This window comes from Bacillus sp. OTU530 (genome assembly GCF_038440375.1).
In genome coordinates this window covers 1-95,777 of the sequence record NZ_JASATP010000022.1, presented here as the reverse complement: position 1 = coordinate 95,777, position 95,777 = coordinate 1, and the positions used below count along the sequence as shown (strand labels likewise).

The following is a 95,777-nucleotide window of genomic DNA, read 5'->3' as shown; positions in this document are numbered from 1 at the left end:
TAGATAGATTATCAGAGTTATAATTTCTCAGTCTCATTTTGCTAAAGGACGCAAAATTTCTTCGCAGATTAGTACCAACCAGTCGTTCCTGAGGCTATATCCCAATTGATATACCCTTTAGCCTTGGCTATATACCCAGCACCATTATACACTTGAGCAGTATAGCAGGAGGTTTGACCTTTCATTATCGCTCCGTTACCACCACTACTACCACAAGTATATCTCGTTCTGTAAGTACCACTACTAGTGTAACTATACACCACTGCATTCGCATAGTAAGCACCGTTATCGTACGGAGCGGCATGATAAAGCGTTATTTTACCCCAAGATGTTTTACACTTCGCACTCCATTTTAGCTCCACTTTTCCATAAACATTATCGTGACTATCACTAATATAACTATAGGATTTGGTGACTGCATCATTTGCACAACCTGTGGAAACAGGGTTTGAACCATCATAAGATAGCGCAAATGCTTTTGACATTGGTGCCACATTAAATAGACCAAAGATAAGCAAAAATAGAACCCCTACATGTAATCCCTTTTTCACAACAATTCCCCTTTCTATTTTTTGACAAAATGGTTTGTTTTACCATTTTGATATTCGACAACATTCTATCACAGAGAAATGTAAGATTTCGACAGAAAACAAAAAACTGGAATATTAAAATAACAGTCTTTCTGTTTGATTGAAAAATATTTTTCAAAGGGCGTCTGACATCGGGGTCCTTTGAAAACAAATAAAAATACCTCTCTAAACTCGGTGGAATTGAAGGGGTTTTTATTTAAAAAAGTAACTATACTGGACTAATCGTTCCAGAAATACTATACTGTTCCTATTGAAAGGAGGAATTAACCATCGGACGTTCAAAAGAGTTTGATAAGGAGCGCGTACTTCATAAGGCAATGTTAGTTTTTTGGGAAAAAGGTTACGATGCGACAAGTATACCGGATTTGTTAAAAGCTATGGAGTTAAGCAGATCAAGTTTGTACGAAACCTTCGTGGACAAACAAACACTTTATGTTGAAGCAATACACCATTACAAAAAAGTCAGGCAAAGTAAACGAGATCTCTTGGTAAATGCACCGTCTGCGAAAGTTGGACTACGGCAGTATTTTGATCAGCATATTACTTCCGCGTTTGATGATGATTTGCCCAAAGGATGCTTGATTACAAACGCAACCATTGGTCTGGATTCACCGGATGAACAACTACGTAAATTGATACGAGACGGTTTTGAGGAATTGGAGCAGTCTTTCTATGAACTTTTAAGTAAAGGACAGCAGGCGGGAGAAATCGACCCTAAGAAAGATATTAAGGCTCTATCACACCTATTGCTTAACCTTAATCATAGTATCAGTGTAGTGTCCAAGGTGAAAACCGACAAAAAAATTACCTATGACATGATGAATACTGTAATTGAGATGCTCTAAATACATTTTTTTAATATTACCGGAATGATCGTTCCGATAAATATGACTTACATAACAATTGGAGGGGGGATTTTCCATGAGTTCAATCGCAAAACAAAAAATGGAGAAACCTGTTTCGTCGTGGATTACACTCATTTTGGCTGTCGCTTGTGGCGTGATTGTTGCCAATCTCTATTACGCGCAACCTTTAGTAGGACCCATTAGTTCTGCGCTCGGATTATCTTCTGGGGCAGCGGGCCTTATCGTCACGCTAACTCAAATTGGTTACGGAATCGGATTGTTATTTATCGTTCCTTTGGGAGATATCCTTGAAAACCGAAAACTTGTTGCTACGTTGTTGCTCCTCACTGCAGTCGTGTTGGTGATTGCTGGAGTGGTCAAAAGCGCTTCACTATTTCTTGCAGCTTCACTGTTTATCGGGTTGTGCTCAGTCGCAGCTCAAATACTCGTACCATACGCAGCCCATCTTTCGCCCGATGCCACACGCGGCCGCAATGTAGGTAATGTCATGAGCGGTTTGTTACTCGGTATCATGCTCGCTCGTCCCGTATCAAGTATTGTGGCGGAGTTTATGGGCTGGCGCGCTATATTCATCTTATCTGCTGCAATGATTTTTGTTCTGGCTCTTGTATTAGCAAAGTTGCTTCCTACAAGGCAGCCGATGACAACAACACAATATCCAGCACTGCTGGGTTCTATGCTGCATTTACTCAAAACGACACCAGTCCTGCAACGTAGAGCAATCTATCACTCTTGTGTATTCGGCACTTTTAGTTTGTTCTGGACAACTGTTCCTTTATTATTAACAAGCCCGACTTTCCATTTTTCCCAAAAAGAAGTTGCGCTGTTCGCATTGGTTGGAGTATCTGGGGCGGTAGCTGCACCTGTGGCAGGCCGTCTTGCTGATAGGGGCTGGTCTCGGCCAGCTACAGGATTGGCATTAGCTTTAGTGATCATTTCTGTAATTCTACCACTTATGATCCAAGGCGGCTCAACAGCAGCATTAGTAACCTTGGTAGTTTCGGCCATTCTTTTAGACATGGGAGTTTCTGCTAACATGGTTCTTGGTCAACGCGCTATTTTCTCATTGGGGGCAGAGTTTCGAAGCCGGCTTAATGGTTTATACATGGCAATCTTTTTTGCTGGCGGTGCTATAGGTTCTTCGACAGGGGGATGGGCATACGCCACTGGTGGCTGGAAAGCAGCATTGTTAATTGGAATAGCTTTACCGGTCATTGCGATGATTTATTATGCGACAGAGAAAAAATAATTGAACTACCGAGTGTTGATGGTTGAAAAAACGATTCTGCTACACAATAAAAACGGGTTATAGATGGAAAGGAAATCCAGTCTATAACCCGTTTTTACATGTATCTCAGCTGAACCCCATAATTGAATAACTGATGGTTTTCTTACAGCAAGTTTACGAAAATCACGGTAAATTGGTAAAGAAGAGAATATCCGGATTAACATTCTCTTCCTGATGTTTACCCATTTAAAAAGAAGGTAAGTTATCTAAGTTATTTTCTTTAATTCCATCCGGTTCACTACGTATAATATCCCTGCCATATTTATGAAATACGTCCACATGAGCTAACTTTCCTGCTTTTGCTTCATCAAGGGCAGTAAGATAATCTAATTCTCTTCCGCTACTTGTTTTAAAAGCAATAATATCATCCTCATCATTTTTACGAACTGCAACAATTTGTTCTACTCCTGAATTGGCCTCCTCAACGAGTTCCAATTGAGCTTGGTCTTCCCCTTGTTGTAAGTATTCATTATAGATTTTTTGAAAATCTTTTTTATCCATAAAACCCACCTCCAAAACATTTCATTAGTATGTTCGGAAGCTATTAGTTTTATGTATCATGATCCTTAACAAAATGTATTTGACCCGTTTGCGGTGGAATTATCGTAAATTTTCCGTTAATCTGTTTTAATGAATAATCGCACTATTTATTTTTTCGCAAAAAATCCCTATGTGGATTGAAGGAACCAGCCATAATAATAGCGCCACACACATAGAATACACCTGACATTCCTACAATACCTGAAACGGCTCCTAACGACAGCGGAGCAATGACCTGTGTTAACTTATTAAACATTAGACGCATACCAAGACCTTCCGCAACTCGATCTTGCGGCAATGAATTAATGGTTGTGAAAATAGAAAGCGGCTGTCCTATGCCTGAACAAAATCCAAGAATGAAGGCGAGAATACTAAGTCCTATCACACTATCAACGAACGGATTTAAAATGTAAATACTCCCAGCTACAACGATAGATATTGTAATAATAACGCTTCGCTTCAAACGACGTACAACCCATGGCAGGATGATCCGGATTAAAATACCTGCAGCGGCATTCAATGAGATAATGACACCAATTACAAGAGTAGAAACCCCCTTTTCCGCTGCCAATAATGGGAAAAAGGCAATATAAGCATCTTTCGCCAGCAAAACAAGCGAGCTAACTAAGACCGCTTTGCGCAAATCCTGGATGCGTAGTAATTTAAAAGAATTCTCTCCTTTTTCCCCTTGCTCAACTAGTTCTATTTTTTTCACCTGCAAATTTCTTAATAGAAAGGACAACGGTACAGCCAATAAAATAACAATTCCCAAAACAAAGAAAGCGTAAGTATTACTTAATAGATCTGAAAGTCCTCCGCTAATCAGTGGGCCAACAAAGCTGCCCGCTGCAACCGCAATACTAAATACAGCAATAAAGTATTCACGCAACTTGCTTTTCGAAAACAGTCCGGCATACGCCTGTATCGCCAGAACAAATATTAACTGGGCAAGACCGGAAAAAATTTGCGAGATGTATATCCCCACTAGATTGTTGAATATCGCGAGGATGATCATTGAAAGACTCCCAGACAGAATACCAAAAATAAGCGGGCTTCTTACTCCAATACGATCAATTATTTTCCCTGCTTTTATGGATAAGAACAAAGGTAAAAAAGAAAACAACGCAACAATAACCCCAATTTCTGCATGACTGGCACCTAAATCCCTCGCGTAAAGCGGAATAAGGGGGCGACTTCCCGCAATCGTAATCATAAATAGACATACACTCATAAACACAGCATAACCATCACGTCTATTTTTCATCTCAATCTACTCCTTATTATTTCCAGCTGTTAAAGAAGAAAAAACAGGCTGATTAGTCAGCCCGCAATCTTTTTTTCACTTCAGTTTTTTATAAAGATGTTGATCCCTTTTGATTCAGCATCCTGAGTAATACTCACAAACTCAACTATGTCTATAAGTTTGGTATGAAGATGTTTCTTTTGGTAAGGAGCGAATATCAAAGATAATTTTTTGTATTATGGTAGTTTTCTCATCTAATCATTGGCTTTATGTCCTTTCCATCACTTGTCAAACTTATGGATGTACAAGTCTTAGATAACCACCATAATATTAATCATAAAAAACCTTAAATTTTGGCTAAAGAGACGATTAAGTAGACTTCTATGAAAGAAGTAGATATTCTGAAATATGAGCGCTCTTGGGCTTATAGTGTTTATCTTACTAAATAGATAGCACTCCGAACAAAACACCGACAATTGTCATAACCACTGCTGTCCCTATTGCATACTTGGCCGCAAAACGAATATGGTCACCTATTTCAATACCAAGAAGCCCTACTAGTACGTAAATAGAACCTTGAAGAGGACTCAGCAAGTGTAACGGTTGTCCTAATAGAGAAGCCTGTCCAATTTCTATTGGTTTAATGCCAAAGTGGGCAGCTGTCTCCGCCATGATAGGAATAATCCCGAAATAAAAGGGAGCATTCGCCATAAAAAATGTAAATGGCATACTTATCAGTGCAACAATGACAGTTAACCGAGGTCCAAGTGCATCTGGAATTACTGCAATTAGAATATCTGCTATAGCTTTAACGATTCCAGTGCCCTCTATAATACCGGAAAATATACCAGCTGCAAATATCATCGAGACAACCGTTAAGATGTTACCTGCATGTGCGTGCACACGGTTCTTTTGATCTTGCAAGTTGGGATAATTAACAATCATCACAATAGCAAACCCAAGCATGAATAAAGCAGGTAATGGTAAGAAGCTAGTAAGTAAAGCTGTCATTACTAAGATTGTTAACACTAGATTAAACCAAAATAATTTAGGACGCTTTATTGATGCATCCATTCCTATATCAAGCGTAGCAGCAATTTCTGCGTTAAAGTCTTCGCCAATATTGATAACCCCTAACCGCTTACGTTCTTTCCGCCCAAGAAAATAAGCAACGACCAGAACCCATAATCCACCCGCAATCATAGAAGGCAGAAGTGGCATCAGTAATTTTATTATATCTACCTTTACTGCTGCCGTGGCTTGAACAGCAGGTCCCCCCCATGGTGTCAAATTCATGACTCCCATTGCTAATGCGGGAATACAGGCTAAAATGAGTTTGTTCATACCTAATCGTTCATACAGTGGAAGAAATGCTGTTACTACAATAAGATACGTAATTGTACCGTCACCATCTAAAGCAACTATCAACGACAAAACTGCAGTACCAAGTACAATTTTTAATGGGTCACCGCCTACCATTTTTAAAATTCTTAATACGAGCGGATCAAAGAATCCTGTGTCTATCAACACACCAAAGTAAAGAATGGCAAAAATAATCATAATAGCAGTCGGAGCAATTTTCTCGAGCCCCGCTAGCATCATTGGCCCTAAATCGGTAAAACCGCCAATTAGTGCAAAAACGACCGGAACAACGGTTAGTGCGTTGAATGCTGATAAACGCTTACTCATTATCAGATACATAAAAACCACAATCATCGCAAATCCCAGAAATGCAAGCATTATATATTCCCTCCATATTTCGCTGAATTCTTTAGATTAGATAGCAACTTACAGCAGATAATCCCTCTAGGGTAAACATCTAGTAGTAAGTACGAAGTAATGCTCAAAACAAGAAGTAAACAATGACCTCACTCTTATTTGGAAAGGCTTACAAATTTAACAGCCCAAAATTGTATTGCATATGCAAAAACTAAAATACAGGCTAGACTTTTATTACTATCAGAAATCAAATTCAATAAACCCAATTAAAGGAGTCCTTAGCAAAAATTTAGGGAGAATCGAACGATTATGATTGTTAGCTTTGCTTTAAGCTAGGTACTTTACCAATCTCATACTATTTGTATCATTCTCCAATTATTTGAAGTATTGATTAGTCTTAGTAATAAGGGTATCCATCTATTCTTCATAATTTTTGGTGGAAAGACCCAATGATAATAAAAAAATTGAATTACTCAGGCCAAAACTGTAAGATTTCTTTCCCAAAACCTTAAAGCCTTAGCCTGAAAGAAAAATGAAACAAATATGAATTAATAGACTGATTCCTTCATCCCTCTATTAGCTGTTAATTGGTATGGTTTTTTCTTTACAAGCTTCAATCACTTCCAACCATCGCTCTGGTTTTTTGCCTTTGAATTTTTCTCTCAAGTTAAGCTCGGCTAGTTGTTGAAGCTTTTCTTTTGCTGCTTTAGACATGGATGAATCAATATTGGAAGCCTCTAGCATTTGGATGGAGCCATCGAGTTCTATGGATCTTCTTAATGCATGAATGGAGGTGCCGGTTACTAATCGATTCATGGTTTGTTCAAAACTTTTGCCATCCAAAGTATCGCTTAATGAATCTAGCACCAGTTTTTCCACGTTAAATGCATGGGCAGCCTCCAACAACTCCAGGTAAAGCGCCGCTACCCCCTTCATATGAATACTCCGGATCAGTTTCACCGCAGAAGCTTCGCCAGGATTCCCACTGACTTTCCGGATGACCATTCCATATGGGGACATCAAAGAGATAAACTGGTCTGCTCCGCCACCGCTTGCTAAAATAGGAACTTTATGTTTATTGACTGGCAAGGAGCCCATCATCGCTGCATCTACAAAAAGCACGCCATTTTGCTCGATGTTTTTCGCAATGTTTTGTTTCACGCCCGGAGTGGAAGCCGATACATCAACATACACACAATCCTTCTTTAGGTGTGGCTTCAACTCTTCGCTCACTCCGTAAGCTTTATCTGCAGGTACCGCCACTATGACTACTTCGACTTGTTTCAGCACGTCTTCCGCCGTAGCAAGAATTTGGACTTGAGCTTGGCTGGCCCGCTCCTTTATTTGTGCGCCAAAGGTAGGGTGATTTACCATCACATCATGGGCAAAAATCGTTTCTATCCCTTCTTCTCTTAACCCTCTTGATAATTCAAAAGCTGCTTCTCCAAACCCGATAAAACCTAACCTCATCTTTACACCCTCCTCTTATTTTACAAGCCGTAAGATTCCATCTTTTCTTTTAACCAAGGCGGCTGGATGCTTCCTCCATCAATACCTTGTTGGCGTTTTTTCCCATATTCTGCGATGGTTTCTAGGCGTTTTTCCTCATAACCTAATTTTTTCTCTGCTTTAGCAAGAGCATCTTCAATTTTTTCTCTTGGAACGACAATGACACCATCCTCGTCACCCATCACCAAATCCCCTGGATGAACAGACACGCCGCCACAAGAGATCGGGATATTTAGTTCACCCGGACCATCCTTAAGAGGACCGTTAGGAATAAATCCTTTAGCGAAAATCGGGAAATTCAATGTGCTAAGAGCCTCCTTATCACGAACCAATCCGTCAATGACAATACCTTCAATTCCCATTGCCTTAGCAGCTCCTGCCATTAATTCTCCAAGATAAGCATTTGTTGTATGACCTTTTCCATCTGCAACTAGCACATAGCCTTCTTGCCCGGAATAAATAGCTTGATGAAGAAATAGATTATCTCCAGGTCTCAAACTGACTGTCATAGCAGTTCCTACAACCTTCATCCCTGTTGCTACCGGCTTTATTTTGTAATCCATAGAACCAGTACATCCCAGAGCATCTGATATAAGTGTTGTATTCAGACGTTTTGCTCTTTCAATAATTTCTGCAGATAAGATCGGCGCTAAATTAAACAATGACATACACCCCTTATTGATAATCTTTTAATGTTGTATAAATCACTACTTCAGTTGAAGAGTGTTGATCCCATTCGGATAGAATGAATGAAAATTCAAGAAATTTTTCATAACTTTTCTATCAATCGCTCATGTACTACTTTTTACTTGTTACCTTCTGATCTACCACTCATATCGAAACCGTTTTCAAAAGACCTTATATAAAAGTCTAGATTCCGTCGTTTTTGAATGGTTACCTGTTTTGTCTTAGATAGATTAGTTCGGTTTTTCGTGTGCGTAATAATTATAACTTTATAAAGTTATGTAGTAATTTTTATTACTGGATGTAAATGTATCTTACCACTAGTATTTATGAAAGTAAACGCTTTTTTTTATAGAGGCTAGGTAACAATAATAAGCACTTAATCTAAAAAAAGAAAAAAAGGGCACAGGAACAGAGAATTCGAATCAAACTGTAAATTCGAAATTCTTTATTCCTATAACCCTTATCATTTCAATTATTGATAGTGATAATTTATTTTTGTGAGAATTGAATTAACTTCATCAAGACGATATTTTACTTTCTCTTGATATTTTATAGCTACGGCACTAATCAGATAATCAGCTACAAACATAGACGAGATAGCCGAATTATGAAAAGCAATACTGCTAGAACTACATGGTAATATTAAATCTGAATACTTAACCAAAGGGGAAGAATAACTGTCTGTAATGGAAATAACTTGCGCATTCTTTTCTTTGGCCGTCATAACAAATTCAACGATTCTTCGAGCATATCTGGGAAAACTAGCTGCAATGACTAAATCCGAGGAAGTAAGATCGGCCCCTTTATCAACCCAGTCACTTAGATCTGCAACAATCAAATCACAGTTTCCGAGTAAGCGATTAAGACCAAAGGTTAAATACTGTGCCACCGGCAGTCCGCTTCTAACACTAGTACAAAAGATTCGCTCGGCAGATACAATCATTTCCAACGTTTTATCTAACGTCTCAGCAGGGATCATTTCAACTGTTGATTGAATGTTTTGAAGTTGATTTTCTGCACAGCGAATCCATAAATCACTTTGATTTAAATCTTTTAAATTTACCTCTAGTCTAGTTTGGGGGGCCGCCCTATTACGCAAAATCTCCTGAAGTCCTTTTTGAAATTCTGTGTATCCTGAATAACCCAGACTAAAGGTCAATCTCATTATAGTGGTGGTACTCGTTCCTACAATCCCAGCTAACTGATCAACTGTCAAAAATGCTACATCTAAAGGGTTTTTAATAATATAATCCGCAACCTTACGTTGTGTTTCCGTTAATTCTGATACTTTTTCTTTCAGCTTTAATATTGGATTTTCCATACTCTCTCTCCAATTGAACAATATGTCGTAGATTTTACGTCTTTACTTTCCTATAAAAGATTTTTCACAACCTTTAATGAGACTTTAGTACCCTTGCTTTTCTGTGTAAAAAGGAGATTCTCCCACATTGAATCAAGAATTTATTTTTTGGTTTTCGAAAGATATAATCAGAGAAAACAGCATTTTTATAAGATGAGTTGTTTCCCTTTTTGTTTCGATTGAATATTCCCTTTCTCCCCTTATCATGACTAACATAAATAAAGCCGTAACGCTTTTTCATTTCTGCCTTTGATGCACTAAAAAAAGTGCCTCGTCTCCATGTTGTATAGCCATTCCTCCCCCATAAGAAACCTTTAGGAAATTATTTTTCAATTCCCTCACTAATTTAACTTTCTTTCCAATTAAAATTTTCTATAAAATTTACGAACGCCTCAACGACATTCCATTCTAAGGATTCCTCATGATAATACATCCACGTTTTTCGTAAGATAGACTTCCCTGTTTGATCCGTTAAGTCAACCTTATATAATTCTTCTACCTCGGTAAACATCCTACTGGACAAGATGCCATAGCCTAAACCATTGATCACCATTTCCTTACAAGTATCAACTTGGTCAACTTCTATACTGATAAAAGGCGCCTCTGCATAGTTTTCGGCCCACCAATTATCAATTAATGATTTTAATAAGTAATCCCCTTTATAATCAATTCTAGGAAGGTGAGGGAGATCGGTAATATCAATCTTTTCCTTTGATGCAATGCATATTGTTTCTTCAAATAATAGCTGCCTCAATAATCCTCTACAGCCATAGTTCCCTCGAACAAAGCCGATATGAACATCTTTATTGTGTATCAGCTGAGTTACATCCTTGCTCCATCCTGTAATCACTTTAAATTCCACATGAGGATACCGCATTTTAAACAATTTCAAAATATAAGGCAGTTCATAATTAGCAAAAAAATTAGATACGCCCAATTTCAATGTGCCTACAATTACATTACTTTCATCATGACTCATATTAAGGACATTTTCTTTTATCTTTTGATAATGAGCAAGCGCTTCCTCAGCACAATGGACAAGATATTCTCCTTGTGGAGTAAAGTGAATTCCTCTGCTTTCACGGGTTACGATTTTAACACCTAATTCCTCCTGCATATGCTTTAAACGATTGGTTAATGCAGGTTGCGTAATAAACAAAAGCCGGGCCGCTTTCGTTAGATTTTTTTGACTATAGAGCACCTTCAGTATTTCCCAATCCCGGTAATCCATTACTCTCTCCCCCAAGAATCTGTATCATATAAAACTTTTTTATAAGTACTTATAATTTTTTAGCATTTTATTTATCCCAATTATTGCATTATCCTTAGCCTTAAGCAATTGATAATTACTTCTTTACATAATTGTATACAACACAATGTAGAAGAAGTACAAATCCTGGGGGTATTGTGAATGGGAATACAGGAAAACCAAAAAAGTCCATGGCGAAACTTTCATGGCCCAAACCTTGGCTATGTGATGGAACAATATGAGCGATATGAGAACGGTGATGAGAATGTTGATCCAGAATTGAAAGAGCTTTTTCTTACATGGGGATCACCTTTATCTGTTGAGACAAGTCATATAAAAGAAGATATCGAACCTGGATCTGTTATTTCTAACAATACGGCATATATGAAAAAAGTACTTCAGGTAGCGAAACTGCTCGAAGATATTCGAGCTCACGGGCATCTGGCCGCATCCATAAATCCGCTTGGAGAAAAGAACAAAGAGGAAGTGCTCTTCCATCTTAGTAAATATGGCCTGACAGAAGAAGATTTGAAAGCGATACCATCATCGGTGGTTTGGGAGAATGCGCCGGAAGGCATCAACACAGCCGCTGACGCGGTTCAGCGGTTAAAAGAGCTTTACACAAGTACGTTAGCCTACGAATTTTCCCATGTACATACGAAGGAAGAAAAAGTTTGGTTGACGCAAATGATTGAAAAAGGCTATTTGTCGCGCTCCTTCTCGAAGGAAGAACAAATTAGCTTGCTAAAGCGGCTGACAGCAGTCGAAGGGTTTGAACAGTTTTTGCATAAAACATTCGTCGGTCAAAAACGCTTTTCCATTGAGGGGGTGGACACACTCGTCCCGATTCTCGACGAGGTCATCCGCAACGGTAATGGAGACGGCGCGGGCCATGTCATGATTGGGATGGCACACCGTGGCCGCTTAAGCGTACTGGCGCACGTGCTGGAAAAACCGTACAACAATATTTTTGCAGAGTTCCTTCACGCAGCCAGAAAGCCGCTTCCGGTAGCCGACAACATTAAAGTTGTGGTTACAGAAGGTTGGACAGGAGATGTGAAGTACCACTTAGGCCGAAACCGGGTGGTTGAAGATTCACATGCTCATGTGACACGTATCACGTTAGCAAATAACCCGAGCCACCTTGAATTCGTCGATCCGGTCGTAGAGGGCTATACAAGAGCTGCCCAAGAGAACCGGAGCAACCCGGGTTATCCAGAACAGAATGTGAATGAAGCATTTGCTATCCTAGTGCATGGCGACGCTGCCTTCCCTGGACAGGGAATTGTAGCCGAAACGCTAAATTTGGGTGGATTAAAAGGCTATCAAACTGGCGGAACGATCCATATTATTGCAAATAACCTTGTTGGTTTTACAACGGACAGCCATGACTCTCGCTCTACGAGATATGCGAGTGACCTAGCAAAAGGCTATGAGATCCCAATTGTCCATGTGAATGCCGACGATCCGGAAGCCTGTCTAGCAGCGGCTTACCTTGCTTATCAGTACCGCGTTCGCTTCAAGAAGGATTTCTTGATTGACCTTGTCGGCTACCGCCGGTTTGGGCATAACGAAATGGATGACCCAATGGTTACACAGCCGCAGGTATACAAGGAAATTGCAAAACATCCGACCGTACGGGCGCTGTATGCAGCTCAACTACAGGAGGACGGCGTGCTCAGCCAAGCTGAGGTAGAACGAATTAACAATGAGATGCATACCGTGCTACAGGCCGAGTACGACCTGGTAGCCAACGGGGAAAAAGAAGATCGGGACGATGCACCGGTGCCAGACGTGATTGTTCAGGGCATCCCGAGTTTGATGAAAACGGGAGTTCCGGTAGATACGCTCCGCCAATTAAACCGTGACCTGCTTCAGTGGCCGGAAACATTTCATGTGTATCCAAAACTGAAGAAAATACTGGAACGCCGCGAAAGCGCGCTTGAGGAAGGCGGCAAAGTGGAATGGGCCTTGGCCGAAGCGCTTGCATTTGCGACAATTCTGCAGGACGGCAAACCGATTCGCCTCACCGGGCAGGATTCTGAGCGTGGAACGTTTGCTCAGCGCCATATCGTCCTACACGATTCGGAAACGAATGAAACGTATTCGCCGCTACACCGCCTGCCGCAGGCAAAAGCTTCATTTGCTATCCATAACAGTCCGCTGTCAGAGGCGGCGGTTGTCGGATTTGAATACGGCTACAACGTATTTGCACCGGAAACATTGGTGCTATGGGAAGCCCAGTACGGCGATTTCGCCAACACGGCGCAGGCGCTGTTCGACCAGTTCGTCTCAGCAGGCCGGGCTAAATGGGGTCAGAAATCCGGATTGGTGCTCTTGCTTCCTCATGGGTATGAAGGGCAAGGGCCGGAGCATTCCAGTGCCCGTCCGGAACGCTTCCTGCAACTGGCAGCCGAAAACAACTGGACAGTCGCAAACTTAACGAGCGCTGCTCAATACTTCCATATTTTGCGCCGTCAGGCTGCTTCGCTGGAAACGGAATATGTGCGTCCGCTCGTAATCATGACACCAAAAAGTCTGCTCCGCAACTCGCTTATTGCTTCACCGGCTGAAGAACTAAGCAGCCAGTGCTTCCAAACGATGTTAGAACAGCCAAAACTTGGCGGGAAAGCGGAGAAAGTCAAACGCTTAATCTTAACGACGGGCAAGATGGCAATCGACCTGGCTGCGGCGGTGGATGCAGCAGGCGAACAGCCGCAGCTCGATGACATCCATATTCTTCGTGTAGAACAGCTGTATCCGTTCCCGAAAGAAAAAATCGAAGCCGTCATCAAGCGCTATCCAAATCTTGAGGAACTTGTATGGGTGCAGGAAGAACCGAAGAATATGGGAGCATGGCATTTCATTGCGCCAACCCTCTATGACCTTGCGGCAAGCAGAATCAAGGTCGGCTATATCGGACGCCCGGACCGTTCAAGCCCTTCAGGCGGTGACCCGGCGCTCCATAAAAAAGAACAGGACCGCATCGTGAAACACGCATTGAAGCAGAGCGGCGGCCTGTGAAGCTAGGCGTAAGGCTGGTTTTTAGTAAAGCATGAAGAGAAGTATAAAGTCCTAAAACAAAGCATTTCATATAATGTGCAGCTTAAGGAAAATAGGGAGGAAATCGGACATGATTGAAATTAAAGTACCTGAGCTTGCTGAATCTATTTCAGAAGGAACAATCTCACAGTGGCTGGTCAAGGTCGGTGATACAATCAACAAAGGAGAAAGCGTCGTTGAATTGGAAACTGACAAGGTCAATATTGAAGTGAACGCTGATTACACAGGGGTGGTCACACAAGTGTTAAAGCAACCCGGTGACACGGTGGAGGTAGGAGATGTCATCGCCATCCTAGAGGAGAATGTATCAGAAGGCACCGTGGTGTCCGCCCCAGCGGCTCCGACTGTAAAACCGGCGGAGGAGGCAGCAAGCCAGCCAGACGCTCCAGTGAAGCGTATTGTTGCATCACCGGCTGCAAGAAAGCGTGCAAGAGAGCTAGGCATTGACTTACATGCCGTCCAAAGCAGCGATCCGCTTGGACGAATCCGCTCGGTAGATGTTACAGCCCATACACAGGCATCTGCATCGCACTCGGCTCCTGTGACAGCTTCAGCCCCGAAAGAGGAGAAACCGGCTGCGCCAAAACAGGTGGAAGAGTTCAACAAACCGATTGAGCGTATAAAAATGTCACGCCGCCGCCAAACCATCGCGAAACGTCTCGTCGAAGTACAGCATACAGCGGCCATGCTGACAACGTTTAATGAAGTCGATATGTCTGCCGTGATGGAATTACGGAAAAAACGGAAAGACGCATTCTATGAAAAGCATGGTGTCCGTCTCGGGTTTATGTCTTTCTTTACAAAGGCGGTTGTAGCAGCCCTGAAGCAGTTCCCACTGTTAAACGCCGAAATCCAGGATGATGAGATCGTCGTGAAGAAATTTTATGATATCGGCATCGCCGTAGCCGCTCCGGAAGGATTAGTCGTACCAGTTGTTCGCGAGGCAAATGAGAAAACGTTTGCCGAAATCGAGCGAGAAATCGGCCATCTCGGTACAAAAGCACGCGACAATGCCCTTACTTTAAAAGAACTGCAAGGCGGTACATTTACGATTACAAATGGCGGGGTTTTTGGTTCCTTAATGTCAACGCCAATCTTAAACAGCCCACAAGTGGGGATTCTAGGTATGCATAAAATTCAAACAAGACCAGTGGCCATTGATAACGAACGGATGGAAAACCGTCCGATGATGTATATTGCCCTCTCTTACGACCACCGGATTGTGGACGGGAAAGAAGCCGTCAGCTTCCTGACCACTGTCAAAGAGTTATTGGAAGATCCGGAATCATTATTATTAGAAGGCTAAGGATTTTATACAGTGGGGTCAAGTAAGACTCATTCGCAAGGTGCTTACAATATAGGGTCAGCTGTTTCAGATCATTTAGGGAGATAGATGTATGGAAGCAAAATATTGCAAAGAATCACGAGTGATACGAACAAGTCGTGTATTTCCAAATGACGTAAACAATCATAATACATTATTTGGGGGACGGCTAATGAGTGATGTGGACCAGGTAGCATCTATTTCTGCAGCCCGTCATAGTCGCAGGGAATGTGTAACTGCTTCAACTGACTCAGTTGACTTCCTATATCCTATTCGTACAACAGATTCGGTCTGTTTTGAATCCTATGTGACATGGACAGGGACATCATCTATGGAAGTTTTTGTGAAAATTATTGCTGAAGATTTAAAAAGTGGTGAACGTAAGATTGCAGCAACTGCTTTATTAACATTTGTCGCACTTGATCAACATAAACGTCCCACATATGTTCCACAAGTCATTCCGGAAACAGAAGAAGAGAAAAAATTGCATGAAACCGCACCAGAGCGAGCAAGAGCACGCAAAGAAAGAAAACAAAAGAGTAAGGAATTAGCTTCTTTTTTAACAACAAATTATCCTTGTTTAACGTAGCTTACGATACCTTTAGTCAAGTTGTAGACATCTAGCAGTCTGTAGAATAAACAAAAATATGGTCTTTTAATTTGGGAAAATGAACTGTTCCCAACAAATATAAGAGGCGCCGCCACAGGTGTCGGAACGGGGGTTAGCCGAATCGGCTCCCCCGTTAGTACGTTTTTATTCCCGATGACTTTCAATAAATATGGTTTAGAAACGACTTTGTATCTTTGTGCAGGATTACTCTTTCTAGGATGTATTATTTCTCTCATTATGGCTCGAGAAACAAAGAATATGAATTTAACAAAAGCCAGTTACGTGAAAGCCCCCTTCTTCCCCCCTTTTGGGTTGTTTGAAGAAGGGGGCTTCCTGCTTCACGAGCCGTAATATAGCGGGATTTCCTGATATGTCTTGCACAATCTCTACAGGTGTAGATTCTACGGTTCCGATGCAAAAATTTCAGTTAACTTGAAACCAATCTATAAATCTTTGGCATACTGACATTATCAATCTAGAAAGGAGATGATATTTAGTATGAAAGCTTCAATGTTTATTAAGCTAAGTTCTTTATTTATTATCATGTCATCAAAATTATATAGTTAAATACGGTAATTGAAATCTTAAAATTCTTTTAATACGCCTGAACAATTTTTAATATAATCATTATTACTAATATCAAAGTCAATATTAATATTAACTTTTTTATTAATTGTCTTGCTTGAATTGTTTTGTTAGTTCCTAGTACTTACATCCTCAAGGCAGCCAGAACTGAATTAATCTAATTATAAATTAATCATTTAATACCTATTGATATTAACACTTATATTAATTTTGGTTTTTATACTAAAGATCTAAATCATTTTCGGATATCGTTGTTTCCTATTAATACATATATGTAATCTCTTCACTGAAACAGTATGAAGAAGAAGAAAAATCATTTCTCCAAGTATAATCATTGGGGATATGCACAATCGAGAGAAGGAATCACAAGTACTTCTTTCCTCAAACCATATATATAAAACAAGGGCTTACTACCGCTTTCTTCTCCTAACAAAAACGTCTGCAGCAAAAGTCTGCAGACGTTCAGTCTTCTTATTAAGCAAATTGTACATTTTTTCTTGCTGTGAGTTTCTCGGTAACAATCTTTATAAGATCTACAACACGTCTAGAGTATCCCCATTCATTGTCGTACCACGCAAGTACCTTTACTTTACGGCTTCCCATTACCATAGTGGATAAACCATCAATAATCGCAGAGCTTACATTTGTATTGAAATCTACTGAGACAAGTGGTTCATCACAAACCTCAATAATCCCCATCAGCGAACTGTTAGATGCAGCTCGAAACGCATTGTTAATCTCCTCGACGGTAACATCATTCTTCAAATCAACAACGAGATCGACGAGCGACACATTCGGCGTTGGGACGCGAAGCGCCATACCGTGAAGCTTACCTGACAAGTGAGGAAGAACCTTGGCTAACGCTTTTGCTGCTCCAGTTGTTGTTGGAATGATAGATTGTGCACAAGCACGGGCCCTGCGCAGATCCTTATGTGGATTATCAATGTTCTTTTGGTCATTCGTGTATGCATGAACAGTCGTCATTAAACCGTTTTCAATACCAAACTGCTCATCAAGAACCTTTACAACAGGCGCTAGGCAATTTGTTGTACAAGAAGCGTTAGAAATGACAGTATGCTTTGCAAGATCAAGCTGGTGTTCGTTAACCCCCACTACAACTGTGATATCCTCACCTTTACCCGGTGCCGTTAAAATGACATGTTTTGCTCCTGCTTCCACATGGTCCATTGCCTTTTCCTTCGCATTGAATTTCCCCGTTGCTTCAATCACAATATCAATACCAAGTTCTTCCCAAGGAAGCCGCTTGGGATCACGTTCACTAAGCAGATGAACCATTTTTCCATCGATTAATAAATGGTTCTCAAACGCTTCCACTGTTCCACTAAATTTTCCGTGCACTGTATCATATTTGATTAAATGTGCTAATGTTTCAGCAGGGTAGCTGGCATTAATTGCTGTGATTTCAAATGCACTTTCCTTAATCGCCTGACGGAACACCATTCTACCAATACGACCAAATCCATTGATTGCTACACGAACCATTTTCTAGAACCTCCAAATTATAGTATACTACTAACCTTAAAAGTCTATAAACTTCATATCATATTACAGATAGTATGAACCATAGTTTTACATTTTGGTGATTTCGTTGTATTTACAGTGAATATTTATCTAGAATTTTAACCAATTAAGCATTTGTACGATCTATTTTTCTATTATGATTAATGGTTTCATTTAAGGCTTCACAGTTTTATATTTGAGCCTGAAGCTCCTTTACGCCCTGTTTTTGTTCATGTTTAATGGTAGCCTGAGCAGCTGCAAGACGAGCAAGCGGTACACGGTATGGTGAACAGCTTACGTAATCCAACCCTACATCATGGCAAAATTGGATGGAACTTTTTTCTCCTCCATGCTCTCCACAAATTCCTGTTTTTAACCCTGGCTTTGTTTGTCTACCAAGCTTTACGCCCATTTCTACAAGTTTGCCTACACCTTCTTGGTCAAGAGTAGCAAATGGATTTTCTGGCAACACCTTGTTTTGAATATAGCTTTGAAGGAACTTGCCCTCTGCATCATCACGGCTATATCCAAACGTAGTTTGGGTTAAGTCATTTGTTCCAAAGGAGAAAAAGTCCGCCTCTTGCGCAATTTGATCAGCTGTTAAAGCTGCCCTTGGAATTTCAATCATGGTTCCAATCGAGTAATCATATTGCTGACCTGTTTCCTCTGCAACCTGCAACCCAGCTTTCGTTACCAATTCACGCATTTCCTTTAACTCATTTACATGGCCAACCAAAGGGATCATAATCTCTGGTTTTACATCTATTCCTCTTTCCTTCACATTTGCAATGGCATAAAAGATAGCTTTTGCCTGCATCATATAAATTTCAGGGTGAATCATTCCTAATCGGCAGCCGCGGTGACCTAGCATTGGATTAAATTCATGCAGCTGACGAACTTTTCTTAACAGCTGTTCTTTTTCCTTCAGTTCATTGGAATTTGAATCTAATATCTGAAGTTTTGTTACTTCCACAAGCAGTTCTTCCTTATCCGGTAAAAATTCGTGCAGAGGAGGATCTAATAGACGAATCGTCACAGGGTTCCCTTGCATCGCTTCAAAGATTCCTTCAAAATCCCCTTGCTGCATGGGCAATAGCTTCTTGAGTGCATCCTCTCTCTCCTCATATGTTTCCGCAAGGATCATATCTTGCACAATCGGAATGCGAGTTGCATCCATAAACATATGCTCTGTACGGCATAATCCAATTCCACCCGCCCCAAACTCTAGCGCTTTTTTAGCATCTTCAGGATTATCCGCATTGGCTCTTACATCAAGCTTCCTCTCTTGATCTGCCCAAGCCAGTAACATTTGAAACTCATCCGAAAGCTGTGGCTCGATCATTGGAACTTCACCTAGCATGATTTCACCGGTTGAACCATCAATTGTGATCATATCGCCTTGACGTATAATCGTATCTCCTACCTTAAACTGCTTACATTTCAAATCAATGTTCAATGTTTCACAGCCGCAGATGCAGGCCTTTCCCATCCCCCTTGCAACCACTGCAGCATGACTTGTCATGCCTCCGCGGCTCGTAACAGTTGCCTGGGCAGCGACAATACCATGAATATCATCAGGTGTTGTTTCTGGGCGCACAAGGATCACCTTTTTTCCGTCCTTCGCTAGTGCTTCCGCTTCATCCGCATCAAATACGACTTGTCCTGTTGCGGCACCTGGAGAGGCCGGTAATCCCTTCGTTAATGGGTTACGTGTATAGGAATCATCGATTCGACGGTGGAGCAGTTGGTTCAATTGATCTGGATCGACACGTAGAATCGCTTCCTTCTTACTAATCGTTTGTTCTTCTACTAATTCAACTGCAATTCGAATTGCTGCTTGTGCTGTTCTTTTACCAGTACGGGTTTGAAGAATAAACAGTTTTCCACGTTCTACAGTGAACTCAATATCCTGCATATCACGATAATGTTTTTCAAGAAGTTGACAAGTCTCAACAAACTGCACATATACTCCTGGCATTTCATCCTGAAGGGTAGAAATCGGTTGCGGCGTGCGAATGCCTGCCACAACATCCTCTCCTTGCGCATTGATTAAATATTCACCATACAGCTTCCGCTCTCCTGAAGACGGATTGCGTGTAAAGGCAACTCCAGTACCGGAATCATTTCCCATATTTCCAAAGACCATGCTTTGAATATTCACCGCTGTACCAAGATGACCCGGAATTTTTTGAAGGCGGCGGTATACAATCGCACGTTGATTATTCCAAGAATCAAAAACAGCATTGACGGAAAGGAATAATTGCTCTTTTGGATTCTGAGGAAAATCCTTTCTCGTATGTTTTTTTACAATCTCTTTGTACTCTTGAATCAGTTCCTGCCAGTCCTCTGCAGTCATTTCAGGATCTGAAGAGTATCCCTTTTGTTCCCGTGTTTCTTCTAACACTTGCTCGAAATAGAAACCATCTACACCAAGGACAACATCACTAAACATTTGAATAAATCTACGGTAAGAGTCATAGGCAAACCGCGGATTGTTTGTAAGCTCGGCCATTCCTTTCACGGTTTCGTCGTTCATTCCAAGATTTAAGACTGTGTCCATCATTCCCGGCATCGAAAAGACTGCGCCGGATCGTACAGAAACAAGCAGCGGATCTGTTGGGTCTCCGAGTCTTTTTCCTGTTTTTTCTTCCAGCCTATGAAGAGCATCTAAGATTTGAGATTGGATCTCTGCCGGGATAGATTTCCCCGCATCATAATAGGAATTACAAGCCTCTGTCGAAATGGTGAAACCATAAGGAACGGGCAAGCCGATTCGAATCATCTCGGCCAAATTCGCCCCTTTTCCTCCTAACAGTTCCTTCATTCCGCCGTTTCCCTCGTCAAACATATATACAAACTTACTCATATACTCCAACTCCCCTCTTTTTTAAGATTGCTAATATGAGATCAGCAGCTTCTTCCACTGCTTTATTAGAAACATCAATAACCGGACAACCTAAGCGCTTCATGATTTTCTCAGCATAGTCTAGTTCTGCAAGAATTCGATCTAAATTCGCATAATTTGCTTGAGCCGTTAATCCTAAACTTCTTAAACGCTCCCTGCGTATTTCATTCAGTTTATCTGGTGTAGTTACTAAACCGACACATACATTCCTTCGAAGTTCAAACAGTTCATCAGGAGGCGCTACCTCTGGTACCAGAGGTATATTTGCCACATTCAGCCCTTTATGGGCCAAATAGATAGAAAGTGGTGTCTTTGATGTTCTAGAAATTCCAATTAATACAATGTCTGCACGCTTTAACCCTTGAGGCTCCCGTCCATCATCGTATTTGACTGCGAATTCAATCGCTTTCACTCTTTGGAAATAGTTAGCATCTAGTTTCCTCATTAAGCCAGGTTCACCCTTGGGATCCGTTTGAAATGTTTGAGCGAACGCTTCCATAAGTGGGTTTATCAAATCAATCGCAATAATCCCTTCTTCTCGTGCCCTTTGATCAAGATACTTTTTTAAAAAGGGAATTACGATCGTATAGGCAATAATGGAATTACTTTGTTTCGAGGCAGTAATCACATCATCAATATCTTCTGTCCTCTGCACATAGGACTTATGCTGGATGTCAACATAGCCTCCATTAAATTGAGCTGCCACTGCTTTTACAGTCAGCTCAGCCGTTTCGCCAACCGAATCGGAAACTACATAAACCACTTTTCTCTCATTCACATCTAACCCCTACTCTTCTGTGTTTTATTCGTCTGATAACTTCGGCTACTCTTTGTTTAATCATCACCAGAAAAACAATATATATATGTATCCGTTTATAACAAAATAGTGAATCTATGTAATCACCATTTTTTTGAAGGATTCATTATTGTTTTAAAAAATGATTCCCCCTATGCCAATTGATAAAAATCTTATATTACTCTGAAATAGATAACCAGAATCGTGTGTTTTTTAACAACCAATTTATCAGTACTTCACTTAATGATGTCTAATCTAAATTAAAGTTATACTAATGATCGTCGTTATTTTTTAATGTGTTATACTATTTCATATTCAGTATACTATCATGTCCTCTATTCGTAATCAATGCCCTTTTTAAGATTTTGGTATAAATAAAACGAAATTTTTAGAAAATAAATAGATTGCTAGTTGTATCCTTTTTAAGGGTAATAATATCAGTATGTCCGAGCCTCAGAGGGTAATGGCGATTGTTTTGAAGTTTTCACACCAGAACCAATTATCTTATTACCAATAGTGCAATGCTCTCTAAACTTGTCTTTTTACTGCAAGTAACGAAAGTAAAGATAAAAGTGTGAAATCAACAAAGAAATAATTGTAAGCGGCTTTAATCATCTTATTTGAATTGCTTTGTTAATGGGGCGAACAAAGGAAACACTATTTTCTTGACAGTTCAATACCAGAAAATATTTTTAATAATATACAAATATATAAATGAAATTATTATTATCATTATGCTGATGTTAACTTCTTATCAAAATGATTATAAAGCACCCTTGAATATCATTAATTCAGAGACAGTCTCTTCTTTTCAGCAATGTTCATTAGTAACTCAATATCAGAAAAAGAGTATCTACGAATTCCTGAGGATGTCCGTTCCGGAAAAACGAGTTTCTTTTCCTCCCAATAACGTACTTGCCTTTCAGACAAACCGGTCATTTCTGTTACAGTTTTCATCGTTATAGCCTTTTTATATCGATAAGAAAATGGATTTTTCAGCAAAATGTTCACTCCTATACAAATAAATCTAAGACATTTATCTCGGTTTTGGTAAAAAAATAAAATTTCGATAATCAATCCTGGCCATTAGTGGAATCATTTTTTCTGTATTATGAATCTATGTTAAATGCTTCACATATATATTCTGACTGGCTTTGAATAGACTGCACTGCCCCAGTTAGAGAATTGTCTTTTTTCATCACATCTATGGTTTCCCTGTATAAATTCCCTTCAAAATCTGGAAGTATTCCCCTCCACAATGGAACATACTCACTTTTTTAATACAAACATATTGGTGATACCTTTCACATATCAATTTATCTCCCTCAGCTGCCTACAACAGGTACAAGAATCTTTGTTTCCTCAGCTCCTTATTACCACCCACGATCCTGCATACGATTTTCTGGTGATATTGTTGAGATTTCAATACCTTTCATAGCTGATCCTAGCTGTTCTGAGAGATGAGCAATTAACTTATAGTCCTGATAATGTGTAGTCACTTCTACAATTGCACGTGCAAATTTAATTGGATTCTCTGATTTAAATATACCGGAACCGACAAAAACACCATCTGCACCTAATTGCATCATTAAGGCTGCATCAGCTGGTGTCGCTACACCGCCTGCCGCAAAATTCACAACTGGTAAACGGCCTTCACGTTTAATCTGGAGTAACAGTTCATAGGGTGCACCTAATAATTTAGCTTCTGTCATGAGCTCATCTTCATTCATCCCTACTACTTTTCGAACTTGCGCATTCCCTTTACGCATATGGCGGACCGCTTCGACAATATTGCCTGTACCTGGTTCACCTTTTGTACGTAACATAGAAGCCCCTTCACCGATACGTCGGGCTGCTTCACCTAAATCTCGGCATCCGCATACGAATGGAACGGTGAAATCACGTTTATTTAAGTGGTGCTCTTCGTCTGCCGGTGTTAATACTTCACTTTCATCGATATAGTCAACACCAAGTGCTTCTAACAAGCGCGCTTCTACAATATGGCCAATACGTGCTTTGGCCATTACAGGAATAGATACTGCCTTCATTACTTCTTCTACAATTGTTGGATCTGCCATACGGGCTACTCCGCCTGCTGCACGAATATCAGCTGGTACACGTTCAAGTGCCATAACAGCTACAGCACCTGCTTCTTCTGCGATTTTAGCTTGTTCGGCGTTTACTACATCCATGATGACGCCGCCCTTTTGCATTTCTGCCATGCCACGTTTCACACGGTCTGTTCCATTATTAGTCATCATATTTTCCACCTATAAATTATTTTATCTATCGACCTTCTCATTGTCTTTACCGCCTCTGTGGTAGGAAAACCATAATTATAACAGCAGAGGTAAGAGAGCAGCCAAGGCTCTTGAATAAGCACTCGGCTGTTTTTCTCTCTATTTAGCAAAAAAGGCCTGCTAACCTTCTACTAAGTCCACCTTGCGATCTTAGATACAACCAGTACCTTTTTACACGCCTTTTATCAACGCTACATGAATCACTGTTACTTACGATCATGCAACAATGATTTATTAACCTTCCTTAAACGCTCGCAAGCTCCTTTTCAAAAACCTTTTCCGGTGAGATAAAATTATAGCCAAGATCTCTCGCGACAGCTTCATATGTGATTTCACCGTTTGCTACGTTTAATCCAAGTTTTAAAGCTGCATTTTCGGAGATTGCTTGATACACACCTTTGTTGGCAATTTGTAATCCGTAAGGAACCGTTACATTTGTTAAAGCAATTGTAGATGTTCTTGGAACTGCGCCAGGCATATTTGCCACTGCGTAATGTACAACACCGTGTTTTTCATATGTTGGCTTGTCGTGTGTTGTAATATGGTCAACTGTCTCCACAATACCACCTTGGTCAATTGCAACGTCCACGATCACAGAACCCGGTTTCATCGCTTTTACCATTTCCTCTGTTACCAGTTTAGGGGCCTTTGCACCCGGAATTAACACCGCACCGATTAAAAGATCAGCTTCTGCTACAGCTTCTGCAATGTTGAATGGATTGGACATTAATGTTTTAATTTGGTTGCCAAAGATATCATCTAATTGGCGTAAACGTTCCGCACTTAGGTCAATGATAGTAACATCAGCCCCTAAACCGATTGCCATTTTTGCTGCATTTATGCCTACAACACCGCCGCCGATGATTGTCACTTTACCACGACTCACACCAGGAACACCTGCAAGCAAGATACCTTTACCTCCATTTGATTTTTGTAAGAATTGGGAACCAATTTGTGCAGCCATACGACCTGCTACTTCACTCATTGGAGTAAGGAGTGGAAGAGTACGATTTGCCGCAACTGTTTCATAGGCAATCGCAATAACGCCTTTATCTTTAAGAGCTTGAGCTAAAGACGGCTCAGCAGCTAAGTGCAAGTAAGTGAATAAAATGAGCCCTTCACGGAAGTAGTCATATTCGCTTGGAAGCGGCTCTTTCACTTTCATAATCATTTCAGCCCCAGCCCATACATCTGCAGCATTTTCCACAATTTCTGCACCAGCATTAGCGTAATCTTCATTTGTAAAACTACTTCCGATCCCAGCATCTTTCTCAACTAATACCTTATGACCAGCTTTTACAAAAGATATTAATCCAGCTGGTGTGAGAGCCACACGGTTTTCATTATTTTTAATCTCTTTTGGTACGCCAATAATCATTTTGATCTTCCTCCTAAAATAAGTAGTTTCCTAGTATGAAATATGTTTTTTATGCTGTCCAAACTAGTATTGATGTTGCTTACGGCTTGAACTATATCTCAAGTATAAATATTGGTCGCTTGCCCTTCATTGGACACACTGTAAAATATGTACGAGATATAATACGACATTATGGGTGCTCATTTTACAATGGTTGAAAATACTATGGGCATAAAAAAAGAAACCCAATTAAGGGTTCCGGTACAATATCTATTTTCATTTTATGGTGAAATGTTGACCATTTTCGCTTTTAGTCATTCTCGTTTTTACTATCCGTTTTAATTGTTTTTCAAATGCAAACACAAGGATCCCAAAAACAATAACGATACCGCCGATTACTTGAGAAATTATAACGGTTTCTCCGAGTAAGATATAAGCTAAAATAATAGCCCCGACGGGTTCAAACAATATCGAAACCGAAATGGCATTCGTGCTGATCCATTTTAATGACCAATTAAACAATGAATGACCAAATAAAGTAGGAACAATGGCTAGCAGCAAAAAATATACCCAGTCTTCAGTAGGATAGCTCATTAATGGATATTGCAAAGAAATGCAGTAAATAAACAATGTAATCGCACTAAAGCTGTATACAATAAATGTATAAGCGATTAAAGAATGTCTTTTTCTTACCTCTTGACCAAACAGCAAGTAAGCAGTCACCATCGCACAAGCTGCTAATGCGAGAATATCTCCAAATAAAGCCATACCGCTGACATGAAAATCTCCCCAGCTAATAATGACGCTTCCGATTATCGCAATTACTGCACTTATAATAGCGGTAGATGATATTCTCTCTTTAAAGAAAAAATAAGTGCCGACAAACGAAAAGAGAGGCTGCAGCGTAACAAGCACAACTGAGCTCGCAACCGAGGTAAATTTAAGAGATTCAAACCATAAAATAAAATGGACCGCTAAAAACACGCCGGCAACGCTTGAAAAAAGCCAATCCTTTTTTGAAAAAGCCTTTAATTCAGGTAAGTTCCTAAATAAGAAATACGGCAAAATAAGTAGCGCAGAAAATAATAGTCGATAAAATGCAACCACAGCTGAAGGTGCCGTTGTTAATTTAACTAAAACAGCAGAAGTCGAAACAGCCGCTACCCCTATTGCCAACGCTATATATGGCATTGTAAATGAAGATTTCACAAAATCCCTCTCCCTTTTTAAGTATTTTCCTTGTATGGGATATTTCCTTAAAACATCTCAACTAACATCGATTTAGCTTACGGTTTGAACTACAGTTCAAGTATAAGTATTGATTTCTTACCCTTCATTAGACACACTGTAAAATATGTACGAGATATGATGCAACATTATGGGCGCCCGCTTTACAGTGGTTGAAAGTCTTCTCTTATACTATAGCTATGAAAAAAACGGATGTCTCCTTAAGACTAGGAAATATCCGCTGTTTTATACTCACATTCATACATTTCATGCTATGAGCCTCAATCCGTTCACTCAAAAATACCTGTGGCAAGAATATGATTTACATAGCTTCAATAGTTTGAAAATTCTGGTTTCTACGAGATGGCTGATTTGTTGTCACTTTCTTTTTCAACATTAGAATCTTTTTTCTTTGTCTTCATCCTTAATTCTTTAGAAATCATTAAAACTATAAAAGCGCTGGCCACAAATCCCATAATAGGATATATAATATTTACCAACTTAGCAAATGGAATTACACCACCAAAAATTATAGCTACTGCAGTCAGTACAGTTGCAATGATATTGAACTTTTTAGTTTTATCTACAGCAAACTTTCTTGTTACCATTACAAGCATCGAGGCTACTGCTGAATAGACCGCCACTACTATCATCAATGTATAAGCCATTCCCAAGATAGGAGATATATGAGAAGCTATTGCCAATGCAGGTACTTGTTTCCCTATAAATGATTGATAATAAGCAAACTAAAATGCTTTAAAAAATAGTAATTTAATGGTAATTAATCTCTATTTTTAAAGCGCTTTCAATTTTTTTCGTAAAAATATTCTTCTTACTCTTTATAATAAGTTCTTTCTAATGTAGCTTTCTTAAGTGTCCGCCACACCATTTATGACGCTGTAACACTTATCCTACCGAAAATCGATTAGGGGAACTTTCCCGCTACATCATACATTCCAGACAAGCTTGTAAAAGAGTAGAATATTTACTGGATCACTCTTCAAAATTTGCTTCTACTTCAAATTTTCATTGCGGTTAGATGAATTATTTTTAGTATACCTCAAATACTTAACATGAGTAAAATGAATGTTTATAATGTATCTAATGAGAAAAACTCATACATAAAGGAGAATAACATGACCCTTAGTCGATTTGAAGTCTTTTATACCGTAGTCGAATCCGGAAGTCTGACAAAGGCTGGAGAAATATTAAATTTAACACAATCGGGTATCAGCCATGCAATTACGAGCCTGGAAACTGAACTAGGCTTTTCCTTACTTACCCGAGGGCGAGCAGGCATTTGTCTAACAAGTAATGGAGAACGGATGCTTTCATATATTCGTGATATTTTAATTTTAAATGATAGAATGAAACAAGAGGCAGCCGCAATAAACGGGGTAGAGGTAGGCATAGTAAGAATAGGTACATTTACAAGTGTTACTACACAATGGTTGCCGCATATTATCAAACAGTTTCAAGATGATCATCCAGGAATTATCTTGAAATTGTTCGAAGGTGATTATTCTACCTTAGAACAGTGGATTTCAAATGGAGAAATTGATTGTGGCTTTCTCACTTTACCTACACCGAAATCATTTGAATTTCTTCCTTTAAAAAAAGATAGAATGCTTTGTATTCTATCCGATCAGCATCCTTTTCATGATCTGGATAAGGTTTCCTTTAAACAAATAGAAGCAGAACCTTTGATTATGCCTAAGGAAGGCTGGGACAATGAGATCAATCAAATTTTTAAAGAAAACAATATCAAACCAAATGTGAAATTCGAGGTATCAGATGATCAAGCAATTATGGCCATGGTGCAAAATAATTTAGGTATCAGCATCCGACCAGAAATGACTTTATCTCATGTCCCTAATAACGTTCGTATTCTTAATTTGGAAACAGAGTCTTTTCGCTTTATAGGCATTGCTACAAAATCTAATATATCTCCTGCCACTAAAACATTTATTGATTGTGTTCATTCATGGTTAAGTGACCAAAATTTACTGGATCTTTAACATTCATCACCATCCTTTTTTAGAATGACTCAAAAAGGGTGGAAGTATGTTACACTTCCACCCTTCAAACTGTTAAAAATTGAGCCTGCTCTGCAAGCTCTTATTTTTCAGCATGCTCTCTATTTTTTTGATTGCAGTGAGAACAGCAATTTCCGTACAATACTGTTACCTTTTCATCTTCGAATTTTCCAATTGTTCCTTCACAAACTTGGCATACGATTGTACCCATTTCCATTCCCCTCCTAATTTTACACATAATTTTTATTAAGTAATCGCTTTCTTCTTATACCTATATTCTAATGTGTTACACTATATAGGTCAATATAAAAATTAGTATAATATATTTATTTTATTTTTAATCATATATTGCATTTCACTATATGGTAATTTCCTTAAGTCTTACAAACAGATAATAGCTAATTTTTCTTCTCACCTGTTGTGAAAGTCCAGACCATCTCGGCTAAAACTTTTTTGTTCATAATGAATAGCTTAAGAAAACAATTAATGAATCTCCCTAATACCAGATAAACGAATAGAGCAGATCTGCTGATTCTCACCTTTTAGCGAAAGGGTTTGATGACGTAGATCAAGACCGTAAATGTGACCCTTGCACGTTCGAAACAAACCGTCCTTATAATAATTAATCGTGACTAAACGACCTTTTGTTAATTCTTTTAAAATCATATCGTTATCTCCTTTCCAACTAAGTATTTTATAAAACAAAGGTATTTTAACTATGGGCTAGTTAAAAAATTACTGGATGGGAAACAAAGTCTTAAAATATGATTAGACGTGCCTTTATTACATAGTAAAAAAGCACATTCATATATATTGAGTTCTCCTATCTCGAAACTTCAACTCGCTTACACGTTAATTATATTTTTAATAAAAAAGACTATCACTAGACGGTGTGTAAATGTTTCTCTAAGTTTTTTGTACATTTTGGTTGATACGTTATAAGATTACATGCATCTGCTCTTGCTTTTAAAATGTATTATTTTAATGAAAAGTTATAGTAATTGAAATCATCAAAACTTGTGTGAAGCACCTAAACTAAACCCATGATATTAGTATTAATGTTATTGTTTATTTTAATCGTGAATTATCTATCTTAATTGAATTCCCTTATTAATGAGACGAATAACGAAGGAAGATCCTTTGACCCTTTAATATCAGTTTTAATATTGGTAAATATCATAATTTAAGTATTAATATTAACATTATCTTAAATATTAATTAATAACTTCCTCTAAAATCATTGTAGGATGTGTTAGTTACTTTGAAGAGATTAGGGGAGCAAAGTCTGAATTAATCCAACAACAAATGAAGATCAACAATATCCTTTAACAGAGCCCAAAAATAAAAAGAACAGATTTTTATCCTGTTCTTTTTGTCTGAATATGATTAAATTTAATTGCAGCCGCCCTCCATATAGGATACGTGGATTGAAATACATGTCCATCGGCTCCAAACGAAAAAGCATTGCGTTACATCCTATATGGGTGCGTGGATTTATTTAAATGAATATTCCCTCAATAAACGCATCCGTAATTGCAAAAGTCTTAGGTCGTTGTTTAATTAAATAAACGATTTGACGCTCTTCGAGTTCAGCCATAACTTTGTTGATCTTATGCGCTGTTACACCTAAGACTTGAACCAATTCTGCATTTGTTAATAATCTACTTTCTCCAGCGAATACCATTATATCAAGTTGTATATGAAGCACATCCTTCAACAAATTATCATTAGTCCAATCTAGATCGCTGATGTATTCCTTGATTCGTTGTGCTTTGGCTAAACCAAGCTGTAAATCCTCTATTATTGCTTTTTGACCAGAGCTTAAAAGTTCTAACATATCCATCAAGTAAAAAGTCAGCTCCCCTTTATTATGGAGATCAGAAACATTCTCTAAAGCTTTATAGTATTTAGGCTTATCATTGTTAATAGCATAAGATAAAGTAATAGCTGAGTAACGATCTAACTTTCTAGAGACATAGCTACATACCAACAAGCGGCCAGTTCTGCCGTTACCATCGTAAAATGGGTGTATATATTCGTAGTAATAATGTGCGATCATATACTTGTATAAGTCCGGAATTCCTGAAGTGTTCAAAAAATAAATAATCTCATTTAACTTTTCAATAATTTTAGACTCCGGCTCAATTCCTCTATGCGTAACCTTTGCACCGTCCGTTACACTGACACCTTCTGCTCTAAAATATTTCCCATCAGGCTGCTTATTTTTAGGTATCTCATCAGCAACTAGTTCATCATACAGTTTTCTAAAATCCTCAACTGATTGAAGGGGTTCTAATTTATCAATGTAGTTATAAGTTTTCATCATACCTAAAAAACGCTTTTTAGCTGTTGCTTTAGTATCGTGGATGTGCTCTAAAACATTTGACAATTCTTCCTTCGTGCTTCTAACTCCTTCAATCTCATTATTGCTTTGAGCTTCATTGATGATTAATTTATGGAAATAAGGCTCAACTGCAAATCTTGGTAATTTGCTCACAGCTAGCTGAATGGTACAACTGTTAGTTAATACTTCTTCATATAGCTTTACCAATTTATCTATATTAACAAAAAATAATGTTTCTTCTTGATTCATCAATTTTTCTTTTCTAAAAGGTCTAATACTTAGGTTTGTCTTATAAGAGCCATAGCTATTTATCCTTTTTTCATACTCTGAAAGATGGGTTTTGCTATCCGTTTTATAAAAAATCTTAGATAACTTATCATAATTCACCCAAATCCCCCCCTTAATTTAAAATATGCCCGTTTTTTAAATTAAGGATACCTTATTTTAAAATGAACTTAAAGAAATTAAGATCTTTTTTGTGATAAAAATAAATTTTTCAACCTATTTCCCCTTTTTAGGTTTTGTTAATCGATAACGTTGCTATTTATTCCAAAGAAAAAGGATTGTTACTTGTTCAACTATCCTGTCCGTTTGAACAAGGCATAGCATATTCATTTTTAGTTCCATAAGACGTCTTAATCGGCATTACCCCTTACTAGGGTGCCACTTCCGTTTACCAGAAGATATGCAAGACTCCATACACACCGTCATAACAACATTCAACAGCAAGAATAACCAGAATAAGCTGCATAAGATTCTGAATACGCTTGGCATATAAAATCCACATTTTAACCATAATATTAGAGTGAAAATACGATGGGTACATGTGCCAAAACTATGTATGAATTGCTCTAGAAGGGATTAAACAATGGCAAATAAGCCTATCGGACCACACACCGAAGGCCTTTCCTTTTTATCCGGGATTCTACAAAATAAAAAGCACTCCGAAGGAAATGCCTAATTCCTTATAACCGCTTTTTTACTTCTTCAATTCCTTCTTCTTCAAACTTTAATTTTTCAGGAAAAATCTCAAGTACGTTATTAATGAGTCAATAATATTATCACTATTATTAACATTATGATTAATATGTTTTGTATTTAACAATGGATAATTCTATGAGTTAAATTTGTAATGAAAAGGTTGCACAAAAAAATCACCGTTTTCCCTAACTCATTGACTAGTCAACAAATTCATGAAAACGGTGATTCCTTTAGGGTGTGTGACTCAAAAAAGGGTTTTTGCACTTCGAGTAATCCTCTTTTCGTTGGTAAATACAAGATACTCTGACACAGCATGTGTATCATTATTCATAGCTAAAGAAACTGCTTAATAAATTTCCTTAATACCAGATAAACGAATGGAGAAGATCTTTTGCTGTTCATCTTTTAAGGAAAGGGTTTGTTGATGCAGATCAAGGTTGCAAACACGACCCTTACATGTTTGTAACAATCCATTTTCATAATAATTAATGGTAAGCAAGTGATTTTTTCTTAATGCTTTTAGAATCATTTTATTTATCTCCTTTCTAACGAATGGTCTGTATCGATAACACTCTTCAAATGAGTGATTACTTATGAAAAGTTACAGGAAGCTATGCAACTTTAGGATATCGGTTACTACACTTTTATTATATCTCAGAATTTAGGCAGCGTTTACAATCATATTTGAACACTTTGTGAAAAATTGAACAAAATATAATTATGGGGTTTTTGAACACAAATTGATCTAAAGAACATGTAAACTACTTATTATATTTCTGCGTTCAAAAAATAGTGACTTTCTGAACACGATAAAGAAACAAAACTTTCAAAAATACAAAGCAGTGACTAATGGTAATTCAGTCTCTACTTTCTCTGTTTGCCACTTTAGTTCTAACATTACGCTTTTCCCTCTACTTTTCACTCTCTAAATCACTTAATTGTTGTTAAAATTATAAAATAAATACTTATGTTGTGATAACCACCGGAATAAGGTAGGAAAATAGAGTATAAAAACGGAGGTTAAGTGATTTGGGGAAATTTCTCGATTTTATTTATCAAGATTTTAAATACAAGCTATATGTCCCTGGTGAGTATAATTTAGATAAAGAGTCTCCATTATTGGTGATGCTTCATGGATGCGGGCAAGATCCGGATGATTTTGCTGCAGGAACAAACATGAACACACTTGCTGAAAAGGAAAAATTTCTTGTCCTCTATCCTGATATGAATCATCCGTTAAATCTTTCAGATTTGGCTGGTTATAACCCCTTTGGTTGCTGGAACTGGTTTTTAGATAAAAATCAACACCGCGGGGAGGGACATCCCAAGCTAATTTATGAGATTATTAATGAGGTGAAAAGTAAATACAAGATTGATTCAAATAAGGTGTACGCTGCGGGCTTATCAGCAGGCGGGTCACTAGCCTGTATTCTGGGTGTTACGTATCCAGATGTCTTTAATGGTATCGGAATTTGTTCGGGACTAGCCTATGACGCTGCCAATGTATTTTTTCTAACCGACCCGATGGCTGAGGAAGCTAAAAAAAGGATGGAGAAAGGCGTGCCTGACCCATATGAATGCGGAAGCAGTGCATTTCAAGAGATGGGAGAGTATAAGAAAAAAATACGGGTGATTGTTTTCCATGGGATCTATGATACAACGGTCCACCCCATTAACGGCCAGCAGGTTATCATCCAATGGGCTCAAACCAATTTTCTCGTTGAAGGTGGTATAGGCCTTGCTGATGTTACCCCTGCCCTGGTCAAATCAGATATAATAGATGGAAAAGTTTGTACCCAGTATGTATATAATGGTGGGGACAGCGAACCATTATTGGAACTTTGGATGATCGATAAAATGGGGCATACCTGGTCTGGGGGAAGTTCGAATGGTTCTTACACGGACCCCTCGGGTCCAAATGCAACAGAAATTATCTGGAACTTTTTCAGTAAACATCAACAACAGCCGGAAGAAAAGCTGATCGAGACTCCGGCCAATACACTTGTCCCATCTTCAGTCAATCCACAGGACGAACCACCAAGCGAAACACCAAAAAAGAACTTTTTGAGCATCCTCCTTTCAAAACTTAGGAAAAAGAAAAATTAAAGAACATGCGAGATACAGGGGGACGATTCTTTTGCTTCCTAAGGGGGAAAAAGAACCGTCCCTATTAATCAAAGTTGGCGGGGTTTTCCCCGTAATCCGACTACTAAGTTTGTTGCCGCTAACATAGTTATTTTGAATCTCGTTTCACTTCTTCTGTCAGGTAAAGCCCTTCTGATTGACTCAAGGTTCTTTCTACCCAATATGATTGGATGTCCCTTTGTTTAGAAGGAAATTTTCAGTAAATAGCATCCTTACTGATGAACTACCATTCCGTTTTTGAATTGCATCTGAGGAAAACTACCACCGGCTATCTCATTTATCGGAATAGCCTCTTCAATTCTCTTGACATCCCTTTCACTTAGATGAACATCCAAAGATTCCATTGAATTTTGGAGCTGAGACACGCGTCTGGCACCAATTAGCGGAAGTCAAAACCACCCGTTCTCACGGGTGGTTTTGCAGACTGTTGAAAAACAACTTCGTCAATAGATGATTGATTTTTTTCCCCTCCTCTTTACGATAGAAAGAGGAGGGGTTTTTGGTATGTATTATGTAGAACAGAATTTAACTATGACGAAAAATAGAAGACATTACGAAATGATGTATGACCGTACTCATACTTTAGTGAAGATTGAAAAAGTCATGGATTGGAATTTGGTGTATCGCTACATCAAGCCCTTTTACTCATCTCACATCGGGCGTCCTACCATTGACCCGCTTATTTTGGTGAAAATTTTACTTATCCAGTACATAGAAGGCTTTCGATCAGTCCGCTTTACCTGTAAACAGGTTCAACAGAATATTACCTATCGGTGGTTTCTTGGAATTTCTCCTCATGACCGCATCCCTTGTCACTCTACTATTTCTAAATTTCTACATCGTCGCATCTCTGATCCGTCTATATGGGAGGCTTTGTTTCGTCATGTCGTGAAACTGATTGAACAGGATGGCTATATCTCGCATGATATTTGGATTGCTGATGAGACAGAACTGAAGGCAAATGCAAATAAGCGTAAAAAATGTGTCGTCGTACAAGAAATAAAACAAGAGGAAGATGCGTATACACTAGAAAAGGTCAATCAAAAGAGAACCGCCCATCGCAAAAAGGTACTCTCTTCAAAGCCAGGAAAGGTTGTCATTAAAGAAACCATCCAAAGCCTGACAGACCCCGATGCGGGTCTTTCCGTAAAACACGACAAGTTCGGGCGTTTTGCTTATTATGATCATCGCATTGTGGATGGTCTACATAATTTTATTTTAGATTGTTACGTCACACCAGCTACTACACCAGGTCATCGAGTGGTGTTACAGCGATTCGACCAACTTCGTATGTTCCACAATACCTATGCGAAGGAGGTTGCCCTCGATGCTGGTTACTACAATGTTCGTATGGGGGAAGGATTAGAAAAACGGAAGATGTTTGCTTATATTTCTTACCGAAGGTATGCAAGAAATGAACATTCTAAGTGTAAAACGACTCAGTTTCGAAAAGCGGCGGAAGATTTGTATGCATGCCCTTGTGGAGTTCCATTTTCATATAAAAATTCCACAAGACAAGGGTATCACGAGTATCGTCCCCCACAAGGAAGCTGTGAAGGCTGCCCTTATGCGAAGAAAGGAGATCGAGTTCTTCGTATTTCCGTACATCAAGATGTATATGACCGTCTGCATTCTCAGCGTCTTTCCCCACGGGGGAAAGTTCTGCGTTCTGTTCGACCTTCTACTGTCGAAAGAAGTTTTGCAGAAAGCAAAGAACTCCACGGGTTTCGCTTCGCACGCTACCGTGGAGTTCAGAAAGTCACAATCCAAGTTTTGATGACCGCTATATCACAAAACTTGAAAAAGTGGGCCAAATTGCGTTCGCTGCGCGAATCTGGCATAGATTTAAGTTACCAAAAAAAGAAAAAGAAGAAAAGGTAGTCCATAAAAAAATCTCGAAATTCGAGATTTTTTTATGGACTACCTCGTTTTTCAACAACGTGCAAAACCACCCGTTCTCACGGGTGGTTTTGACTTTGTCTTAAAGCATAGATATTGGTCACTAATACATTTCCGGAAAGTTAAAAGCCTGATTTCCTTACGCTAAGCTGAAAATACAATGCATATTTTGCTTCGTCCCATTAATTGTATTTTCGATTAAAAAGCCATCTTTTTTCTTCAGTACTTTTTATAACTATATCTTTAAGCATTGATTCAGAATAAATTATATCCCTATCCAGCTTAGAGAGATTTATTTCTATTGCAGAAATACCGCTTTTTTTTAATCTTTTGTAGCTTATACTCGTCAACCCTATGAGTTACATAAACTTCCACGATAAGCGGCGTACCGTTTTTATATAAAATAATATCTGGTACAAAGTCATTTAACTTACTCTCTAGTGCTACACCGTCAAATTGAATTTCACTAGGAGACATAACAAGCGTACTCTCTGGAAGTCCATCCCTGCCATATCGAACCCCTGTAGCTATTTCAGGTATGACCATTCTCTTTTCTTTTTCTAAAATCTCTTTTACTGCTAAGTGTAGTGAGGATTCCAAAGCATAATTACATTCATTTTTTGTATAGTGAGCGAAATAATGTTTCTTTACACTTCCCTTTTTTGCTACCAAAGCAGACTTACAAGAAGGGCATATACAATCACATTTGATTCCTTTTTCTGCTCTAGAAATATGAATTAATTCCCCTTCCTTTAGTCCGTAAGGTATTCCATGAACCATTTAAAAACACTCATTTCCCTTTATTTGAATGGAAACACAATCTAACTTTTGTTTCTTTCTGGAACCCGAATTATACCGATGGATGCTTGATTTTTTCATAGTAATACAAATATGGTGAATAATACAGCAACTAAAATCCGATAATAAGCGAATACGGTTAGCCCGATTTTTTGAATTAATCGCAAGAAAACAAGGGCTACAATCATTGCCACGATAAAAGCAGTGATAAAACCGATGGCAAATAACGAGAAATCACTTGCATGAAGCGAATGAAGACTACTCACAAAATCAAGCCCTGTTGCTCCGACCATTACTGGAAGAGCGACTAAAAATGAAAACTCTGCAGAAGCTTTATGATTTGCGCCGACTAATAATCCTCCTGAGATGGTCGAACCAGAACGAGAAAAACCAGGAAGAAGGGCTAAGCATTGGAATAAACCAATTTTAAACGCTTGTCTGTATGATAAGTCGTCCACTGTTTCTGCTGTGATGGTTGTTTTTTTCTTCTCTGCAAAAATCATGAGAATAGCGCCTAAGATAAGCGTAATAACTACAATATAATCTGCAAATAAATATTTTTTTATGGCATGGTGCAAAAGTACCCCTGCGATTCCAGCCGGAATGATACCTAATATTATATGGATGATGTCTAACTTCTTTTCAGGTTTTCCAATTGTTTTGAAGTTGAATAAGGAAAGGTATCTTTTCCAGAATAGAAAGAGTATCGCTAACATGCTTCCAAGTTGGATGATAATTTCAAAAGTTTTTGCTTTATCTCCTTCAAATCCAAGTAAATGCCCGACAAGTATCATGTGCCCAGTTGATGAAACTGGTAGATATTCAGTTAACCCTTCGACAATACCTAAAATAAATGCAATAAGATGTTCGCTCATAATATCCTTCTTTCTTTTTTAGGGATCAATGATCCTTTTTCGTTTTTGGTAGATGTGTAACCATGTCTTCTATGATTACTAATAAGATAAGGCCTGTGCCTGCTGTTGCTAAATCGAATCACTATATTTGGCAATCTGGGGTAGGGAGTCATCATAGATGCTCTGAATAATACCGCCACAAGCCAATTGTTTTATAACATGTTTTTTCCCTAACAGGTAGCTTGGATGATGTTTCGAATTAATTTATAGTTCATAACCTTTCTCCATTTCCAATATTCTTTAATCGACGTCCCTATATCGTCTAATAATAGATCAGCTAAATGAATTTACATCTCTAATTTTCTTGTTAACTACAATTCATCAATTCTTACACAAGATATACTTCGGTTGGATAGTTCTTTAAAAACGTTTTTTAATGCATTGATGGTGTTCATTGGTGCAGATTTATCAGCCCCTATTGTTTCTCCACAATCATGTAAAAGAATAACATCCCCTTTTTTTATATTCCGTAACAGTCTTTTTTCTATTTTTTCACTGCCTCCCTTATCGCTCCAGTCTTCCGCCATAACTGACCAATGGATAATCTTATACTGTTTCATTAGCAGCAAATCCCATAAATTTAATAACCCCCATGGCGGACGATAATAGACCGGACGCTCTCCAGTAATTTTTTCAATAATGGTTGCACTTTTTCTTAAATGACGATGAATAGTCCAGGGACTCATTACCCAGTTGGATTTATGCACGTAATTGTGTAATCCAATTAAATGTCCTTCAGCGTGAATTCTTCCAATAAGCTCCGGACACTTTTCCGCTTTAGAACCAACGACAAAAAACGTCGCTTTAATATTATGCTGTTTTAACAAATCCAATAACATAGGCGTATAAATAGGATTTGGTCCATCATCAAAAGTAAACGCTAATTTTTCAGTATTCTCTTTCCTTTTTAGTACCCCAATACCTGCACCGGCAGTAAGAAGGAATGGTATCAACCAATAAAATGATAGGAATACCAACAATAGTAATAAAATCTTAGTCATTTCCTGGTTTTCTCCTTTTGTCCCTCGTTGTCCTAATTTGTATCATTATAGAGAAATTTTAAGCACTTAATCTATCTTTTTTCGTAAAGCTATACTTAGAATGGAGGACAAAATGATAAGTCCACCCCCAACAATAAAAGGAATTAAACTTCCATGACGCACCCCTGCAAAAAGGGTGCTCACTGATATCGTATAAGGCAATATACCTAAAGCAGTTGTCCATATAAATGCCCTTTTGTTTGCTCTCAATATTCCTGCACCATAATTGATAAAATGATAAGGCACCAATGGGACAAAACGGATAATCAACAGCCCTAAATCACCATTTTTTTGTAACCAACGATCGATTTTTTCCAAATAAGGCTTTACCAATGGCTCAATGATTGGACGCGCGATCCAATTGGAGAGATAATACGCAACAATGGCTCCTAAAATCCCACCGATCCAAGAATAGATTCCTCCTGCAACTGGTCCATATATTTCGATCATAAACAGAGAGACAAATTCCCCTGGTACAGGTATGACATTTACGAATGTTTGAATGATAATACCTATAACAATCCCTAATAAACCTAGATGGTGGATCGATTCAAGCCATACTTTTGCAGTACCTGTATGAAGACAATACAAATAAAATCCTGTAAAAAGTAAGAAGAATATCAAACTTCCAATGGATAGAGAACGAGCTGCCAGTGGCTTTTTTTCCATGTATGGTTCTGATAAGATATTTCCCATAATCCACTCCTTTTCTTGACTTATCAACCAAACGTATACATTAAGTCAATCAAACGGTTATAGCCCTGTTTCGTATTCAGAATTACTTCAACCGATGCAAACGCCGATTCTTTTGGATGAAACTGTTTAGAGTTTTCCCTCATCTGTTGAAGTAGTTTTTTATTGTTCAATAAATTAGAAATATGCTTCATCAAATCTTGACTGGTTTCGGCTTGTACAGCCACTCCTAAACAGACTAAAAATTTCGCGTTATCCTGTTCTTGACCAGGGATAGGCTTATAAAGCAGCATCGGCAATTCCATGGCAATTGCTTCAAAGGTGGTAACCCCTCCTGGCTTTGTAATCATAAGATCGGATATGACCATCAATTCATGGACGTAATCAATATAACCAGTAAGATAGATACGATGTTTGGAACCTTTTAGCTTTTCCTTCAATTCCAAACGGAGTTTTTCATTATGTCCACAAATAATAATCAATTGGATTGGCTCTGGTAATGCATCAATCTCCTGAATGGTAGAATTTCCATCCCCAATCATACCACATCCGCCCCCCATCACTAATAAGGTTGGCAAATGAGGATCTAAACCGTACTTCTTAAGAATTTCCTCTCGTTGAAAGGTTTGAGAAAATTGCTGACGAATAGGGATCCCAGTTACTGCAATCCGATTTTCTTCCACATCTAAACTTTTTAAAGAATCACGGACAACACCTGAGCCTACGATATATTGATCTGTGAAAGGATAGATCCAGCAGCTATGGTCAGTATGGTCTGTAATTGTTGTTACCGTAGGGATATCCGTTAAACCATATGATTTTAATTTTGACATGACAGCAGCAGCCAATGGGAACGTACTCACTACAACTGTTGGCTGTATTTCTTCAATCAACTTAAGCATCCTTCCGACTCCAGTAGACAAAATGGTTTTCATCAAATTCGATAATTTGTTCACTTGTCTTGTTTTTTGATAGATATACCCATACAACTGCGGGAATTTTTTCACTCCCTGGAGGTATAGGAAACGACTAAACTGATTGGTTAAAGGATGAACCCATCCCATAAAGTCAAAAATCACAGGCTCTAATGTTGGATATCTAATTTCTATTGCATCGCAAAGAGCTTGAGCTACTTGAATATGACCATCTCCATAATTCCCGGTAAGAATTAAAACTTTCTCTTTATTTAATACGTTCATTTCTCTCCACTCCCCTTAATGTAGTATTTTATAATTAGGCTCGTGCCTCCGGCATTACCAGCGGGTCATTTAAACAATCCTGGCTATACGGAAAAAGACTTCTTAGCAACAGGTTTAACGTTTCGTTTCGGTACTAACAACCAACCATGTACAACGTCTACTATTTTAAATAAGCATTCAACCAATAAAATGGCAGCGAACACATCCATAAGCACATGTTGTTTTATAAACAAGGTGGCAAGGATGATGGAGATTGAGAAACATCTAATTCCCCACTGGATCCACCATTTTTTCCGCGAACAATTCCGGATGGTGCGTATCATTAAATAACTGCTCATCACATGAATACTTGGAAAGCAATTGTAAGGTTGATCAATTTTATAAACGTACTGTAATATTTGCGACAGGAAATCATCACCTATTATCTCAGGGCGTACAGGACCTACTGTTTGATAAAAATAATAAATGGTAAATCATGCTAATAATCCCCGATCAAAAACAAGAATCGTTTTAAATGCAAATGTAGAATCTTTAAAACCAAAGTAAACTAACGTTATGGTTAAATAACCAACCCATGCAACATAAGGAATCACAAACCATTTCACAACAGGAATGGCATTATCTAAACTTGTAATAGGCGTATGAACTCCGCGAGCGGGTGTATTTAAGTATGGATAAACCAACATCATTGCTGGAATGCTCAACAAAAAACAAAGCATGGCGACTATTTTCCATTTTTTATTCATCTTCGATTTCCTCCTGGTGTGTCTGTATGTATGTTACAAAAAACTTCTTAAGGAAACATACCATTCTTTCTTAAGATTTTCTTAATAGTAAAGGCAAATCTTAAGAAAAACTTCAGAATTTCTATTGTCTTTTCTTAAGAGGAATAAAGTACACTTTAGGCATTAGAAAGGAGAGGTTTAGATGCAAGAAACCATTCTAATTATTGATGATGAAAAGGAAATACGTGATTTAATCGGGATTTATCTAACAAATGAGGGATATAACGTACTGAAAGCAGCCGACGGATTGGAGGGCTTAGAATACCTGGAAGTATACTGACCACCACAACAACTAACCAATAAATCCATGCTACATACCAATGCATCGAGAATTGCAACACCAATGAGGCTACTAAGACAATCGCTGTAAAAGCTACTGCAAGTATAGGATTCATATGATTCACTAGATAGTCAGAGAATGCCTCGCCCATTCCAGTAGTCAGTACCTTAGTAATCCAGAAAAGAGCAGTGATTTCTGGAACCTTATTCATCATCTGTCGAATTTTCTTACCATTGTCCTGAATTTGTTCATAATGCTCCATCGATAAGTTTCACTCTCCTTTTGAATGAATAGGTAGTTATTTAGTCATACATGTATGCTAAATTGTTCAAGAAAACAAAAATTTTATAAAGACAGCCCTTTAACTATACTCCATTAGTATTAAAAAATTCTGAAGATACATTAAAATTCACATTAAAATTAAATAAGAAACAAGGTTTTCATCCATATTGGAGTTAGCATAGTTCAGTTCTAGGAACACATTTGAGCGGAGTCAGTTCAAGTATTTACTGAGTTGCAGAGTTAGTGATTTGTCGGATTTTCTATTTAAATTTATATATACCAAAAAAACAACAAAAAATAGCTTGGAAAATACCCCAAGCTATTTTCATACTAAATTGGAACGACATTTAGTTTCTTTTTATTCCGCCTGGTATAGATAGATCTTCCATACCGACTGTGAATCAGTAAAATCCTTTAAAAATTTGAGATGGTTTGCCTGTGCATTGACAATCGGAACAGATGAAAAAATATACTGTCCCCCTAGTTCTTCGAATGCTTTTGTATTGATATCCAAATGATAAATCTTTTTCTTAGAATTCTTTCGAAACTCATAGTGTTTACCTAATTCGGCTACAAATACGTAAACCCGATTTCCCCAATGGTCATAATAGTCTTTCAGAACAGGACTTTTATCTAATTCCTTTGCGATGATAGCTCGAAATTGATACTTATAGGAAAGCGGATAGAAATTCGTATATGTATCTACTGTATAGAAACCATTATATTGGGCTATGGCTGGATGAAGCCCTATACTCGCCACACGATAGGACTGCTGCGGCTTCCCGATATAATTCTTAATCTCTTGAAATAGGTGCTCCGAATAAAATTGCCGAAAGGACGGCTCGTCACTGTAATGAATTTCTTCATTGGAATAGCCAAGGATACAGAGCTGTAATACAAGACAAACCGCAACTACCTTCTTCCACCTTGTTCCTAACCGCCACAAAATCGACAATGCAATCGCAAAGCTGACATAAATAACAAGCGGCTGCAAAAAGTGAAATCGCGAAAAATTAAATGTATTTAAAAATGAAATTTTATCCTTTATTGGCTGCCATCCCTTATAAAACCAACACGCGTACCAAATGGATAACATCACATTTAAAATAGATAGGAATACAAATCTTTTTTCCTGCCTCTTCCCCCAGCTGTTTTTGATTGCGATAATCACTAATACCACGAAAGATACAGGAAGAATAACAACCGTATGGAGTGTCATCACATGGGTATGACCATATGCGTAATTTTTAAAAGCTAGCCGCATCGTTTGCCATACGTTCAACGTGGACTCCAGAAATTCATTCCGGCTCATGGGTTCCCCGCCCGCAATAAGAGAATAGACGAGCCGATACTCTGTACCAAGAAAGATTGCTGTCATGAACGTAATACTCCCAAAGAATTTCCAGTTCCATTTTTGGATTGTTATCACATCATATAACCAAAGAACCCCCATCGCTGCTAGAAAGAAAAAGAAACCGAGAACAAAGCTTGAATAGAATGGAAGAAGAGCAAGTACAGTCCACTCTCTCCATGTATCACTCTTCTTGCGAATATTTAAAAATGCCCACAGTGCAAGCGGATGCCCGAGTGTACTTAGCATTCCCGACGGCCAAAATGGTGTTAACGCAAACGCTACCGACACACCCACCCGAATGAGATACATGCCACGTTCCTTCACAACGTATGTTTTCAGCAGCATGTACATCCCTATAAACGCAACAATTCGTGTTATTGCTTGACTGATTGCATACGCAATCATAGTCGGAAACAGCGCATGTAGCCAAACAATCCCACTGAATTGAGAGTCAAATGCATTTCTCGGCAGACCATTTATAATTTGGGGAATAGCCGCATTCACAGAACCAAACAACTGTCTGCTGTCAATTAATACCTCATACCAAGCAATATTGGAATCCGTATTGTCATGAACACGTATATGGGCATCTTCTCCCAAAATAAACAAAGGGGATACATACAGAAGAATGAAAAAAAACGCAACAATAATAGCTATATGTTCTTTATCTTGTATAGCCTTCAAACGAACCATATCAAATACACCAACCTTACCAAACAGGATGAGACCCTTTTTTAAACAAACCCTTCATGCAAAACTTTCTTTTTTGTCATAATCGATTGTATTGTACGTTACCTTTATGAGAATCAGATGAAAAATATTTTCATTTGATTCTCATTCTTTTTTTTTATGCTATATGAGTCCATTCTAATGCTCCGACAACACGTTTAAAGCAGGTCAGTTCAAATGTTCACTAAGTTACAGAGTTAGTGATATGTGGAGTTTTCGAGTTGGATTCATAGAGTTCATACAGAACATATCGGTAGGAGGGCGTATAATGGTAAAGTACTCTATTGTAATTCCTGTTTATAATGAGGAATTAGTAGTAAAAGAAACCTATAAACGCTTGAAAAATGTGATGGATCAGACAGATGGTGCATATGAATTACTGTTTGTCAATGACGGAAGCCGTGACCGAACACTGGATATTTTAAAAGAGATTGCGTTGAAGGATGTAACTGTGAAATATTTAGGTTTTTCTCGGAACTTCGGCCATCAAATCGCAGTCACCGCAGGAATGGATTATGCACAGGGTGATGCTATTGTCATCATTGATGCAGACCTCCAAGATCCGCCAGAACTTATTTTAGATATGATTAGAAAGTGGCAAGAAGGCTTCGATGTCGTATATGCAAAACGGACAAAACGTAAGGGAGAGACTTTCTTTAAAAAGCAAACAGCACGTCTCTTTTATCGGGTGCTACAAGCCTCAACAGACATAGATATCCCGCTCGACACAGGTGACTTCCGTTTAATCGATCGCCGGGTATGCGACCAACTTTCCTCAATGAAGGAGAGAAACCGCTTTGTAAGGGGCCTCGTCAGCTGGGTGGGCTTTAAACAAACGGCGATTGAATATGAACGTGATGAACGTTTCGCAGGAGAAACCAAATACCCACTGAAGAAAATGCTGAAGTTCTCCATGGATGGGATTACATCTTTTTCATATAAACCACTGAAAATAGCTAGTTTACTAGGGATGCTACTCTCCATTTTTAGTATAGGCTGGATTCTAGTTGTTTTGTATTTAAAATTATTCACTGATTCCACGATCACCGGTTGGTCTTCACTCATTATGACGACGCTATTCTTTAATGGTATTATTCTGATGATGTTAGGAATAATAGGAGAATATATTGGAAGAATCTATGACGAGGTGAAAAACCGTCCATTGTATATTGTACAAGAGGCATATCGTATGAATGAGGAGCAAAACCTGTCATTACGATACGTAAAATTAAGAAAAACCGAGCATAGGTAACTCCATGCTCGGTTTTCTACTCCCATAAAAGACTTGTAATTACATACTGCTCTCCTTTTCTTTTAATCTTTATATTTATTCTTCTTTATATTATAAGTCAGAAGAGGTTTATTATAAATTTTAACTTTAAAGGAATGTTTTTCAATATTTTGAGGATATTGAGGCCCTATGTTTCTAACAAATCATAGTTGTACTAGAATCTCCTAGAGGATTTTTTCAATATTTGTCGTATATTTACTTGTCTCTATATTATTTTAGAGGAGAGTGAGAATGAGTAGCATGAAACAGGTTCTGGTGGTTCCTTGTCTCGTTACAGTTATCTCATTCATTATTTTTGTCGTACTGGAAAGCTTACTTCCTAATTGGATTTTTGCTCCAGTATCTCTTTGGTTGATATGGATTCTAGAGTCGACATTAACAAATATTGTACGGGTTAGATTTACTAAGTCATCATTACTTTCCCATGATAGAGAATAAGTGATCACAGTCTCACGTTTGGTATAGCCTGTTGTATATAAAGGGTGTGGAGTAGAATAATAGTTGAAGAGATACCCCATAGCGGATATCTCTTTTTTGTTGTCCAAAAAGGTATACCTTTTGGAACACCTGAACATTCTATAAAACTAGATACTCCGTATAGTTCCTAAAGGTACAAAATCTATTTTAAGAACATCCCAACAAACATACCTACCTTTAGGAACTTTTTTGCTATAATACTGGTATGAAAAGGATAGAAAGTTACAGCTTAAATTAAAATTAGATCCTAAAATATCTAAACTGACTTATAAAGTACAATATTTTCCTTAAAAATAAATATACATTATGTGATTAATTGGTTTAAATTTAGGGAGGGATCATATGTGAAAAAGATATTTACGCTCCCGTTTTTTTTCACCAGAGCCCCTTATTCTAACGTGTTTTTTCTCTGTCTAGATCCGATTATGGTCGGCTTTCCAATTCTTAATAGCCTTTTTAATGTCAGCCGGCTTTAACCCTTCGGCAGCGGCTTTTTTACACAAATCTACAAACTCACTGTCTTCAGCAAAGCGCAACGCGACAATTTGTCCCATAGTAAGCGCGGGGTCGGGTAATTTTCCTGTCAGCACATAATAACGAAGGCTTTCCTCCGCTCTAATTGCACGGTCCTGCGCTTTTAAAGCATACATTCTTACAAGCGCTGTTACTATAATGATAATAATCATAATAAACACAAGAATTACAGCTTGGAGAATATTCGTTCCCTTATTAATAGCGCGGACCATATTTGTGACTGCAGCTATCAACGTTCCTAAAACTAAAAGTGACAGTACATAATGATACAGAGGGTGCATACGAGTATGATTCTTATAATCTTGAGATTTCATTTGCTTCTCCTCCCATTCTCTATCTATCTTATTTACTCCCATTTAAATGTATAACTTGCGACGATAAACGCACCAATGAGCCATCCGCCTAAAATCAGCGCTTCAGATCCTAAACTCATAAACGATGCGCCGACATTCATCGTTTCACGTAATGCATGGCTTAGGTGAGCAATAGGCAAAATGTGTACGATAGGCTGCAGGAATTCGGGCATATTTTTGATCGGGAAAAACACACCTCCCAAGAATAGCATCGGAAAGGATAAAAATCCTGCAATTGGCGAAGCGCTTTCCGGCGTTTTCGCAATGCCTGCAATAATAAATCCAATCGCCATAAATGCCAACGTCCCTAAAATAACAAAGCTAATCAGGGTAAACCATGATCCTCTTACTTCAACTCCAAAAATTAAACGTGCCACGCCAAGTACAATGAGAGCCTGCAAACCATTTAGCATGAGCCTTGCTGAAATTTGTGCCGCAATGAAGGTCGATGCTTTTAATGTCGTTCCTTGCATTCTTCTTAGGATCCCGCGCTCTCGCCATGCGGCTATTTGCCCGGCAACACCGTTCATATTGTTGCTCATAATCATCATGGCAACTATACCTGGGACTAAAAAGTCAATATATTTTAAATTTAACGTTTTGATTCCCTTTGCAGCCGTCACAACAACGGGAGTGTAATCAACCTTCTCTTTACTAATACCGTCCACGACATTATTCACAAGCTGAAGACCAACTTGGGAAACAGCGAAATTCGTTTCATTATAATAGACTGGGATAGAGAACGGTTTTGAGCTTGCTGATAAGTTTGAAAGACTGTCACCATATCCTTTAGGTATGACAACGACAAGCTGAACATCTCCTTTTCTCAACTGTTCAAACGCTTTATCCTTACTGTCTTCTTTTTGCAGATCAATCGCTCCGCTCTTTTTTACAACAGATAGAAACTCTTTCGATTGTACGGATTGGTCTTGATCCACTATGCCGATGGATACAGACATTCCATTGCCATTTCCTAAAAAGGAACCAAGCATAACCATGAGGAAGATAGGAAACGCCAATGTCCAAAATAAAACCTGGCGATTGCGAAGAAAAATGCGCAGCTGTGTTAAAGTTAATTGCCAATATGCTTTCATCCTTCTCTTAAGCTCCTTCCGGTCATATGTATGAACACATCTTCAAGTGTCGCTGTTCGCGTTTGCAAATCCATCAATTGAAGCTGTTTTTCGGAAGCTAAGGTAATCAAACTCGTTAATGTGGTTTGCAGATCATCTGTATAAAGAACATTTACATCTTTATGATTCCCTACCTGCTTTACGCCTGCTATATCAAGTAAATTCACATCACTTGCTTCAGTCTGGAAACGGAACTGTACGGCACTATCAGACTGAAGATTTTTAACAAGCTCCGAGGGAGTGTCTAAAGCGATAAGCTGTCCTTGATCCATAATGGCAATTCGATCACATAATACATGTGCTTCATCCATATAATGGGTGGTCAGCATAATCGTCTTCCCTTTTTCCTTTAACCGAAGGATAATATCCCATAGCGTTCTCCTTGCTTGCGGATCAAGTCCTGTTGTCGGTTCATCTAGGAATATAATGAATGGATCGTGCACAAGGGCTAAGGCAATCGCAAGCCTCTGTTTTTGTCCACCGGATAAGCCCTTTATTCGATCTTTCCTTTTATCCGTCAGCAACATATCATCAATCAAGGAAGGAATGGAAACATGCTTTGGATAAAAGCTTGCATAAAGGTGCAGGATTTCCTCTACGGTAAGCAGTTCAAATAATGTAGTAGATTGTAATTGAACACCAATTACTTCCTTCACCTTATTTAAATCATTGATAATATCATACTGGGCAATCTTTGCCGTTCCTTGATCCGGCTTTCGAAGCCCCACTAACATTTCTAATGTTGTCGTTTTACCAGCACCATTAGGACCGAGAAGACCAAATACCTCGCCCTTATTCACCTCAAATTCTATTCCTTTAACCGCCTTAAATTCCCCATAGTTTTTTACTAGATTTTGCACTTTAATGATTGCCTCACGAGAACTCATCTCTCACACTCCAAATTCTTAATTGTCTTTTGTGAAAAAACCTTTAAGTTTAATTGGCCAAAATTTTTTAAAATGGTTTAACCATTCACATGCACAATCCATTGATTCCTCACGAAGACAATAATAACGATTTCTCCCAACCCTCCGTTGTGAAACAACGCCTGCCTTCTCCAATACTTTCAAGTGCTTAGAAATAGCGGGCAGTGACATATCAAAAGGCGCCGCCAATTCCGTAACGCTCCTTTCCCCTTGTGATAAAATTTCAAGGATGCTTCTTCTCGTGGGGTCAGACAGTACTGAAAACACATCATTTAGATTTTCATCATTATACTTAACCATATGGTTAAGTATAATGAACAGAGGGAGTTAGTGTCAACAAATTGCAATAAGCTTATGCTGTCGTTTTTCCATTGCATCTGATTTTGATAATTTAATCCCAGCTTTCTCCGACAAATCAACTATATATGAGTGAATGATAATTTCGACATGTCCATGTGCTATGCTTATAACTTTTGACACCTAAAAATGAAAAATCCCTTCAGATTACTGAAGGGATTTCATGTTCACATAATCATTGTTCTCGGCAGTACAAGTAACACATTTCTAGTTTTTAATGAATTTTATTTTGCTGATAATTGAGCATATAATGCTTCAAAAATTAGACTACCTCTTTCTAATGCTGTCATATCGTCAGGGCTTGCTAACCGAATTCCATCACAGATAAAATCAAGTCCTGGTGCAACTGGCTCTAAAAATACTTCTTGTACCGTATCCGCTTCATCTACAATGAGAGCAATTTGTTCCAGTATTGGGTCTTTGACTTTAAACTCTCGCAACATTGTATGGAATGTGCAATGACCCTTTCGATGAGAAAGACGAACACCAGGAATATCAAATGGTTCTGCTCCCTCTGGGAATGGCTTTTGACCTACTGGAATAAATAAAAATTCTGCTTCGGAATCAATCCATTTTCTGATAAGCCATGCGCAAGCCATTCTATCTACTCCAACGTTTTCCCAAGTAACCCACTTCATTCATGGATCCCTCCTCTGGCAATTTGTAATTCTTCCAATACACGTTTTCCTAGGGTAGATTGAAAATAATCTTTTACTCTCACCTGCTGATATTTTTTAGAAAGAGAAACAAGGTCTACTTCTTCTTTTTTTAATTCCTCTAGAATTTCCTCGTACTCCTTATCTACTTGGGATAAAAATTCTTTTATAATAGATTCCTCATTTATTCCCAAGACAAGATGTGACTCCCATAGAGAGGATTCCCCGCCCAGTTCTTGAATTTCAACAGTTAACCATTGAAGTTGTTCCTTTGTTTTTGGATGGGATGGAAGGCACCAGACAGAATCATGAAGAAGAACGGCACCGAGTTTCTTCAGCTTTCTCCATACGTAAACACGTATTTTACTTGGATTGCGTGGAATCTTATACACCAAATGCAACCATTCCTGCATGAATCCATCTCCTAACTTTTAGTGCATCATTGGGTACACAATTAATCCAATGATAGCTGCTACAAGAATAATAATTGGTTCTGAAACCTTCTTACTTTTCCATAGAATCCCTAACGTGATAAGGGCTAATAAAGCCGTAGGAATGTCAATGATAGACCTCTTACCTAATACAATCACCGCACCGCTAATTGCTCCCGTTGCAGCAGCCGTGACACCATTCACAAAGGCATTAATTCCAGGGATTTTTCCGTATTTTTTAAAGAAAGGTGCCGGAAGAATTGTTAGAAAATAGCACGGAAGAAAGGTAGCCAAAGCCGCAACCGTTGCTCCTGAAAATCCAGCTACTAAGTACCCGATGAACCCAGTTGTAATAACAACAGGACCCGGTGTAATCATTGCCACAGCGACCGCATCAAGGAACTGTTGAGCATCCAACCAACCGAGTTCTTTAACTACACCCCCATATAGAAAAGGGACAATAGCAAGGCCGCTACCAAAAACAAATGCTCCTGCCTTTGTAAAGAAGGTGAATATGTTCCATAGAACACCTGTATTTGAAGGTATTACGGCTCCTAGCAGTACAGTAAGCGAAAACGGTTCAAGAATACTTAATTTTGTTTTTTTCCATAATCCCTTTGGGGGCGATTTTACTAACCAATATACAATACCGGCTCCTAAAAATAATAAAACGTTTTCTGTCTCAGTAATAACTGTTATGGCACCGGCAGCTAAGAATATAAGCCAAAGCAACCAATCTTTTCCGATTGTTTTGGTAGTTAATTTGTAAGCACTAAAAGCAATAATTCCAATTACACTGGCACCTACTGAATAAAAAACAGCCTGCATCCAAGTTAAACCACCGAATTCTACATATGCCCATCCTAAAGTAATAACCATTGCAAATGAAGGGATAACAAATGCAATCGCTACTAATGTCGCTCCGAGTAGTCGATAGTGGACATACCCTAAATAGATAGCTAATTGTGCGGCTAAAGGACCAGGAGCAAGCTGTGAAAGAGCAAGACCATCTTTATAGTCTTCTTCTGAAATCCAACCTCGTTTCTCCACTAGGTCTCGATACATATAACCTGTTAAGGCGACAGGTCCTCCAAAACCAACAGTACCCAACTTTAAAAAGTATACAATCATTTGCCAAAGTGAGTAAGTTGCAGTTTGAGCTTCATTTTTTAACTTTGATTTTGAAAAATCACTCATTCCTTCCCCTCCTAAAAGTAATACTGGTTACATATATACATTGTATGTCGTAATAGGAAATATGAGAAGGTTTTTTTGTAACACTGGTTACATTTTATGTTTGTTAATTGAATAAAATATAATGAATACTGGAGTCATTGGATTTAGGAGACTACAAAAAACCCTTCAGTTAAACTACCTGAAGGGTTGTTGAGTTTACACAATTTATGTTCTTGGAAGTATAAGTAATGTGCTTCTAGTTTTTATTGAATTTGTATTTTCAATAGCTTCTCGTAGTCCCTTTGCCAGTTTTATTGCATCATCATTTGCCCAAAAATGTAAGAAAAATAGGCGTGGTTGTTCATACAACATATGGTTATGCAATGCTGTTACTTGAATATTATGTTTCCTTAAAGTACGTATAACAGAATTAACTTCTTTTGCCGTTAATACAAAATCTCCTGTAATGGCGGCTTTCCCCTTGTCAGTTGGTTGGAAGTTAATTGCTGTTGCAATTCCCATAGAAGAGGGGATAATCATGCCTTGATCAGTGATATCTTCAACACGTGGAAAACTTATTTTATAGATGCCGTTACTGACAGTTCCTTTTTTACCAAAAATATTGTCCAACTGTTCTTTTTCTAATTCGAATTTTCCAATTGAAGGAGCTGGACTGTCTTTTAATGGAGTATTTGACTTGATTAAAGCGGAATGAAGAGTTTTTGCTAAACCAACTATTTCTCCATGCCCTTGTATATGCATATACATAATACGGGGTGACTCGCCTAGTAGGTGATTATGCAAAGCAGTCACTTCTATTCCGTTGTTTATCAATTCGTTCATTACCGGATTAACCTCATCTTCAGTAAGAACAAGATCACCCATTACCATTCCCCCATCGTGTACTTCTTTAAATGCAAGCCAAGACCCAAGTGCAAAAGAAGGATGTAAGAGGGTATCATTCACTTTAACTTCTAGGTCTGTTCTTGGGAGGCTAATGTAATAAACGTTCCCATTTTTTATTTCTCCACCTTTTCCAATTACTTTTTCAATCGCTTGCCAATTACTTTGTTGAGAGACATGAGCCATAGTAGGTATTTGGGGATTTGTTTTCATTTCAATTCTCGAATTATTGTTTAACAGAATGTTTCCCACAATAATTAATACTGAAGCTAGAAATAAGCCTATCATGATTTTATTTTTATGAAACATCGTAAAACCGCCTCTGTTTATAGAATTATTTACTTATTTTTACAAAAAATCCTAAAGTTATTCTTTTTTAAAAGGGGGTCCCGACGTCAAAGTACAGACTTTATAGGCTAATACAGTTTCTAGAAAAAAATGCCTTGCTGTTCCTACGCTAAGAAACGAAAACAGCCCCAAACGTTCGAGGCTATCTTATTAATATAAGATTCGTTCCAGGAATTCAATACATCTAGTATTTTATAAAAAATCCCTTCAGATCATTTACTGAAGGGATTTTTTGCTGTTATTGGAGGTTCCTTATTCAATCATTATGGTTACGTTGTACTAATGGGAATTAAGTTTTGATGGATGAAATGATGTTCTAAATTTAAAGAATAGAAATATAGCCCGAATTAACAGATCTATGGCAATAGATAACCAAACACCTGCTATTCCCATTCCTAATTGAATGCCTAAAACATATACACCTATCACACGAATGACCCACATACCAATAGCGGTACTGTACATGGGACTTTTCGTATCCCCTGCTCTCTGTAAGGCCCCAGCTAGGACTAAACTTACAGCTAAGGCCGGCAGGGCAAACTCATCAATTCGTAACGCTGTCACTACCATATCAATAGCATGCATGTTTGTCTGTGGTAAACCATGAAGCAAACCAAGGAGAAAGGAAGAACAATAGAATCCCAATGATAACTTGAGTTTCTTCTATCAGAACACACCCTTATAAGTGTCTATCATATTTCTTTTCCTTGATTGTGCCATTAAGAAGAAACGATGCGTTATAAGATTTGGATGAATACTCTATACATATCAGGTAGACATAATCCCTCATTATCGGAATTCAATGTATTTAGGATACTATCAAAAGCCCTCCAGTTAGGCTGATATGCCCCCCTTAAGATAGACATAGATAAAACCCCCGGGTAGTCTTTGCATCTAAACTAGTAGCGTAAGCTACACTATATGAAAGCGACATCTTGTCGCACCATAAGATGTCTTATGGGCAGTGTGTCCTTTTTTATTTTGTTGCGTATATGTTTCGACATGTGAATGGCAGGATTTGACGAAGGATTAACTAACGAAGTGTGAACGCTTTTTGTTATGATAGTAACTGGGTTGGATGGCGCGTGTGGCTGTCAAAGGTATACAGCGTAGGTGGGGCTGGTACCAGGGGAAACAGGACTTATAGGGGGCCGTTTTATTTTGTAAATAGATTATCTTAGAAAGCTATCCAGGATTATGGACGGGCTTTTTTGTTTTAAAAGGGAGAACTTAGCTGTTGCTACGGTAAACAACAAAAAACAGTCCTTTAGGGCTGTCAGTTGACGTAACATACGACTGTAGCTTTTGAATAAAGTTTGATAAAAAGTGTGTGATAAACGTTAATTTAACGCCATATCACAATTTCGCTTTTTGAAAAAAGATTGATCAAAATGGATTCTTGTCTTTTTGAATGAACATTCCGTTTTATAAAAAGTTTGATTAAAACTCACTTAGAGTTCTTTAATCGAAAAGGGGGAAAACGGTACATCTTTTTTATAACGGTACGACTTTATTTCACATCCACAACGAAAGCGGAAGTTCAAATATGTATGTATATGTACTTTACTATGTTAGAAACTTACCTTCTCTATTTACTCAACTTATAGCAAACCCTATCTAAGAAGAAATGATAAATTCTTGTCTGAACGGTTACAACGATTCCAATAATTGATTGTTGCTCATTTTTTAGAAGTAAATTAAATTAAATTTATTTAATACCTAAGTCTATCAATAAGAATAGTTGTAACCTTTTATGCTAAACGGTAGAACAATCAGTAGCATCATTGGAAAATAACATCTAGAGGGGATATTTATTAAATGGTTATCAATGATTTTTTCATTAATCTTTGTATTTTTTCATTTTTTGTAAGCGCAGCTATAGTTATTCAAGTTTTTGCAACACCTAAAAGCTTGAAATCTAGCTATCTATTTGGTGGATGTTATGCCAGCATCGTTGCGGTTGTTTTGATGGCTTTCCCCGTTAGATATGATGAATTTATCTATGACCTTCGATATGTCCCTCTTATTCTGTCATTTACCTATTTGGGTTATAGAGCTGGATGGATGACGGCAATCGGTATTTGCATTGCTCGCATTTACATAGGTGATCATTGGATAGTAGGGGTAGTTATGTTAGGAGGAACGATTTTTCTATACACCTTACTTAAAAACTATATGAAAAACCTTCCTTCTATAAAAAGAGCTTTTCTTTATCTAGCTATCCATTTTGTTGTTTATAGTTTAATACTAGCAGTTTTTTCAGATGTAAGTGCTTATATATCTTTCCATATTGAATATTTCCTATTTGTTTTTGTTGGGCTTTTACTCGGCTTATTACTCATCGAAGCTCATAATAAACTGTACCGTTTGACGAATAGTTTATCCCACTTGAATCAAAAATTAACCGAATCAAAACAAGAATTAAAAGATACGGTGCGTGAACAACAAGGAGCTATTTTTAAATTTAAACGGGTGAATAAAAGTTTTATCCATACTATGTGTGATGGACAATTATATTATCAAAATGGGATTGACCCTGAACAAGTGGTAGGTAAAGATTTAGAAACCCTGGTTTCTTCACATTTAGTTCCACTACTATTGGAATATTATCAACGGGCATGGGAAGGACAACAGGTCACATTCGAACTACCATGGCCAAATGATAAAACCTTTATTTTCACCGTGCTTAGACCTGTTAAACGAGAAGGGATAGTCGTTGAAGTTATTGGTTCTGCTGTTGATATAACACAACGAAAAAAAATGGAAGAAGAACTAAAGACGACTAAAGAACGACTGGAATCATTCATCAATCATAACCTAGATGCTATTATTATATTTGATTTAAAAGGACATATTTTACAAGTCAATAAAGTTTATGAGGAAATATTGGGTTGGTCTATACAAGAAATCAAAGGACAAATATTACCATGTGTACCTGATTTTTTAATAGATCAAGCTTTCGAAACCATTTCAAAGATTATATCTGGAGAACCTATTATCACTAAGGGGGAAACAGTTAGACAACGAAAAGATGGAAGTCTTATCGATGTAAGTGTGACGCTTTCACCTATTTTAGATTCAAAGGGAAATGTGATTGCTTTATCAGCAATCTATAGAGACATTTCTAAAAGAAAACAGGCAGAAAAAGAACTCCATCAATTACATCAACAATTACGAGGAAGTGAGATGAAGTATCGTACGCTATTCGAGCAGGCAACTGATTCCATTTACTTAATAGAATTAAATCAGGATCGATTCCCAACTCGATTCCTCGAAGTAAACCCAATCGTATATGAAAGGTTAGAATATAGTAGAGAAGAAATCCTCTCAAGGTCACCTTTCGATATCAATCCTCAAGTTTCTGAAGTTATGTTAAGAATCGCAAAAGAGATCAGCAGAGGGAAACGTTGCTTTACGTTACAGAACGAATATGTTTTTAAAACAGGAAAGACAATGTATGTTGAGATTAGTATTCGTGTTTTTAATTTAGGTGAAAAAGAGGTTTTCCTGGCTATCTCTCGGGATATCACCGAACGGTTAAAAACGGAAGGATTATTACGGAAATCGGAAAAGCTTGCTGTCGTGGGGCAATTAGCTACAGCGACTGCTCATGAAATTCGAAATCCTTTAACGGCCATGAAAGGATTTATGCAATTACTAAAATCAATAGAAAATGAGAATATCCAGTTCTATGTAGATGTGATGTTATCAGAAGTCGATCGAATAGAGAGTATTACCAATGAATTTATAACCATAGCCAAGCCACAGGCAGTTAAGGTTCAACCTAATGATCTACGGGTGTTAATAGAACAGGTTACAATCATACTTCAACCTCAAGCAACGGTAAATAATGTACAAATCAGAACAAAGTTTAAATCTGACATTCCATTGATACCATGTGTAGGGAGCCAATTAAAACAAGTATTTATCAATATCTTAAAAAATGCCATTGAAGCAATGCCAATGGGAGGAGAAATATTAATTCAAATCGATAAACCTGATAATCATCCAGATCAAGTAAGCATTTGTTTTATTGATCAAGGGTGTGGGATTCCAAAAGAACGTATCCCATATCTCGGAGAGCCTTTTTATAGCATAAAAGAAGGAGGAATCGGATTGGGATTATTGATCTGTTATAAAATTGTTGAAACACATCATGGAAAAATTATTATTGAAAGTGAAGTAGATAAGGGAACAACGGTTGATGTCACTCTTCCTATTTATCCTCTTCAAGATCAAGGTGTTCATTCATTTTCTTATAAGGAACAATTATAGTTGATTATTAAAAAGCGCCTAAAATAATTTAGGCGTTTTTTTATGAATACTGTATACAAGTCCAGTTAACATAATCCCACATTATCGGAATTCAATAAAAACCCTTCTTATCACATTAGATTGAGGGCTTTTCTCGTTCACAGAATTTAGCTTATGAGCAGTGCATTCTTCTCTATTTTTTTACTCACATGTTTCGACTGGAGAATGATAGTATTTAACGAAGGATTCAAGTACTGGTCTAAAGTATTTATACATTTCTTACTAAGAATACCGGAGCTAACACAGAGACAATTAAACTCCAGATAAAAACAAGTAGAATTTACGCCACTTGTTTCACCTGTTTCTTCGCAATATTTTCTACTATCTCTAAAATAATCCAAATTCCGATAGTTGCACCGACGCATGCTCCGAAAAATCCACCTGCATGAAAGGCGAGTGCAATCAACCATGCAAAAGACATCAGCCTGTGTACCTGTCTTGTCCATTTGTTTTTAAACTTGCGGATGACATATCCATATCCCGCAAGAGTGAGGAGGATAAGACCAGCTGCAATTCCTGAAAGCTGATCGTGATCGCCAAGCTTTTTCGTATAGAGGAAGTACACACCGTGTGTGACTGTCAAAACTAAGGCAGTCCAACCTGCAAAATTATGTACTTTGAATAGAAACTTGGAAAACTTTTTAACGAACGGTAATGGCGATTTCATCTTCTTTTTGAAACGGAACCACCAAAAGGCGACCGTACCAAAGAAGATTGATACATTCCCAATCTGTGTGATCCAGTCTTTTAATCCACCACCTTCACCTTTATCTCTCATACCTTTCATTTGTTCTGGCGTCAGTTTCTGGCCGTTCTTTGCCGCTTCCTGCATTTTTTGCCTCAGGTCGTCCGGAATTTGCTTTCCTGTCATTGATTGATAGATGAGAATTGCAGCAGCAATGAGAACAATAAAAATAGCTGGTAAATACGTTTTCACTCTTTGACTCATGTTACAATTAGTCTCCTTTTTTGTTTGATACAATCGTTTGTTGATACATGGAGTTTTTCTTTCCAGACTTGTGAAATATCCAGCTCCCAAAGCCCAAACTTCAGGCTGCGCCTTCACAAGCGGCAGCCTTCTTTACGACCCAACTCTATGCTAGGAAAAAATCTGGATTTGTCCACTTTTTCCTTTAAACATTTTAATTGTTAAGTTCATACGATACGCCCCTCGTACAATCATTTTTCGATTCTTTATAGTTTCCCACAACGTAGTGCTACTATGCCATAGTACCATTAAAGAATAACATAAAAACATGTAAAAGGAATGGTCATGGATAGAGTATGGTATTTGAATTGCATTTCGATTATTAGCTGAGAAGTTGGTAAACTGGTTTACAAAGAAATATGATATGTACGGCTCTTGTGAACTACCCACCACTTATCCGCTACGCGTCTTGAAGTGGGGGCTTCGAAAGACAAACAACATCTTTCTCTTTTATTACTACTTCACTCACAAACCTAACGGTTCATGTCCATAGCCTTGAATTTGCGGCGTTCCTACCGCTATTTGGAAACTGATACACATTATGCAGACAACACGCTCATTTCCTTCAAAACATGAGTACCGTATTGCTTGAGGTTAAGTGCTGCATTATAATCTCTATCAGTTTTTGTACCACATTCGGTACATCTGTATATCCTTTCGGATAATGTAAGTGTATCTTTCTTATGTCCACAACAATTACAGATTTTACTAGATGCGAAATATGTATCAGCAACAATATAATATTTGCCTTTTCTTTCACATTTGTATTTGAGTATCGTGCGAAATAGCCCAAATCCGTTGTCATGTAACTTTTTCCCTAAACGTAAGCATTGTGCCAAGTTCCGTAAGTCAATATCTTCTACCACAACAGCCTGATAATCATTGGTTATCTGATTCGTCATCTTGTGGAGAGTATCTCTTCTTTTATTTTTTACCTTTGCCATGACCTTTTGGTATTTACGTACTTGTTTTTGATAATTCTTACTATATAGAATATTGCCGTTTTCATCTGTTTTCGCATGATTCTTCTTACGAGCAAGGAATTGATTCATACGCCGTTGACGGTTTTCAATGATCTTATGGTATCTTGTATAACTAGCAATCTGACCATTGCTATCTACATACAGTTGTTCCTGACTATAATCTAAACCTATTACATCATCAGGAGAAAATTCATCCCCCACCTACTCATTTGGGCTACGCCCTTCTCATTCCTTGAGGAAGGGGACTTCTTTTCAGAAAATCTGTTAAAAACAATGACAACCAAAATTCCCAATGCCATAAGGTGGTTTCTTTCCAAAAAGTGAGATATTTCGTATGTGTCTGATGAATCTCTTCATACAGTTTCCTTGATTGTTCTATCTTGTCTGTATTTACAATTGGATCATCTAGCATATGTATAGCACTTCCTAACATCCACCAAGTATAGGTTTCCTAAAAAAAGGAAAATATATCAAATAGCAACCTACATCCATCGAAAAGAGGACTCAAATGAGTCCTCTTTTTCCTTTCTTGCTATATACTTATTCACATCTAGTCAGTTCTTGCTCATATGGAATCCTTTAGCAGCCGCTACCCAAACTTTTTCAACATCATGAATTGTAGTTGCTTTTGCTGAAAAGTTATAATTAATTACCTGTTATTTGGGTAGTCTGTAGAGGATTACCTGCTAAAATATCTTCCACATCCTTAAATCCCGGTAGATAAGCATAGTTGTATCGTGCAGGAAGTGCAAACACGTAATAATTGTTTCGACCCAATTCAGTTGGGTCCAAAGGAGCGGCTCCTATATGAAATACTTCTTGCTTAAGTGCGTTCCACTGGTTAAGTGTAAATACCATAATTGGGATGTCCTGACGTGGTTTTTTCTCAGTCCATTTAGGATCTCTAATAGATATAATCGGACCTGTTTCAACAACTGTGCTACCGTTTGAACCTCCGATCCCCTCCCACTGACTAGTTATAATTGAATAACCACTCCAACTTGCAGGAAGATTGAAGCTAAAACCATATTGTGTATTTTTATAGACAATTGATTTTGATGCATCAGATGAAGTGGAAGAGGAAGAAGATGGGTTTGAATTGTCAGAAGTGGTGTTCTGCTGTCCGCTGGTGGTAGTGGTTTTTTGGTTCTGATCACCGTTCGCCGGACTGCTATTTCTTGAACATCCGATCATAAGAATCAAAACTAAAGTTACGAGAGCCCATTTAAGTATTGATTTTTTTAATGCCAAGTTCATAAAAATTCCCCTCACATTAAATTTTTTGAAAAACCCAAGTATACACCCACGGTCCTATGAAGCCCTGTATTCACTTTTATGTTACCACTAATAGTCTATGTCTATCTGTGAATTATCTTAACTTCGAGGACATGCTTGGCAAAAAAAAAGAAAACTGCGACTTATATAAGGGTTACGTTTTGCATGAAAGCTTGTTACTCCTTGTTCAACAAAACTGCCCTTCGTTGAACAAGGAGCAATATATATTCCATACATGTGAGGTTTACATAAATGTTATTATTGGAAGTAGATTCCCTCAGGTATCCGCGTCAACACTGGGTTTCTCTCCTTCTCGGACATGATGAAATATGCAGAATGTTATGCAAGGTCCAACCGGCGCGTCTTTTGGTCTCCCAATCTTTTGACAAGGCTCCCTACTTTTAAAATCCTGCATATTTTTGAGACATATATGAGGTTGTTACTTTGAAATAAAGTTTGATCATTTTCTACCTGTGTTTGCTCTACAATCGCGCCTTTAATAGAACCACAGTTTTTTAATGATTTTAGGTAAACCATCTTTATTGTTTGACAAAGGGTAAATTTTCCACTACCATCAACTCAAACTTATTTACAGGGAGAGGTTAAGATGAAAATTTATGTTGATGCAGATGCTTGTCCGGTAAAAGATATCATTATCTCTGAAGGTACGAATGTTGAAATTCCTGTTATCCTTGTTACTAGCTTTTCTCATTTTTCTAATGCGGAACAACCATCAGGAGTGGAAACCATTTATGTTGATTCTGGAGCAGATGCTGCGGATTATCGGATTATGAAGTTAGCAGAAAAAGGAGATATAATCGTTACGCAAGATTATGGTCTTGCTTCGCTAGGTTTAGCAAAAGGGTGTGCAGTACTTCACCATAATGGGTATAGCTATACAAATGAAAACATTGACCAATTATTACAAACACGTTATTTGAGTGCAATGGCTCGAAAGAGCGGAAAGCGCACAAAGGGGCCAAAACCATTTACATCAGAAGATAGGGAGAAATTTAAGGAGCTTTTTAAAAGAGCGATTTCACATTAAAAAAGAACCGTTCATTTTTAAGAAAAACCTAGAAAAAGCTTGTTTTACTCCAATGGAAAAGGCATTATTTGAGTTTATGTTCTCAACAGGTTGTAGAATAGGTGAAATTGTGACCTTAGAAAAGAATAGCATTAATTGGTCAAATTGCTCTGCAATTGTCCTTGGGAAGGGTGATAAAGAAAGAGAAGTCTATTTTAATATACGTTGTGAAATTTGGTTGAAACGATACTTAGATCTTCGTCAAGATAAAGACCTAGCTATTTTTGTTACTGAACGGCACCCACATAAAATGAGCATTGCACAGATGAGGTACATTATTAAACGAATTTCAAGTCGTGCAGGGATCAACAAAGAAATCCATCCAAACCAATTACGCCATAGCTATGCTACACACCCATTAAATAATGGAGCTCCTATTGATGTAATACAAAGTTTACTAGGGCATGAAAAGAGCGAGACCACTAGGATTTATGCTCAATTAAGTGGAAGTATTAGAAGGGAATTTGATAGAAAATATTTTTAGATAAGGAAGAGAAAAAAGCAACGGTATCTTCCGCTGCTTTTTAAACTCTTGCACCCAGTTAGCTTAAGTAAAATCCTTCACAATTTGCTGACAAGAAACCTATACAATCCTCTCTAACAAACTCCCCAGTTCATCTGCCATTACATGTGGCGTTTTAGGCAGTCCATCTTTTAACCACGATTCCCATACCCCGACGTAAGCGTTTGCGGCGAAATTAACAATAACATCTTCACTTAGACCTTGATTTTTTCCTTTATCCACCTTATCCTTGAACTCCTCGATAAGAAACTCAAGGAACTTACTGCGAAATGAAGGGGCTGCTGCTTTACTCGCTAACATTGTCGAAAAGAATAAATAATTAGTCTCAAAATATTCGAAAAAAATCTGGGTCGCATCTACCCATTCCTTTTCACATGCCCAATCGTTAATTTCTTTGAGTTTGTTTATATGTTCGTCAATCAGCTTATCCAGTAAATCGTATTTATCCAAGTAATGGACATAGACAGTACCTCGATTCACATTTGCCCTGTCAGAAATATCCTGAATGGTAATGTCATTAAAACTTTTTTCAGTCATCAGTTCAATAACCGCCTTTTTGATGGCTTCTTGGCTTTTGGCTATTCTTCTATCCACTTTAGACATTTTAAGATCACCAATCTCCCTTAAAGATAATCAACAATTATTATGGATTTGTTGAGTAATCAACGACTGAGTTTCGTTATATCTTTGTTTGGCTCTGTTATAGTTTGTTTGACCAAAATAAAACTCACCTATTTGTTTTATTATCTGGTATTTTAAGATTTCATTTGTTCTATCAACTTCACCATGGCGTTTTTCATTTCTAACTGAGAAAGGAAAACACGGTTCCCATGCCCAGGGAGTATCCATTCAAACGTTTCCTTAGCTAACTTCTCCATAGATTCGATTTGTGCTTTCCATGAAAACCAGCAGACATTCCTATGTGCGGATAAACCATTTATTTCATTATCCCAGGCTAAATGATCACCTGAAAACAGATATTTATTGCGATAAAGCAAAACCATATGTCCTTTTGTATGACCAGGAACCATAATAAACTTATAATCCGTATGCCATTGTATTGAGTCCATACCTTGTATTACATGTTCGGCATCAGGTTGGGACTCTTTTTCTAAGGCATGAATAAATCGCCCGGCTTGAAATCTTTTAGCGTATTTGTTCGCATCGGCAACATCATCCTGATGAGTCAAGAAGATATATTTAATTCCCCCCATTTCCTCGATCCGTTTAACCAACTGAGGTGACCAGCGTGGAGAATCAATTAACCAGTTCCCTTCTGGATGGAGAATCAAATAACTACTCGCCCCCCAAGAGTGTCGGGAAGTAAATCCACAATAAAAAATATTGTCGATGATAGGCAAAGGAAAATTCTGTATAGCTGTGGAGAGTCCATCCTTTTGTTCACTTCCAATTGCGCCAGTAGGACAGGAAATAAGAGCATAAAAAGCTTTAATAACTTCACGGTATTCATTCGGTTGATTTGTCACGGCTGATAAATTCGCAACTTCAGCAAAAGTATGAGGTGCAATTTGACGGCATTGATCGCAATTGATGCACGCTGAAGTGACATAAAAGTTTCCTGGTACATTGGTATTCAGTCGTTTCCCCTGATTCATTTTTGCACGCCTCCGCCTGAAAATAGTTATATTTATATAACATCTCATAGAAAAGCCCAAATGTAGCATCACATGATGGATACTTACATCAATAGCTCACATTCATTATCTCAGTTGTTTCGTTGGCAAATTAAGCTTTCGCTTATTGTTAGGACCATGAATTTTCGTCTCAAATACATTTTCATCACAAGGAGGGCATAATTTTTTAATACGAACCAACTATTTTCTAGCTTAGTAATTTCTACATTCTCTTCTTACCATAAAGCAAGTGGCTGTTTCTTGCTAGGTTTTGGATAGATTGAGTCTATTAGCTCCAAATCTTGTTGTGTTAATTGAATCTCAGCTGCTTTCACATTATCTATCACATGAGCGGCATTACTAGATTGTGGTATGGCAATAGTTTGACCATTTCGAATACACCATGCTAATAAAATTTGAAAACTATCTGAATGATGTTTTTCAGCAATTTCCTTTAAAACTTTTTGTTTAGTTAGATTAGTACCAAAGCTATCACCCCTAGCAACTGGGGCATAGGCGATTAATGGCATTTCAAGTTTGTTCATCATAGGTACTAAATCGAATTCAATCCCTCGATCTCCCAAATTATAACGTACTTGATTTGTTGCACATTTTATTCCATCAGGTAATTTCATTATTTTTTCTAAGTCATCAACATCTAAATTAGAAACACCCCATGACTTAATTTCCCCCCGACTTTTTACTTTCTCCAAGGCTTCAATAGTTTCTTCAATAGGAACATTCCTTTTCCAATGGAGTAAGTATAGATCTAAATAATCTGTATTTAATCTTTTTAAGCTATTTTCTAAACTAATCGGTAATTGCTTTTTTGATGCATTTGAAGGGAGAACTTTTGAAATGAGAAATAGTTCTTCACGGTTATAAGGCTTAATAGCATGTGCAACTAATCTCTCTGCATTTCCATCACCATACATTTCAGCAGTATCAATAACTTGAACGCCATGATCAAGACCAACTCTTATTGCTGCTACTTCTTGTTCAAATTTATATGCTTTGTCTCCCATATTCTAAGTGCCTAAGCCTATGGAGAAAACTTTCCTTCCTGCAATTTTTACTTTATTCAATTTTTTCACTCCTCACCTGAAAATTTTATAGCTGATTTCGAGACGATTTCCAATTAAAATATGGCTCTTTTATCATTCATAAAAATGTATCAGAGCCCAGAAATAATTTTTACTGACCGCTGAAATCTCCATTGTTTATGTCAATTCTTTTCATCTAAATTATAACCGCCACCTGATCTTCCCATAAACATGCCATTTATTTCTGCACGTATATAATTTTCACTCCATAGATCTACTGTAAATTAATGAACGTTTCAGTAACTGACTATTTCTTCTTTCCACCAAATACAGGATATTTACTTGCCTCACCGTAATCTTTGATACGTTCAAGATTTTTCAAGAACTCCATATCCTCTTCAGAAATAACGAAATCTACTTCTGCATTATTTTTCATATGTTCCGGATTTACAGTTTTAGGTAACGGAAGAAGACCAAGTTGTAAATCATACCGAATACTTAATTGAGGTACTGAAACACCGTATTTTTCTGCGATTTCTAAAACTTTTTGATTTTTCAATAATTCACCATGTGCAACCGGTGAATAAGCCTCAACAAGAATGCCTTGTTCTTGAGTATATTGAATCAATTCTGTCGGTGTATTGCTTATATGAGCCAAAATCTGATTTACCATCGGTTTAACTGTACAATCACTAAGAATGTTATCTAGGTCCTCTTTTTGAAAGTTAGATACACCTATGGCACGAAGCTTTCCTGCTTTGTATGCTTCCTCAAGAGCTCTCCATGCTTCACGGTTTCCTTCGAAGTAACGATCTTCGTCACCGAAATTCTTCCATGGTTGTGGACCGTGAATAATCATCATATCAATATAATCAAGTCCTATCGCCCTCAGTGATTGATCAATCGATGAAACAGCTTCTTCATATGACTTTATTTCTGCAGCAAGTTTTGTAGTTATAAACAAATCCGCTCTATTCATACCACAAGCTCTAATCCCATCTCCAATACCACTTTCATTTGCATATGCCTGTGCTGTATCAATATGACGATACCCGATTTTCACAGCATCTACCACTGCCTGTACTACATCGTCATTTTTTATTCTCCATGTTCCAAGACCCAATTTAGGAATCTCAATACCATTAGATAGAATATAATTTTCTTTTAAAATCATATATAACATCTCCTTTTTTTATTGGTTGATTGCACATACATCTTTCGTAAAAAATTCAATTAAGTACATTTTCGTGAATATGTACTTAATTAAAAATACTTAATTAAAAAGCTTTTTTGCTTGTCTTAAAGGATTAAACATATTGTTTCTTAGTAGGATAACAGCAAGGCTTAGGATTACGGATAGGGTTCCTACTAATACGACGTATGGTGTGCCCATTTCTGAAATGAATAATCCACCTGCAGCTGCGCCAACTGTTGTTCCTACGTTACATGCTGATATAAATAAACCATTGGCGAAATCAGGAGCTTCTGGAGCTGAAGATGAAATCAAATATTGATTAATATTAGCCATGATTCCTCCAGCCAATATTCCCCAAAGGAAAGTAATTATTACCATAGGGACAGCAAACTCTCCAGTGAAGAATAAAAGGATGTAAACTACACCCAATAACAAAGGAAAAGTTAAGATGGACTTAATAGGACTATTAGTGAGTACCCTCCCTGCAACGATGTTTCCAATAATATTAGCTCCACCGAAAACGAATAACGTTAAACTGATGATATTCGGAGACATTTGGGTAACAGTTTCCAGGTACTCAGCAATATAACTATATACCCCGAATACGGATGCATTTAATAAAATTACAGCTACTATAGAAACCCATATAATGGATTTTTTTAATACAGCAAGTTGTTCACCGTAAGATTGTCTTTCTTCAACAGGCATAGATGGTACAAAAATCAATGTAGCGACCAATACAATTGTATTTACAATAGCAAAGAATGCCATCGCCATTTCATACGAAACAGCACTATCTATAAAACTTGCAATTGGGACGCCGGCTACCATACCAGCAGATACACCTATAAATACTTTTGAAACGGCTTTTGGAGCTTCTTCAGGTTTTACTGAGGAAGCGGCTACGGTAAATGCCATGGAACAATAAACTGGATGGAAAAGAGCTAGCGCGATACGAATTATTAATAGAAGGTTAAAGTTAGTTACAAATACGGATGCGATGTTTCCCACAACGAAAACACTTAATACAAGTAACATGACCTTCTTTCGATTGATCCCGGATAATAATAACGGCATCGTTGGTCCAGATACCGCAATAGTAAGAGCGAAAAGACTCACCAGTAATCCTGCCCTTGATATGCTGACATCAAAGTAATCTGAGATGGAAGGCAATAACCCAATAACCCCCATCTCCGTATTTAAGATGCCGAAAACCCCCACTGTTAATATAAAAATCAACCACTTATTTTGTTTAGCCAAATAAAAACAACTCCTATCTTCTAAAAAATGTGCCCTTAAATAGAGATTGCCCCCAAAAAATCAATGGAGGCAATTTATTTTAATCGTTCTTCCAAAGAACTCAGTTAACATCCGTCTGACAGCTTATGCATCCTCGTGTGCCATAGACGTCGAGATGTCTCGGTATGCTTTGATCTGCGCTTTGAGATCGGCGATCTTTTGCTCTGCGATACCGACGGCGTCAGCGCCGGCGATGAAGCGACGTGGAGGCCGCTCTTCCTTTGAGATCTTGATCAGTGCCTCGGCGAGCTTGGCCGGGTCACCGGCCTGCTTTCCATTCTGAGCATTATACGCATCTTGATTTCTTTCTCTGCGGCCGAAGTAGTCCTCAATCGAAGGATCCGCGTAGGTCGCCGACTCCTTCGTGAGAAGCTCAGTGCGGAACATCCCTGGGTTGACAATTGTGGTATGAATACCGAACGGCGAGACCTCAGGCTGCAGTGACTCCATCCATCCCTCGAGACCGAACTTAGACGCGGCGTAAGCGGTATTAAACTCGAATCCGGAAAGGCCGGCGCCTGAAGAGACCGAGATGATGTGACCGGAATGCTGCTTGCGCATTACAGGCAACACTGCTCGGGTAACGTTCATTGGGCCGATGAGGGCCGTCCTCAATTGCGACTCGATTTGTTCCGGGGTCAGTTCCTCAAAGTAGCCCCCATAGAAGTTCGCAGCATTATTGACGAGTACGTCAATCTTTTCAAACATTTCAACTGCAGCTTTGACGGCTGCCTCGGCATCAGCCGGGCTGGTGACGTCTAGTTTTACGACTAGCAGGTTTTCGTCACCACCAAGGACTTTGGCTATTTTTTCGGTATTACGACCAGTGGCGACGACCTTGTAACCTGCGGCAAGAGCAGCTTTTGCGAAATCTACGCCCATTCCACGTCCAGCACCTGTGATAAACCAAACTTTCTTATTGTCAGTCATATATAATTCCTCCTATTGTTATTAACAACCATTAGTCAACTTGTTTGGCTGGAACCAAGAGAATTTCACTTACATTAACCGTACCAGGAGTGCTAATGGCATAAGCTACGGCATCTGCTACATCACTTGATTTTAAACCGATAGTATGCTGAAGATTCTCTATCCATTCACGTCTTTTAGGGTCATTAATAGTTAGATGAAGTTCAGTGTCTACCGTTCCTGGAGAGATAAGTGTGCTGCGAATATTGTTTTTTCTTTCCTCTTGGCGCAATGTTTCCATGATGGCACGAACGGCAAACTTTGTTCCGCTATAAACAGCGCCTTCTTGAAAAACAACATGTCCAGCTTCGGAAGCAGTTGTAACAATCTGACCGAATTGTTGTTTTTGCATGATAGGCAACACCGCAGCTATTCCATTTAAAACACCCATGATATTGATGTCCAACATTTGACGCCATTCATCTATGCGCAAGTCTGAAAGCGGAGCTTGTGGCATGATTCCGGCGTTATTAAAGAGCACATCCACACGTCCATATTTTTCGACTGCCAAATTAACAACTGCTTGAACTTGCTCATTATTCGTTACATCTGCAACAGCATAAGAAATATCAGTGTTTGGTAATGATTCAACAAGTGCTTTCAAGCGGTCTTCACGACGAGCCACAATGACTAATTTTGCTCCTTCTTGTGCAAGTTTCTTGGTAGTTGCTTCACCAATCCCACTTGATGCACCCATAATGACAACCACTTTATCTTGAATAGTAGACATATTAGATAACATCCTTTCTTACTGTTGTTTTCACCTTTTGTTATTTATTCTAGTTACACTTTCTTCATATATCAAATACCTATATCTTATATCAAGATATGTTTGATAAGCATATCTGAAATGTATATACTAAAACATTATAAAGGAGGAATGTTATATGGAATTTAGAGTTTTGCGATATTTTCTTACTGTTGCAAGAGAAGGCAGCATGACGGCTGCCGCTGAGTTTTTGCATGTTACACAGCCAACCTTGTCAAGACAATTAAAAGATCTTGAACAAGAGTTAGGGAAAAAACTATTTATTCGCAGTAGTCACAGTATCATTCTTACAGATAAAGGAATGCTCCTGCGAAAGAGAGCAGAAGAAATCGTTGATATGGTCGATAAATTGGAGGCAGAATTTAATTTCATGGAAGAAACAATAAGTGGTGATGTTTATATAGGTGGTGGGGAAACAGACGCCATGAGACAGATTGCACGGGTAGTAAAAGATTTACAGTTAAGTTGCCCAAATATACGGTATCATCTCTACAGTGGAAATGAAGACGATGTGACGGAACGGCTTGACAAAGGATTGCTTGACTTTGGTATTTTAATTCAACCAGCTGATGTATCAAAATACAATTATATCGATATCCCAGCCAAAGATGTTTGGGGCGTTGTTATGAGGAAAGACAGCCCTCTTGCTTTCAAAGATACTATTCAAGCGGTGGATTTATTAAATGTTCCGGTAATCTGTTCACGACAGGCTATGAAACAGACATTTTCTAAAAACGAATTTGCGGATTGGTTCGGTGAAGATTTTGATAAATTAAACGTCGTGACTACATACAATCTTGCATATAATGCTGCCATTATGGTTGATGAGGGCATTGGTTATGCAATAACCCTTGATAAAATAGTGAATACGTCTAGTGATAGTAATCTTTGTTTTAGACCGTTAGAGCCAAGACTTGAATCTGGCTTAAATATTGTTTGGAAAAAGCATCAGGTTTTTTCCGCTGCTGCTGATAAGTTTCTAAAAGAAATTCAGACGAAATTTTCAAATTCTTTGAAATGACGGCAATCTAAGCATCTGTTGGGTCAGTATGGAATTGTTGAATATATTTAGGCAAAAGAAGAATTAAGACTAGAATGAACACTATGTTCATTCTTCTTTTTCAATTTAATAAAGAATCAACATTGTGAATGTTTTCACTTAAACTAACCTGTCCGTTACTTTAAATACAAATCTTCATAAGCTGCCCTATATAATTATCCAATAGTCTTGGAAGTGAGTTATTCGATTATATGGATCGTTTGCGCAACAATCTTGTTATAAAAGAAACAACTTTGTTGTCATTCAACAGTATCCTAATTTTAATATACAGCGACGAATAATTTATGAAAGAAATCCGACAAATAAAAGAGAAAGTCACACACATCAAAACAATAAAATAGACCTCTCGTAACACCGTAGGTTAATTTGGTTAGACTGTTTGCTGAAAAAAACAAACCAAATCAGAGCTACATTACGAAAGGAGCTAGCTATTACCTGTTTAAATGTAAATGTTTATTAAAATCATTTTTGATTGATTTGCATCATAATTTTGGTGACATAATGTTCCGTATGATTCTTTACTACTGTGTCATAGATATATTCTTCAAAAACATAATCACCTAGGGATAAATCTAAGCGTTCCATCTCTGAAAAAAGCCGCTTATATGTTTTATGTATTGTTTTCTCATCCCCAATATGATATCCAATGAGAAATTCCCCCTTTACAGCTTGAAAATATGGATACCCTACCTTTGGGTTTGGTTGCTCAATATATAAATAGCTATAATTAGAGAATTCTCCCCTTATTACTTGCTCTCGTTTCGTTATAACACCTATTGGATATCCTGAATCAAGATGTGATACGTTCAACTCGTTAATAAAATCTGAAATGACCTCTACAAATTCTTCATCACTTATATTTTGAATGTTTCTACTTAAGTAAAGTGTTGCTTCTGGTAATTGCTCAAGCGTAACTTGAGAAAAATCAAGGTTTGACGCTTCTTCCATTAATGCAATTTTTGCCTCAATCATTTTTTCCTTCGCTTCGATCTCCTGACGCCTTTTCACAATTTCTTCTTTTTTTTGGTACATTAATGACAAAAAACTTTCAGGTGATTTGTTTTGCATGTACTGTTGAATATCATTCAGCGACATACCAAGCTCCTTCAACAAGTCAATAACAAAGAACAATTCTATTTGGCGAATAGAATAATAACGGTACCCTTTTTCATTTTTCAATACCGGAGTTAAAAGTCCAATTTGATCGTAATAAAAGAGCGTCTGTTTGTTTACCTTGCAAAGCTTCGCAAATTCACCTGTAGTTAAATATTTCCCATCTTTTTCACTCATTTTTTACAGCACCACCCTTGACTATATGGTTACTATATACATTAGGATGAAAATTGTAAACAAATCCAGTTTGTTTATAGTAACTAGTTTTGTTGAGGAGAATATGGAAGATGAAGACTCATAAAATCGCCTTAGGATTAGTATTAATGAACTTATTCATTGCCTTTTTGGGAATTGGTCTAGTAATCCCCATTTTACCTACGCTGATGACTGAATTAGGCATAACTGGAACAACAGTCGGATATTTAACAGCTGCTTTTGCAGTTGCTCAATTAATTGTTTCACCATTTGCAGGAAAAGCAGTAGATAAGTTGGGTAGAAAAATTATGATTGTAATTGGCTTATTTATTTTTGGTATATCAGAATTTTTATTTGGATTCGGCAAGGGAATTGAATTGTTATTTATCTCTCGTATTTTAGGTGGAATTAGTGCTGCATTCATTATGCCAGCTGTTACAGCCTTTATTGCAGATCTAACAGATTTGAATACTCGTCCCAAAGCACTCGGTTATATGTCGGCTGCTATTAGTACGGGATTTATTATAGGTCCAGGTATAGGTGGATTTTTAGCGGAATATGGGACGCGTCTACCATTCTTCTTTGCAGGTGCACTTGGCACAATGGCTGCTATACTGTCTATTATTTTATTATCTGAACCAAATCGTACAGAAAAAAATGATGAGCAAACCTTAGAAGGTAGGATTGGCTTCAAACGTATTACTGTACCAAAGTATTTCATTGCGTTTATTTTAATTTTTGTTACCTCCCTTGGTTTAGCAGCTTTTGAGTCGTTTTTTAGTCTATTTGTGAATCACAAATTTGGATTTAAACCATCTGATATAGCCATTGTTATTACAGGTGGTGCAATCTTCGGTGCAGTGTCACAGATTATACTATTTGATAGACTAACTCGAATTTGGGGTGAAATTAAACTCATTCGATACAGCTTAATACTGTCAGCCCTACTTGTTTTTTTAATGACCGTTGTTCATTCATATTTTTCTATTTTACTTGTTACATTTATTGTTTTTGTAGGATTCGATTTATTCCGCCCAGCTGTTACATCATATCTTTCGAATATCGCAGGGAACGAACAAGGCTTCGTTGGTGGGATGAACTCTATGTTTACAAGTTTAGCGAACATTAGTGGACCAATTCTAGGGGGGATATTGTTTGATATGGATATTAACTACCCCTACTATTTTGCAACGGTAGTATTAGCTCCAGGCATAGCTTTAACATTATTTTGGAAGAATCCGGCAAATAATTCTTCTAGTGAAGTGAAAGGCATGGTTTTGTAGGCAGGCCTATCATAACTGCTTCTCCATATCAAGTTGAGTTTATATATGTTTTTATGCATACCCCTGATTGCCACAAACAATTAAAATCGGAAAAAATAACAAAATAAAAATAGGCTATCTAATGGATAGCCTATTTTTTACATATCCTACCTACTTCAATTTTTCTAGATAGCGATAAACTGTGGTACGAGAACTCCCTCACATTTGCGCAATATCCTTAATAGGCGTTCCGTTCGCTGTAAGGGTCTTAAGCATCTGAGCTATAACTGCTGACTCCTGTTTTTTTAGTCCCTAAAGTACCTTTAAGTATTGAAAAATCAAGCTTTTTTGCATCCTAGTCTTTTCTTATGATTTGAAATTTCAAGAATTCGGGAACCAAGTATAAAACCAATAATCTACCATCTCAACAATTTATACATATCCGATCACAAGCATTCCTTTTTGCATTACGGAACGGATCTAGCTGGCGACGAAGGTTTACAGGGCTTCTTCTGGTATTTGTTTTGGGTCTTGTAGTGTCTCTAATTCTCCAAATGCTTTTGCAACCCATTGACTGAACAATTCATAATCATTTTTTATTTGTTCCTTATAGGCAAAAGAAACAACTACTAATTGGGCACAGAATGTATCAAAATCTTCGCCAATCGCTTTTAATATTTCTTCTTCACTGTGATAAGAAAACAAATCTGATTGAAAATCCACATCAGCACGTGCATGAATTTTTGCTGTAATTTTTCCCATTATTTCAAGAGTAGAATCGATATCTTTCAATGTTTCAAATTGATTCGCTTTTATTTTCTTCTTATATGGTGACCGTTCTCGAACATAGAAGTGTCGGTCATCGATTGTCAGAAAGCCTAAATGAGGGTCTTCAAGATGATGCATGGCTTTTTGCGTGGCAGCGACCCTCTCCCCTTGATGTTCATATTTTTTCCAAAAGGCATTTTGATAAGGAAGAAAATAAGCTGGAATCGGCGTACGAACCTCTTTTACTTCAAGAACTAAATCATCTATTCCATTTGCTTCCTTGCCGCCTTCAATTAAAATGTAGTATCGATCAAGTCCAATCGATGCAGTTCCAGAACCGTACTTTCTGGCAATATCTTTTATCGTATAATAAGATAAATCCCTTTTGTCTTCCGCATCCAAGGATTGGTAGTAATTCTCAATGAAAGATTCAAACTTTTTACGCTCTTCCTCACTTACAGGACGAATCTCATCTGACCAGGCAAAAACCCGTTTGTTCTCTTCATTAATGCAGGTAATATCCTTTAACAGATGATTACTTTGTCTTTTCAGTAGCTTTTTCAATATTTTCTTTACGGGACCTTTAGTATTTTCCGCCGTAAATGCTAAGGAGTACGGATCATCTTTTAACTTTTTAAATCGTTTCAACTGGAGATAATAAGCTTCAAGGTATTTGCTAATTCTCTTTCTTTGTTCCTCTTCACTCAAAGAAAGTTCATCACAAAATAATGCAACACTAACCGACATACGCAACACATCAAATAAATAAGATCCTATATAACCTTCGTCAAAATCATTTACATCGAAAACAATTTCTCCCCGTTCATTCTGAAATGCGCCAAAATTCTCCATGTGCAAATCGCCTTGTATCCAAGTTGGCTTATCTTCAGGTGTATGATACTGGAAGTGTAAATTTGTCATGTCATAATAAAATAAATAAGCGCTACCTCTAAAAAATCGAAAGGGGCTTTCAAGCATTTTTTTGTACTTTTCTTTTCTTTTATCTGGATCAAGCTTCATACATTGCTCGTCAAACTCATTTAAAATCGTTTCGATGATTTGATTTCGAAGTGTCGTTCTTGTGTTTTTCACCCTGTCTAAAATACTTGATTCCATCAAACTCTCCTCCTAAACTAGGATAATTCGTTTCTTTAACCATTTTGTATATTCTTCCAACTTATGATAACTCTATCATAAGTTCGACATTCTTGCAGGGAGTTCTAGCAAATTGATTAAGGAGGATGTCTAATTCTCCCTTTTGTGGAAATTACCCTTCAACTAACCCGCCCTTTGAACAAGGAATCATGTATATTCTATACACATATAGTTAACATAATCCCGTATTAGTGGAAGTCGATTCCCTTGGGCATCCGCGTCAACACTAGGTTTCTCGCAATCTCCGAATGGATTACATATGCAGGATTTTATTTATGTTGTTCCATAATAGCACCCGTGAACTGAAGAAGTTGCAATATTATCTACTAATTGTTTTTGTAATCCATTTTCCCATTCGCTAAGAGTTGGAGTATGCGAAACTCTTTTGGGTTTACCGGGTAAATAACTATAAAATTCAAGTTCATTACCACCTGGATCATCAAAATAAATCACTGCCCATGGTGTCCAAGCATGTACAATGGGCTCTGAGCCATCTCTACCAAATGCTAGCTTCGTTTCAATCCCTCTTTTATTCAACCAATTCTTTGCTTCTCGAAGGTCTTCTAAGTTAACATCAAAGGCAAAATGACATTTATGCACCTCTTCTTCTGTCTTCTATAGACCTTATGTTTGATGTCTTCCTCGTTCATCTATATTGAACTACCCCCACCTACTCGCTAACGCTCCTTGAGGTGGGGGATTCCGTATCTTCTTCCTAGGAAACGAAATACAGAGCCGTTCAACAGGCTTCTCATGGGGCAAATAGGGAGAGCTCACACTTCCTTATACGTGACAAAGTCACCGAGGTGACCTTGTCTCATACAAGTAGTGATAGTTGCTTCTCTTTTTTCACCCTATACGTGTTGCGATGTTCTTGCACCAATGCACCCACCATTCTGAAGCTCAATCCTTCTGGCTTTTGCGGCAAAATGATGGTGATGCAAGAACAGATAATGCCATTCCAAACGAAGTCAGGCTTCCCCTTCTTCTAACCAAACTTTTGGTACATACTTCTGCAAAATATCACGTTCTGCTTGTGTCAGCCCATAGTTACAAATCTCTTTGTTGAATAATGGATAAGATTGGCCCGATACATGATAGAATACGTGCGGACGAAGCACTTTGAAGGCTTTTGTCAACACACTCCATTGTTTCCAGTGATGCTCCCCATCCTTACATTCTGTATAGGTTTGCAACACCTTTGGCACTTGCTCCTTCAGGTTCATGCCGCGTCTGCCAATGACATAAGAAGCTGCTTGATGGATGGAAATATGCATCTGTTTCATATACTTCACTTCCCAATCTGGCTTGTGAAGGCAGGATTCACCTCAAATACAGCGACTCCCATTTTGGCAGCTCGGCTGTGAATGCTATCCTGCATCTTTTTATAGGCAAACAGGCTCATTCTTCGATTTTGCTTCCGATTGCGGTAACGTCCGGCAGACTTGGAGAGGGTTGTATCCAATGCTTCTAACACAATCGGCTTATTCCTTTGAACGGCGATGTCCACCAAACGAATCGCTTCTGCTTCTAGAATTTTTGTGATTTGTCCGCTTCGTTTTCCTTCTAAGGAGAAATAGAGACAAGAGGAGGAAAGTAATTGTCCTTGTCCATTCACATGGGAGAAGGCAATATGATTGTAGTTAACGTCCACACCGATGACACCATCTGCTTTTGAGTGATTGAGATGAGGATGTTCTGGCTCTTCTACGATACATTTGATGATATAGTACGTACCATGGTCTTCGATAGACCAACCCATTGACTGGCCATCCTTCTTTTTATTTTGACAGGAAAGCTGCGTGGCGATAGATTCTTGCACCCGGTCTTGTCCATAAGGAAAATACACATACGGAAGTATAAGCGCTCGCCCCGTAATACTTCTGACGTGTAAGGTTTGGCTTTGTGCATCATATTGGAACACAAAGTTCCCATACTTCGCATCCTTCCGTCCAGAGAGCGTCATCTTGGCGTTTCTTTTGTAACAGAATGCATGTCTCCACGCCACATAACTCTTTTGATCCTTACGCATTGTATATTGCTTACGAAAGAAGGAACGAGAGCCGAACAAAACCGAAGGAATCTCTCGTCTTAGTTTCTCCTTTTTCTGCTCCTGCCGAAGGAGACGATGCCGGAGTTGTCCGATTCTTGCCTTGAGACGTTTGAGCTCTTTATCTATATGCCGATGCTCAAACAGGTAGGGGGAGAACCAAACCTGTGTCTCGTTCTTACGATGAAGCGCATATACCGCACCGGAAGCTGTTTGATGCACCCGATTGTTGAAAATCAAAGGATATTGAAGCTGGCTCGCACTTATTTAAACTTCTAACCCCCATGAGTTGAAAAAGACGATATAATAACTTTTAAAGTGTAGGGTAGATAATATTTGATTAGCAAAAGGAGGTTCTTTCTCATGAATATTTTAATTTTAGGTGCAACTGGACGAGTTGGAGGTCAGATAGTTACGTATGCCCTTCGTGACAGACATCGTGTTACTGTATTAGTTCGCACTCCCGAGAAGATTAAAATAAATAATGAAAATTTAACTATTATTCAAGGTAATGTTTTAAATAAAGATGATATCGTACGTGCAATACATGGGATTGATGTAGTTATCAGTGCACTAAATACTGATGGCACAACTACTCTATCAGAAAGTATGCCACTTATTATCGAAGCAATGGAAAACGAAGGTATAAAACGAATAATAACTATAGGAACTGCAGGTATTCTGCAAAGTAGAACCACGCCAAATTCTCTGCGTTATCAATCAAGTGAATCAAAGCGTAAGTCAACCCGTGCAGCGAAAGAACATCATAAAGTTTACGATGTGCTCAAGCAATCAACACTCGAATGGACGATTGTCTGTCCTACGTATTTACCGGATGGAGAAAGTGTAGGTAAATATCGTGTAGACCGTAATTTTTTGCCAGAAGACGGTGTTGAAATATCCGTACCGGATACAGCAGAATTTACATTTAGCCAGATAAAAAGTAACGATTATATAAAATCACGTGTGGGCATCGCTTACTAATACTATTACTACTTGGTTATTGGCACGGAACTTATTTCTCAAAAAGGAGCACACTTGAAAAGCCTAAAGGAATCATGGCTTGATACAACAACAGCACATGGAAAAATGCTGTTTACTATTTTTGCTAGAATTGCACAACTTGAAAGGGATTTAACCTCTGAACGGACAAAGGAGGGGATTTTGGCTGCAAGGAAACGAGGAAAGCTTCCTGGAAGGCCGAAAACCGATGAGGAAAAAGTTAATTATGCCTTATATCTTGTAGATCAAGGGATGATTCGTACGGATGCAGCAGAGCAAGCTGGTATCTCCCGTATGACTCTATATCGAAAGGTACAGAAGAATAACTAAGGAAAACAAACAACGAGGAAAGCAAAGTAGAGATATTATCTGATTAGTACTGTCTACTTTGCCCCTCTAATTACACGGGCGCTGGTACTGAGCCAAGTTCCAATCTCTATACAAATAACCTCTCGCGCTTTTTTATGATTTTGTGTTTTAAATTCTTACTATTATTTTTCTTCATACTTTCACCTAACTACTATAAACTCCGTATGTAAACAAATCTATCCTCTGTTTCTTTCCGAATCCTGAATTAGGGATTCGACCGAGATACATGTAATTTTGGGTCATAGTCTGTGTTTTGTTACACTCTTATTCAAGGTTTAGTCAAACTGTTATTTTTCATTAACTAAACTGTAAACAAGTTATGATAAGTTAGATATTCTAAGGTATTCTCCAACAAAAGGCAAGAATAGTTTCCATAGTTAAACCATAAAGAAAAGATGAAATGACATGACATTAGAATGTTTAAATTCAGAAACATAATGTTAAATTTTGTGTAGCATGCCTTGACCCATTTGCACGAAGAAAAACAACCAAATAATAACAAACTAGAAAATGTACTTTTTTGATTGGAGTGAAAACATGATACTCAAGGTAAAAAAGATAGCACAAATAGGAGATCATATCCTTTTTAAGGATGGAATCAAAGGGATCGTAGAGAAAATCAATCAAAATTCAGTTATTGTAAATGTAACCGAAAATAAGACAGAATTGGAGTTTGAGGGAAATAGAACAGTTGTAGCGCATAAAAATTATAAGGTTATTGATTATGCATGAAGTGAAAATGTGCCTCCACCGATAGAAGGATAGATCCCGGTACAAATGAAACAGGGTCATAATCTAGAAATAACATCCAGAATATGACCCGTTTTTACACGTATGTAAGCTCTTTTGTTGATTTACTACCTACTGAATTATAGGTATTATATATGAACTAACACTTTTTCTTTTATAACACGTACATAGCGTACTAAAGAAGAGTCTATAATTGAACCTCCTTTTTGATTGGCCACAATAAAAAACTGGCTGCATTCCATCCTTTCTAATACTTCTTGTACAATCTCTTCCTTGTTTACATCTAACCCTTTTATGATTGTTTCCTTTTGAATCTCATTATCCAAAGTATAGCAAACAGTAAATTCCTTCACCTTTAATCTTCCCTTTTCGCAAAATTTATATATTGCATTAAGTATGCAATTAGTGTTCTGTTTTGTCTTTTCTAGACTCTATACATGAAACAAGTACCCATAATGATAAAATTAAGGACAGCATTCCTACTATTTTTGTGATATAGACATGTGTGTCATCTATAAATATTTCATAAATGCCATAGATAAAACCCGAAAAGATAACTATAAAATCGGGTATAGAAATTCTCATTTCTCTCACTCCCTTGTATCGACCACTTATATTTATTCGCAAGGAACCTCACTTTTAAGGGGGGAATTAAGTACAATTCTTCACAATCTTTGCTGTAAAAGGGGGCCTTTCCAGAAACAACCGTAATAAACGTACAGCTGCAATTACATGAAATGGAGATTTCAACTCATAATTAGATTAGGAAGGTCTTAAGCATATAAAAAGCGAACCGCCGCAGCGACTCGCCTCTGATGAATGTATGCACCAATAGCTAATACTTAGGCACTGATTACCGCATCAAGGATAGTTTCCACTCGCTTGTCCTTTACCTCATAATAAATTTCCAAGCCTTTGCGTGTTCCTGAAATAACCTTGACAGACTTCAATTTCGATAGATGTTGGCTAACTGTACTTTGTGGCATTCCGAACTCCTCGTAAAGAGAAGTTACATTTAACGGGCCGTTTTCGATCATGAATTTTACAAGTGCAAGTCTTACAGGATGGGCAACTACTTTTAACAGGTCTGCGCTATCATTAAATTTTTCAATATTCATTTCATTATTCCCCTTCTCTTTTCACCCTTTCATCATAATGCATTAATGTTACGAAGATATTAATATATTGATACGATCAAATAACTTTTTTGTTGCAATCTACTTACACAATTATGCCGTTCAGTCCTATCCCTACACTCTATAATCGTATTATTTATATTCAAAAATTATAACATATAATGTAAATCATACTTTATAATGTTAAGTGCTTTTCTATTTTACATCTTAATTCAAAAGGGAATTAAGGCCGATATAGAAAATGAACTACAATATCGTCTGATTGTCGAAAATGCATCCATCTGTAAATCTAAATTCTGAACAGATGTTGAGACACGAGCATATCCTACTCTCCTTTTGATTGTACATATAAAGTTTCATCTCCTACAAGATGTACCTCCAGCGAAACAGAAAAAAACACGCTAAGGATTTTTGAATCATTTCAGCCTCAGTTTAATATCTTTCATGAATTAAAACATGGTAAAAGTCATAAAATAAGCAGGATAAGAACAAACGTTCCTTTATAATTAAGAACAAAAGTTCCCTTTAGGGGTGGTCATATGTATAACTATTCCATAATGCCAAAACGTCTCATACTTTGTGTGGATTTAAAATCATTCTATGCAAGCTGTTCGGCCTTGAGTTTAGGTTTAGATCCTCTCAAACATAAATTAGCGGTAGTCGGCAATACAGAAAGAGAGGGATCAATTGTTCTTGCAGCCACACCTCCATTAAAAGCTTTAGGAATTAAACAAGGATCTCGATTATATGAAGTTCCAAGGAGAAAGGACATACATATTGTTAATCCTTCAATAGCTCATTATATAAAGGTATCTAATCACATTTCTTCAATATTATTGCGATATGTTCCTATTGAAGATTTTCATGCTTATAGCATAGATGAAGCACTAATTGATGTGACTCATTCACTACACTTATTCGCAAAGTCACCAGCTGAATTAGCTACAAAGATTATTGAAAACATAAAGAGGGAAACTGGTATTATCAAGACCTAAATTATAAAAATCCTTAAAAATAAAGAAGAGCATATATTAGTCATGTGTAATATGTGCTCTTCTTTTATTCCATTAAAGCACCTGCTAGTTCTATAAGCAACCTCGATAAGTAAAAAAAACAAACACTTTCTACCTAAGGAAAGGTTTGTTAGATAAGACTAATTATTTTAATTTAAGTATTATTTTTCCTTTTGCTCTTCCCGCCTCTGCATACTCCAATGCTTTTTGGGCATCTTCGAAAATAAAAACTTTATCAAGTGTAGGCTTAATCACTTCTGACTCTAACATTTCTGTTAAAATTTTCAACTGCTCTCCACTATGCTTCATAAAAAGAAACGTATATTGGACATTATGTTTTTTTTCTAGCTTCGTAAGTTTATAACTTGCAATTGAAAATAAGGTTTTTTTAAATGAGCTAAATCCGTTTTCTTTAGCAAAGCGACCATTCGGGATTCCAGATATAGAAACAATCTTTCCTCCTTTTTTTAATGTTACAAATGATCTCTCTAACGTCGCCCCCCCAATGGTATCAAGAACTGCGTCGTAGTCACGAATCGAATGTTCGAACTTTTCTGTCTTGTAATTAACAACTTCGTCAGCGCCAAGAGATTTTACTAAATCACTACCATCACTAGCTGTAGTTGCGACAAAAGCACCCATATGTTTTGCAAGTTGGATAGCAAATGTTCCTACTCCCCCTGATCCTGCATGTATTAATATTTTATGTCCTTTTTCAATTCGCAGAATATCATGTAAAGCTTGGTAGGATGTCAATCCGACTAGAGGGATGGAGGCGGCTTCTTCAAAACTTAAATTTTTAGGTTTTAATGCAATATCTTCTTGGTTAACAGAGAGATATTCAGTAAAAGTTCCCATTTTATTTGCTCTAGGTCGACCATATACCTCATCACCGACTTTAAACTTCGTGACACTAGTACCTACTTCAACAATTTTTCCAGAAAAATCGTTTCCTAAAATTAACGGCAGCTTGTATTTCAATAATAATTTTAATTCACCTTTTCGAATTTTTGTATCAAGAGGATTTATACTTGCCGCATATATCTCAACTAAGACCTCGTCATTATTTATTTTGGGCATAGGGAAGTCTAAAAAACTTGGTTTTTTACCGTAGTTTTCAATTGCTAAAGCTTTCATTACAATCCTCCACATTTTTATTTAACGCACATGTATCTTTTCATAACGAACCTAAGAAAAAAGATTATGAATATCCCTAGATGGGATATTCATATTAAATAAATTATTTTAAGAAAGGATAATCTGTATAACCTTCTTTTCCTCCTGCATAGAGCGTGTTTTTATCAGGTTCGTTTAGGGGAGCACCTGATTGAATCCGTTCTACAAAGTCTGGATTAGCTAGTACCCAAGTGCCTACTGTGACAACATCTGCAAGATTATTATCTACATCAGACGAAAGTTGATCTAGAGGACGACCTGGACGGTTAACAAGAAGTGATTGATCCCAAAGTTGACGCACATCTTTTAGGAATTGCTCGTTTCCAAAGTGCATTAAATGCAGATATGCAAGGTTAAGCTTATTTAATTCACTTATTAAATAGCGATACATCTCAAGGCTAGTTTCCCCCTCATCAATGCCTTGCAGTGTTCCTTGAGGAGAAAAACGGATGCCTGTTCTTTCTGCTCCTATTTCATCAACAACTGCTTTAGCTACTTCAATAGCGAATCGAGAACGACCCTCAATCGTACCACCGTATGCATCTTGACGATGATTGGAGTTTTCACTAAGGAATTGTTGGATCAGATAACCATTCGCTCCGTGAATTTCAACTCCGTCTGCACCAGCTTCAATTGCTGAACGTGCTGCTAAACGAAACTCATTGATAACATCTTTTATCTCAAGCTCACTCAATTCTCTTGGTGTTGGAATTTCTTTCATTCCTTCTGCCGTGAAAATTTCTACACCAGGTGCAATAGCTGACGGTGCAACTGCTTGGCGGTGGTGAGGTGTGTTATCAGGGTGTGATACACGTCCCACATGCATAAGCTGAACAAAAATATGACCGCCTTCACTATGAACTTTAGAAGTTACTTTTTTCCACCCTTTAATATGATTTTCTGTATAAATACCAGGTGTATTAGTGTAACCTTGCCCATCATCTGAAGGTTGGGTTCCTTCGCTTATAATTAAACCGACTGAAGCACGCTGACCATAGTACTCTGCTACTAAATCGCTCGGCGTACCATCTGGTAAAGCTCTACTTCTAGTCATCGGAGCCATACCTATACGATTTTTTAAGTCAATGTTTCCGATACGAACTTTTTCAAATAATCTGCTCATATGAATACTCCTTTTTAATAAGAATTAGAATCAAGAAATGAATTTACGTGTTCTGCAAATAGTTCTGGAAATTGAAACAGATGCCCGTGACCAGAATCAGGATATATAATCAGCTGTGCTTTGGGTAATTTCTCTGTTAAGATATAACTGTTTTTAGTCGGTACCATCACATCATTAACACCATTAGTAACAAGTACAGGGTGTTTGATGTTTTGTAACCATTCATAATCATGATTAGATTTTTGTTTAGCCCATTTTGCAATGGCTTGTAATTGTGCCTCTTTTACTTGTTCTGAACTGTTTACTTTTTTCTGATTAAAAATTCTTTGTAGTGAAGCCATTCCTGCAGATTTACTTGTTTCGGTTTGTTCGTAGAAAAAGAACATAAAATCATTTATTCCGTCTTCTTCCGTTCCGCCGTGACGATTCATTCTTTCAAAAATCTCTAGATTTGGATTAATACCAGATTCAGGCGAAGTACCTGCCATAATAATTTTTCTTACTAAATCTCCTTCTTGTAAAGCTAGCTCTTGTGCAACCATGCCACCAATGGAAAAACCAAGAATGTCAACTTGTTCTAATCCAAGAGCTTTTATAAATGTTGCTGTATCTTTTGCCATATCAGCAATTGTAGTAGGCGTTAGTCCATCGGTCTCACCAACCCCTTTATTGTCAAATAGGATTACTGGGCGTGTATTTGCAATAGGTTCAAGCATGTTTGGATCCCAGTTTTCCATCGTTCCTCTAAAGTGAACAAGAAATACTACTGGTATACCATCTTGTGTACCAAATTTTCTATATGCGTAACGAGTTCCATCTGCTTCAATAAATTCTGATTCTGTTGGTATTTTAAAGTTTGTCATTTTTGTGTTCCTCCTTAGAAATTAAAAAACGATTTTATAAGTATGCATAGTATGAATTATGATGGTTTGTTTCATATCAATTTTAGAATGAACGTTCTAAAAAGGGTAAAAAAAGAAAGCTAGTCCAACACTGAAAGTGCTAGAGTGATGATGCCTTCTAATTCTTTTTTATTATAATTAGTTTTTATTAGTACTCTTATACCTACCAAATTGTTGTGTAAGAAACGAGATGTGTTATCAGAATCGATTTCTTTTGATAGCTCTCCACTAGTTTGGCCCCGTTTTATAAGGTTATTAAACATATCTTCAGTACGGTTAAACATTTTTGTAACTATGCGTCCAATTTCTTTGTCCAACAAAGATAATTCAATGGCTGCATTTACTGATAGACAACCTTTTGGGTATTGTTCAATGGAATTCAGTGTGAAAATAAAAACATCACGTATCGCCTGTTTAATGGATGAAGTGCTGCTAATTATGCTTTCCATCTCATTGACGATGAGTTCTTCATAGTGATTAAGGGAAGCTAAAAACAATGAACGCTTGTCACCAAATGTGTCATATATACTCCTGCGGTGTATCCCCATATGATCCACCAAATCTTGCATGGATGTTTTTTCATAACCCTGTTCCCAGAAAAGCTCCATTGCTTTTCTTAATACTGCTTTTTCGTCAAACTCTTTACTTCTAGCCATTTTATTTCTCCTTAAAAAAATCCATGAACCAATACTAACAAAAACAAACGTCATAATCCATTATAGAATGAACGTTCTAAAATAAACACATGAATTTCAAACCATGATTAAATAATACCCTTTTTAGAACGATTAGTAAAGAATTATAACTAACCAATAATCCCCAACATATTTGCTACATATCACAATGTTATCCGTTAACTTTCACTTAGGGGTACCGCCAAACATTTCTTCTATTCGTTTAGTTTCTTCAGGATTGTTTTCTTCCACTGTTTCAATTAATGGATCAAACTCTTCTACAGATGCACTCATACCAAATAAACAAGAAACAGCAATTAGAAAAAACCATCTGAGCCCTTACTCAACCAAACTGCCCCTTTCGTTGCATAAGAACCTGAAAGAAGAGAAAAATTAAGACAAGAAGAATTAAAAGGAAATCCTTCTAGAAGCGTTCACGGTGGAGGTCTTGCTGATTTAGTTGGTAGCTTAGTTTGGAAAGGTACGGGAATTCTTATTCTTGTAATCATAATCGGCTTTATTTTTGTATCACTCTTCTGTTTCTTTATCTTCCCCCATTTGAACACCCCCTAATTAAGCAACCAGTCCTTTTAATTGTTACCACAAACAACCATTATCCTTGTTGAACTATCCTGCCCCGTTAGTCGAATAAGAAAAAGGGGCTGCCGCAGCGACCCGATTGTTCAACGAAAGCCCCCTTTACTTTAAGTAAAATTGGCTCAAATTCTCGGGATATACCGAGTGTTTTTTTGTAAATAATAAGATTGTTAAACTATAAGTTGGGGAGGACTTGCATGCAACAGGATCAACAAACTAAAGAGAATTTGGGTTCTATTATGAAACCAGAATTTGCCGGAACTGATGCACAAAAAGTAAAACAAGAAATTCAAAAAGATGTAAGCGAAGGACAAGGTGCAATGACTTCCCGAGAGGCAGGAGCAATGCGCGAATAAAAAACCACTCTGAGTGGTTTTTTATTTTTCTGCTTCAAAATTAAACACTTACATCTCTCATTTCGATTTGATGGAGATGCTGCAAATTTAATGATTAAGCACGGTTGGTTTGAAAGACCACCTCAAGCGATTGACCGTGAATATCTTGCTAAAGAAAAAAACAAACAAATATAGCAGAAGTTTAGCTACATTAATTGGGCACCCCTTATTTTATTGAGCTAACCTGCTATCTAGCTTAATAAGAACCGCCGTTTCAATTTCGAGAAACAGGTCTATAATTCCTAAAAAAGAATTTTTGGGGAGAGATGAACTTGTTATTATCTCAAGCATGGGAAACGTATGAATCTGATAAACGTATTGAAGGCTTTTCGCCGCAAACATTAAAAGCATATAAACTACAGTCCGGCTTACTTATACGCTTTTTTAATGATGTTCAACTTGATACGATCACTACAGATCAATTAAAAGCTTATTTAGCAAAATCAAGTGAAAGCCTCAAGCCTGCAAGTTTGGCTCATAGAATTCGATTTATGAAATCATTATTTCGATGGTCTCATGAAGAAGGGCATATTCTCAAAAACCCAGCAGCTAAAATAAAAGAACCTAAAACCGGGAAACGAATTCCTAAATTTTTGACCGAAATGGAAATTGAACATTTACGGGAAGCTTGCTGTTCCCCAATGGAAAAGGCTCTGTTTGAATTCATGTTTTCCACTGGATGTCGAATAGGTGAAGTTGTTACCCTAGATAGAGGTAGAATTAATTGGTCAAACCGGTCAGCTGTTATAAGAGGTAAAGGCGATAAGGAACGGGAGGTCTATTTTAATATCCGCTGCGAAATTTGGTTAAAACGATACCTGGATAGTCGTGTAGACAGGGATCCTGCTATCTTTGTCACGGAACGCGATCCTCATCGAATGGGCATTGCCATGATGCGATACATAATTAAGCGGATTTCCAACCGTGCTGGCATTAACAAAGACATTCATCCGCATCAACTGAGGCACAGCTATGCAACCCATTTATTGAATAATGGAGCACCTCTCGATGTTATTCAAAGCTTATTAGGTCATGAAAAAAGTAAAACTACCCGGATTTATGCGCAATTAAGCGGAAGCATCAGACAGGAATTTTATAGGAAGTATTTTTAGTGTCATAGATAAGCACCCCAAAAGTCAGAATTCAGCTCTAACTTTTGGGGTGGGAGTACAGATACGTTCCTTTTTCACTCTTGCACCCATATAGTTTAAGTACATTGTTTCACAAACTTTAAGACGCATTTTCATTTTTTACAGGAATGTTGCGGCCAATTCCACTGCCACCACCAGTGACCACGATAACTTTTTCTCTAAACCTTTCATATACATAAATGCTCCTTCGGAATTTTATAGTAATATCAAGTCCCGTTTATTAGGTAAGTTCTTTCACTGATCGAATCGGCTCTCAGTACCAGCGATTTTCACCTGCGTAGACATTCCCAGACAACAAAGCAGCACGACCATTCCTGTTTTATGGGGACTATCTGTTTTTCCTGCATTATTTCAGAATCCCGTATTGGCTCCCGTCTACTTTTTCCAGCCACTCCGTAGATCCATTCTCGCCAGGAACTTCGATTGCCAGATGAGAGAACCAGCTATCCGGTGCTGCTCCATGCCAGTGTTTTACTCCCTCCGGAATATTGATACAGTCACCCGGTTTCATTTCAATAGGTGTTTTTCCCCATTCCTGGTAATAGCCACGGCCTCCAACACAGATTAAAATCTGTCCGCCACCTTTGTCAGCGTGGTGAATGTGCCAATTATTGCGGCAGCTCGGTTCAAAAGTTACATTATTAATACCGACCTGACTGACGGATATCGGCGCAAGATAACTCTGCCCAACAAAATACTGAGCGTACGCATCATTCGGTGCGCCAATTGGGAACAGAATTGTGTTCTGAAACTTATCTTTCTCCGAAACCCCTAAATCCTGTTCATTCCATACTTCTGTAGCAAGGCGAAATGCTGCCCATGCCTTTGGCCATCCTGCATAAAACGCTGTATGAGTAAGGATAGCTGCGATCTCTGCCTTCGTAACCCCATGTGCCTTCGCATTCTGCAGATGAAAAGTCAGAGAGGAATCTGTGATTCCGGAAGACATTAATGCTACCACTGTAATAATGCAGCGGGTTTTAAGATCAATGTCCTCATTATTCCAGTTCTCTCCAAATAATACATCATCGTTATAGTGTGCGAACTCTGGAGCAAAAGCTCCAAGCTGCGATCTGCCGGCTGTCTGTACAATTTTTTTACTCATTATTTCAATCTCCTTTCATTCATACCGATCCTTTTATCCAAGCAAAATATTATTTCAATATTTAAACTGCTCTACAACAAAGCTTGAATTATCAAAGTAATCATTTCCCGTTTGTTTGATATAGTCAGATGGTACGGATGCATTATATATCCTTTGCAAAGAGTCTTTGTCTCAAAGTCCACCGTCATAACAATCTGGTAACCTGCTCCCTCCCAGCCTTTGCTGAATCCAACCTCAAGGTCTACTACTCCGGGAATTTTATTTTTTACTTCTTCAATGTCGGCAAGTTCTTTCTGCTTTACATAATTATGATATCATCTTTAAACGAAGTGCTAAAAATGTGTCTGATCATTCTCCAATTCCTACCTGGTTCATAATGATTAAACTACGACCTCAAAATCACCGCGTTCTTCATACATCTTCCAGTATTCTTTAGCGATATTTTCTGGGCTGTGATCCGTTGCGGGGTCAATCACACCGCTTACGATAACGCTGCCCACGAAAATGCCCTTTGGTTCCAATTCATAGTGGAGTATAATGTTCATAGCGTTCAGTGCAGCCTTGTCGATGCTAAGAGGTTTCAGGAACATTATCGGCTGGAATGTTTTTGCGAAACCGCCACCAGTAAAAATGATTGCTCCCTTTTTAGATGCAAATTCCTCAGTTGCAACAAGAGTTGCACAATGATAAGCGCTGGCAGCATCTACCTGATATCGCTCCATCAGCAGCTCGCTTGTAATTTCTCTTTCACCGTCAGGTTCGGTTATTCCAACATTATAAACAAGAGCGTCGGGTGTTCCCAATTCTCTCTGCACTTCATGAATTGCCTTTGTAAGAGTCTCCGGCTTTGCGGCGTCAGCTACTTTTGTATAGACTTCATAGCCAAGACCTTTAAATTCCTCCTCATACTGTTTCAAGCGTTCTGTACTTCGCGCAATTAAAACCACTTTGAAATCATGTGATGCAAACTCTCTTGCTACCGCATTACCAAGCCCTTTACCTGCACCCACTAAAATCAATGTTTTCTTTTCTATAGTGTCTACTCCCTTTCTTTACTGAACAAAACCTCAAGCTGTGCCAAAACAAATATTGAGTGTTCAAAATATTTTTAATATCAAAATTTAACAGTCACTCATTATCGATTTATATTTGTAAATAAAACAATTAATATAATGAGCTTACCAAACGGGGCTAGCGCCACCGTCGATGTTCACTGCCACGCCCGTCACATAGCTCGCTGCGGGCGAGGCCAAGAAAGTAATTACACGAGCTGCCTCATCCGCATCACCTATGCGTCCAAGCGGGAATGCCTTCCCTTTTTCACGGGAGTACTCATCCCAGGTAAGCTCAGGGGATTCTTTCTGCCAAATCCGCTCGAATTGAGGGGTGCGAATGGTGCCGATACAGACTGCGTTGACGCGAATTCCGTAAAGGCCTAAATCTTTGCTCATCGCTTTTGTCAGGGCGAGTGCGCCCGCCCGCGTCACCGACGATGGTAGCGAGCCCGCTCCCGGCGTCTTGGCGCCTGTACCCAATACGTTGATAATGGCTCCACCTCCGGCCGCCTTGAGATGTACCGCTGCAGCCCGGGAGCAGTGAATCAACCCTTGCAGCTTGAGTGCGATGTCGGCCTCCCACTCCGCGTCGCTGACCTGCTCAATCGTTGCGGCGGCGGCGCTGCCGGCATTGTTCATCAGAATATCCAAGCGCCCAAACCGAGCCACCACCTCAGCTACCGCCCGCTCACAATCGGCAGGCACAGAGACGTCAGCTGTAATCAACAGAGGGGATTTACCCGCCTGCGTCCTAACCTGCTCTGCCGCCAGCTCCAGCTTAGCCAGCGTCCGAGCGGCGATGGCAACCTGAGCGCCTTCTTTCGTCATCTGGATGGCTGTGGCAAGGCCAAGCCCCTCGCTGCCGCCCGTAATCAATGCCACTTTCCCTTGTAACTCTAGATTCATGGGGTTTTTCCTCCTCTTATATCCTTATTTAAATTATTACTGATTCATTGAGATGTTAAATCATAGGTTTTTCCCAATCGCCTCTAACCTCAACGCCGGTTTCTTTTGCCGCCTTTTCAAGTTCGAGGATTTCCCGTGCTGTCAAATTGACCTCGGCAGCTTTTATTGCATCTTCAATATGCGACGTTTTCGTCACACCAATAATCGGTACCGTTCCTTTTGCAATAGACCAAGCTGTTGCAATTTGTGCAGTTGATGCATTGTGTCTACTGCCGATTTCTCTCATTACTTGGACTAAGCTTTCGATCTTGGTAAGCACATCTGGATTAAATGCCTCGCCTCTTCTGGTGCCACTCGGCATAGGATTTTTCGAATTGTATTTGTCAGTTAATGCACCTTGTTCCAGTACCATATATGAAAAGAACACCATATTATTTTCATTGCAGTAATCAATTATTCCGGCTTCTTCCGATGAACGGTAAAGTAAGCTGTAATGGTTTTGGACAGCTGAAATTTTCAGCCCTTCTTTTACCAAGATGCTGGCTGCCAATTTAATTTCGTCCAGATTATGATTGGAGACACCTACATGTTTTATTTTTCCACTTTTCATTAAAGGGATAAGTTTTGGTGTCCATCTTTCCACATCTGCCGGGTTGTGTATCCAATAAATATCAGCATGGTCCAAACCGAGACGGTTTAGGCTTCCTTCCAAAAGTTCCTCAACAGCATTGTCATTGTCTCCCGCCAATTGTGGAGTGAATTTAGTAGAGATTAGCACGTCCTCCCTGCCTTTGATAAAACTTGCCAAAATGTTCTCTGAAGCGTTCATCCCATATACAGCCGCTGTATCCCACAAATTGAATCCAGCACCCATTGCGGCATCAAATACTGGCTTTAAATCCGTTTCTGTAAAATAATTTCCAAAAACCTCATCCCCACCGGCTGCACCAGTGCCCCATGACCATGTACCAAGGGCAATCGGTGGGATTTTATCTTTTTGTAATTTGACTAGTTTCATTACGTTTCACCACTTTCAACATTTATAATCAAAATTTCTCTTATGGCATAGATTTCAGGTGTGCATCCAAATTTTAAGTTAAAAATAAAGATGTGTTATAACTTGCAGCCTTATTATGCAATAAATAAAAACACGGCAGGTATCATAATCCTGTCAAATGATTGCACAATTCTCTCACAGCCATTTACACAAAAAATGAACTTACATTATAATGGGACCATCATGGATGAAGAAACCAAAGGGGATTTTATGTTTGAACAATTATATAAACAAAGAGTTGAGCTGACCAAAATCATAGAGCGTTACACAGGACGGGACGGCTCTCATATTACTGAGATTCCGTCTTTATTTTTTTCCCGGTACTCTGACGATACTGGACCAATTTGCGGAGTTTACAAGCCTTCCTTATTCATTATCGTTCAAGGGATGAAGGAGGTATTACTGGCACAGGAACCCTTCAGGTACGGTCCTGCTGATTACTTGGTTGCATCCGTTAAATTGCCCGTAACTGCACAAGTGACAGAAGCCTCTTCCGAGGTTCCGTATTTGTCTCTCAAAATTGAATTTACACCTAGTCAAATTTTAGAGGTGTTACGTGAAACAAATATGGGGGTTGACAAGAAGGAAAATGCTAAGCGAGGTATGTATCTTGGCAAAATAGAGCCATCTCTGGTGGACGCGGTAACCAGATTAGCTCGACTACTAGATAATCCGAAGGATATTTCGGTACTTGCTCCTTTAATTATGAAAGAAATCATCTATCGAGTTCTGCAAGGAGAACATGGTGGGATGCTGAAACAAATCGCAATAGAAGGAAGCTCTGCCAATCAAATCAGTGACGTAATTGAACACATCATAAATAATTATGAAAAGTCTTTTAAGATTGAGGAACTAGCTGAAATAGCAAATACGAGTGTTTCTTCGCTTCATCGACACTTTAAAGAGGTAACCGCTATGAGCCCGATTCAGTTCCAAAAACAATTAAGACTGCAGGAAGCCCGTCACTTGTTATTATCTGAATCAGCGGATGCCGCTGAAGTTGCATTCCGGGTTGGATATGAAAGCCCATCGCAATTCAGCCGTGAATATTCTCGCATGTTTGGTTTTCCACCTAAAGAAGATATAAAGCGCCTGAGAGAGAAATATGACCAAACTATAAACGGATGAATCCCCTGCCTAATGGTGGGGGTAAATTTTTTTAGAGGAAAAGGGGAAATCCTTTCTGTACATTGTCTTTAACTTGCAATAATAATTGATATTGTGAATATTTTCACTTAAATTAACCTGCCCGTTACTTTAAGTACAGTCCTTCACAATCTATTTTTCCGCAATTTTCTAGATTTACACGGAGTATTATTCCATAATCTTGACCTTAAATGGAATACCATGACTAACGATTTTAAATAGCAGTAATGAAAGGTTACGGCTACTGTCAAAAAGCATGCTTTTTGACAGGCTTGATTTGTCCCAAAAAGAGTATGTCATAAGGATCTAGAAAGGGATTTTGCAATATGTCATTCCTGAAAGGCACTTTATGACATAAGAAAACAAGTTCTTAGCGTGGCTGAATTGAGACATTTCTTCTCTCTGAAGCCCTTAACGTTGTTAATCCGCGTTTTGTTTTGGCAGGCCCCCATGCCCATCAAGCTAAGAATAAGGGACACCCCCAGGACGAAATTTTTGTACGAATTTCTCACTTTTATCGTTTTGGAGGTAATTTGTTTTTTAAGTTGATGGCGATGGGATCCCGCCAACATTTTAACTAAAATAAACCCTAAGCATTAAGCGGATTAATGACCCTTTGGAGGTTCAAACATCATATTGTTTAACTAAGACATTTTTAAGCTATGATTCCAAGTATTAATCAAATTAGCCTTGTAATGTTCTTGCGTCTATAATTAAAAAGTGAGCAGTACGTGCCTTTATTAACCAAGTTCCGTTTTGACGTACATATTCATCATTATATCTAACACTATAGTCAGTAATAACTTCTTTACCATCTTCTTCTCTCACCATTTTCATTTGAGAGTATGAAACACCTGTTGCAGTATCGCCATCCACATTCACAACGTGTTGTCCGTTAATGGAGAAATAACGTTTTACAATAGAAGCGTGACCTGTGAACACCTCTTCTAATTGTTTTGTTCCTGAAACATCAGACACCAATTGGTCACCTACGTAAACCTTATATCTAGTATCAGGCGTAAATAAAAGCACTTGATCTGGAATGTTTTTTTCATCTGTCAAATTTGAAAAAGCATCAACTAATTCTCTTAATTCTAATTTTGCTTGTGAAATTTCTAACGTCATAAATTGTTTCCTCCTTTTATTTTGAAGCGAATTGTATAAAATAATCAAAGAAAAAATAGCTCAATCGAGAAGAGCAAGTATTTGTATTTCTGCATTCTCAACCATTGAACGTTCAGGTCCTACCTTCATCGTTACGGAAAGTTCTATAGCAGAAATGGTTATTGCACTTGCGATGACCAACGTGACTGCGGTAATTTTGCGCCTTCATTGAACAACCTTCTTTCACATTAAATCGTGAGTGAGTACACACTCAATACATGCTGAGCCATACCCACCTTCATAAAGTAAGCCTGAGCGCTAGGCACTCCGTACTTCTTGGAGAGGTAGTCCCAAGTTGGTGCGACTGGTCGTTGCATTTAATTGCTACTTTTTGTTTAGAATGTGATGGTTTGAGGAGTAACTCCTTTTGGATACTCTTCTTCCCATACATTTTTCTCTGTGTAGGCTTGATACCACATATTTGCAATAACATCTGGATCATCAAATGTGCCTGCCCCTGGTTCCTTAATAAACAAACCTAAAGATCGGTGACCAATGAAAATACCTTTAGGTGACAGTTCAGTATGAAGATTGGCAATATAATTGCGCAATCCCGACATAGCGATACCGATATTCCCCATCATTGGAACGGGATAAAGTGCTGATAATCCTGTTGTAAACAGCAAAGAACCTTCCTTCTTAGACAGCATATCCGGCAAAACGGCATTTACGACATTGATGACGCTGACAACATAGCCTTCAAATTGGTCCCTTGCATTCTCCACCGTTAATTCCAATACAGAAGTCGGGGGAAAATTACCCGGTGTAGGACTGAATTCCAGTACATCAATATGGCCATACTTCTCTTTAATTCGGGTAATTTGCCTGTTCAATTTGTTCTTTGCTATAAATATCAGCTGTGAAATAAGAAGCTTGGATACCAGCGACTTTTAGTTCGTCTACCATCTCTTGAAGCTTCACGGCATTTCGCGCAACTAATGCAATTTGAAAGCCTTCCTTACCGAAGCGCTTGGCCAAGGACAATCCGAATCCCTTACCTGCTCCAATTATCGCTATTGTTTTCATACGTTGACCTCCTTTTTTGAATTAATGAAGTTTTATTGCGTTTGACGTTTTTAATTGTAGAACGTAGAATTAAACCATTCAATGGTTAATATTCAGCGATATGATAATTAATAGTCAGATTCTCTTGATTTGACCATTATCTTTATTGGATGGAGAGTTTACAAATGGGTAAAGACAAGGTGGACTTACGTATTCTAAAAACAAGGAAGGCCATTAAAGAAGCCTTCTTGACGCTACTTCAAACGAAAGGCTACGAACGGATAACCATACAGGACATTGCCGACGAAGCCATGATAAATCGAAACACTTTTTATTTACACTATGTGGACAAGCCTGATTTGATGGAGTATTTATGTCAGGAAAGCATGGAAAAATTAAATGTTTGCTTTGACTTGGATATGAAAGATAAAGATATCCATGCAATAGATAAGGAAATGTTTATCTCAAGCTTAAGCGAAATGTTTAAAGCTATAGAAGCCAACATTGTTTTCTTTAGAACGATGCTTAGTCAGAATGGTCAACCTAACTTCTCAACTTATTTAAAGGAAGCATTAAAAGATTTTATTCTTTCTGGTATTGGTGATCATAATCAAAAAATGAAAGTCGGATTGGAGTACATAATTTCAGGGTTAGTAGGCGTGATTTGTATGTGGATTTTAGATCCAGAGTATTTGGTAGTTGAAGAGGTCATCGAACATTTGAGCGAAATTCATTTTAATAACGTTTTGGACTTGTTAAAAGACATTTAATGGAAACAGTTTGGGAGATACCTTATTAGGGTCCCCACCACATCGCCGTCAACTAAAAAACAAATTACCCATGCCTATCAAGCCAATCTAATCATGTATCCCCTATACGAGAAATACGCTATTCTTTTCGTAGAATCATTGAAAAGGATGGCATTTTTTATGGATATTTCACTCTCAGAAGAATTGCGTCTCTTCGCTTAGGAATTACAATGTCATTTATCCCCTGAAATCCTTCATAGACTCGCAAAAGATGTAGGATTTGTCCGTCGGATAAGTAAATACAGTGGGCAAGACCTTGTGTCACTGTGCGTCTGGCTCAGTCAAGAAGTTGCATCTACGTCTCTCAACCAACTATGAAAGACGAATTGAAATAAAACAAAGACACCTAATCCTACTTAACAGATTAGGTGTCTTTGTTTTATTTGTCTTTACTATACTTTTTTGGACAATCTAGTGATTCCTATTAAAAGAAAAACTATACTTAGTACCCATAATAATCCGGCTTGTGCCATGCTTACAGAGTTTTGCTCAGATACCATAAAATCATTCTTAAAATTCGGACCAATTATTAAATTAGTGAAAATAAACATACCAAATCCAAGTATTAAAAAATGAAGTATGAACCAAATATATCCGGCCCCTTTGTATATTATCCATAATAATATGTTATTTGTATCTCTTATGATGTCCCAGTACTTTTATTCAAGGTATAATGGTATCAGTTATAGAAACGGAATACAAAGAGTGCCATTTCATCCATAATGTATGAGATGGAGTTGATTCGAATGTAATTCAT

Annotated in this window: 85 protein-coding genes and 9 pseudogenes; 26 read left to right on the top strand and 68 right to left on the bottom strand. The window is 38.0% G+C overall.

Annotation, left to right across the window (positions count from 1 at the left end; all coding sequences use genetic code 11):
• Positions 1-68 precede the first annotated feature (68 nt).
• The gene (locus AAHB12_RS17255) at positions 69-551 is read right to left on the bottom strand and encodes a DUF2690 domain-containing protein (RefSeq protein WP_342046211.1); all 483 of its coding nucleotides are present in this window, start codon (positions 549-551) and stop codon (positions 69-71) included.
• A 356-nt stretch (positions 552-907) separates the two neighbouring features.
• Between AAHB12_RS17255 and AAHB12_RS17250 the strand changes: the two genes are divergently transcribed.
• Both AAHB12_RS17250 and AAHB12_RS17245 read left to right on the top strand, forming a co-directional pair.
• Positions 908-1,435 (top strand): TetR/AcrR family transcriptional regulator, encoded by a 528-nt coding sequence (locus tag AAHB12_RS17250; RefSeq protein ID WP_342046210.1) that lies wholly within the window; start codon positions 908-910, stop codon positions 1,433-1,435.
• 76 nt (positions 1,436-1,511) lie between these two features.
• The gene (locus tag AAHB12_RS17245; RefSeq protein ID WP_342046209.1) at positions 1,512-2,705 is read left to right on the top strand and encodes an MFS transporter; all 1,194 of its coding nucleotides are present in this window, start codon (positions 1,512-1,514) and stop codon (positions 2,703-2,705) included.
• 225 nt (positions 2,706-2,930) lie between these two features.
• On the opposite strand, the gene AAHB12_RS17240 is transcribed toward AAHB12_RS17245, so the two are convergent.
• The 7 genes from AAHB12_RS17240 to AAHB12_RS17210 form a co-directional block, all read right to left on the bottom strand.
• Positions 2,931-3,245 (bottom strand): DUF3892 domain-containing protein, encoded by a 315-nt coding sequence (locus tag AAHB12_RS17240; RefSeq protein WP_342046208.1) that lies wholly within the window; start codon positions 3,243-3,245, stop codon positions 2,931-2,933.
• A gap of 142 nt (positions 3,246-3,387) precedes the next feature.
• Positions 3,388-4,548 (bottom strand): MFS transporter, encoded by a 1,161-nt coding sequence (locus tag AAHB12_RS17235; RefSeq protein ID WP_342046207.1) that lies wholly within the window; start codon positions 4,546-4,548, stop codon positions 3,388-3,390.
• A 420-nt stretch (positions 4,549-4,968) separates the two neighbouring features.
• On the bottom strand, positions 4,969-6,267 hold the full coding sequence (locus AAHB12_RS17230; protein ID WP_342046206.1) for a CitMHS family transporter: 1,299 nt from the start codon (positions 6,265-6,267) through the stop codon (positions 4,969-4,971).
• Between the two features lie 555 nt (positions 6,268-6,822).
• A complete protein-coding gene (locus AAHB12_RS17225; RefSeq protein WP_342046205.1) occupies positions 6,823-7,716 on the bottom strand; it encodes a prephenate dehydrogenase/arogenate dehydrogenase family protein in 894 nt (297 codons plus the stop codon).
• Positions 7,717-7,736: 20 nt separating this feature from the next.
• Positions 7,737-8,423, bottom strand: coding sequence for an RraA family protein (locus AAHB12_RS17220; RefSeq protein WP_446715574.1), 687 nt, complete (start codon positions 8,421-8,423; stop codon positions 7,737-7,739).
• Positions 8,424-8,914: 491 nt separating this feature from the next.
• Positions 8,915-9,763, bottom strand: a complete 849-nt coding sequence (locus AAHB12_RS17215) for a MurR/RpiR family transcriptional regulator (RefSeq protein WP_342046203.1) — start codon at positions 9,761-9,763, stop codon at positions 8,915-8,917.
• A 385-nt stretch (positions 9,764-10,148) separates the two neighbouring features.
• Positions 10,149-11,033 (bottom strand): LysR family transcriptional regulator, encoded by an 885-nt coding sequence (locus tag AAHB12_RS17210; RefSeq protein ID WP_342046202.1) that lies wholly within the window; start codon positions 11,031-11,033, stop codon positions 10,149-10,151.
• Positions 11,034-11,213: 180 nt separating this feature from the next.
• Here AAHB12_RS17210 and AAHB12_RS17205 point away from each other — a divergent pair, with 180 nt between their 5' ends.
• From AAHB12_RS17205 to AAHB12_RS31850, 4 genes are all read left to right on the top strand, one after another.
• Positions 11,214-14,075 (top strand): 2-oxoglutarate dehydrogenase E1 component, encoded by a 2,862-nt coding sequence (locus AAHB12_RS17205; RefSeq protein WP_342046201.1) that lies wholly within the window; start codon positions 11,214-11,216, stop codon positions 14,073-14,075.
• Positions 14,076-14,184: 109 nt separating this feature from the next.
• Complete coding sequence (gene odhB / locus AAHB12_RS17200; protein ID WP_342046216.1) at positions 14,185-15,420, top strand: 2-oxoglutarate dehydrogenase complex dihydrolipoyllysine-residue succinyltransferase; 1,236 nt, start codon at positions 14,185-14,187, stop codon at positions 15,418-15,420.
• A gap of 91 nt (positions 15,421-15,511) precedes the next feature.
• Positions 15,512-16,027 carry an acyl-CoA thioesterase gene (locus AAHB12_RS17195; protein ID WP_342046200.1) on the top strand — a complete coding sequence of 172 codons (516 nt, stop codon included), beginning with the start codon at positions 15,512-15,514 and terminating at the stop codon, positions 16,025-16,027.
• Between the two features lie 69 nt (positions 16,028-16,096).
• Entirely contained in the window at positions 16,097-16,399 is a 303-nt protein-coding gene (locus AAHB12_RS31850; protein WP_446715576.1) for an MFS transporter, read from the top strand.
• A 708-nt stretch (positions 16,400-17,107) separates the two neighbouring features.
• Here AAHB12_RS31850 and AAHB12_RS17190 read toward each other — a convergent pair.
• The 8 genes from AAHB12_RS17190 to AAHB12_RS17155 all read right to left on the bottom strand — a co-directional run bounded on the left by AAHB12_RS17190 (position 17,108) and on the right by AAHB12_RS17155 (position 27,356).
• The gene (locus AAHB12_RS17190; protein ID WP_342046199.1) at positions 17,108-18,136 is read right to left on the bottom strand and encodes a glyceraldehyde-3-phosphate dehydrogenase; all 1,029 of its coding nucleotides are present in this window, start codon (positions 18,134-18,136) and stop codon (positions 17,108-17,110) included.
• 208 nt (positions 18,137-18,344) lie between these two features.
• Positions 18,345-21,020, bottom strand: coding sequence for a pyruvate, phosphate dikinase (gene ppdK / locus AAHB12_RS17185; RefSeq protein ID WP_342046198.1), 2,676 nt, complete (start codon positions 21,018-21,020; stop codon positions 18,345-18,347).
• Positions 21,013-21,837 carry a pyruvate, water dikinase regulatory protein gene (locus AAHB12_RS17180; protein ID WP_342046197.1) on the bottom strand — a complete coding sequence of 275 codons (825 nt, stop codon included), beginning with the start codon at positions 21,835-21,837 and terminating at the stop codon, positions 21,013-21,015. The genes ppdK and AAHB12_RS17180 overlap by 8 nt, the downstream gene beginning before the upstream one ends.
• 804 nt (positions 21,838-22,641) lie before the next feature.
• The gene (locus tag AAHB12_RS17175) at positions 22,642-22,857 is read right to left on the bottom strand and encodes a MerR family transcriptional regulator (protein ID WP_342046196.1); all 216 of its coding nucleotides are present in this window, start codon (positions 22,855-22,857) and stop codon (positions 22,642-22,644) included.
• A 371-nt stretch (positions 22,858-23,228) separates the two neighbouring features.
• Complete coding sequence (gene pdxS / locus AAHB12_RS17170) at positions 23,229-24,113, bottom strand: pyridoxal 5'-phosphate synthase lyase subunit PdxS (RefSeq protein ID WP_342046215.1); 885 nt, start codon at positions 24,111-24,113, stop codon at positions 23,229-23,231.
• A 286-nt stretch (positions 24,114-24,399) separates the two neighbouring features.
• Positions 24,400-25,533 carry an alanine dehydrogenase gene (gene ald, locus AAHB12_RS17165; protein WP_342046195.1) on the bottom strand — a complete coding sequence of 378 codons (1,134 nt, stop codon included), beginning with the start codon at positions 25,531-25,533 and terminating at the stop codon, positions 24,400-24,402.
• A gap of 255 nt (positions 25,534-25,788) precedes the next feature.
• Positions 25,789-26,703, bottom strand: a complete 915-nt coding sequence (locus tag AAHB12_RS17160; RefSeq protein WP_342046214.1) for a DMT family transporter — start codon at positions 26,701-26,703, stop codon at positions 25,789-25,791.
• 392 nt (positions 26,704-27,095) lie between these two features.
• Entirely contained in the window at positions 27,096-27,356 is a 261-nt protein-coding gene (locus tag AAHB12_RS17155; protein WP_342046194.1) for a hypothetical protein, read from the bottom strand.
• Positions 27,357-27,875: 519 nt separating this feature from the next.
• On the opposite strand from AAHB12_RS17155, the gene AAHB12_RS17150 reads away from it, so the two are divergent.
• On the top strand, positions 27,876-28,757 hold the full coding sequence (locus tag AAHB12_RS17150) for a LysR family transcriptional regulator (RefSeq protein WP_342046193.1): 882 nt from the start codon (positions 27,876-27,878) through the stop codon (positions 28,755-28,757).
• Between the two features lie 100 nt (positions 28,758-28,857).
• Here the strand turns inward: AAHB12_RS17150 and AAHB12_RS17145 are convergent, their stop codons facing one another.
• From AAHB12_RS17145 to AAHB12_RS17130, 4 genes are all read right to left on the bottom strand, one after another.
• Positions 28,858-28,986, bottom strand: coding sequence for a GapA-binding peptide SR1P (locus AAHB12_RS17145; RefSeq protein ID WP_342046192.1), 129 nt, complete (start codon positions 28,984-28,986; stop codon positions 28,858-28,860).
• Between the two features lie 272 nt (positions 28,987-29,258).
• Entirely contained in the window at positions 29,259-29,441 is a 183-nt protein-coding gene (locus AAHB12_RS17140; RefSeq protein ID WP_342046191.1) for a YolD-like family protein, read from the bottom strand.
• An 832-nt stretch (positions 29,442-30,273) separates the two neighbouring features.
• Positions 30,274-31,506, bottom strand: a complete 1,233-nt coding sequence (locus AAHB12_RS17135; protein ID WP_342046190.1) for a Fic family protein — start codon at positions 31,504-31,506, stop codon at positions 30,274-30,276.
• Between the two features lie 940 nt (positions 31,507-32,446).
• Complete coding sequence (locus tag AAHB12_RS17130) at positions 32,447-32,638, bottom strand: YolD-like family protein (RefSeq protein ID WP_342046213.1); 192 nt, start codon at positions 32,636-32,638, stop codon at positions 32,447-32,449.
• Positions 32,639-33,129: 491 nt separating this feature from the next.
• Here AAHB12_RS17130 and AAHB12_RS17125 point away from each other — a divergent pair, with 491 nt between their 5' ends.
• On the top strand, positions 33,130-34,206 hold the full coding sequence (locus AAHB12_RS17125; protein WP_342046189.1) for an extracellular catalytic domain type 1 short-chain-length polyhydroxyalkanoate depolymerase: 1,077 nt from the start codon (positions 33,130-33,132) through the stop codon (positions 34,204-34,206).
• A gap of 146 nt (positions 34,207-34,352) precedes the next feature.
• On the opposite strand, the pseudogene AAHB12_RS31845 reads toward AAHB12_RS17125, so the two are convergent.
• Positions 34,353-34,427: pseudogene (locus tag AAHB12_RS31845) on the bottom strand (dihydrofolate reductase); the annotation flags it as partial.
• Between the two features lie 322 nt (positions 34,428-34,749).
• Here AAHB12_RS31845 and AAHB12_RS17120 point away from each other — a divergent pair.
• Positions 34,750-36,126, top strand: a complete 1,377-nt coding sequence (locus tag AAHB12_RS17120; RefSeq protein ID WP_342046188.1) for an IS1182 family transposase — start codon at positions 34,750-34,752, stop codon at positions 36,124-36,126.
• A gap of 300 nt (positions 36,127-36,426) precedes the next feature.
• Here the strand turns inward: AAHB12_RS17120 and AAHB12_RS17115 are convergent, their stop codons facing one another.
• The 7 genes from AAHB12_RS17115 to AAHB12_RS17090 all read right to left on the bottom strand — a co-directional run bounded on the left by AAHB12_RS17115 (position 36,427) and on the right by AAHB12_RS17090 (position 41,534).
• Positions 36,427-36,924, bottom strand: a complete 498-nt coding sequence (locus tag AAHB12_RS17115) for a competence protein CoiA family protein (protein ID WP_342046187.1) — start codon at positions 36,922-36,924, stop codon at positions 36,427-36,429.
• Between the two features lie 95 nt (positions 36,925-37,019).
• A complete protein-coding gene (gene bacA, locus AAHB12_RS17110; RefSeq protein ID WP_342046186.1) occupies positions 37,020-37,817 on the bottom strand; it encodes an undecaprenyl-diphosphate phosphatase in 798 nt (265 codons plus the stop codon).
• 350 nt (positions 37,818-38,167) lie between these two features.
• Complete coding sequence (locus tag AAHB12_RS17105) at positions 38,168-38,857, bottom strand: polysaccharide deacetylase family protein (protein ID WP_342046185.1); 690 nt, start codon at positions 38,855-38,857, stop codon at positions 38,168-38,170.
• Positions 38,858-38,923: 66 nt separating this feature from the next.
• Complete coding sequence (locus AAHB12_RS17100) at positions 38,924-39,592, bottom strand: TVP38/TMEM64 family protein (protein WP_342046184.1); 669 nt, start codon at positions 39,590-39,592, stop codon at positions 38,924-38,926.
• A gap of 23 nt (positions 39,593-39,615) precedes the next feature.
• Complete coding sequence (locus tag AAHB12_RS17095) at positions 39,616-40,788, bottom strand: MGDG synthase family glycosyltransferase (protein ID WP_342046183.1); 1,173 nt, start codon at positions 40,786-40,788, stop codon at positions 39,616-39,618.
• A gap of 83 nt (positions 40,789-40,871) precedes the next feature.
• Positions 40,872-41,186 (bottom strand): hypothetical protein, encoded by a 315-nt coding sequence (locus AAHB12_RS31840; protein ID WP_446715575.1) that lies wholly within the window; start codon positions 41,184-41,186, stop codon positions 40,872-40,874.
• A gap of 75 nt (positions 41,187-41,261) precedes the next feature.
• Positions 41,262-41,534, bottom strand: a complete 273-nt coding sequence (locus AAHB12_RS17090) for a hypothetical protein (RefSeq protein ID WP_342046182.1) — start codon at positions 41,532-41,534, stop codon at positions 41,262-41,264.
• Between the two features lie 181 nt (positions 41,535-41,715).
• On the opposite strand from AAHB12_RS17090, the pseudogene AAHB12_RS17085 reads away from it, so the two are divergent.
• Positions 41,716-41,844, top strand: a pseudogene (locus AAHB12_RS17085) (DNA-binding response regulator); the annotation flags it as partial.
• A gap of 67 nt (positions 41,845-41,911) precedes the next feature.
• Here the strand turns inward: AAHB12_RS17085 and AAHB12_RS17080 are convergent.
• A pseudogene (locus AAHB12_RS17080) lies at positions 41,912-42,064 on the bottom strand (hypothetical protein); the annotation flags it as partial.
• Between the two features lie 429 nt (positions 42,065-42,493).
• Complete coding sequence (locus AAHB12_RS17075; RefSeq protein ID WP_342046181.1) at positions 42,494-44,182, bottom strand: DUF6044 family protein; 1,689 nt, start codon at positions 44,180-44,182, stop codon at positions 42,494-42,496.
• A gap of 304 nt (positions 44,183-44,486) precedes the next feature.
• Here AAHB12_RS17075 and AAHB12_RS17070 point away from each other — a divergent pair, with 304 nt between their 5' ends.
• A complete protein-coding gene (locus AAHB12_RS17070) occupies positions 44,487-45,470 on the top strand; it encodes a glycosyltransferase family 2 protein (RefSeq protein ID WP_342046180.1) in 984 nt (327 codons plus the stop codon).
• Between the two features lie 929 nt (positions 45,471-46,399).
• Here the strand turns inward: AAHB12_RS17070 and AAHB12_RS17065 are convergent.
• The 9 genes from AAHB12_RS17065 to AAHB12_RS17025 form a co-directional block, all read right to left on the bottom strand.
• A complete protein-coding gene (locus AAHB12_RS17065; RefSeq protein WP_342046179.1) occupies positions 46,400-46,834 on the bottom strand; it encodes a DUF6526 family protein in 435 nt (144 codons plus the stop codon).
• Positions 46,835-46,866: 32 nt separating this feature from the next.
• Positions 46,867-47,967, bottom strand: a complete 1,101-nt coding sequence (locus tag AAHB12_RS17060; protein ID WP_342046178.1) for an ABC transporter permease — start codon at positions 47,965-47,967, stop codon at positions 46,867-46,869.
• Positions 47,964-48,893 carry an ABC transporter ATP-binding protein gene (locus tag AAHB12_RS17055; RefSeq protein ID WP_342046177.1) on the bottom strand — a complete coding sequence of 310 codons (930 nt, stop codon included), beginning with the start codon at positions 48,891-48,893 and terminating at the stop codon, positions 47,964-47,966. The genes AAHB12_RS17060 and AAHB12_RS17055 overlap by 4 nt, the downstream gene beginning before the upstream one ends.
• Before the next feature lie 18 nt (positions 48,894-48,911).
• Positions 48,912-49,232 (bottom strand): ArsR/SmtB family transcription factor, encoded by a 321-nt coding sequence (locus tag AAHB12_RS17050; RefSeq protein ID WP_342046176.1) that lies wholly within the window; start codon positions 49,230-49,232, stop codon positions 48,912-48,914.
• Positions 49,233-49,513: 281 nt separating this feature from the next.
• Positions 49,514-49,927: a chromate resistance protein ChrB domain-containing protein gene (locus AAHB12_RS17045; protein ID WP_342046175.1), complete on the bottom strand. Its 414-nt coding sequence runs from the start codon at positions 49,925-49,927 to the stop codon at positions 49,514-49,516.
• The gene (locus AAHB12_RS17040) at positions 49,924-50,358 is read right to left on the bottom strand and encodes a Chromate resistance protein ChrB (RefSeq protein ID WP_342046174.1); all 435 of its coding nucleotides are present in this window, start codon (positions 50,356-50,358) and stop codon (positions 49,924-49,926) included. Before AAHB12_RS17040 ends, AAHB12_RS17045 begins: the two co-directional genes overlap by 4 nt.
• 18 nt (positions 50,359-50,376) lie before the next feature.
• Complete coding sequence (locus AAHB12_RS17035) at positions 50,377-51,573, bottom strand: chromate transporter (RefSeq protein ID WP_342046173.1); 1,197 nt, start codon at positions 51,571-51,573, stop codon at positions 50,377-50,379.
• A 204-nt stretch (positions 51,574-51,777) separates the two neighbouring features.
• On the bottom strand, positions 51,778-52,764 hold the full coding sequence (locus tag AAHB12_RS17030) for a DUF1259 domain-containing protein (protein ID WP_342046172.1): 987 nt from the start codon (positions 52,762-52,764) through the stop codon (positions 51,778-51,780).
• Between the two features lie 318 nt (positions 52,765-53,082).
• Complete coding sequence (locus tag AAHB12_RS17025; RefSeq protein WP_342046212.1) at positions 53,083-53,388, bottom strand: MATE family efflux transporter; 306 nt, start codon at positions 53,386-53,388, stop codon at positions 53,083-53,085.
• Positions 53,389-54,621: 1,233 nt separating this feature from the next.
• On the opposite strand from AAHB12_RS17025, the gene AAHB12_RS17020 reads away from it, so the two are divergent.
• The gene (locus tag AAHB12_RS17020) at positions 54,622-57,078 is read left to right on the top strand and encodes a PAS domain S-box protein (RefSeq protein ID WP_342046171.1); all 2,457 of its coding nucleotides are present in this window, start codon (positions 54,622-54,624) and stop codon (positions 57,076-57,078) included.
• 319 nt (positions 57,079-57,397) lie between these two features.
• On the opposite strand, the gene AAHB12_RS17015 is transcribed toward AAHB12_RS17020, so the two are convergent.
• From AAHB12_RS17015 to AAHB12_RS17005, 3 genes are all read right to left on the bottom strand, one after another.
• Positions 57,398-58,066 carry a hypothetical protein gene (locus AAHB12_RS17015; protein ID WP_342046170.1) on the bottom strand — a complete coding sequence of 223 codons (669 nt, stop codon included), beginning with the start codon at positions 58,064-58,066 and terminating at the stop codon, positions 57,398-57,400.
• Positions 58,067-58,644: 578 nt separating this feature from the next.
• Positions 58,645-59,289, bottom strand: coding sequence for an RNA-guided endonuclease InsQ/TnpB family protein (locus tag AAHB12_RS17010; RefSeq protein WP_342046169.1), 645 nt, complete (start codon positions 59,287-59,289; stop codon positions 58,645-58,647).
• A gap of 444 nt (positions 59,290-59,733) precedes the next feature.
• Entirely contained in the window at positions 59,734-60,345 is a 612-nt protein-coding gene (locus tag AAHB12_RS17005; protein ID WP_342046168.1) for a hypothetical protein, read from the bottom strand.
• A gap of 625 nt (positions 60,346-60,970) precedes the next feature.
• On the opposite strand from AAHB12_RS17005, the gene AAHB12_RS17000 reads away from it, so the two are divergent.
• On the top strand, positions 60,971-61,411 hold the full coding sequence (locus tag AAHB12_RS17000) for a YaiI/YqxD family protein (protein ID WP_342046167.1): 441 nt from the start codon (positions 60,971-60,973) through the stop codon (positions 61,409-61,411).
• Positions 61,362-61,934, top strand: a pseudogene (locus AAHB12_RS16995) (tyrosine-type recombinase/integrase); the annotation flags it as partial. The gene AAHB12_RS17000 and the pseudogene AAHB12_RS16995, both read left to right, overlap by 50 nt.
• A gap of 99 nt (positions 61,935-62,033) precedes the next feature.
• On the opposite strand, the gene AAHB12_RS16990 reads toward AAHB12_RS16995, so the two are convergent.
• From AAHB12_RS16990 to AAHB12_RS16960, 7 genes are all read right to left on the bottom strand, one after another.
• Positions 62,034-62,576, bottom strand: coding sequence for a TetR/AcrR family transcriptional regulator (locus AAHB12_RS16990; protein ID WP_342046166.1), 543 nt, complete (start codon positions 62,574-62,576; stop codon positions 62,034-62,036).
• A 152-nt stretch (positions 62,577-62,728) separates the two neighbouring features.
• On the bottom strand, positions 62,729-63,589 hold the full coding sequence (locus tag AAHB12_RS16985) for an MBL fold metallo-hydrolase (RefSeq protein ID WP_342046165.1): 861 nt from the start codon (positions 63,587-63,589) through the stop codon (positions 62,729-62,731).
• Between the two features lie 254 nt (positions 63,590-63,843).
• Positions 63,844-64,632, bottom strand: coding sequence for an aldo/keto reductase (locus tag AAHB12_RS16980; RefSeq protein ID WP_342046164.1), 789 nt, complete (start codon positions 64,630-64,632; stop codon positions 63,844-63,846).
• Positions 64,633-64,957: 325 nt separating this feature from the next.
• Positions 64,958-65,824 (bottom strand): aldo/keto reductase, encoded by an 867-nt coding sequence (locus AAHB12_RS16975; RefSeq protein ID WP_342046163.1) that lies wholly within the window; start codon positions 65,822-65,824, stop codon positions 64,958-64,960.
• Positions 65,825-65,923: 99 nt separating this feature from the next.
• A complete protein-coding gene (locus AAHB12_RS16970) occupies positions 65,924-67,105 on the bottom strand; it encodes an MFS transporter (protein WP_342046162.1) in 1,182 nt (393 codons plus the stop codon).
• Positions 67,106-67,228: 123 nt separating this feature from the next.
• On the bottom strand, positions 67,229-68,074 hold the full coding sequence (locus AAHB12_RS16965; protein ID WP_342046161.1) for an SDR family NAD(P)-dependent oxidoreductase: 846 nt from the start codon (positions 68,072-68,074) through the stop codon (positions 67,229-67,231).
• 31 nt (positions 68,075-68,105) lie between these two features.
• Positions 68,106-68,843, bottom strand: a complete 738-nt coding sequence (locus AAHB12_RS16960; RefSeq protein ID WP_342046160.1) for an SDR family oxidoreductase — start codon at positions 68,841-68,843, stop codon at positions 68,106-68,108.
• A 157-nt stretch (positions 68,844-69,000) separates the two neighbouring features.
• Between AAHB12_RS16960 and AAHB12_RS16955 the strand changes: the two genes are divergently transcribed.
• Complete coding sequence (locus AAHB12_RS16955) at positions 69,001-69,903, top strand: LysR family transcriptional regulator (RefSeq protein ID WP_342046159.1); 903 nt, start codon at positions 69,001-69,003, stop codon at positions 69,901-69,903.
• A 501-nt stretch (positions 69,904-70,404) separates the two neighbouring features.
• On the opposite strand, the gene AAHB12_RS16950 is transcribed toward AAHB12_RS16955, so the two are convergent.
• The gene (locus AAHB12_RS16950) at positions 70,405-71,232 is read right to left on the bottom strand and encodes a MerR family transcriptional regulator (RefSeq protein WP_342046158.1); all 828 of its coding nucleotides are present in this window, start codon (positions 71,230-71,232) and stop codon (positions 70,405-70,407) included.
• A 110-nt stretch (positions 71,233-71,342) separates the two neighbouring features.
• On the opposite strand from AAHB12_RS16950, the gene norA reads away from it, so the two are divergent.
• Entirely contained in the window at positions 71,343-72,533 is a 1,191-nt protein-coding gene (norA, locus tag AAHB12_RS16945; protein WP_342046157.1) for a multidrug efflux MFS transporter NorA, read from the top strand.
• A 477-nt stretch (positions 72,534-73,010) separates the two neighbouring features.
• Here the strand turns inward: norA and AAHB12_RS16940 are convergent, their stop codons facing one another.
• The 4 genes from AAHB12_RS16940 to AAHB12_RS16925 all read right to left on the bottom strand — a co-directional run bounded on the left by AAHB12_RS16940 (position 73,011) and on the right by AAHB12_RS16925 (position 76,725).
• The gene (locus AAHB12_RS16940) at positions 73,011-74,396 is read right to left on the bottom strand and encodes a DUF2252 domain-containing protein (RefSeq protein ID WP_342046156.1); all 1,386 of its coding nucleotides are present in this window, start codon (positions 74,394-74,396) and stop codon (positions 73,011-73,013) included.
• 312 nt (positions 74,397-74,708) lie between these two features.
• Entirely contained in the window at positions 74,709-75,035 is a 327-nt protein-coding gene (locus AAHB12_RS16935) for a VOC family protein (RefSeq protein WP_342046155.1), read from the bottom strand.
• Between the two features lie 371 nt (positions 75,036-75,406).
• The gene (locus AAHB12_RS16930) at positions 75,407-75,721 is read right to left on the bottom strand and encodes a hypothetical protein (RefSeq protein WP_342046154.1); all 315 of its coding nucleotides are present in this window, start codon (positions 75,719-75,721) and stop codon (positions 75,407-75,409) included.
• 5 nt (positions 75,722-75,726) lie between these two features.
• Entirely contained in the window at positions 75,727-76,725 is a 999-nt protein-coding gene (locus AAHB12_RS16925; RefSeq protein ID WP_342046153.1) for an IS200/IS605 family accessory protein TnpB-related protein, read from the bottom strand.
• A 123-nt stretch (positions 76,726-76,848) separates the two neighbouring features.
• On the opposite strand from AAHB12_RS16925, the gene AAHB12_RS16920 reads away from it, so the two are divergent.
• From AAHB12_RS16920 to AAHB12_RS16910, 3 genes and pseudogenes are all read left to right on the top strand, one after another.
• Positions 76,849-77,469, top strand: coding sequence for an NAD(P)-dependent oxidoreductase (locus tag AAHB12_RS16920; protein ID WP_342046152.1), 621 nt, complete (start codon positions 76,849-76,851; stop codon positions 77,467-77,469).
• Between the two features lie 24 nt (positions 77,470-77,493).
• A pseudogene (locus AAHB12_RS16915) lies at positions 77,494-77,817 on the top strand (recombinase family protein); the annotation flags it as partial.
• 576 nt (positions 77,818-78,393) lie between these two features.
• The gene (locus AAHB12_RS16910; RefSeq protein WP_342046151.1) at positions 78,394-78,588 is read left to right on the top strand and encodes a YkvS family protein; all 195 of its coding nucleotides are present in this window, start codon (positions 78,394-78,396) and stop codon (positions 78,586-78,588) included.
• Positions 78,589-78,734: 146 nt separating this feature from the next.
• Here the strand turns inward: AAHB12_RS16910 and AAHB12_RS16905 are convergent, their stop codons facing one another.
• Positions 78,735-78,959 (bottom strand): hypothetical protein, encoded by a 225-nt coding sequence (locus AAHB12_RS16905; RefSeq protein WP_342046150.1) that lies wholly within the window; start codon positions 78,957-78,959, stop codon positions 78,735-78,737.
• 489 nt (positions 78,960-79,448) lie between these two features.
• Complete coding sequence (locus tag AAHB12_RS16900) at positions 79,449-79,724, bottom strand: ArsR/SmtB family transcription factor (protein WP_342046149.1); 276 nt, start codon at positions 79,722-79,724, stop codon at positions 79,449-79,451.
• 557 nt (positions 79,725-80,281) lie between these two features.
• On the opposite strand from AAHB12_RS16900, the pseudogene AAHB12_RS16895 reads away from it, so the two are divergent.
• Positions 80,282-80,725 (top strand): annotated as a pseudogene (locus AAHB12_RS16895) (Y-family DNA polymerase); the annotation flags it as partial.
• 174 nt (positions 80,726-80,899) lie between these two features.
• Here the strand turns inward: AAHB12_RS16895 and AAHB12_RS16890 are convergent.
• From AAHB12_RS16890 to AAHB12_RS16875, 4 genes are all read right to left on the bottom strand, one after another.
• Positions 80,900-81,892, bottom strand: a complete 993-nt coding sequence (locus AAHB12_RS16890; protein WP_342046147.1) for an NADP-dependent oxidoreductase — start codon at positions 81,890-81,892, stop codon at positions 80,900-80,902.
• 103 nt (positions 81,893-81,995) lie between these two features.
• A complete protein-coding gene (locus tag AAHB12_RS16885) occupies positions 81,996-83,054 on the bottom strand; it encodes an alkene reductase (protein ID WP_342046146.1) in 1,059 nt (352 codons plus the stop codon).
• Between the two features lie 14 nt (positions 83,055-83,068).
• Positions 83,069-83,917, bottom strand: a complete 849-nt coding sequence (locus AAHB12_RS16880) for an alpha/beta fold hydrolase (protein WP_342046145.1) — start codon at positions 83,915-83,917, stop codon at positions 83,069-83,071.
• A gap of 119 nt (positions 83,918-84,036) precedes the next feature.
• Positions 84,037-84,612: a TetR/AcrR family transcriptional regulator gene (locus tag AAHB12_RS16875; protein WP_028401894.1), complete on the bottom strand. Its 576-nt coding sequence runs from the start codon at positions 84,610-84,612 to the stop codon at positions 84,037-84,039.
• A gap of 408 nt (positions 84,613-85,020) precedes the next feature.
• Here AAHB12_RS16875 and AAHB12_RS16870 point away from each other — a divergent pair.
• The 3 genes and pseudogenes from AAHB12_RS16870 to AAHB12_RS16860 all read left to right on the top strand — a co-directional run.
• Positions 85,021-85,203, top strand: a pseudogene (locus AAHB12_RS16870) (DUF6366 family protein); the annotation flags it as partial.
• Between the two features lie 221 nt (positions 85,204-85,424).
• A complete protein-coding gene (locus AAHB12_RS16865; protein ID WP_342046144.1) occupies positions 85,425-85,583 on the top strand; it encodes a hypothetical protein in 159 nt (52 codons plus the stop codon).
• Positions 85,584-85,894: 311 nt separating this feature from the next.
• Positions 85,895-86,734 (top strand): tyrosine-type recombinase/integrase, encoded by an 840-nt coding sequence (locus AAHB12_RS16860; RefSeq protein WP_342046143.1) that lies wholly within the window; start codon positions 85,895-85,897, stop codon positions 86,732-86,734.
• A gap of 385 nt (positions 86,735-87,119) precedes the next feature.
• On the opposite strand, the gene AAHB12_RS16855 is transcribed toward AAHB12_RS16860, so the two are convergent.
• The 5 genes and pseudogenes from AAHB12_RS16855 to AAHB12_RS16840 form a co-directional block, all read right to left on the bottom strand.
• Positions 87,120-87,878: a carboxymuconolactone decarboxylase family protein gene (locus tag AAHB12_RS16855; RefSeq protein WP_342046142.1), complete on the bottom strand. Its 759-nt coding sequence runs from the start codon at positions 87,876-87,878 to the stop codon at positions 87,120-87,122.
• A 71-nt stretch (positions 87,879-87,949) separates the two neighbouring features.
• Positions 87,950-88,162, bottom strand: a pseudogene (locus AAHB12_RS31835) (Dabb family protein); the annotation flags it as partial.
• Between the two features lie 96 nt (positions 88,163-88,258).
• On the bottom strand, positions 88,259-88,897 hold the full coding sequence (locus AAHB12_RS16850; protein WP_342046141.1) for an SDR family NAD(P)-dependent oxidoreductase: 639 nt from the start codon (positions 88,895-88,897) through the stop codon (positions 88,259-88,261).
• 159 nt (positions 88,898-89,056) lie between these two features.
• A complete protein-coding gene (locus AAHB12_RS16845; protein WP_342046140.1) occupies positions 89,057-89,839 on the bottom strand; it encodes an SDR family NAD(P)-dependent oxidoreductase in 783 nt (260 codons plus the stop codon).
• Positions 89,840-89,894: 55 nt separating this feature from the next.
• Positions 89,895-90,857, bottom strand: a complete 963-nt coding sequence (locus AAHB12_RS16840; protein ID WP_342046139.1) for an aldo/keto reductase — start codon at positions 90,855-90,857, stop codon at positions 89,895-89,897.
• Positions 90,858-91,106: 249 nt separating this feature from the next.
• Between AAHB12_RS16840 and AAHB12_RS16835 the strand changes: the two genes are divergently transcribed.
• A complete protein-coding gene (locus AAHB12_RS16835; RefSeq protein ID WP_342046138.1) occupies positions 91,107-92,024 on the top strand; it encodes an AraC family transcriptional regulator in 918 nt (305 codons plus the stop codon).
• A 702-nt stretch (positions 92,025-92,726) separates the two neighbouring features.
• Here AAHB12_RS16835 and AAHB12_RS16830 read toward each other — a convergent pair.
• The 3 genes from AAHB12_RS16830 to AAHB12_RS16820 form a co-directional block, all read right to left on the bottom strand.
• Positions 92,727-93,167, bottom strand: a complete 441-nt coding sequence (locus AAHB12_RS16830) for a nuclear transport factor 2 family protein (RefSeq protein ID WP_342046137.1) — start codon at positions 93,165-93,167, stop codon at positions 92,727-92,729.
• A gap of 374 nt (positions 93,168-93,541) precedes the next feature.
• Positions 93,542-94,039 carry an SDR family NAD(P)-dependent oxidoreductase gene (locus AAHB12_RS16825; protein ID WP_342046136.1) on the bottom strand — a complete coding sequence of 166 codons (498 nt, stop codon included), beginning with the start codon at positions 94,037-94,039 and terminating at the stop codon, positions 93,542-93,544.
• Entirely contained in the window at positions 94,014-94,232 is a 219-nt protein-coding gene (locus tag AAHB12_RS16820; protein ID WP_342046135.1) for an SDR family NAD(P)-dependent oxidoreductase, read from the bottom strand. Before AAHB12_RS16820 ends, AAHB12_RS16825 begins: the two co-directional genes overlap by 26 nt.
• A 164-nt stretch (positions 94,233-94,396) precedes the next feature.
• Between AAHB12_RS16820 and AAHB12_RS16815 the strand changes: the two genes are divergently transcribed.
• The gene (locus tag AAHB12_RS16815; RefSeq protein WP_342046134.1) at positions 94,397-94,981 is read left to right on the top strand and encodes a TetR/AcrR family transcriptional regulator; all 585 of its coding nucleotides are present in this window, start codon (positions 94,397-94,399) and stop codon (positions 94,979-94,981) included.
• Positions 94,982-95,140: 159 nt separating this feature from the next.
• Positions 95,141-95,335 (top strand): annotated as a pseudogene (locus tag AAHB12_RS16810) (IS4 family transposase); the annotation flags it as partial.
• Positions 95,336-95,777: the final 442 nt, after the last annotated feature.

What these genes read in the sequence shown, in the direction of transcription:
- AAHB12_RS17070 (WP_342046180.1), top strand. Translation starts at nt 44,487, where the DNA reads ATGGTAAAGTACTCTATTGTAATTCCTGTTTATAATGAGGAATTAGTA.
- AAHB12_RS17040 (WP_342046174.1), bottom strand. Translation starts at nt 50,358, where the DNA reads ATGCAGGAATGGTTGCATTTGGTGTATAAGATTCCACGCAATCCAAGT.
- AAHB12_RS16955 (WP_342046159.1), top strand. Translation starts at nt 69,001, where the DNA reads ATGGAATTTAGAGTTTTGCGATATTTTCTTACTGTTGCAAGAGAAGGC.
- AAHB12_RS17090 (WP_342046182.1), bottom strand. Translation starts at nt 41,534, where the DNA reads ATGAATAAAAAATGGAAAATAGTCGCCATGCTTTGTTTTTTGTTGAGC.
- AAHB12_RS16990 (WP_342046166.1), bottom strand. Translation starts at nt 62,576, where the DNA reads ATGTCTAAAGTGGATAGAAGAATAGCCAAAAGCCAAGAAGCCATCAAA.
- AAHB12_RS17060 (WP_342046178.1), bottom strand. Translation starts at nt 47,967, where the DNA reads ATGAAAGCATATTGGCAATTAACTTTAACACAGCTGCGCATTTTTCTT.
- AAHB12_RS17005 (WP_342046168.1), bottom strand. Translation starts at nt 60,345, where the DNA reads ATGAACTTGGCATTAAAAAAATCAATACTTAAATGGGCTCTCGTAACT.
- AAHB12_RS17210 (WP_342046202.1), bottom strand. Translation starts at nt 11,033, where the DNA reads ATGGATTACCGGGATTGGGAAATACTGAAGGTGCTCTATAGTCAAAAA.
- AAHB12_RS17145 (WP_342046192.1), bottom strand. Translation starts at nt 28,986, where the DNA reads ATGGGTACAATCGTATGCCAAGTTTGTGAAGGAACAATTGGAAAATTC.
- AAHB12_RS16885 (WP_342046146.1), bottom strand. Translation starts at nt 83,054, where the DNA reads ATGAGCAGATTATTTGAAAAAGTTCGTATCGGAAACATTGACTTAAAA.
- AAHB12_RS17015 (WP_342046170.1), bottom strand. Translation starts at nt 58,066, where the DNA reads ATGAGTCAAAGAGTGAAAACGTATTTACCAGCTATTTTTATTGTTCTC.
- AAHB12_RS17105 (WP_342046185.1), bottom strand. Translation starts at nt 38,857, where the DNA reads ATGACTAAGATTTTATTACTATTGTTGGTATTCCTATCATTTTATTGG.
- ald (WP_342046195.1), bottom strand. Translation starts at nt 25,533, where the DNA reads ATGATTATTGGCGTACCAAAAGAGATTAAAAATAATGAAAACCGTGTG.
- AAHB12_RS16830 (WP_342046137.1), bottom strand. Translation starts at nt 93,167, where the DNA reads ATGACGTTAGAAATTTCACAAGCAAAATTAGAATTAAGAGAATTAGTT.
- AAHB12_RS17075 (WP_342046181.1), bottom strand. Translation starts at nt 44,182, where the DNA reads ATGGTTCGTTTGAAGGCTATACAAGATAAAGAACATATAGCTATTATT.
- AAHB12_RS16820 (WP_342046135.1), bottom strand. Translation starts at nt 94,232, where the DNA reads ATGAAAACAATAGCGATAATTGGAGCAGGTAAGGGATTCGGATTGTCC.
- AAHB12_RS17225 (WP_342046205.1), bottom strand. Translation starts at nt 7,716, where the DNA reads ATGAGGTTAGGTTTTATCGGGTTTGGAGAAGCAGCTTTTGAATTATCA.
- AAHB12_RS16975 (WP_342046163.1), bottom strand. Translation starts at nt 65,824, where the DNA reads ATGATTTTAAAAGAAAATTATATTCTATCTAATGGTATTGAGATTCCT.
- AAHB12_RS17240 (WP_342046208.1), bottom strand. Translation starts at nt 3,245, where the DNA reads ATGGATAAAAAAGATTTTCAAAAAATCTATAATGAATACTTACAACAA.
- AAHB12_RS17020 (WP_342046171.1), top strand. Translation starts at nt 54,622, where the DNA reads ATGGTTATCAATGATTTTTTCATTAATCTTTGTATTTTTTCATTTTTT.
- AAHB12_RS16900 (WP_342046149.1), bottom strand. Translation starts at nt 79,724, where the DNA reads ATGAATATTGAAAAATTTAATGATAGCGCAGACCTGTTAAAAGTAGTT.
- AAHB12_RS16815 (WP_342046134.1), top strand. Translation starts at nt 94,397, where the DNA reads ATGGGTAAAGACAAGGTGGACTTACGTATTCTAAAAACAAGGAAGGCC.
- AAHB12_RS17030 (WP_342046172.1), bottom strand. Translation starts at nt 52,764, where the DNA reads ATGTTTCATAAAAATAAAATCATGATAGGCTTATTTCTAGCTTCAGTA.
- bacA (WP_342046186.1), bottom strand. Translation starts at nt 37,817, where the DNA reads ATGAGCGAACATCTTATTGCATTTATTTTAGGTATTGTCGAAGGGTTA.
- AAHB12_RS17000 (WP_342046167.1), top strand. Translation starts at nt 60,971, where the DNA reads ATGAAAATTTATGTTGATGCAGATGCTTGTCCGGTAAAAGATATCATT.
- AAHB12_RS16890 (WP_342046147.1), bottom strand. Translation starts at nt 81,892, where the DNA reads ATGAAAGCTTTAGCAATTGAAAACTACGGTAAAAAACCAAGTTTTTTA.
- AAHB12_RS16835 (WP_342046138.1), top strand. Translation starts at nt 91,107, where the DNA reads ATGTTTGAACAATTATATAAACAAAGAGTTGAGCTGACCAAAATCATA.
- AAHB12_RS17195 (WP_342046200.1), top strand. Translation starts at nt 15,512, where the DNA reads ATGGAAGCAAAATATTGCAAAGAATCACGAGTGATACGAACAAGTCGT.
- AAHB12_RS16880 (WP_342046145.1), bottom strand. Translation starts at nt 83,917, where the DNA reads ATGACAAACTTTAAAATACCAACAGAATCAGAATTTATTGAAGCAGAT.
- AAHB12_RS17035 (WP_342046173.1), bottom strand. Translation starts at nt 51,573, where the DNA reads ATGAGTGATTTTTCAAAATCAAAGTTAAAAAATGAAGCTCAAACTGCA.
- AAHB12_RS16950 (WP_342046158.1), bottom strand. Translation starts at nt 71,232, where the DNA reads ATGAGTGAAAAAGATGGGAAATATTTAACTACAGGTGAATTTGCGAAG.
- AAHB12_RS17250 (WP_342046210.1), top strand. Translation starts at nt 908, where the DNA reads ATGTTAGTTTTTTGGGAAAAAGGTTACGATGCGACAAGTATACCGGAT.
- AAHB12_RS17190 (WP_342046199.1), bottom strand. Translation starts at nt 18,136, where the DNA reads ATGGTTCGTGTAGCAATCAATGGATTTGGTCGTATTGGTAGAATGGTG.
- AAHB12_RS17065 (WP_342046179.1), bottom strand. Translation starts at nt 46,834, where the DNA reads ATGAAATCTCAAGATTATAAGAATCATACTCGTATGCACCCTCTGTAT.
- AAHB12_RS17025 (WP_342046212.1), bottom strand. Translation starts at nt 53,388, where the DNA reads ATGCATGCTATTGATATGGTAGTGACAGCGTTACGAATTGATGAGTTT.
- AAHB12_RS16960 (WP_342046160.1), bottom strand. Translation starts at nt 68,843, where the DNA reads ATGTCTACTATTCAAGATAAAGTGGTTGTCATTATGGGTGCATCAAGT.
- AAHB12_RS17050 (WP_342046176.1), bottom strand. Translation starts at nt 49,232, where the DNA reads ATGGTTAAGTATAATGATGAAAATCTAAATGATGTGTTTTCAGTACTG.
- AAHB12_RS17155 (WP_342046194.1), bottom strand. Translation starts at nt 27,356, where the DNA reads ATGCTTGTAATGGTAACAAGAAAGTTTGCTGTAGATAAAACTAAAAAG.
- pdxS (WP_342046215.1), bottom strand. Translation starts at nt 24,113, where the DNA reads ATGACTAATAATGGAACAGACCGTGTGAAACGTGGCATGGCAGAAATG.
- AAHB12_RS17230 (WP_342046206.1), bottom strand. Translation starts at nt 6,267, where the DNA reads ATGCTTGCATTTCTGGGATTTGCGATGATTGTGGTTTTTATGTATCTG.
- AAHB12_RS16985 (WP_342046165.1), bottom strand. Translation starts at nt 63,589, where the DNA reads ATGAATCAGGGGAAACGACTGAATACCAATGTACCAGGAAACTTTTAT.
- AAHB12_RS17095 (WP_342046183.1), bottom strand. Translation starts at nt 40,788, where the DNA reads ATGAACGTATTAAATAAAGAGAAAGTTTTAATTCTTACCGGGAATTAT.
- AAHB12_RS17235 (WP_342046207.1), bottom strand. Translation starts at nt 4,548, where the DNA reads ATGAAAAATAGACGTGATGGTTATGCTGTGTTTATGAGTGTATGTCTA.
- AAHB12_RS16845 (WP_342046140.1), bottom strand. Translation starts at nt 89,839, where the DNA reads ATGAATCTAGAGTTACAAGGGAAAGTGGCATTGATTACGGGCGGCAGC.
- AAHB12_RS17115 (WP_342046187.1), bottom strand. Translation starts at nt 36,924, where the DNA reads ATGGTTCATGGAATACCTTACGGACTAAAGGAAGGGGAATTAATTCAT.
- AAHB12_RS17150 (WP_342046193.1), top strand. Translation starts at nt 27,876, where the DNA reads ATGACCCTTAGTCGATTTGAAGTCTTTTATACCGTAGTCGAATCCGGA.
- AAHB12_RS16965 (WP_342046161.1), bottom strand. Translation starts at nt 68,074, where the DNA reads ATGACTGACAATAAGAAAGTTTGGTTTATCACAGGTGCTGGACGTGGA.
- AAHB12_RS17205 (WP_342046201.1), top strand. Translation starts at nt 11,214, where the DNA reads ATGGGAATACAGGAAAACCAAAAAAGTCCATGGCGAAACTTTCATGGC.
- AAHB12_RS16920 (WP_342046152.1), top strand. Translation starts at nt 76,849, where the DNA reads ATGAATATTTTAATTTTAGGTGCAACTGGACGAGTTGGAGGTCAGATA.
- AAHB12_RS17100 (WP_342046184.1), bottom strand. Translation starts at nt 39,592, where the DNA reads ATGGGAAATATCTTATCAGAACCATACATGGAAAAAAAGCCACTGGCA.
- ppdK (WP_342046198.1), bottom strand. Translation starts at nt 21,020, where the DNA reads ATGAGTAAGTTTGTATATATGTTTGACGAGGGAAACGGCGGAATGAAG.
- AAHB12_RS16875 (WP_028401894.1), bottom strand. Translation starts at nt 84,612, where the DNA reads ATGGCTAGAAGTAAAGAGTTTGACGAAAAAGCAGTATTAAGAAAAGCA.
- AAHB12_RS17220 (WP_446715574.1), bottom strand. Translation starts at nt 8,423, where the DNA reads ATGTCATTGTTTAATTTAGCGCCGATCTTATCTGCAGAAATTATTGAA.
- AAHB12_RS16940 (WP_342046156.1), bottom strand. Translation starts at nt 74,396, where the DNA reads ATGGAATCAAGTATTTTAGACAGGGTGAAAAACACAAGAACGACACTT.
- odhB (WP_342046216.1), top strand. Translation starts at nt 14,185, where the DNA reads ATGATTGAAATTAAAGTACCTGAGCTTGCTGAATCTATTTCAGAAGGA.
- AAHB12_RS17140 (WP_342046191.1), bottom strand. Translation starts at nt 29,441, where the DNA reads ATGATTTTAAAAGAATTAACAAAAGGTCGTTTAGTCACGATTAATTAT.
- AAHB12_RS16930 (WP_342046154.1), bottom strand. Translation starts at nt 75,721, where the DNA reads ATGAAACAGATGCATATTTCCATCCATCAAGCAGCTTCTTATGTCATT.
- AAHB12_RS17045 (WP_342046175.1), bottom strand. Translation starts at nt 49,927, where the DNA reads ATGAAGTGGGTTACTTGGGAAAACGTTGGAGTAGATAGAATGGCTTGC.
- AAHB12_RS17245 (WP_342046209.1), top strand. Translation starts at nt 1,512, where the DNA reads ATGAGTTCAATCGCAAAACAAAAAATGGAGAAACCTGTTTCGTCGTGG.
- AAHB12_RS16855 (WP_342046142.1), bottom strand. Translation starts at nt 87,878, where the DNA reads ATGAGTAAAAAAATTGTACAGACAGCCGGCAGATCGCAGCTTGGAGCT.
- AAHB12_RS16980 (WP_342046164.1), bottom strand. Translation starts at nt 64,632, where the DNA reads ATGGGAGACAAAGCATATAAATTTGAACAAGAAGTAGCAGCAATAAGA.
- AAHB12_RS17160 (WP_342046214.1), bottom strand. Translation starts at nt 26,703, where the DNA reads ATGCCATATATAGCGTTGGCAATAGGGGTAGCGGCTGTTTCGACTTCT.
- AAHB12_RS17215 (WP_342046203.1), bottom strand. Translation starts at nt 9,763, where the DNA reads ATGGAAAATCCAATATTAAAGCTGAAAGAAAAAGTATCAGAATTAACG.
- AAHB12_RS16840 (WP_342046139.1), bottom strand. Translation starts at nt 90,857, where the DNA reads ATGAAACTAGTCAAATTACAAAAAGATAAAATCCCACCGATTGCCCTT.
- AAHB12_RS17120 (WP_342046188.1), top strand. Translation starts at nt 34,750, where the DNA reads ATGTATTATGTAGAACAGAATTTAACTATGACGAAAAATAGAAGACAT.
- AAHB12_RS16865 (WP_342046144.1), top strand. Translation starts at nt 85,425, where the DNA reads ATGCAACAGGATCAACAAACTAAAGAGAATTTGGGTTCTATTATGAAA.
- AAHB12_RS16910 (WP_342046151.1), top strand. Translation starts at nt 78,394, where the DNA reads ATGATACTCAAGGTAAAAAAGATAGCACAAATAGGAGATCATATCCTT.
- AAHB12_RS17055 (WP_342046177.1), bottom strand. Translation starts at nt 48,893, where the DNA reads ATGAGTTCTCGTGAGGCAATCATTAAAGTGCAAAATCTAGTAAAAAAC.
- norA (WP_342046157.1), top strand. Translation starts at nt 71,343, where the DNA reads ATGAAGACTCATAAAATCGCCTTAGGATTAGTATTAATGAACTTATTC.